The organism is Pseudomonas sp. SWRI18, from assembly GCF_014268345.1.
GTDB lineage: Bacteria > Pseudomonadota > Gammaproteobacteria > Pseudomonadales > Pseudomonadaceae > Aquipseudomonas > Aquipseudomonas cedrina.
On sequence record NZ_JACCQQ010000008.1, the window covers coordinates 1 to 115343 of the forward strand.

Annotated in this window: 103 protein-coding genes and 3 tRNA genes (1 of these 106 running past the window's edge); 52 read left to right on the forward strand and 54 right to left on the reverse strand. The window is 60.7% G+C overall.

Features of this window, described 5'->3' with window-relative positions; genetic code table 11:
• Positions 1-8: 8 nt before the first annotated feature.
• Positions 9-85: transfer RNA gene (locus tag H0Z09_RS10960), tRNA-Met, on the reverse strand.
• A 204-nt stretch (positions 86-289) separates the two neighbouring features.
• Positions 290-366: transfer RNA gene (locus H0Z09_RS10965), tRNA-Met, on the reverse strand.
• A 278-nt stretch (positions 367-644) separates the two neighbouring features.
• Between H0Z09_RS10965 and dinB the strand changes: the two genes are divergently transcribed.
• The gene (gene dinB / locus H0Z09_RS10970; RefSeq protein ID WP_186690449.1) at positions 645-1703 is read left to right on the forward strand and encodes a DNA polymerase IV; all 1059 of its coding nucleotides are present in this window, start codon (positions 645-647) and stop codon (positions 1701-1703) included.
• 129 nt (positions 1704-1832) lie between these two features.
• Here dinB and H0Z09_RS10975 read toward each other — a convergent pair whose 3' ends face one another.
• The 4 genes from H0Z09_RS10975 to H0Z09_RS10990 form a co-directional block, all read right to left on the reverse strand.
• Positions 1833-2786 carry a hypothetical protein gene (locus H0Z09_RS10975; RefSeq protein ID WP_076949817.1) on the reverse strand — a complete coding sequence of 318 codons (954 nt, stop codon included), beginning with the start codon at positions 2784-2786 and terminating at the stop codon, positions 1833-1835.
• A 20-nt stretch (positions 2787-2806) separates the two neighbouring features.
• The gene (locus H0Z09_RS10980) at positions 2807-4522 is read right to left on the reverse strand and encodes a proline--tRNA ligase (RefSeq protein WP_076949816.1); all 1716 of its coding nucleotides are present in this window, start codon (positions 4520-4522) and stop codon (positions 2807-2809) included.
• A gap of 398 nt (positions 4523-4920) precedes the next feature.
• Entirely contained in the window at positions 4921-6453 is a 1533-nt protein-coding gene (locus H0Z09_RS10985; protein ID WP_186690451.1) for an AmpG family muropeptide MFS transporter, read from the reverse strand.
• A gap of 43 nt (positions 6454-6496) precedes the next feature.
• On the reverse strand, positions 6497-6811 hold the full coding sequence (locus H0Z09_RS10990; protein WP_189672136.1) for an MGMT family protein: 315 nt from the start codon (positions 6809-6811) through the stop codon (positions 6497-6499).
• Positions 6812-6999: 188 nt separating this feature from the next.
• On the opposite strand from H0Z09_RS10990, the gene H0Z09_RS10995 reads away from it, so the two are divergent.
• The 10 genes from H0Z09_RS10995 to H0Z09_RS11040 all read left to right on the forward strand — a co-directional run bounded on the left by H0Z09_RS10995 (position 7000) and on the right by H0Z09_RS11040 (position 16086).
• A complete protein-coding gene (locus H0Z09_RS10995; RefSeq protein WP_186690455.1) occupies positions 7000-8007 on the forward strand; it encodes a DUF481 domain-containing protein in 1008 nt (335 codons plus the stop codon).
• Positions 8008-8112: 105 nt separating this feature from the next.
• The gene (locus H0Z09_RS11000; protein WP_186690457.1) at positions 8113-8844 is read left to right on the forward strand and encodes a HugZ family protein; all 732 of its coding nucleotides are present in this window, start codon (positions 8113-8115) and stop codon (positions 8842-8844) included.
• A gap of 66 nt (positions 8845-8910) precedes the next feature.
• Positions 8911-9387, forward strand: a complete 477-nt coding sequence (locus H0Z09_RS11005) for an FxsA family protein (protein ID WP_186690459.1) — start codon at positions 8911-8913, stop codon at positions 9385-9387.
• Between the two features lie 247 nt (positions 9388-9634).
• Complete coding sequence (locus tag H0Z09_RS11010) at positions 9635-9928, forward strand: co-chaperone GroES (protein WP_057723898.1); 294 nt, start codon at positions 9635-9637, stop codon at positions 9926-9928.
• Between the two features lie 50 nt (positions 9929-9978).
• Entirely contained in the window at positions 9979-11625 is a 1647-nt protein-coding gene (groL, locus tag H0Z09_RS11015; protein WP_186690461.1) for a chaperonin GroEL, read from the forward strand.
• 688 nt (positions 11626-12313) lie between these two features.
• Positions 12314-12997 (forward strand): two-component system response regulator ColR, encoded by a 684-nt coding sequence (gene colR, locus H0Z09_RS11020; RefSeq protein WP_026136965.1) that lies wholly within the window; start codon positions 12314-12316, stop codon positions 12995-12997.
• On the forward strand, positions 12987-14267 hold the full coding sequence (locus H0Z09_RS11025; RefSeq protein ID WP_186690463.1) for a HAMP domain-containing sensor histidine kinase: 1281 nt from the start codon (positions 12987-12989) through the stop codon (positions 14265-14267). The genes colR and H0Z09_RS11025 overlap by 11 nt, the downstream gene beginning before the upstream one ends.
• Before the next feature lie 190 nt (positions 14268-14457).
• Positions 14458-15138: a class I SAM-dependent methyltransferase gene (locus tag H0Z09_RS11030; RefSeq protein ID WP_186690465.1), complete on the forward strand. Its 681-nt coding sequence runs from the start codon at positions 14458-14460 to the stop codon at positions 15136-15138.
• Between the two features lie 4 nt (positions 15139-15142).
• Positions 15143-15862 carry a lipopolysaccharide kinase InaA family protein gene (locus H0Z09_RS11035; RefSeq protein WP_186690467.1) on the forward strand — a complete coding sequence of 240 codons (720 nt, stop codon included), beginning with the start codon at positions 15143-15145 and terminating at the stop codon, positions 15860-15862.
• Positions 15859-16086 carry a hypothetical protein gene (locus tag H0Z09_RS11040; RefSeq protein ID WP_076949806.1) on the forward strand — a complete coding sequence of 76 codons (228 nt, stop codon included), beginning with the start codon at positions 15859-15861 and terminating at the stop codon, positions 16084-16086. Before H0Z09_RS11035 ends, H0Z09_RS11040 begins: the two co-directional genes overlap by 4 nt.
• Positions 16087-16156: 70 nt before the next feature.
• Here the strand turns inward: H0Z09_RS11040 and H0Z09_RS11045 are convergent, their stop codons facing one another.
• From H0Z09_RS11045 to H0Z09_RS11065, 5 genes are all read right to left on the reverse strand, one after another.
• Positions 16157-19234 carry a multidrug efflux RND transporter permease subunit gene (locus H0Z09_RS11045; protein WP_186690469.1) on the reverse strand — a complete coding sequence of 1026 codons (3078 nt, stop codon included), beginning with the start codon at positions 19232-19234 and terminating at the stop codon, positions 16157-16159.
• Positions 19231-20388: an efflux RND transporter periplasmic adaptor subunit gene (locus H0Z09_RS11050; RefSeq protein WP_186690769.1), complete on the reverse strand. Its 1158-nt coding sequence runs from the start codon at positions 20386-20388 to the stop codon at positions 19231-19233. The genes H0Z09_RS11045 and H0Z09_RS11050 overlap by 4 nt, the downstream gene beginning before the upstream one ends.
• Before the next feature lie 218 nt (positions 20389-20606).
• Complete coding sequence (locus tag H0Z09_RS11055; protein ID WP_186690770.1) at positions 20607-21704, reverse strand: DUF1513 domain-containing protein; 1098 nt, start codon at positions 21702-21704, stop codon at positions 20607-20609.
• Positions 21705-21706: 2 nt separating this feature from the next.
• On the reverse strand, positions 21707-22771 hold the full coding sequence (locus H0Z09_RS11060; RefSeq protein ID WP_186690471.1) for an imelysin family protein: 1065 nt from the start codon (positions 22769-22771) through the stop codon (positions 21707-21709).
• A 31-nt stretch (positions 22772-22802) separates the two neighbouring features.
• Positions 22803-24242, reverse strand: a complete 1440-nt coding sequence (locus tag H0Z09_RS11065; protein ID WP_186690473.1) for a di-heme oxidoredictase family protein — start codon at positions 24240-24242, stop codon at positions 22803-22805.
• Positions 24243-24380: 138 nt separating this feature from the next.
• On the opposite strand from H0Z09_RS11065, the gene H0Z09_RS11070 reads away from it, so the two are divergent.
• Positions 24381-24944, forward strand: coding sequence for an NAD(P)H nitroreductase (locus H0Z09_RS11070; protein WP_076949801.1), 564 nt, complete (start codon positions 24381-24383; stop codon positions 24942-24944).
• A 130-nt stretch (positions 24945-25074) separates the two neighbouring features.
• On the opposite strand, the gene H0Z09_RS11075 is transcribed toward H0Z09_RS11070, so the two are convergent.
• The 7 genes from H0Z09_RS11075 to gap form a co-directional block, all read right to left on the reverse strand.
• A complete protein-coding gene (locus tag H0Z09_RS11075; protein ID WP_186690475.1) occupies positions 25075-27213 on the reverse strand; it encodes a methyl-accepting chemotaxis protein in 2139 nt (712 codons plus the stop codon).
• 137 nt (positions 27214-27350) lie between these two features.
• Positions 27351-27752, reverse strand: a complete 402-nt coding sequence (locus tag H0Z09_RS11080; protein ID WP_186690483.1) for a YbaN family protein — start codon at positions 27750-27752, stop codon at positions 27351-27353.
• Positions 27753-27908: 156 nt separating this feature from the next.
• A complete protein-coding gene (locus H0Z09_RS11085; protein ID WP_186690484.1) occupies positions 27909-28517 on the reverse strand; it encodes a biliverdin-producing heme oxygenase in 609 nt (202 codons plus the stop codon).
• Positions 28518-28650: 133 nt separating this feature from the next.
• Positions 28651-31215 (reverse strand): TonB-dependent receptor, encoded by a 2565-nt coding sequence (locus H0Z09_RS11090; protein WP_186690486.1) that lies wholly within the window; start codon positions 31213-31215, stop codon positions 28651-28653.
• 115 nt (positions 31216-31330) lie between these two features.
• On the reverse strand, positions 31331-32299 hold the full coding sequence (locus H0Z09_RS11095) for a FecR domain-containing protein (RefSeq protein WP_186690488.1): 969 nt from the start codon (positions 32297-32299) through the stop codon (positions 31331-31333).
• Between the two features lie 75 nt (positions 32300-32374).
• On the reverse strand, positions 32375-32893 hold the full coding sequence (locus tag H0Z09_RS11100; protein WP_186690490.1) for a sigma-70 family RNA polymerase sigma factor: 519 nt from the start codon (positions 32891-32893) through the stop codon (positions 32375-32377).
• A gap of 203 nt (positions 32894-33096) precedes the next feature.
• Positions 33097-34098 carry a type I glyceraldehyde-3-phosphate dehydrogenase gene (gene gap / locus H0Z09_RS11105; protein WP_076949794.1) on the reverse strand — a complete coding sequence of 334 codons (1002 nt, stop codon included), beginning with the start codon at positions 34096-34098 and terminating at the stop codon, positions 33097-33099.
• Positions 34099-34319: 221 nt separating this feature from the next.
• Here gap and edd point away from each other — a divergent pair, with 221 nt between their 5' ends.
• The 4 genes from edd (at position 34320) to H0Z09_RS11125 (ending at position 39447) form a co-directional block, all read left to right on the forward strand.
• Positions 34320-36146 (forward strand): phosphogluconate dehydratase, encoded by a 1827-nt coding sequence (gene edd / locus H0Z09_RS11110; RefSeq protein ID WP_076949793.1) that lies wholly within the window; start codon positions 34320-34322, stop codon positions 36144-36146.
• Positions 36143-37099, forward strand: coding sequence for a glucokinase (locus H0Z09_RS11115; protein ID WP_186690492.1), 957 nt, complete (start codon positions 36143-36145; stop codon positions 37097-37099). Before edd ends, H0Z09_RS11115 begins: the two co-directional genes overlap by 4 nt.
• A 154-nt stretch (positions 37100-37253) precedes the next feature.
• Complete coding sequence (locus H0Z09_RS11120) at positions 37254-37988, forward strand: response regulator transcription factor (RefSeq protein ID WP_015885655.1); 735 nt, start codon at positions 37254-37256, stop codon at positions 37986-37988.
• On the forward strand, positions 37978-39447 hold the full coding sequence (locus H0Z09_RS11125) for an ATP-binding protein (RefSeq protein ID WP_186690494.1): 1470 nt from the start codon (positions 37978-37980) through the stop codon (positions 39445-39447). The genes H0Z09_RS11120 and H0Z09_RS11125 overlap by 11 nt, the downstream gene beginning before the upstream one ends.
• 122 nt (positions 39448-39569) lie before the next feature.
• Here the strand turns inward: H0Z09_RS11125 and H0Z09_RS11130 are convergent, their stop codons facing one another.
• Positions 39570-40499, reverse strand: a complete 930-nt coding sequence (locus tag H0Z09_RS11130; protein WP_186690496.1) for an AraC family transcriptional regulator — start codon at positions 40497-40499, stop codon at positions 39570-39572.
• A 328-nt stretch (positions 40500-40827) separates the two neighbouring features.
• Between H0Z09_RS11130 and H0Z09_RS11135 the strand changes: the two genes are divergently transcribed.
• Together H0Z09_RS11135 and H0Z09_RS11140 are read left to right on the forward strand one after the other, a co-directional pair.
• Positions 40828-41169 (forward strand): antibiotic biosynthesis monooxygenase family protein, encoded by a 342-nt coding sequence (locus tag H0Z09_RS11135; protein WP_076949789.1) that lies wholly within the window; start codon positions 40828-40830, stop codon positions 41167-41169.
• Positions 41170-41210: 41 nt separating this feature from the next.
• Positions 41211-41444 (forward strand): hypothetical protein, encoded by a 234-nt coding sequence (locus tag H0Z09_RS11140; RefSeq protein WP_238340224.1) that lies wholly within the window; start codon positions 41211-41213, stop codon positions 41442-41444.
• A gap of 138 nt (positions 41445-41582) precedes the next feature.
• On the opposite strand, the gene H0Z09_RS11145 is transcribed toward H0Z09_RS11140, so the two are convergent.
• From H0Z09_RS11145 to H0Z09_RS11165, 5 genes are all read right to left on the reverse strand, one after another.
• Complete coding sequence (locus tag H0Z09_RS11145; RefSeq protein ID WP_186690500.1) at positions 41583-42215, reverse strand: flavin reductase family protein; 633 nt, start codon at positions 42213-42215, stop codon at positions 41583-41585.
• Positions 42216-42380: 165 nt separating this feature from the next.
• A complete protein-coding gene (locus tag H0Z09_RS11150; protein WP_076949785.1) occupies positions 42381-43700 on the reverse strand; it encodes an MFS transporter in 1320 nt (439 codons plus the stop codon).
• 262 nt (positions 43701-43962) lie between these two features.
• Positions 43963-45297, reverse strand: a complete 1335-nt coding sequence (locus H0Z09_RS11155) for a sigma-54 dependent transcriptional regulator (protein ID WP_186690503.1) — start codon at positions 45295-45297, stop codon at positions 43963-43965.
• Entirely contained in the window at positions 45291-47057 is a 1767-nt protein-coding gene (locus H0Z09_RS11160) for an ATP-binding protein (protein ID WP_186690504.1), read from the reverse strand. Before H0Z09_RS11160 ends, H0Z09_RS11155 begins: the two co-directional genes overlap by 7 nt.
• Before the next feature lie 845 nt (positions 47058-47902).
• Positions 47903-49426, reverse strand: a complete 1524-nt coding sequence (locus tag H0Z09_RS11165; protein ID WP_186690506.1) for a fumarate hydratase — start codon at positions 49424-49426, stop codon at positions 47903-47905.
• A gap of 207 nt (positions 49427-49633) precedes the next feature.
• On the opposite strand from H0Z09_RS11165, the gene H0Z09_RS11170 reads away from it, so the two are divergent.
• Both H0Z09_RS11170 and H0Z09_RS11175 read left to right on the forward strand, forming a co-directional pair.
• Complete coding sequence (locus tag H0Z09_RS11170; RefSeq protein WP_186690508.1) at positions 49634-50566, forward strand: iron-sulfur-binding ferredoxin reductase; 933 nt, start codon at positions 49634-49636, stop codon at positions 50564-50566.
• A gap of 30 nt (positions 50567-50596) precedes the next feature.
• Entirely contained in the window at positions 50597-51346 is a 750-nt protein-coding gene (locus H0Z09_RS11175) for an enoyl-CoA hydratase-related protein (RefSeq protein ID WP_186690510.1), read from the forward strand.
• 178 nt (positions 51347-51524) lie between these two features.
• Here H0Z09_RS11175 and pyk read toward each other — a convergent pair whose 3' ends face one another.
• Complete coding sequence (pyk, locus tag H0Z09_RS11180; protein WP_186690512.1) at positions 51525-52976, reverse strand: pyruvate kinase; 1452 nt, start codon at positions 52974-52976, stop codon at positions 51525-51527.
• A 173-nt stretch (positions 52977-53149) separates the two neighbouring features.
• Here pyk and H0Z09_RS11185 point away from each other — a divergent pair, with 173 nt between their 5' ends.
• Both H0Z09_RS11185 and H0Z09_RS11190 read left to right on the forward strand, forming a co-directional pair.
• A complete protein-coding gene (locus H0Z09_RS11185; RefSeq protein ID WP_076949778.1) occupies positions 53150-53524 on the forward strand; it encodes a hypothetical protein in 375 nt (124 codons plus the stop codon).
• 226 nt (positions 53525-53750) lie between these two features.
• A complete protein-coding gene (locus tag H0Z09_RS11190; protein ID WP_186690772.1) occupies positions 53751-54110 on the forward strand; it encodes a PilZ domain-containing protein in 360 nt (119 codons plus the stop codon).
• A gap of 69 nt (positions 54111-54179) precedes the next feature.
• Here the strand turns inward: H0Z09_RS11190 and H0Z09_RS11195 are convergent, their stop codons facing one another.
• The 6 genes from H0Z09_RS11195 to H0Z09_RS11220 are packed head-to-tail and all read right to left on the reverse strand — an operon-like array spanning position 54180 to position 60862.
• On the reverse strand, positions 54180-55511 hold the full coding sequence (locus tag H0Z09_RS11195; protein ID WP_186690514.1) for a DUF58 domain-containing protein: 1332 nt from the start codon (positions 55509-55511) through the stop codon (positions 54180-54182).
• Positions 55512-55518: 7 nt separating this feature from the next.
• Positions 55519-56514: a MoxR family ATPase gene (locus tag H0Z09_RS11200; RefSeq protein WP_076949775.1), complete on the reverse strand. Its 996-nt coding sequence runs from the start codon at positions 56512-56514 to the stop codon at positions 55519-55521.
• Complete coding sequence (locus tag H0Z09_RS11205; protein ID WP_186690515.1) at positions 56511-57680, reverse strand: DUF4350 domain-containing protein; 1170 nt, start codon at positions 57678-57680, stop codon at positions 56511-56513. The genes H0Z09_RS11200 and H0Z09_RS11205 overlap by 4 nt, the downstream gene beginning before the upstream one ends.
• Entirely contained in the window at positions 57677-59206 is a 1530-nt protein-coding gene (locus H0Z09_RS11210; protein ID WP_186690517.1) for a DUF4129 domain-containing protein, read from the reverse strand. The genes H0Z09_RS11205 and H0Z09_RS11210 overlap by 4 nt, the downstream gene beginning before the upstream one ends.
• Positions 59193-60173: a stage II sporulation protein M gene (locus H0Z09_RS11215; RefSeq protein WP_076949772.1), complete on the reverse strand. Its 981-nt coding sequence runs from the start codon at positions 60171-60173 to the stop codon at positions 59193-59195. The genes H0Z09_RS11210 and H0Z09_RS11215 overlap by 14 nt, the downstream gene beginning before the upstream one ends.
• Positions 60170-60862, reverse strand: a complete 693-nt coding sequence (locus H0Z09_RS11220; protein ID WP_186690519.1) for an RDD family protein — start codon at positions 60860-60862, stop codon at positions 60170-60172. Before H0Z09_RS11220 ends, H0Z09_RS11215 begins: the two co-directional genes overlap by 4 nt.
• Before the next feature lie 166 nt (positions 60863-61028).
• On the opposite strand from H0Z09_RS11220, the gene sbcB reads away from it, so the two are divergent.
• The gene (gene sbcB / locus H0Z09_RS11225; protein ID WP_186690774.1) at positions 61029-62456 is read left to right on the forward strand and encodes an exodeoxyribonuclease I; all 1428 of its coding nucleotides are present in this window, start codon (positions 61029-61031) and stop codon (positions 62454-62456) included.
• Between the two features lie 90 nt (positions 62457-62546).
• Here the strand turns inward: sbcB and mvaT are convergent, their stop codons facing one another.
• Positions 62547-62921 carry a histone-like nucleoid-structuring protein MvaT gene (gene mvaT, locus H0Z09_RS11230; RefSeq protein ID WP_005790963.1) on the reverse strand — a complete coding sequence of 125 codons (375 nt, stop codon included), beginning with the start codon at positions 62919-62921 and terminating at the stop codon, positions 62547-62549.
• 350 nt (positions 62922-63271) lie between these two features.
• Between mvaT and purU the strand changes: the two genes are divergently transcribed.
• Positions 63272-64120, forward strand: a complete 849-nt coding sequence (gene purU, locus H0Z09_RS11235; RefSeq protein WP_186690527.1) for a formyltetrahydrofolate deformylase — start codon at positions 63272-63274, stop codon at positions 64118-64120.
• A gap of 126 nt (positions 64121-64246) precedes the next feature.
• On the opposite strand, the gene H0Z09_RS11240 is transcribed toward purU, so the two are convergent.
• The 4 genes from H0Z09_RS11240 to H0Z09_RS11255 all read right to left on the reverse strand — a co-directional run bounded on the left by H0Z09_RS11240 (position 64247) and on the right by H0Z09_RS11255 (position 69246).
• A complete protein-coding gene (locus H0Z09_RS11240) occupies positions 64247-65365 on the reverse strand; it encodes a lysylphosphatidylglycerol synthase transmembrane domain-containing protein (protein WP_186690529.1) in 1119 nt (372 codons plus the stop codon).
• On the reverse strand, positions 65362-66105 hold the full coding sequence (locus tag H0Z09_RS11245) for a polysaccharide deacetylase family protein (protein WP_186690531.1): 744 nt from the start codon (positions 66103-66105) through the stop codon (positions 65362-65364). Before H0Z09_RS11245 ends, H0Z09_RS11240 begins: the two co-directional genes overlap by 4 nt.
• Positions 66098-67219, reverse strand: a complete 1122-nt coding sequence (locus tag H0Z09_RS11250; protein WP_186690539.1) for a glycosyltransferase family 1 protein — start codon at positions 67217-67219, stop codon at positions 66098-66100. The genes H0Z09_RS11245 and H0Z09_RS11250 overlap by 8 nt, the downstream gene beginning before the upstream one ends.
• Before the next feature lie 137 nt (positions 67220-67356).
• Positions 67357-69246 (reverse strand): methyl-accepting chemotaxis protein, encoded by a 1890-nt coding sequence (locus H0Z09_RS11255; protein WP_186690541.1) that lies wholly within the window; start codon positions 69244-69246, stop codon positions 67357-67359.
• A gap of 204 nt (positions 69247-69450) precedes the next feature.
• Between H0Z09_RS11255 and H0Z09_RS11260 the strand changes: the two genes are divergently transcribed.
• The gene (locus H0Z09_RS11260) at positions 69451-70929 is read left to right on the forward strand and encodes a helicase HerA-like domain-containing protein (protein ID WP_186690776.1); all 1479 of its coding nucleotides are present in this window, start codon (positions 69451-69453) and stop codon (positions 70927-70929) included.
• A gap of 4 nt (positions 70930-70933) precedes the next feature.
• Here the strand turns inward: H0Z09_RS11260 and H0Z09_RS11265 are convergent, their stop codons facing one another.
• A complete protein-coding gene (locus H0Z09_RS11265; RefSeq protein WP_076949764.1) occupies positions 70934-71389 on the reverse strand; it encodes a DciA family protein in 456 nt (151 codons plus the stop codon).
• A 305-nt stretch (positions 71390-71694) separates the two neighbouring features.
• Here H0Z09_RS11265 and secA point away from each other — a divergent pair, with 305 nt between their 5' ends.
• From secA to H0Z09_RS11280, 3 genes are all read left to right on the forward strand, one after another.
• Positions 71695-74430, forward strand: a complete 2736-nt coding sequence (gene secA / locus H0Z09_RS11270) for a preprotein translocase subunit SecA (RefSeq protein ID WP_076949763.1) — start codon at positions 71695-71697, stop codon at positions 74428-74430.
• Between the two features lie 122 nt (positions 74431-74552).
• Positions 74553-75770, forward strand: a complete 1218-nt coding sequence (gene argJ / locus H0Z09_RS11275) for a bifunctional glutamate N-acetyltransferase/amino-acid acetyltransferase ArgJ (RefSeq protein WP_186690542.1) — start codon at positions 74553-74555, stop codon at positions 75768-75770.
• 20 nt (positions 75771-75790) lie between these two features.
• Positions 75791-76735 carry a Nudix family hydrolase gene (locus tag H0Z09_RS11280; RefSeq protein WP_186690544.1) on the forward strand — a complete coding sequence of 315 codons (945 nt, stop codon included), beginning with the start codon at positions 75791-75793 and terminating at the stop codon, positions 76733-76735.
• A 119-nt stretch (positions 76736-76854) separates the two neighbouring features.
• Here H0Z09_RS11280 and H0Z09_RS11285 read toward each other — a convergent pair whose 3' ends face one another.
• The 3 genes from H0Z09_RS11285 to H0Z09_RS11295 are packed head-to-tail and all read right to left on the reverse strand — an operon-like array spanning position 76855 to position 80435.
• The gene (locus tag H0Z09_RS11285; protein ID WP_186690553.1) at positions 76855-77433 is read right to left on the reverse strand and encodes a cob(I)yrinic acid a,c-diamide adenosyltransferase; all 579 of its coding nucleotides are present in this window, start codon (positions 77431-77433) and stop codon (positions 76855-76857) included.
• 2 nt (positions 77434-77435) lie between these two features.
• Positions 77436-79472 (reverse strand): ATP-binding protein, encoded by a 2037-nt coding sequence (locus H0Z09_RS11290; protein ID WP_186690560.1) that lies wholly within the window; start codon positions 79470-79472, stop codon positions 77436-77438.
• 45 nt (positions 79473-79517) lie between these two features.
• A complete protein-coding gene (locus H0Z09_RS11295) occupies positions 79518-80435 on the reverse strand; it encodes a putative 2-dehydropantoate 2-reductase (RefSeq protein ID WP_186690562.1) in 918 nt (305 codons plus the stop codon).
• A gap of 123 nt (positions 80436-80558) precedes the next feature.
• Here H0Z09_RS11295 and H0Z09_RS11300 point away from each other — a divergent pair, with 123 nt between their 5' ends.
• Positions 80559-81044 (forward strand): YajQ family cyclic di-GMP-binding protein, encoded by a 486-nt coding sequence (locus H0Z09_RS11300; protein WP_076949757.1) that lies wholly within the window; start codon positions 80559-80561, stop codon positions 81042-81044.
• Positions 81045-81178: 134 nt separating this feature from the next.
• Positions 81179-82021, forward strand: coding sequence for a mechanosensitive ion channel family protein (locus H0Z09_RS11305; RefSeq protein ID WP_186690564.1), 843 nt, complete (start codon positions 81179-81181; stop codon positions 82019-82021).
• Positions 82022-82161: 140 nt separating this feature from the next.
• On the opposite strand, the gene H0Z09_RS11310 is transcribed toward H0Z09_RS11305, so the two are convergent.
• A complete protein-coding gene (locus H0Z09_RS11310; RefSeq protein ID WP_186690566.1) occupies positions 82162-83463 on the reverse strand; it encodes an OprD family porin in 1302 nt (433 codons plus the stop codon).
• Positions 83464-84333: 870 nt separating this feature from the next.
• On the opposite strand from H0Z09_RS11310, the gene H0Z09_RS11315 reads away from it, so the two are divergent.
• Positions 84334-84759: an HIT domain-containing protein gene (locus H0Z09_RS11315; protein ID WP_186690568.1), complete on the forward strand. Its 426-nt coding sequence runs from the start codon at positions 84334-84336 to the stop codon at positions 84757-84759.
• Positions 84760-84762: 3 nt separating this feature from the next.
• The gene (locus H0Z09_RS11320; protein WP_090368857.1) at positions 84763-84969 is read left to right on the forward strand and encodes a SlyX family protein; all 207 of its coding nucleotides are present in this window, start codon (positions 84763-84765) and stop codon (positions 84967-84969) included.
• Between the two features lie 76 nt (positions 84970-85045).
• On the opposite strand, the gene H0Z09_RS27490 is transcribed toward H0Z09_RS11320, so the two are convergent.
• Positions 85046-85648: a cold-shock protein gene (locus tag H0Z09_RS27490; RefSeq protein ID WP_076949753.1), complete on the reverse strand. Its 603-nt coding sequence runs from the start codon at positions 85646-85648 to the stop codon at positions 85046-85048.
• A 393-nt stretch (positions 85649-86041) separates the two neighbouring features.
• Here H0Z09_RS27490 and H0Z09_RS11330 point away from each other — a divergent pair, with 393 nt between their 5' ends.
• From H0Z09_RS11330 to H0Z09_RS11415, 18 genes are all read left to right on the forward strand, one after another.
• Positions 86042-86515 (forward strand): Dps family protein, encoded by a 474-nt coding sequence (locus tag H0Z09_RS11330; protein ID WP_076949752.1) that lies wholly within the window; start codon positions 86042-86044, stop codon positions 86513-86515.
• A 180-nt stretch (positions 86516-86695) separates the two neighbouring features.
• Positions 86696-87040, forward strand: a complete 345-nt coding sequence (locus H0Z09_RS11335) for a ribbon-helix-helix domain-containing protein (protein ID WP_076949751.1) — start codon at positions 86696-86698, stop codon at positions 87038-87040.
• A 161-nt stretch (positions 87041-87201) separates the two neighbouring features.
• On the forward strand, positions 87202-87423 hold the full coding sequence (locus tag H0Z09_RS11340) for an FmdB family zinc ribbon protein (protein ID WP_016975453.1): 222 nt from the start codon (positions 87202-87204) through the stop codon (positions 87421-87423).
• A gap of 108 nt (positions 87424-87531) precedes the next feature.
• A complete protein-coding gene (gene aspS, locus H0Z09_RS11345; protein ID WP_076949750.1) occupies positions 87532-89307 on the forward strand; it encodes an aspartate--tRNA ligase in 1776 nt (591 codons plus the stop codon).
• A 134-nt stretch (positions 89308-89441) separates the two neighbouring features.
• On the forward strand, positions 89442-90188 hold the full coding sequence (locus H0Z09_RS11350) for a YebC/PmpR family DNA-binding transcriptional regulator (protein WP_186690570.1): 747 nt from the start codon (positions 89442-89444) through the stop codon (positions 90186-90188).
• Between the two features lie 143 nt (positions 90189-90331).
• Positions 90332-90856 (forward strand): crossover junction endodeoxyribonuclease RuvC, encoded by a 525-nt coding sequence (gene ruvC / locus H0Z09_RS11355; protein WP_076949748.1) that lies wholly within the window; start codon positions 90332-90334, stop codon positions 90854-90856.
• A gap of 67 nt (positions 90857-90923) precedes the next feature.
• Positions 90924-91535, forward strand: coding sequence for a Holliday junction branch migration protein RuvA (ruvA, locus tag H0Z09_RS11360; RefSeq protein ID WP_186690572.1), 612 nt, complete (start codon positions 90924-90926; stop codon positions 91533-91535).
• Entirely contained in the window at positions 91536-92594 is a 1059-nt protein-coding gene (gene ruvB / locus H0Z09_RS11365; RefSeq protein WP_015885611.1) for a Holliday junction branch migration DNA helicase RuvB, read from the forward strand. It begins immediately after the preceding gene.
• A gap of 139 nt (positions 92595-92733) precedes the next feature.
• Positions 92734-93189 (forward strand): tol-pal system-associated acyl-CoA thioesterase, encoded by a 456-nt coding sequence (gene ybgC / locus H0Z09_RS11370; protein ID WP_025854760.1) that lies wholly within the window; start codon positions 92734-92736, stop codon positions 93187-93189.
• 1 nt (position 93190) lies between these two features.
• A complete protein-coding gene (gene tolQ / locus H0Z09_RS11375) occupies positions 93191-93886 on the forward strand; it encodes a protein TolQ (RefSeq protein ID WP_076949746.1) in 696 nt (231 codons plus the stop codon).
• Positions 93887-93909: 23 nt separating this feature from the next.
• Positions 93910-94362: a protein TolR gene (tolR, locus tag H0Z09_RS11380; protein WP_162279258.1), complete on the forward strand. Its 453-nt coding sequence runs from the start codon at positions 93910-93912 to the stop codon at positions 94360-94362.
• Entirely contained in the window at positions 94362-95435 is a 1074-nt protein-coding gene (tolA, locus tag H0Z09_RS11385) for a cell envelope integrity protein TolA (protein ID WP_186690573.1), read from the forward strand. Before tolR ends, tolA begins: the two co-directional genes overlap by 1 nt.
• A 17-nt stretch (positions 95436-95452) precedes the next feature.
• On the forward strand, positions 95453-96733 hold the full coding sequence (gene tolB, locus H0Z09_RS11390) for a Tol-Pal system beta propeller repeat protein TolB (RefSeq protein ID WP_178115237.1): 1281 nt from the start codon (positions 95453-95455) through the stop codon (positions 96731-96733).
• A 55-nt stretch (positions 96734-96788) separates the two neighbouring features.
• The gene (gene pal, locus H0Z09_RS11395; protein WP_003209827.1) at positions 96789-97289 is read left to right on the forward strand and encodes a peptidoglycan-associated lipoprotein Pal; all 501 of its coding nucleotides are present in this window, start codon (positions 96789-96791) and stop codon (positions 97287-97289) included.
• A 6-nt stretch (positions 97290-97295) separates the two neighbouring features.
• A complete protein-coding gene (ybgF, locus tag H0Z09_RS11400) occupies positions 97296-98144 on the forward strand; it encodes a tol-pal system protein YbgF (RefSeq protein WP_186690580.1) in 849 nt (282 codons plus the stop codon).
• A 164-nt stretch (positions 98145-98308) separates the two neighbouring features.
• Positions 98309-98956: a 7-carboxy-7-deazaguanine synthase QueE gene (gene queE, locus H0Z09_RS11405; RefSeq protein ID WP_186690587.1), complete on the forward strand. Its 648-nt coding sequence runs from the start codon at positions 98309-98311 to the stop codon at positions 98954-98956.
• A 16-nt stretch (positions 98957-98972) separates the two neighbouring features.
• Positions 98973-99647 carry a 7-cyano-7-deazaguanine synthase QueC gene (gene queC, locus H0Z09_RS11410; RefSeq protein WP_186690785.1) on the forward strand — a complete coding sequence of 225 codons (675 nt, stop codon included), beginning with the start codon at positions 98973-98975 and terminating at the stop codon, positions 99645-99647.
• 63 nt (positions 99648-99710) lie between these two features.
• Positions 99711-99786: transfer RNA gene (locus tag H0Z09_RS11415), tRNA-Lys, on the forward strand.
• A gap of 95 nt (positions 99787-99881) precedes the next feature.
• Here H0Z09_RS11415 and H0Z09_RS11420 read toward each other — a convergent pair.
• From H0Z09_RS11420 to H0Z09_RS11430, 3 genes are all read right to left on the reverse strand, one after another.
• Positions 99882-100805, reverse strand: a complete 924-nt coding sequence (locus H0Z09_RS11420; protein ID WP_238340226.1) for an Abi family protein — start codon at positions 100803-100805, stop codon at positions 99882-99884.
• A gap of 406 nt (positions 100806-101211) precedes the next feature.
• Positions 101212-101904: an RES family NAD+ phosphorylase gene (locus tag H0Z09_RS11425; protein ID WP_186690598.1), complete on the reverse strand. Its 693-nt coding sequence runs from the start codon at positions 101902-101904 to the stop codon at positions 101212-101214.
• Positions 101898-102302 (reverse strand): antitoxin Xre-like helix-turn-helix domain-containing protein, encoded by a 405-nt coding sequence (locus tag H0Z09_RS11430; RefSeq protein ID WP_186690600.1) that lies wholly within the window; start codon positions 102300-102302, stop codon positions 101898-101900. The genes H0Z09_RS11425 and H0Z09_RS11430 overlap by 7 nt, the downstream gene beginning before the upstream one ends.
• A 180-nt stretch (positions 102303-102482) precedes the next feature.
• On the opposite strand from H0Z09_RS11430, the gene H0Z09_RS11435 reads away from it, so the two are divergent.
• Complete coding sequence (locus H0Z09_RS11435; RefSeq protein ID WP_238340227.1) at positions 102483-104060, forward strand: lactate dehydrogenase; 1578 nt, start codon at positions 102483-102485, stop codon at positions 104058-104060.
• 239 nt (positions 104061-104299) lie between these two features.
• Entirely contained in the window at positions 104300-105358 is a 1059-nt protein-coding gene (gene nadA, locus H0Z09_RS11440) for a quinolinate synthase NadA (RefSeq protein ID WP_186690602.1), read from the forward strand.
• 136 nt (positions 105359-105494) lie between these two features.
• Here the strand turns inward: nadA and H0Z09_RS11445 are convergent, their stop codons facing one another.
• From H0Z09_RS11445 to arcC, 9 genes are all read right to left on the reverse strand, one after another.
• Positions 105495-105983 (reverse strand): RDD family protein, encoded by a 489-nt coding sequence (locus tag H0Z09_RS11445; RefSeq protein ID WP_186690604.1) that lies wholly within the window; start codon positions 105981-105983, stop codon positions 105495-105497.
• Between the two features lie 95 nt (positions 105984-106078).
• Positions 106079-106291, reverse strand: coding sequence for a cold-shock protein (locus tag H0Z09_RS11450; protein ID WP_014339904.1), 213 nt, complete (start codon positions 106289-106291; stop codon positions 106079-106081).
• 393 nt (positions 106292-106684) lie between these two features.
• Positions 106685-107809 carry a glycine cleavage system aminomethyltransferase GcvT gene (gene gcvT / locus H0Z09_RS11455; RefSeq protein ID WP_186690606.1) on the reverse strand — a complete coding sequence of 375 codons (1125 nt, stop codon included), beginning with the start codon at positions 107807-107809 and terminating at the stop codon, positions 106685-106687.
• Between the two features lie 39 nt (positions 107810-107848).
• A complete protein-coding gene (locus H0Z09_RS11460; RefSeq protein WP_186690615.1) occupies positions 107849-109225 on the reverse strand; it encodes an L-serine ammonia-lyase in 1377 nt (458 codons plus the stop codon).
• A 187-nt stretch (positions 109226-109412) separates the two neighbouring features.
• Complete coding sequence (gene gcvP / locus H0Z09_RS11465; RefSeq protein ID WP_186690617.1) at positions 109413-112250, reverse strand: aminomethyl-transferring glycine dehydrogenase; 2838 nt, start codon at positions 112248-112250, stop codon at positions 109413-109415.
• A gap of 10 nt (positions 112251-112260) precedes the next feature.
• Positions 112261-112644, reverse strand: a complete 384-nt coding sequence (gene gcvH, locus H0Z09_RS11470; RefSeq protein ID WP_186690619.1) for a glycine cleavage system protein GcvH — start codon at positions 112642-112644, stop codon at positions 112261-112263.
• A 319-nt stretch (positions 112645-112963) separates the two neighbouring features.
• Positions 112964-114472, reverse strand: a complete 1509-nt coding sequence (locus tag H0Z09_RS11475) for a sigma-54-dependent transcriptional regulator (RefSeq protein ID WP_076949732.1) — start codon at positions 114470-114472, stop codon at positions 112964-112966.
• 184 nt (positions 114473-114656) lie between these two features.
• Positions 114657-115019 (reverse strand): DUF5064 family protein, encoded by a 363-nt coding sequence (locus tag H0Z09_RS11480; protein ID WP_065887622.1) that lies wholly within the window; start codon positions 115017-115019, stop codon positions 114657-114659.
• An 18-nt stretch (positions 115020-115037) separates the two neighbouring features.
• Positions 115038-115343, reverse strand: the 3' portion of a protein-coding gene (gene arcC, locus H0Z09_RS11485; protein ID WP_186690628.1) for a carbamate kinase. The gene runs 624 nt beyond the window's last position; only the last 306 of its 930 coding nucleotides appear in the window; its start codon lies beyond the right edge, outside the window — the gene reads right to left on this strand; the stop codon is at positions 115038-115040.

Consider the following 115343-nt stretch of genomic DNA (forward strand, 5'->3'; position numbering starts at 1 on the left):
TTGATGTTTGGTTGCGGGAGCCGGATTTGAACCGACGACCTTCGGGTTATGAGCCCGACGAGCTACCAGACTGCTCCATCCCGCGTCTGTGGCCGGCATTCTACAGTCCAGCGACGAGGTGTCAACCGTTAATGGATGTATCGGTCAAATAAGTGTGAATTAAACCGCTGAATCACTGCTGTGCGCGGTAAGTGCGCGGCAGGCAAGAATTTTGTCCGACAATCGTTATGCCTGTAAAAACCGATACGCACAAAAAAGGCCACTCTTTCGAGTAGCCTTTTTTGATGTTTGGTTGCGGGAGCCGGATTTGAACCGACGACCTTCGGGTTATGAGCCCGACGAGCTACCAGACTGCTCCATCCCGCGTCTGTGTGTCGGCATTCTACAGAGGAACGCGAGTGTGTCAACCCGTGAATTAAAGAAAAGCGCTTGTGCTTCAATCGGTTAGCTCTCCAAAAAGGCTGTCGGATGCCCGCCGGCCCAGTACGGCCAAGGGTTTCAGCTCTATCGGAACGCCAAATTCGATTGAGAAAATAAATTCATCGGAGACTTTTCCTACCGCTTAGAGGGAAGATTCAAACTACTGGTGCTATATACAGGTTCGGATGCGATACTGGCCACCCGTAGGTTCACACCCTGTTTATATGACGCAGCGCAAAATCATCCACGTCGACTGTGATTGCTTCTACGCCGCCATCGAGATGCGCGATGACCCGAGCCTGGCGCAAAAACCGCTGGCGGTGGGCGGCTCGGCGGACCGACGCGGGGTGATCGCCACCTGCAACTACGAGGCGCGTGCCTATGGCGTGCGCTCGGCCATGTCGTCCCGTCACGCCTTGAAGCTGTGCCCGGACCTGACCATCGTCAAGCCGCGCATGGATGCTTATAAAGAAGCGTCGAAGGAAATCCAGACGATCTTTCGTGACTACACCGACCTGATCGAGCCTTTATCCCTGGATGAAGCCTATCTGGACGTATCCGACAGCCCGCACTTTGGCGGCAGCGCCACGCGCATCGCCCAGGATATTCGCCGCCGCGTCTCCAACCAGCTGCACATCACCGTGTCCGCCGGTGTGGCGCCAAACAAGTTCCTGGCCAAGATCGCCAGCGACTGGAAGAAGCCCAACGGGTTGTTTGTGATTACCCCGGACCACGTCGAAGATTTTGTCTCGCAGTTGCGGGTCAGCAAGTTACACGGGGTCGGCAAGGTGACCGCTGACAAACTGGCGCGCCTGGGCATCGAAGACTGCCTGCAACTGCGCGAGTGGAACAAGCTGGCGCTGGTGCGCGAATTCGGCAGTTTTGGCGAGCGACTCTGGAGCCTGGCCCGTGGGATAGATGATCGCGGGGTGCAGAACGACAGTCGCCGGCAATCGATCAGTGTGGAAAACACCTACGACGTGGACTTGCCGGATCTCCCGAGCTGCCTGGCCAAACTCCCTGAACTGATGGACACCCTGGCGGGGCGCATGGCGCGTATCGACAGCAGCTACCGGGCGGGCAAGCCGTTCGTCAAAGTGAAGTTTCATGACTTTACCCAGACCACCCTGGAGCAGGCGGGGGCGGGGCGGGACCTGGAAAGTTATCAACAGTTGATGACCCAGGCGTTCAACCGAGGCGGCAAGCCGGTGCGGTTGCTGGGGATTGGGGTGCGGTTGCTGGATTTGAGTGGCGGCAACGAACAGTTGGAGTTCTCCTGGTAGAAACCGAGAGCCAAAAGTGGGAGCGGGCTTGCTCGCGAAGGCGGCGTGTCAGTCAACGGATGCATTGACTGATCTACCGCATTCGCGAGCAAGCCCGCTCCCACATTGGATCTTCATCCAGCCTGAAACTCAGCGGGCGCCTGGGTCCGCGACGAGCCGCCCCGCATCCTTGGTCAGCGCCTGCAGGAATTCCTGCTGCAACTCCGGATCATTGCGGGTCAGTTCGATCAGGCTTTGTTCCAGTTCGCTGGCTTCTTCTTCCAGGCCCAGCTCCGACAGGCGCTTGACCCGGTGCACCCACTGGCTGACTTCGTCGTCTTCCAGGTCGTCGTAGATCAGGCCATGGGCTTCCAGCAACTTGCCACGCAAGGTGTTGCTGACCGCCAGGGTCGAGTCCGAATGCACATCGTCCTGGCCATCTTCAACGCTGATCTTCAAGGTGGTGACGCGGTTCAGGTCCTGCTCGGCAAAGGGGCTGTCCAACAGGTTCAGGCGCAGCACGCCGTTGCGGTCGGTGGTCAGCTCATGCACCTGCTTGCCGGCGGTGACCTGTACCGGCCGTTCGCTCCACGGCAGGCTCGAATATTCCACACGCTTGTCGCGCTGGACTTCATCGATACCCGCCAGGTTCTGCTGCGCACGGCCGTGTGACTGCACGTTCATGAACGGGTTGAGACCGTCCACGCCGTAGATCAGCCAATCGTGGGTCATGCTGGTAGGCAGGTTGCCCAGGGCGAAGATATTCGCCACGTTGGCACCGGCGCCCGCCACCAACGCTACCGCACCCAGGGGCATCTCATAGAGCTTGCGCCAGGGTTGGTAGGGCGTGTAGCGGTCGTAGCGACGGGTGACTTCGAATTCGGTGACCTCGAAGGTCTTCTGCTCATGAATGCGAACCCGGCGTTGCGGCAGCTCCAGCACTTTGGGTTCGCCTACATCGATCTGCAGGCTGTGGTCGAGCAACTTACGCTCGACCCGCTCCTCGTGCTCACTGCGTTGCGACATCTGGTTGGCGCAGCCGCTGACCAGCAGGGCGCCGCACAAGGCAGCGCCCCCCAGGGCTCTGGTGTTTCGCTTGAACATGACTTCTCTTGATCTGGTTTTCAGCGACGAATACGCGCCTGAAGGAAAGACAGCACGTCAGCCACCGGCAACGGTTGAGCTTCGGCTTCGGTCCGGCTCTTGTATTCCAGATTGCCATCGGCCAGGCCGCGGTCACTGACCACGATCCGGTGCGGGATGCCAATCAGTTCCATGTCGGCGAACTTGATGCCCGGGCTGGTTTTCTTGTCCCGGTCATCGAGCAACACTTCAAAACCCGCCGCCGTCAGTTCGGCATAGAGTTTGTCGGTGGCTTCGCGCACTTGCTCGGTTTCATAACGCAGCGGTACCAGCGCGACCTGGAACGGCGCCAGCGCGTCACTCCAGATGATGCCTTTTTCGTCGTTGTTCTGCTCGATGGCAGCGGCCACCACGCGGGACACGCCGATGCCGTAGCAACCCATTTCCAGGGTGATCGGCTTGCCGTTCTCGCCCAGCACTTCGCACTTCATCGCCTTGCTGTACTTGTTGCCCAGCTGGAAGATGTGCCCGACTTCGATGCCGCGCTTGATTTCCAGCGTGCCCTTGCCGTCCGGGCTCGGGTCGCCGGCCACCACGTTACGCAGGTCGGCCACCGTCGGAACCGGCAGGTCGCGCTCCCAGTTCACGCCGAAGTAGTGCTTGTCGTCGATGTTCGCGCCGATAGCGAAGTCGCTCATCAGTTCGACCGAACGGTCGATGATGATCGGCAGCGGCAGGTTCAACGGGCCGAGCGAGCCGGCGCCGGCGCCAATGGCGTCGCGCAGCTCGGCGTCGGTAGCCATCACCAGCGGGTTGGCCACGCCAGGCTGCTGGGCGGCTTTGATTTCGTTGAGTTCGTGGTCGCCACGGATCACCAGCGCAATCAGCTTGCCTTCTTCTTCGGCGCGCACAATCAGGGTCTTGATGGTCTTTTCAATCGGCAGATTGAATTTCTCCACCAGGGCCGCGATGGTCTTGGTGTCCGGTGTATCCACCAGGCGCAGTTCTTCGGCCGGTGCAGGGCGCGAAGTTTCCCGTGGCACGGCTTCGGCTTTTTCGATATTCGCCGCGTAGTCGGAACCGTTGCTGAACACGATGTCGTCTTCGCCGGACTCGGCCAGTACGTGGAATTCGTGGGAGCCGGCACCGCCGATGGAACCGTTGTCCGCTTCAACCGGGCGGAATTTCAGGCCCAGGCGCGTGAATACATTGCAGTAGGCCTGGTGCATGCGGTCGTAGGTGACCTGCAGCGATGCCTGGTCAGGGTGGAACGAATAGGCATCCTTCATGATGAATTCGCGGCCGCGCATCAAACCAAAGCGCGGGCGGATCTCATCACGGAATTTGGTCTGGATCTGATACAGGTTCAGCGGCAGCTGCTTGTAGCTGCTCAGCTCGTTGCGCATCAGGTCGGTGATCACTTCTTCGTGGGTCGGGCCGGCACAGAAATCGCGGCCGTGACGGTCCTTGAAGCGCAGCAACTCGGGGCCGTACTCTTCCCAGCGCCCGGATTCCTGCCACAGCTCAGCCGGCTGGGTGCTCGGCATCAACACTTCCAGAGAGCCGGCGGCGTTCATTTCTTCACGAACGATGGCTTCGACCTTGCGCATCACCTTCAAGCCCATGGGCAGCCAAGTGTACAGGCCGGAAGCGAGCTTGCGGATCATGCCGGCGCGCAGCATCAACTGATGGCTGATCACGACCGCGTCGGAAGGTGTTTCTTTCTGTGTGGCGAGCAAATATTGACTGGTACGCATGGTAGGCCGTTGTCGGTTGCTTGGACTTGAAATGACTTGGGATTGTACGGGCGGTTGCTGTCGGAGTACAGGCGTCAGAAGTGCAGGGCTTTGTGTGGGAGCTGGCTTGCCTGCGATGAAATCGCCTCGGTGCAACAGATGCACCGCGCCGTCCGCATCGCAGCATAGGTATCTACACAACTTTGTAGTGAGCGGGCTTGTCCCGCGTTGGGTAGCGAAGCCGCCCCAATAAAAACGCCGCCGAGTCCCAGATAAATCCAAGTCGCCTGGTCTGGGGCCGCTTCGCAGCCCAGCGCGGGACAAGCCCGCTCACTACAGATGCTCGCATGGCCTCAAAAAAGATGTGTAGATACCTATGCGCATCGCAGGCAAGCCAGCTCCCACAGAACCGAGTTGGGTCAGTCTTCCTCAGGCGGATTCAACCGAATCCGCCGATTCTCCTGATACCAGTGCAACGCAATCAGCAGCAACGTCGGCACGCCCAGCATGCAGGTAATCAGGAAGAAATTGTGATACCCGAACTTCTCCACCATCACCCCCGAATACCCGCCGATCAGGCGCGGCAGCAGCAGCATGATCGAGCTGAGCAGGGCGTATTGGGTGGCGGAAAACTTGAGGTTGGTCAGGCTCGACAAGTAGGCAACGAAGGCCGACGTCGCCATGCCTGAGCTGAAGTTATCCAGAGAAATGGTGAAAATCAGCATCTGCAAGTCGGGGCCCATGTCGGCCAGCGCCACGAACAGCAGGTTGGTACCGGCGGAGAACACTCCGCCGATAAACAGGATCGGCAAAATGCCGAACCGCACAATCAACAGGCCGCCCATGCCGGCGCCGAGCAGGGTCATGATCAGGCCGAAGATCTTGCTGACCCCGGCGATCTGGTCCTTGGTAAAGCCCTGATCGATGTAGAACACGTTGGCCATCACGCCCATTACCGTGTCGGACATGCGATAGGTGGCGATCAGCCCCAGCAGCAGCAACGCCTGCCAGCGGTAGCGCAGGATAAAGTCGTTGACCGGCGTGAGCACCGGCGCCAGGCCTCGGCGGCCCATGGCCGAGAGGCACAGCGCAGTGAGGGTTATATAGAGGATGGCACGCAGGAACGCGCGATCGTCCATCAGCAAATCCCACAGGCTTACGCCCTGGAACACCACGCTGGCGAAATCGGTGTTGTACAACTGGGTAAACATCGCCGGAACCGACACCAGCAACACGATCAGCACAAACACCGAGGCGAGCTGATGCACGAAGCTGTAGCGCCCGGCCTGCAGCTGGGTGCGCAGCGGTACATTGGGTTCGCGCATGAACAAGGTAGTCAGCAGCGCCGGGATCATCAGCACGCCAAACAGCACGTAGGTGCCGGCCCAGGCCGAGTGTTTATAGTTGAAGCCAGTGGAACCGAACCCTTCGGCGAAAAACAGTGCGCCCGCGGTAGCCAGCAGGGCGGCGATGCGATAACCGGACATATAGCTGGCGGCGAGGGCGGCCTGGCGGCTGTCGTCGGCGATTTCCAGGCGGTAGGCATCAACCGCGATGTCCTGGGTGGCGGACGCGAAGGCGACGACCACGGCGATAGCGATCAACCAGGACAAGTGTTTCTGCGGGTCGCAAAAGCCCATGCCGATCAATCCGAGGATCACCAGCGATTGGGCCAGCACCAGCCAGGAGCGGCGGCGTCCGAGTTTACCGAGCAGCGGCAGGCGCCATTGGTCGAGCAGCGGCGACCAGACCCATTTGAAGGCATAGGCCAGGCCGATCAGGCTCGCATAACCGATGGTCTCGCGCGCCACACCGGCTTCACGCAACCACACTGAGAGCGTCGAGAACACCAACATGTAAGGCAAGCCGGCGGCAAAGCCGAGCAACAACAGCACTAACGTCGAGGGGCTGGCATAGGCGGCGAGCGCGGCGCGCCAGGTTTTACGGGGCATGGGCTGGAGTCTGCCTCAGATTCACGGAAACAAAGCGCGCACTCTAACCGCTGTGCTCTACCGGGCGCCAGCCATGGCGCTGAATATCCACGCGATTATTGCGGACTGTGACGCCTTCATCGCGCAAACGTGCGCGTTGCTCGTCACCCGAGGCACTGCCCACCGGCAGACTTATCCGACCACCGGCACCCAGCACGCGGTGCCAGGGTAATTTGGTGTCGTCGGGCAGTTGGCTCAGGGTACGGCCAACCCAGCGTGCCGCGCGACCGAGGCCAGCTAGTTGGGCCAGCTCGCCGTAGCTCACCACGCAGCCTTCGGGCACTTGCGCCAACGTCAGGTAGAGCGCGGTGCGGCGCATTTCGGCGGGACTTTGAGGGGGCTCGGCGGGTTGATTCACTGTGGGTATCCGTTGAGATCATCTGTCTTATTGTAAGAAACGTCTGTAAACATGGTCTCGGCAATTGAACTGAACATAAATCCTTGAGTCAGTCGTAGCTGACACGATAATGCCTTCTTTTTCGCCAACTTCGAGCCTCGAATCCGCTTATGTTGTCCAGAACCCTGCTATGCCTCGCTGTTTTCAGCGCCTCCACGCCTTTGCTGGCCGATACCGTCTGGTTGAAGAACGGTGACCGCCTGACCGGCAAGATCAAGGTCTTCGACGGCGGCAAGCTGCTGATCCAGACCGATTATGCGGGCGCGATTCCCGTGGACTGGAAGCAGGTGAAAACCCTGGAAAGCGACCAGGAACTGCTGGTCAAGCAGGACGCCTACACTGGCGAGAAGGCCAAATCGCTGCAAGCGGCCGACGACGGCAAAGTGGTACTGGCCAATGGCGAAGCGCCCAAGACCGTCGAGCTGGCCAGCATCCAGCAGATCATCAAGCCCAAGCCTGTGATCACGGACCTGGTGTGGAAAGGCAATATGGATATGGCGCTGGACTATAAGCGTGCCGACAAAGACACCAATGATTACGACGTCGATTTCAAGACCACCGCTCGTCATGGCCAATGGCGCCATACCGGACAGGGCGAATACAACCGCGAATTCCAGGACGATGTCACCACCACCGACAACTGGGCCTTGGAATACGACCTGGACCGTTTCCTGACCGAGCATTGGTTCTGGCAGGGGCGCTTGGCCTACAAGCGCGACAAGGTCGAAGACCTGGCCCGCCAACGCACCGTCGGTACGGGCCCGGGCTATCAGTTCTGGGACGATGAGCTGGGCGCCTTCTCCCTCGGCTCGCTGGTCAACCGCACTGACTACGAATACGCCGATGGCGGCAAGGACAATTTCTATTCCTTGGCCATGAAGTGGAGCTACAACCGCTACCTGATCGGCAAGACCGTCGAATTCTTCACCGACGGCGAAGTCGGCAAGCCCATCGGCGGGCCGTCGGCGTATTCGCTGGATGCGGAAATGGGCCTGCGCTACAAAGTCACCGAATGGGCCTCCCTCAACCTCAAGGCCGAGCGCGACGTTATCAGCGGCGACTCCGACAGCAGCCTGAGCAAGACGCGCTACACCGCAGGGTTTGGCGTGGCTTGGTAATACCGACGAACAAAACTGCCTGGCAACCTTTGCGGTTATTGATTACCTTGCGTTGAGATCACCTCCCATAGGCCATGGGCGGCTGCATACCCGAGGAGTCAAACGTTGAGCGCACAGGTTGCCAGGAACGCCCGAGAGCTGTTGCTCAAGGAATACCGTGGGGCTCTCTCCACACAGTCCAAAGCCATGCCTGGCTTCCCGTTCGGGTCGGTCGTGCCGTACTGCCTCGACGCGCAGGGCCATCCGTTGATCCTGATCAGCCGTATCGCCCAGCACACCCATAATCTGCAAAAAGACCCGAAGTGCTCGTTGCTGGTAGGTGAGCGGGGCGCGGATGACGTGCAGGCGGTCGGGCGCCTGACCTACCTGGCGCAAGCCGAAAAACTGGAGGAGGGCGTTGCCATCGAGGCGGCGGCCGAGCGTTATTACCGCTATTTCCCCGACTCGGCCAACTACCACAAGGCCCACGACTTCGATTTCTGGGTACTCAAGCCGGTGCGCCACCGTTATATCGGCGGCTTTGGCGCGATCCACTGGGTCGACCAGTTGACCCTGGCCAACCCGTTCGCGGGCAAGGCCGAGCGCAGCATGGTCGAGCACATGAACAGCGATCACGCCAAGGCCCTGGCCCACTACGTCGAGTTGGCCGGCCTGCCTGCTTCGCAGCCTGCGCAATTGGCCGGTATCGACAGCGAAGGCATGCACCTGCGCATCGGTGAGTCTTTGCATTGGTTGCCGTTTGCAGAATCTTGCAACACCCCGACACAGGTACGCGAAGCCCTGGTTTCATTGGCTCACGCCGAGGTTTGGCCGAAAAAAGAAGCCGTTGACGCTTGAATTCACGAAATGGCGACGTCATCTAAGGTGGACTGGCAAGGCATTCTTGCGTTGAGGAACCATTTGATGCGCCCTTTTTTATTGCTCTTTCTGCTGTTTCCGGTGTTGGAGCTGTTCGTATTCGTTCAAGTCAGCAGCGCGATCGGGTTTTTCCCGGCCCTGCTGTTGATCATTCTCGGCTCGATGCTCGGCGTCCTGGTGCTGCGCGTCGCCGGCCTGGCCACGGCGCTGCGTGCCCGTGAAAGCCTGAACCGTGGCGAGCTGCCCGCGCAGACCATGCTTGAAGGCCTGATGATGGCCCTTGCCGGCGGCCTGTTGATCCTGCCGGGCTTTATCAGTGACGTGGTCGGCCTGGTGATGTTGCTGCCGGTCACTCGCAAGCTGCTGGCGGGCAAGATGCGCCAGCGCGCCGAGGAGGCCGCGATTCGCCAGCGTGCCTTCGCCGATGACCTGCAACCCCGTGGCGGTCCGGCTCCGCGCCAGCCGTTGGGCCGAGAAGGGGATGTGATCGAAGGCGAATTCGAACACCGCGACAACAAATAAACGCTCCACCTGCACGGCACCTTCGGGTGCCGTGCTGCATTTACCCCGTGTCAGACACAAAAATTTTCATCTGCAACCCCTTGTAATCACCGCCGGCGCCCTTATGTAAGGGTCACCGCAAGGTTTCTGGTGGTGACACTAGACAGACTTCCGCGTCTCGCCCTGCGAGCCGCGACCGGCACCGCCGGAATTTAACCCGCCGGAATTGATACCGGCCGATGAAAAACACAATTAGGAGAGATCGACAATGAAGCTTCGTCCTCTGCATGACCGCGTCGTTATCCGTCGCAGTGAAGAAGAAAAGAAAACCGCTGGCGGCATCGTCCTGCCAGGTTCGGCTGCTGAAAAAGCCAACCACGGTGTGATTCTGGCTGCGGGTCCGGGCAAGGCTCTGGAAAACGGTGAAGTACGTGCGCTGGCCGTGAAAGTGGGTGACAAGGTTGTTTTCGGCCCTTACTCCGGCAGCAACACTGTGAAAGTCGACGGCGAAGACCTGCTGGTAATGAGCGAGAACGAGATTCTTGCCGTTCTGGAAGACTGATTTTCCCGCTCATTTTCCCGTTACTACAAAGTATTTAAGGAATATCGATCATGGCTGCTAAAGAAGTTAAATTCGGCGATTCCGCCCGCAAGAAAATGCTCACCGGTGTCAACATCCTGGCTGACGCGGTAAAAGCGACCCTGGGCCCTAAAGGCCGTAACGTGATCATCGAGAAAAGCTTCGGCGCTCCGACCATCACCAAGGACGGCGTTTCGGTAGCAAAAGAAATCGAACTGGAAGACCGTTTCGAAAACATGGGCGCGCAGCTGGTCAAAGACGTTGCCTCCCGTGCCAACGATGACGCAGGCGACGGCACCACCACTGCCACCGTTCTGGCCCAGGCCATCGTCAACGAAGGCTACAAGGCCGTCGCTGCCGGCATGAACCCGATGGACCTCAAGCGCGGTATCGACAAAGCGACCATCGCTATCGTTGCCGAGCTGAAAAACCTGTCCAAGCCATGCGCTGACACCAAGGCTATCGCTCAGGTAGGCACCATCTCCGCCAACTCCGACAGCTCCATCGGCGACATCATTGCCGAAGCCATGGAAAAAGTCGGCAAAGAAGGCGTGATCACCGTTGAAGAAGGCTCGGGCCTGGAAAACGAACTGTCGGTTGTAGAAGGCATGCAGTTTGACCGTGGCTACCTGTCCCCGTACTTCGTCAACAAGCCGGACACCATGGTTGCCGAGCTGGACAGCCCGCTGATCCTGCTGGTCGACAAGAAAATCTCCAACATCCGCGAAATGCTGCCAGTACTGGAAGCCGTTGCCAAAGCCGGCCGCCCACTGCTGATCGTTTCCGAAGACGTTGAAGGCGAAGCCCTGGCGACGCTGGTTGTGAACAACATGCGTGGCATCGTCAAAGTCGCGGCCGTCAAGGCTCCAGGCTTCGGCGATCGTCGCAAGGCCATGCTGCAGGACATCGCCGTATTGACCGGCGGTACCGTTATCTCCGAAGAGATCGGCCTGAGCCTGGAAAGCGCCACCCTGGAAAACCTGGGTAGCGCCAAGCGCGTGACCATCTCCAAGGAAAACACCATCATCGTTGACGGTGCTGGCGTTGAAGGCGACATCGAATCGCGTATCGCCCAGATCCGTGCCCAGGTTGCCGAGACTTCGTCCGACTACGACCGTGAAAAACTGCAAGAGCGTCTGGCCAAGCTGTCCGGCGGCGTTGCAGTGATCAAGGTTGGCGCCGGTTCCGAAGTTGAAATGAAAGAGAAGAAGGCCCGCGTTGAAGACGCCCTGCACGCAACCCGTGCAGCCGTCGAAGAAGGCGTGGTACCTGGCGGTGGCGTTGCGCTGATCCGTGCTCTGGAAGCCCTGACCAACCTGACCGGCGACAACGCTGACCAGAACGTCGGTATCGCTGTGCTGCGTCGTGCTGTTGAAGCACCGCTGCGTCAGATCGCCGCCAACTCCGGTGACGAGCCAAGCGTTGTGGTTAACGAAGTCAAGAACGGCAAGGGTAACTACGGTTACAACGCTGCGTCCGGCGTATACGGCGACATGATCGAAATGGGCATCCTGGACCCTACCAAGGTGACTCGTTCGGCGCTGCAAGCGGCATCCTCCATCGGCGGTCTGATCCTGACCACCGAAGCGGCGATCGCTGAAGCACCGAAGAAAGACGGTGGTTCTGGCGGCGGTATGCCAGACATGGGCGGCATGGGTGGCATGGGCGGCATGATGTAAGCCAGCCTTACCCCCGTACCGAAAAGCCCCGCCTGCAGTGATGCAGGCGGGGCTTTTTTTATTTCAATTTGAAATACGGTCAACTGTGGGAGCTGGCTTGCCTGCGATGGCGGTCTGTCAGGCGACTATTTTTTGGATCTGACCGAGTACATATCCATTTCTGCGGTAACGACTGCTATTGGTTCCGCCCTTACGGCGGCTCACTTTTGAAAAGCGCAAAAGTAAGCAAAACGCTCTTGCCCCAACACTCGGCACCTCGCTTAGGCTCGGTGTGCCCGAACGCAGACTTGAATCCGTGGGCCGCCGCCACGCGCCATCCATGGCGCGGGGCGGCTAACCCGGCGTCCTGCCGGGTTACCCACGGATTCAAGCCTGCGTTCGGCCAGCGTGTTTGACGGGGCGCCTGAGATCAAGATCAAAAGCCAGAGCAACAGCAGCAGTTGTGTAGATACCTATGGCCATCGCAAGCAAGCCACACACACTTAAAATCGCAGTAGGTCATTAAATTAATCGGGTATCTTCGCCTGTGCACTGTCCTCAATATGTGAAGTCATAGTGAAAATCTCGTTCATCACGAACATTGGTTGAAAAGCTTTATCGACGGGCCCTCAAGGCCTATCCCTGAACCCCGCTTGGCCTTAAGCTGCGCGAGCCATCACGGCCGTTACCGCGTACGGAGACACTGCCCATGCGAATTTTATTGGTTGAAGACAACCGCGATATTCTGGCCAACCTGGCCGATTACCTGGGGTTGAAGGGTTACACCGTGGACTGTGCGCAGGACGGTTTGTCGGGCTTGCACCTGGCCGCCACCGAGCATTACGACCTGATCGTGCTCGATATTATGCTCCCCGGCATCGATGGCTACACCCTGTGCAAACGGCTGCGCGAAGATGCGCGGCGCGACACGCCGGTGATCATGCTGACTGCCCGCGACCAACTGGATGACCGCCTGCAGGGCTTCAAGTCCGGCGCCGATGATTACCTGCTCAAGCCGTTTGCCCTGTCGGAGCTGGCCGCGCGCATCGAAGCGGTGCTGCGCCGTGCTCAGGGTGGCGGACGTCGCGCCCTGCAAGTCGCCGACCTGAGCTACGACCTCGATACCCTGGAAGTGACCCGTGAAGGTCGCCTGCTCAAGCTCAACCCGGTCGGCCTGAAGCTTTTGGCGGTGCTGATGCAGAAGAGCCCTCACGTATTGCGCCGCGAGATTCTCGAAGAAGCGTTGTGGGGCGATGACTGCCCGGACAGCGACAGCCTGCGCAGCCACGTTCACCAACTGCGCCAAGTGATCGATAAACCGTTCGCCAAGCCGTTGCTGCAAACGGTGCACGGCGTCGGTTATCGCCTGGCCGAGGGTCGTGATGGAGTTTAAGCAGAGCCTTGCCCAGCGGATCATCATTGCTTTTGCGTTGATGAGCGCATTGGTGGCGGGGGCGTTCGCCATGGGCATCGTCGCGACCGTGCACCTGGTCGAAGAGAAGCTGATTTCGGCAGGGTTGGGCGGAGACCTGCAACGACTGCTGCTGATGGACACGGTCGAGGATTGGCGGCACCGGCCCGAGCCGGACCAGTTGTTCTATTTCAGCGGCGGGCCTGGCGACTTTGAGTTGCCCAAGGACTTGCGCCACCTTGAGCCCGGCTTCCATGAAGTGTTTCGCGAATCGCTGTCGTACCACGCCATGGTCGAAGTGGTCGACGGCCGACGCTACGTGCTGTTGCAGGATCAGAGCGACTTCGAAGAGCGCGAGCGGGTGCTGTTTGCGGTGGTCATGGTGGGCTTCGTGCTCAGCCTGGCGCTGGCGGTATTTCTTGGCTGGGTGCTGGCGCGCAAAGTGATGGCGCCGGTCGTGCGCCTGGCCCGCCAGGTACGTCACCGTGACCAGTTGCTGGGCCTGGCACCGCCGTTGGCGCCGGACTATGCAGCGGATGAAGTGGGAGAGCTGGCCGTGGCGTTCGACGCCACATTGGGGCGCCTGCGCCAGGCGCTGTCCCGTGAGCAGCTGTTTACCAGCGACGTCAGCCACGAGTTGCGTACGCCCTTGATGGTGCTGGCCAGCTCCTGCGAACTGTTGCTGGAAAACCCGGCGATCGATCAGCGTGGGCGTAACCAGGTCGAGCGCATTGCCCGTGCCTGCGAAGAAATGCGCGAACTGGTGCAGACCTTCCTGATGCTGGCCCGCGCCGAGCATGACGACGGTACCATGTCGCCCCAGGTTACCCTGGAGCAGGTGGCCGATGACCTGCTCGGTATCTGGCGTGAACCTATCGAGCGCAAGGGCCTGGAGCTGATCTACCAGCCGGGCGACCCGTTGGATACCCGTTATAACGCCACCTTCCTGCACGCCGTCATGGGCAATCTGCTGCGCAACGCCCTGCATTACACCGAGCAAGGCTTCATTCGGCTTACCCTGGAGCCGAGTGGCTTTGTGGTGGAGGACTCCGGTGTGGGCATTCCCGAAGACAAACGCGAAGCGATGTTCGAGCCATTCGTGCGCGGCAACGAGAAGCGCGGGGACGGCCTGGGCCTGGGTCTGTCACTGGTCCAGCGGATCTGCGAGAACCAGGGTTGGAGCGTGAGCCTCAGCACCATGGAGCCCAATGGTTGTCGCTTTCATGTGCAATTGAGTCAGGCCAGCGCCTGACTCCACCCTCTGCCGTTATCCTGCCAGAGGTCCCCGCAATTCGGCGAAGATGGCCCCATGCTATTGCTTATCTCTGTAAAGTCTTGAAATGTATGGGGATTGGACAGGACAAGTTTTTCACAAAGGGTTGACCTCTTGATCACAGACTGCTGCCTAAGGTTGTCGGCATCAGCAACTGGAGATCTGCAAGATGTCGACCCCGATCAAACTTGAATTTTCCGACAAGTACGACGACGAGCATGCCCACGAATATTTGCTCAAGCATCAGGACAATCTGGCTCGCCGGTTGTCCCACAAACGCGACGAGCAATTGGCCCGTGGCGCGCTGGCGATGGCGGGTGAGCCCGGCCTGGTGCTTGACCTGCCGTGCGGAGCCGGGCGTTTCTGGCCGCTGCTGGCCGAAAAACCCAACCGTGTGATTATCGGTGCCGATAACTCTGCATCCATGTTGAAGGTCGCGTCGGTCGCCCAGCCCGCCGAAGTGGTGAAACGGGTACGGCCCTTGCAGACATCTGCATTTGATATCGATCTGCCGGATAACTCGGTCGACAGCATTTTTTGTATGCGCCTGTTGCACCACATTGGTGACCCGGCGCACCGGCTGGCGATATTGCGGGAGTTTCAGCGCGTTACCCGTGACAGCGTGATCATTTCGCTGTGGGTCGACGGCAATTTCAAAGCCTGGAAGCGCAAGCGTCTCGAAGGGCAGCGTCGCAAGAAAGGTGAGCAGGAAGGTTACCAAAACAGATTTGTGTTACCGGCTGCTACTGTCGAAGCGGAATTCGAGGAAGCCGGTTTTCGTGTTCAGGAGTCCCTGGACTTCATACCGCTGTACGCCATGTGGCGGGTGTATGTATTGCGCAAGAGGTAACACGATGGCAGTTGAGTGCGTAGCAGGTAGTCACGTAGCTCCCGAAGAGAGATTCGATTATTTCTGGCGCCAGCAAGGCGAGTGGGTTGAAGAGCCCAACCGCCGGCGGGGTGGTGAAAGTGGCGTGCAGCGCGTAATGAGCGCCAATGGACGCTTGCTCTACAGCAAGCGCCAGACCGGACATATCTACCGCAGCTGGCTGCACCCCTTCGGCCGCCCCACCGTGTTGCGCGAGCGCGACGCCATCAAAGGCCTGCGCCTGTTGGAAGTGCGCGTCCCGGAGATGGTGTTCTGCGAAGCGCGCCGCGACCCTGAGCACCGCTGGCAGGCCCTGCTGGTGACAGCCGCCCTCGACGGCTTCGATGAAATTGAAAACTGGTACGCCGCCGGTGGCCGTGAGCGCTACGGTGAGGGGGTACACGAGCGTGTACTCAAGGAATTGGCCGGCACCCTGGCGCGCATGCACAAAGGCCGCTGGCAGCATGGCTGCCTGTACATCAAACATATTTTCGTACGGGTGACCGGCGAAGGTGACTCGGCCAGCGTACAAGTGGCGCTGCTGGATTTCGAGAAATGCCGCCAGCGCCTGACCGCTTATCGAGCAGCGTCCCATGACATGCTGCAATTGCGCCGCCATTCGTCGTGGAGCGATACCGACTGGCAAAAACTCAGCTACTTTTACGAGACGGCGTTTGGCAGCGCTATCAAGGGTTTAAGCAGATGAAGCTAGAAATAGCACGAGGTTTGTTTCTGGTCGGGGCGCTGGGCGTTGCAGCCGTGGCGCTGGCGGCGTGGGAACAGCCTCGCACACAGGTACTCAGTGCAACGCACAGTGGCGAGCAATGCCCGCTGCCGCGCGTTGCCAAGGCAAGTGTGGCGGTCAAGCCTGATCATGACCTGTTGCTGTTCATGTTCGGCATGTCGCAAGGCATGAGGCCGCAGAGTTGAAACGGTTCAGACAACAATACAAGGCCTCGCCATGCGAGGCCTTTTTTTGCACGTAAATCGCACCTGCTTATCACTCAAGCCGGGATTGTCGCGGCAGGGATGCGCTGCCGGCTGTCCGGGCTGCAGGGTCTGCCTTGGTCAGCACTGTGTACACAGTGGGCAGGACGAACAAGGTGAATAGCGTCCCGATCGACATGCCGGTGGCGATCACCAGGCCAATATCAAACCGACTGACCGCGCCTGCTCCGCTGGAAAAAATCAGCGGAATCACCCCCAACACAGTTGCCATGGTCGTCATCAGCACAGGTCGCAAGCGGATTGCGGCGGCCTCCTCGACGGCGGCGCCGGGTGACAGGCCTTGTTCCTCGCGCAGTTGGTTGGCGAATTCGACGATGAGGATGCCGTGCTTACTGATCAGGCCGATTAACGTGACCAGGCCGATCTGCGTGTAGATGTTCAGGGTCGACCAGCCCAGGAACAGCGCGACCAATGCACCACATATCGACAGCGGCACCGTCATCAGTATCACCATGGCGTCGCGCAGGCTGCCAAACTGTGCCGCCAGCACCAGGCCGATGATTGCCAATGCCAGGCCGAAAGAGCCCCAAAGCGCATTTCCCTCCTGAACAAACTGGCGGGTAGCGTTGCTGTAATCGAAGGCGTAACCGGGCGGCGCCTCCTCTTCGGCGATGGTTTGCAGGGTTTGCAGCGCATTGCTCATGCCCACGATTGGAAACCCGGACACGATGACCGAGTTTAGCTGTTGGAACTGATTCAACTGCCGTGGCCGCACCCGTTGGCTGGATACCTTGATCAACGTCGAAAGAGGCAGCAGTTGACCCTTGGCGTTTTTGACGGCGTAGTGGCTCAACCATTGCGGGCTGTCCCGGTAGGTGCGCTCGACCTGGGCAATCACTCTGTAGAGCTGGCCTTCGATACTGAACCGGTTGATTTCCGTTTCCGCCAGCAGAGTTGCCAGCGTCAGGCTCAGGTCTTCCATGGATACGCCCATTTGCGCGGCCTTGGTCCGGTCGATGTCGATCACCACTTCGGGGCGGTCGAACGCCAGGTCGATGTCCACGTAGGCAAACTTCCCTGAGTCGATCGCGCGCTGTTTGATGCGTTCGGCCACGCTCATCATCGACTCATAGTCTTGCTGGGAACTGATCACGAACCCGAACGGCAGCCCTTCGCCTCCTCCCGGCAGGGAGGGCAGGTTGAAGGCGAAGACTTGAAGGCCGGGAATACTGTCGAGTTTTTCGCGTAAGGGCCCCAGGACCTGCGCCTGTGTCCGATCACGCTCTTTCCAGGGTTTGAGTAGAAAGCCCCCGACCCCCGAATGCACGCCTTCAAGGCCGTTGATCTGGAATGAAGTCTGGTATTCGGGCAGGGTCTTGAAAGGCTCGATAAAGTCTTGCGTATAAGAATTCAGATAGGAAAGGTTGGTCGGCTGCGGCGCATTGGAAAGGATGAATATCAGGCCCTGGTCCTCATCGGGGGCCAGTTCCGACAGGGTGAACATGAGCATCACCGGAATCAGGCCGAGGACGAGCAGGGCGAATACCAGAACCACCGAGCGTGCCTTCATGACCTGATGCAGGCGGCGCTGATAGCGGCTTTTCAATGTATTGAAGAAACGATCCAGGATCAGGGCCAGGCCTTTTGGCTGTTCCCCTGGGCGCAGCAGCACGGCGCACATCATCGGTGACAGCGTCAGCGCCACGATACCGGAAATCACGACGGCGCCAGCGAGCGTCAGGGCGAACTCTTTGAACAACGCACCCGTAAGACCTTGCAGGAAACCGATAGGTGTATACACCGCGGCCAGTGCGATGGTCATGGACACCACTGGCGCACAAATCTCCCTTGCGCCTCTGATTGCAGCTTCAAGGGGGGACTGACCCCTTTCGATATGCCGGTGAATGTTTTCCATCACCACGATGGCATCATCGACGACCAGGCCGATCGCCAGAACCATGGCCAGCAGCGTCAGGATATTGATGGAGTACCCCATTGCTTGCATGAAGAACAGCGTGCCGATCAAGGACAGTGGAATAGTGATCACCGGAATCATCACCGAACGCAACGAACCGAGAAATAAAAACACCACCAGCACGACTATCAGCACGGCCTCCATCAGGCTGGACAGCACTTGGTCGATAGATGCGTTGATGTACAGCGTCGAGTCATAGGCAACGTTCACGTCCAGGCCGGGCGGGGCCTGCGATTGCAATTGCGGCAGCAGTTCGCGAACGTGCCTGGCCAATTCCAGCGGGTTGGCCTCGGGGGTCGGCTTGATGCTGATATAGATAGCAGGCACACCGTTGAACGTACTGAAACTCTCGTAGTTCTGTGAGCCCATTTCCACCCGTGCCACATCACCCAGGCGTACCTGGCTGTCGCCATTGGTTTTCAGGGGGATCGCACTGAAGCCCTCGACCGATTGGAGTTCGGTGTTGGTCTGGACGCTGGTGACCACCCATTCACCGGTCACATCACCTGCGGTGGGTTGCACGTTGTAGCGCTTGATTGCCTGCGCGACCTCGCTGGCGCTCAAACCAAACCCGGCGAGTTTTATCGGGTCCAGCCACAGGCGCATGGCGAAACTCTGGTTACCGATGATCTGGGCTTCGGCCATCCCCGGCAGGGTCACCAGCCGAGGCTGGACCACACGCCGCAGGTAATCGGTGATCTGGGCATTGTTCATGGTTTCGCTGGAAAAGCTCAGGTACATCAGCGCGGTATTATCCGCCGCGACTTTGCTCAAAATCGGCTCTTCAATGTCGCGAGGCAACTGGTTCCTGACTTCATTGGTCTTGGCCAGCAGGTCGGTGAACAAGCGGTCGTTGTCGGCACCGACTCGGCCGTAGATCGAGATGACCGAAATGTTCTGGCGGCTGGAAGACTTCATGTAATCGATGCCTTGCGCGCTTGCCAGGCTCTTTTGCAGCGGTTGGGTGATGTAGCTCTGAACACTTTCGGCACTTGAACCCGGGGAAACCGTGGTCACCGTGATCAGCGCACTTTCCATTGTTGGGAATTGGCGCAGTGGCAGTTTCCCGTAGGCCTGCAAGCCCAGTAACACGATCAGCAGACTCACCACCAGCGCAAGTACCGGGCGGCGGATGAACAGGTCGGTGAAGGTCATTCCTGATGCTCCCGACGGGCCGGCAGTGGCCGGTCACCTGGCTGAGTCCTGTCAATGCTGATGCGCACCGAGGTGCCATGCTCCAGCTTGTTCTGGCCGGCAGTGACAATCTGTTCACCCTGATGCAGGCCTTGTTCAATCACCACAAGGCCATCACGCCGCTCGCCGGTCTGGACCAGGCGGCGCTCGACGATCAGGACCGGCGTACCGTCCTCATGCAGCGTCTGCCCCTCGCTGTCGTCGGGTTGTGTCACAACGTATACGTATTGGCCGTAGGGACTGAACGTGATCGCGCTTTCCGGGATTACCGTGCGCAATGCCGGGTCAGCCAGCAGTATCCGCAGGTCGGCGAACATGCCTGGCAGCAGGCTTTCGGGTGGGTTGGCCAGGGTCGCGCGGACCAACACATTTCGGGTGCTGTCATCAACGATCGGGTTGATCGCGCTGACGTTGGCGATGCTGAAAACATCCGGGCGTGCGGAGACTTCGACCTGAACCGACTGGCCGATCCTGATCAGTTGCGCGGCTTGCTCGGGGACATGGAAATCAACGAAAAGGCTGCTGGTGTCCTGCAGGCTGGCGATCACTGTGCCACTTTGCAGGAAGTCACCCCTGTCGACCTGGCGAATACCAATGGTGCCGCTGAAAGGGGCGACGATGTGTTTCTTTTTCAGCGCTTCGTGACGTTGCGCAACAATAGCATTGTGCCGCTTGAACTCGGCACTGAGCCGGTCGTACTCGCCTCGGGAGATGGCATTGATCGCCACCAGTTCCTTGCCGCGTGCCAAGTTCTGCCGGGCCAGGCTTTGGTCGGCCTGCGCCATGTCCAGCTCGGCCTGTTCGGTCTGATGCTCAAGCTGCAGCAACAGTTGCCCTGCCTCGACCGCTTGTCCCGACTCGAAGAGCAACTGCGTGACGACGCCGGGCATTTGCACACTCAGATCGATCCCTTGCGCTGCCTTGACCGTGCCGGCCGCCGGCAACTGGTGCTGCCAGCGTTTTTCAAAAACACTGGACACCGCCACGCTCACGGGCGGTTTCGGCGCATGCAGAATCTGCAGTTGTTGGTAAACCCAGAGCGCTTTGTAACTGGCAAGCATCAGTACGACTAACAGGACGATGCTGAGCATGGTAATCATCCGACGGCCCGGCATGGCTGGTTCCTTATGGGGGTAGGTTGCGCGGCGCTGCATGAAGGGCGCACAGGCAGGACCGTCCGGCGGCCCGATGAGCGCCGCAGTTTTCACGAGAAAGAAGGGAGGGATAAGCAGTAAAGTCGGGAGTTTCTGTAGGGATACAGATCGCGGGGTGAAAGACATTTCCGTATGTCTTGTAGGGGCAGTACGAGTGTTACGGGGAGAGCGCCTGAGCGTCAGATCAGATGCAGATGGTTATCCCAGAGCCCAGCCGGCAACTCCAGCGGTTTGGCTACCAGCTGTTTCTGGCGGCAATCGTAGAAGCGGCAACGGCCCTGGCCCGATGTCACGACAAACCCATCGTCCACTGCGCCCACGCCGGCGCAATCAGGCAAGGGCGCATCCAGGCGTAGCGCACCGCTGTCCATGTCCCAGATGAAGAAGCGGTTGCCCCGTGGCGCGGTCAACGCCACCAGGCGCAGTTCGCTGTGCACCGCGACGCTGGCGGTGTAGTGCCCCATGGCCTGCAATTGTTCATCGGCCACCGGGAAGGCCGCGAACGGCTGGCCCGGACGTTTGATCGCCAGCAACTCCGAGCGCTCCTGGGACGGCCCCATGAATTGCTGGCCGGTGAGGATGGTGCCATCGCTGGCGATCCCCATATGGCGCACGCTGTTCATCTGCTGGCCCAGGGTTTCCTTGCTGATCAGGCTGCCATCGCGCTGCATCAGTACCAGGCTCGGTTCCATGGCGTCGAGGTTCATCTCCACGCGGCTTTCGGCTTCGGTACGTATGCCGCCGTTGGCCACCACCAGGGTCTCGCCATCGGGCATCCACGACACCTGGTGCGGGCCGATGCCGTGGGTGGAGATTTCGCCGCTGTGCACCAGCCGTTCGCCTTCGAACCGGTACACGCCGAGCAGCCCACGGCCGGGGTCGGACGTGTCGTTTTCGGTGGCGTACAGCCAGTCACCGCTCTTGTGGATGACCGCGTGGCCGTAGAAGTGGCGATTGGCGTTGGAGGTGATGGTTTGCAGCAGCGCGCCATTGCGCAGGTCGACCAGGTAACTCTCGGTGCCCGGGCGACGGGCTACAAACAGCGCAATCGGTAGTGTCGGGTGGTTGATGATGTCGTGGCAACGCTGGCCGACCTGGGTGGCGAACACTTGTTTGCCGTCCAGGCGATAACCCACGGCGTAGTGCTTGCCGTCTGCATCATCGCGCGCCGACAGCAGCAGCGGGCCCGCGGATTTGCCTTTGAATAGCGTCCAGCCACCCAACGTGAGCGCGCTGAGCAGCACGCTGCCAACGGCCAAAACCTGTCGCCTGAGCATCATCAGTCACCGTCGTTGGCGTTAAAGCCCAGTTGGATGCCCAGCGCCTTGGCCAGCTCGCCTTCGTGCAGGCGGTGGACAACGTTGAGGCTGTCGTAGAGGTCGTTGAGCTGTTGGCGCCCGGCGTCGTCGGCCAGCAGTTCATTGAGGGTGCGCTGGTTGCTGGCGAACAGTTTCAAGGATGCGGCATAGGCGGCGTCGATCTTGTCGGCCAGCGGCTTCTGCTCGGACGGCAACAGGCCGCGCAAACCTTTGTTGTCGACCCCGACCCACACGGTCTGGGCAGCGGCGAGGCTGGCCTCGAGGCTCTGCAGGGACGACTGGCTGCGCCATGCGTCGGCCTGGAACGGCTGCGCAATGCCCTTGGTCTGGCGACCCATCGGCGTGCCGAGCTTTTTCTTCAGGGTGTCCAGGGCGGTCACCTGGACGCGTAACAGATCGGCGATGGCTTCGTGGGAATCGGCGTAGCGCTGGTTCGGAAACTTGGTCATCTGCGCCAACATGCCGTCGGTGCTGTTCCAACTGGCCAGGATTTCTTCGGCGAGGGCCTTCTGACGCTCGCCGATGGCCACCAGCAGCGGGCAGTAACGGGCTTTCTGGGCGTCGTCGGCGAGGTCGGTCTTGGCGTCATAGAGAATGTACTCGTAGGCCGACAGGCCTTGCACGACTACGCTGGACTTGGCCAGGGCCGCGCCATCGATCTGTGGCTGGCTGGCAACCAGTTGCTCGACCTGGCGGCCGACCAGGTTCTTCTTGTCCGGCCAGAACTGCACCTGCCACGCACGGTTGCCTTCAGCCAGCGGGCCGATCAACAGCGGTTGCAGTTCGGCCCAGGCTTTCTGCGCATGCAGGAAGTCGGCGCGGGCGGTATCCAGGCTTTCCTTGCCCTGGCAATAGGCCAGGGCGCTGACGGCCAATTGGCGGTCGGCTTCGACCCAACGGCTGTAGGTTGGCAGGATCACTTGCTTGGCGATGGCCGCCGAGGTCACCGCTTGCGGGTCCTGGGGCGAGCAGGCGCCCAGGGCAAGGGCGGCAAGGCTGGTGAACAACAACTTGGGACGGAACATGTCGAGCTCCCTTCTGTAAGTGGGGCAAAGCTTATAGAGCATTCAGGAACGCCAGCAACGCAGCGCGTTGCTCGGCATTGAAGGACAACACATGCTGCTGCGCCGCCTGTGCTTCACCGCCATGCCACAGCACGGCTTCGAGCAGGTTGCGGGCGCGGCCATCATGCAGGAACTGGGTATGGCCACTGACGGTCTGCGTCAGGCCGATGCCCCACAACGGCGGTGTGCGCCAGTCGCGGCCACCGGCCTTGAATTCGGTGCGGTTGTCGGCGAGGCCCGGGCCCATGTCGTGCAACAGCAGGTCGCTGTAGGGGCGGATCACCTGGTTGGCCAGTTCAGGTTCGGCGGCAGAGGCCGACGTGGTGAACGACGGCGTATGGCAGCCCTGGCAGCCCGCTTGATAGAACAGGTTCTTACCGGCCAGCACCTGCGGCGAGTCGACGTCACGGCGCACCGGCACGCCGAGGTTACGCGTGTAGAACAGCACCAGGCGCAGGATATTGTCGCTGACTTCCGGCTCGCCCTGCGGGCCATTGCCGTTGGGTGCCTGTTTGCAGGCGACTTGGGTGGCGGTGCAGTCATCAAAGGGCCTGAGAGATGTGGTGAGGCCCATATCACCAGAAAACGCGTGAACATTTTGTTGATTGAGGTTGGGCTGACCGGCTTTCCAGCCGAAACGCCCCAGCACGGTTTTCTGCTGGGCGTCATCCCACACCTGGTTGGCGCGGCCGACGATGGCGCCCTTGGCGGCGGTCTTCGGGTCGGTGTTGCGCAGGATATCGGCGTCGCTGATGGCTTCGAGCAGACCCAGGCCGATCATCGGCGGGGCGATGCGTGCCGAGAAGCGCGTGTCCGGGTGCATCGGGCCGTAGCTGAGCTGGGTGATCTGCAGGTCCGGCTTGCGCAACTCGACCACCGTGCCGTCCTTGAACGTGACGTTCACCGGGGTGTAGTCGACCCGCACCTTGCCTTCGGGCGCGACGCCGGGCACCGCCATGTCCTGCAGTTGCCCGCCGTAGACCGGTTCGGGCACCACGCCGGTCTGTTCGATGAGGCGCGCATAGTCCGGCGGATCCTGGGTAGACAGAGGGATCGACAGGCGCACCAGCATCGACACCGCATTGGGGGCGTCGGGCAACGGCGGGTGGCCACGACCGTCTTTTATATGGCAGTTCTGGCAGGCATTGGTGTTGAACAGCGGGCCCAGGCCATCACGCGCCGTGGTGGTGGACGGCGCGATCACCCAGGGGCTGCGAAAGAAGCTGTTGCCCACGCTGAAATCCAGGCGACGCGTGGGCGACAGGTTGGCCGAAGGCAGGGAAAACGCGTTCTGGTCGCGCTTGTTCACCGTCGCGACGCCGCCCGCTCGCGATTCACCGGGCTCGGCCTGGGTGAAGCGAGGCGCGTCATCGCAGGCAGCCAGGCTCAAGGCCAGCAGTGCTGCGTACAGGCAAAAAAGCGAACGGAACATCGAGTTTCCCGAGCGAAGACACAAAATGAGGGCGCAAAGTTTAACAGGGCGGGGCGCAATGAATAAGAGCAATTATCGTTTGGTCGAATCCGATTCATTCCCGCTAGAATGACCGCACATTTTTCTCTGGAGGTGGCCATGCAGGCTCTCGACGCTTTGCTCAACCGTGTTTCCGTGCCGCGCTTGCTGGAACCGGCACCGACCCAGGAGCAGCGCGACGTGCTGTTCGCCGCAGCCATGCGTGCGCCCGACCACGGGCAATTGCGGCCTTGGCGTTTCCTCACGGTTGAAGGCGCTGCCCGCGAGCAGATGGGCACGCTGCTGGCCGAAGCGGCCCGCCTGCAGGATGCCGACGCACCGCAAGCGGCCATCGACAAGGCGCAGAACGGTCCGTTGCGCGCGCCGCTTGTGGTGGTGGTGATTGCCCGTCTGCAGGAGCATTTCAAGGTGCCGAAATCCGAGCAACTACTGGCCGCCGCCTGCGCGGCCCATGGCATCCTGTTGGCGGCTTATGCACAGGGGATTGGTGCAGTGTGGCGCACCGGCGAATTGTCCTATTCGGCCCACGTCGCCAAGGGCCTTGGGCTCACGGCGGGCGAGGAAGTGATTGGCTTCCTCTACCTGGGCACGCCGCAGAACCCGCCGCGTACGGCGCCGAAGGAAGACCTGACGCCCTTCGTGCAAGCCTGGCCCGGCGTTTAAACCACCACAATCCTGGGGGAGCTGGCTTGCCTGCGATAGTCTCGACTCGGACCCTCAGGGAAACCGAGTCGTCTGCATCGCGGGCAAGCCCGGCTCCCCACAGGGGATCTCTGGTGTCCGAGGGATCGGTTTACACCTTGAACTGATCCATCAACTTCATTTGCTGGCTGGCCAACGCATTGAGTTGGCTGCTGATAGCCGCCGACTCGGTGGCCTGGCCGGTGAGGGTTTCGGTCACGGTGCGGATCGCCGAGACGTTGCGGTTGACCTCTTCGGCCACCGCGCTCTGTTGCTCGGCGGCGCTGGCGATCTGCAGGTTCATGTCGCTGATCACGGTGACGGCCTCGCTGATCTTGCCCAGGGCCTGCACCGCTTGGTGGATCTGCCCGGCGTTGCTCTGGGCCTGGCTCTGGCTCGAATGCATGGTTGCCACTACGCCTCGCGTGGCGCTCTGGATGCGTTCGATTACCAGGCGAATTTCTTCCACCGAATCCTGGGTACGCTTGGCCAGGTTGCGCACTTCGTCGGCAACCACGGCAAATCCTCGCCCGCTTTCTCCGGCGCGCGCCGCTTCGATGGCGGCGTTGAGCGCCAGCAGGTTGGTCTGCTCGGCGATGCTGCGAATCACTTCCAGCACTGAGCCGATCTGCTCGCTGTTGACCGCCAGGGCTTCGACTTCGCCCACGGCCTTGCTGACTTCTTCGGCCAGAGTTGTGATGTCGCGGGTGCTTTTCTCGATGATCGACATGCCTTCACGCGCCGACTGGTCGGCACCGCGTGCCGCGCTGGCGGCGTTGGAGGCGCTGTTGGCCACGTCATGGGCGGTGGCGCTCATTTCATTGGAGGCGGTGGCCACCTGGTCGATTTCGCGGAACTGCACTTGCATGCCTTCGCTGGTCTGGCGCGCGATGGCCGATGACTGGTCAGCGGTGCCACGGGCGTCGGTGATGCTTTGCTTGATCTGCGCGATGGTCGGTTGCAGCTTGTCGAGGAAGCGGTTGAACCAGTTGACCAGTTCGCCCAGCTCATCCTTTTTGGCGTAGGCCAGGCGCTGGGTAAGGTCGCCGTCGCCGCTGGCGATGTCCTTGAGCATGGCGGCCACGCTGTTGATGGGGCGGGTCACGCCGGTGGCGGTCAGCCAGATCAGCAACAAACCAAGCAAGCCTGCGCCGGCGCCCACCAGCAAGGCCTTCAGGGTGCCGCTGGCCTGGGCTTCGTCGAGCAGGCCTTGCAGCTTCAAGGCATCGGCGAGCATCACGTGCTTGGGCAGTTTGATCACCACGCCCCAGGCCTTTGCATCGGCGATGGGCTTGACCGGGTAAACCGCGCGGATCGTATCCCCCTGTTCCCGGTTGACGTAGCTGTCACTGGCCAGCAATTGCACGATTTCCTTGCCCTCGGCACCGAGGATGTCGATCAGGTTCTTGCCCACCTTGGCCGGCTCACCGCTGTAGGCGGCAATCAGGCCGGTGCTGGAGATGATCTCCAGGTGCGTGGCGCCTTCGAACAAGGTTTTTTGCGCGGCATCGGTGAGGGCTTGCAGGCTGTTGAGGGCGATATCAAGACCGACCACACCAATAACCTTGCCGTCCACGATCAATGGCAAGGAAATGGTAGTCATCAGTACCGGCGTGCCGCCCACCGTGTCTTCGTACGGGTCGAGCAAACAAACGCTGCGCGTATCCCGCGGGCAGGTGTACCAGATGTTGTAGGGCGTACCGCTAAGGTTGAGGGTGGTCTTGGTCAGGTCTTCTTCGACCATGATGGTGTTCTGGCCTTGGCCGCCGGCGCGGCTCCAGTAGCTGGAGAAGCGGCCTTTTTCGTTGGACGCGCGAGCCTTGTCGTCGATGAATTCGCTATCCTTGCCATCCAGGCCGTTGGGCTCGAATGACAGCCAGACGCCCAGCACCTTGCTGTTGCGTTCAAAGGTGGTCTGCAGGCTCTGGTTGAGTTCTTCACGCAAGGCGCCCGGTTCCAGCGAGCGCTTGGCGGCCAGGTTGCGCAAGTCCTTGACTTGATCGGCAAGGGCGGTCACCACCAGCAGGTTTTCGCCAAAGGTCTTCTGTAGCTGTACCGCTTGTTCGGCGGCTTTGGATTGCAGCAGGTTCTCCACACTACTGGTGAGCATTCGCGAGCTTGAATCACTGATCAGATGGTCGTTCTGATTTGTTTCGTACAGGTTGATGCTGATGATCAGCGCGATCACACCCAACAGGCACAGCCCGGACAGCAGCACGATTTTCAGGCGGATGGAGAGGGTGTCGAACATAGGTCACTCGCGAATGGACAGGTGAAAACGCAGGCAGGCAGGGCCAAGTCCATTCGACGCCATGCCTGAAACATCGGCGTCTTAAATCAATTCATGAGAGGCAGGCGATGAGTGGTAGGAAAACGCTACGCGCGGCGTTATACGGGTGCTGCAAGCCGTTCCGGGCGTGACCAGATCCACAGGTTGCCCAGGCTCATCCCGGCAATCGCCAGGTAGATCGGCCAGCCGTGGTCGAGCATCACCAGCATCAGGATGGCGCACAGCAGCATGCTCAACGTGGCGCTGACCTTGGCCCGGCGGGCGATGATCCTGCCATTGCGCCAGTTGGACAGGATCGGCCCGAACAGCCGGTGGTTTTCCAGCCAGGCACTAAGGCGTGGCGAGCTTTTGGTGGCGGCCCAGGCGGCCAGCAGGATGAACTCGGTGGTGGGTAAACCCGGTATGACAATCGCCACCAGCCCGATGCCCAGGCTGACGTAGGCCAGCAGGCCGAAGAGGAGTTGCGCGATTCTTGAGGTGGGTTGGGGTTTGCCGGTCATGGGTAAGGATATCGCAGAAAATCACTATGAAATGAGATCCAAATGTGGGAGCGGGCTTGCTCGCGAAGGCGGTGGATCAGTCACATCATCTTGACTGACACGCCGCCTTCGCGAGCAAGCCCGCTCCCACATTTTTTATCGCATTCCAACCAAGGGTCAGACCAGTTCAGGCGCGCTAGCGTACGCCTGTTCCAGCAATACGGTGAAGCGTACAAACGCGTCGATCGCGCCTTTTTCCGCTGCGGCTTCTTCCTCGGCGCTGAATTCCAGGGCGTCGAGGGTGCGGGTGAAGCGTTTCCAGCCTTCGGCGCGACCACCCGCCGGCTCGCCCAGGTGGCGGGCGCCGAAGGTTTCGCTCAGGCCCAGGCCTACGGCGCGCTTGATCAGGAACGCTGCGCCCAGTTTGGAACCTTCCGACACGAACAGCCAGCCCAGGGCTTCGGCCTTGCCGGGGTGCTTCACGGCGCCGGCGACCGGTGCGGGAACATCGGTGTCCAGGTCGGCCAGGTCCAGCCTGGCGGCTTCGGCGCGGCAGCGCTCGGCCAGGTCCGGCACGATCTGGTTCAGCTCGGCATCGTTGTACAGCGCTACCAGTTCCGACTGGAACAGGTACTGCGCCACGACGAAGCGCGCGAAGTTGGCCTGGGTTTCGAAGGGGGCGTGGGCCTTGACCAATGCGTCGAGCTTGGTGTGTGGCTCATGGGTGATCTGGTTCAGGCGCTGGGAGCGTAGGCTTGGGCGTTCTGGGGTAGGGGAAGCGGTCATGAAAAAATCCTTTAGAAGGGAAGCGCCTGGGTGCCCGAAGAGAGCTGTTATCAACTAGACGAACAAGAAGACGCGGCACAGTAAAAAATCCTCACCTCGCCGGTAAGATTTCGACGAGGTGAGTGGGATCGGGTTAGATGTCCCAGATCACGTTGATCGCGAAGTTGCGCCCCGGCTGGGTCAAGCGGTCGAGGTTGGCCGGCGAGGTCACACCGGCTTCGCCGACGCCGTCGTAGCTGCGCACGTCATCCCAGTTCCAATACTTTTTGTCGGTCAGGTTGTAGAGGCCGCCGTTGACGGTCACATCGTTGGTGACTTTGTAGAAGGCGGTCAGGTCGAGAACGCCGAAGCCCGGGGTCTTGAACGGGCCCGTGGCGCTGCCGTCAGGCGCATGGAAGGTGGTGCTGTCGACGCGATCCTGTTTTTTCACCAGGGTCCAGCTCAGCAGGCCACCGTAGTTGTCCTGGTCGTAGCCCAGGCCGAATACGCCCTTGAGCGGGTTGACGCTGTTGAGCGCCTCGCCATTGTCGTCGTTGCGGCCATAGGTGTAGCCAATCGAACCCTGGCTGTACAGGCCTTGCGGCGCGCCGAACGCGTCAAGGTCCAGGCGCCCTTTGGCTTCGATCCCCTTGATGGTGGCGTGCTTGATGTTGTTGGCTTCGAATTGCTGTGAGGTACCGCCGGCGACGGAGGCGTCCTCGTCGATAAAGTTGCGGTATTTGTTGTAGAACACGGCTATATCAAACGAACCGGAATCGAAGTTGCCGCGGATCCCTGTTTCCACGCCCTTGCTGCTTTCCGGCTTGAGGTCCGGGTTGGGTTCCACGGTGTAACCCTGCTGCAGGTTCTCAAAACGCCCGTACAAGGCTTTGGCGGAAGGGGTGCGGAAGCCTTCAGCGTACTGGCCAAACCAGGTGTAGTGATCGGTCAGCGCATAGGTCAGGCCGAACTTGGGCGTCACACGGTGCCAGGTTTTTTCCTTGTCGCTGTGGGCGTAGATCCGCGTCGGGTCGACGGTGTTGAGGAACTCTTCGGTCAATTTGGGCTTGAGTTGGGTGTAGTCGTAGCGCACGGCGGGCAGGAATGTCCATTTGCCCCAGGCGATCTGGTCCTGTGCGAACAGCGAGTAAGTGTTGATGGTCGGATCCGGGAAATCGCTGGCCTTCCTCACGCTGTCACCGGCCGATGGGCTGGGTGCGCCGATGGCCGTGCAACCGCTGCCGACAGCCAGGCAGGTGGCGGCGCCTTCGCGGGAGCCGGTGACTTTCTGCTGCTTGAGAGTGGTGCCGTAAGTCACCTGGTGATCGGTGTCGCCGATGTTGAAGGCCTTGTTCAGCTGGGCATCGAAGACCCACTGTTTTTCTTCATACAGGGTTTCGCGGGTGCGCAAGACACGGCGGGACGGCTGGTAGATTTCGGCGGTGGACTGGTCGGTCTTGGCGATCTGGTAGTTGAGGCTGGTCTTGATCTGATCGGCAATCGGCGAGTCCAGGGCGAAGCGGTTTTCGATACCGAAACGCTCGCGGGTGATGGTGTCGTTGCCGGACCGCGCACGGTAGAAGTTGAAGCCGCGCCCGCCGGTGAACGGCCCGCCCACGGCGCTTTTCAGGTTGACGTCACGATCATCCTTGTACTTCTCGTACGTCAGCCCAAGGCGATTGTCATCGCCGTAGTTCCAACCCAGCTTGGCCAACACGTTGGTGGTGCGTGCCTCTTCCGGGTTGGCGCCGGTGCGCGCCAGGCCGGTGGCGTTGTTGCCGTCGTAGGACTCCATTTCGTGGCCATTGCGCTGGCTCAGGTGCAGCAAGCCGTCGAAGTCCTGTACGCGACCGGCGACGGTGCCGGAGGTCAGCCAGCTCTCGTCGGCGGAGCTGTAGCCGGTCTTCAGGCGGGCGCCGTAGTCTTGACCGGGTTTGATAATGTCATCCGGGTCGAGGGTAAAATAGCTGACGGCGCCGCCGATGGCGCTGCTGCCGTACAGCGCCGAGGCCGGGCCGCGCAGGATCTCCACGCGCTTGACGATTTCCGGGTCGACGTAGTTGCGGCGGGTCTTGGCATAGGGGCCGTTGAAGAAGTTGTCCGGCACTTCCACACCATCCACCTGGGTGAGGATGCGGTCGCCGTCGATGCCGCGAATGTTGTAGCCCGAATTGCTCGAGCGGCCCCCGGCGCCGCCTACCGAGACGTTGGGTTCATAGCGCACCAGTTCACGAATGGTATTCACGTTCTGGCGGTCGAGTGCTTCGCGTTCCTGCACGCTGACGGTGCTCGGTACGCTGCTCACGTCCTGCTCGTTGCGGGTGGCGCTGATGGTCACCTGTTGCAGGTTGAGGGTGCTGCCCGCTGTGCGCTTTTCCAGGACGATGTTGTTGTGGCCCAGTTTGCGGTAGCTCAGGTTGGTCCCCACCAACAGCCGGTCCAGGGCTTTTTCCGGTGACAGCGGGCCGCGTACGCCGGGCGACGACACGCCCTGGCCCAGTTCCGCCGGCAGGCCGACTTGCCAGCCGGTTACCGTGGTAAAGGCATTGAGTGCCGAAACCAGTGGCTGCTGCTCGATGCTGAAGGTGTAGTTGCCGTGGCTGCGGGGCGCAGGTTCGGCGGCGCTGGCGGTCATCACCGGCACGCCGGCCAGCAGGAGGGTAGCGGCCAGCAAGGACAGGACGGGCGAAGAAGACCGGCGGTTAAAACAAGAGGACATCGAGAGCGCTCCGGGGGTACGAATCTTATAGTTGCGCACTGACCAAATAGGAATCAGTTGCATTGACTAAGACGAGACGTACCGCCGCCTGCTATCGAGTAAAAATAATTCTCATTTAGTTCAAGATGACCAGCGCCGGATATTCCGACAGCTTGGCCGAGGTGATATGCGCCAGGGAGCGCACCACGTCCAGCGGTTGGTCGAGCCGGTAGTTGCCGGTGACGGCCACGCTGGCGAGCCTGTTGTTGGTGCTGACGATCCAGCCGGGGTAGTAGCGCCGCAGCTCGGCGAGCACTTCGCCCATCGGGCAGTTTTCGAAGACCAGCCGACCTTGCACCCAAGCCAGGTCTTTGTTGGCATCCAGCTTGGCAGGCTGGCCGAAGCCCTTGGGCCCGATGCGGATACTTTCACCCGCGCTCAGGCGCACACGGGCATCGTTCACGTTGTTGCTCAGGTCGACATCGCCGCGCTGCACTTGCACCTGGGCTTCACCGTCGAGGTAGCGCACGGCAAAGGCGGTATCGCGCACACTGGCGCGCACCGGGCCGGCGTCTATTTCCAGGGGCAGGCCGTGGCCCGGGGCTATTTCGAAGAACGCCTCACCCTGGTAGAGGCGGGCGATGCGCTGGTGGTCGCGGATGGTGCTGGAGAACGCCGAGTTGGTGTTCAGCAGCACCTTGGAGCCGTCGTCCAGTTGCAGGCGCTGGCGTTCGCCCACCACGGTAAGGTGGTCGGCTTGCAGGCGCACCGGCAGGTTGCTGAAGCTGAACAGGCCGATCAGCAGCACGGCGGCCGTGGCCAACGGTTTCCAATGCGGCTTGATCCGGCGCCAGGCGCTGGGCTTGCGCGGCGCCGCCAGGGCAACGGCGGCACTGTGCACCGGCGCGCCACCCCAGGCGGCCTGGGCTTTGGCGAACGCCTGGGCGTGGGTTGGATCACCGGCCAGCCAGGCTTCAAACTCGGCCTGCTGGCCGGGCTGCGGGCATTGCAAGGCGATCAGCCAATCGAGGGCCTGGTCCATAGCCGTGTCTTGCAACACCTCATGAGCCAGCTCATGGGGGCGCAGTTTATTCGGGTCCGTCACGGTGTGCCTCGGGTCTTCGCCACGTTCTATTCATCGTTTCCCACAGCTTGTGTCGACACTTCAGTCGGGTGCAGCTTAAGGCCGATCCAGTCGCTCGGCCACACCTACACAGATGGCCATGATCAATTTCAGTTCCTTTTGCACGGTGCTCAAGGACACCTGCAACTGATCGGCGATCTCCTGATAGCTGCAACCGTGCAGGCGACTGAGGATGAAGATCTGCTGCTGACGCGGGCTCAACTGGCCGAGGCTGACACTCAGGTGCTCGAGCAGTTGCTCGGCCTGGGTGGCATCTTCGGGCGTACTGATGGGAGCGGCGACGCTTTGCAGTACGTCCAGCGGTACATCTTCCTGCAATGTACGGGCCTGGATCCTGCGCGCGCGCAGATGATCCAGCGCCAGGTTGCGCGCGGTCTGATAAACGAAGGGTTCAAGGTGATCGATCGGCCGCTCGCTCAGGGCCCGGGTGACGCGCAGGTAGGTTTCCTGCAACAGGTCCTCAGCGGTGCTGTGGTTATTCACCATGCGCTGCAGGGTACGAAGCAGAATCACCCGTTGGGTGAGAAAGACGTGGTTGAAGCGAGATTGGCTCACAGAGATACCAGACCGGTTTGCAGTTAATGATAATGCTTATCATCAACTGAAATGGCAAGTGGCTATTTCCATGGCCTTGCGCAGGACAACTGTGGGAGCGGGCTTGCTCGCGAAGGCGGTGGGTCAGTCGATGGATATGCCAACTGGCCCACCGCTTTCGCGAGCAAGCCCGCTCCCACACAAGCCCGGTTCCCATAACAGGGTTATTCAGCGTTGCAGAGCGCCAGGCAGTTATCCAGCATACGGTTGGAGAAGCCCCATTCGTTGTCGTACCAGGCCAGCACCTTCAGCAATTTGCCGCTGACCTTGGTGTGGTTGGCATCGAAGATCGACGACAGCGGGTTGTGGTTGAAGTCGCTGGAAACCAGCGGCAGAGTGTTGTAGCCGAGGATCTTCGAATGCTGGCTGGCGTCCTTGAGCAGCGCGTTGACTTCCTCTGCCGTGGCTTCCTTCTTCAGTTGCACGGTAAGGTCTACCAGTGACACGTTGATCACCGGCACGCGCACGGCCATGCCGGTCAATTTGCCCGCCAGTTCCGGCAGGACCAGGCCCACCGCTTCGGCGGCGCCGGTTTTGCTCGGGATCATGTTCTGGGTGGCCGAACGCGCACGGTACGGGTCGGTGTGATAGACGTCGGTCAGGTTCTGGTCGTTGGTGTAGGCGTGGATGGTGGTCATCAGGCCGCTTTCGATGCCCAGCTCGCGGTGCAGCACCTGGGCAACCGGCGCCAGGCAGTTGGTGGTGCACGAGGCGTTGGAGATGATCTGGTGCGATTGACGCAGAATGTCATGGTTTACGCCATAGACCACGGTGGCGTCCGCGCCCTTGGCCGGTGCCGAGATGATCACCTTGCGCGCGCCGGCGCTGATATGGGCGGCCGCCTTGTCGCGGTCGGTGAACAGGCCGGTGCATTCGAACACCACGTCGATATTATGCGCGGCCCACGGCAGGTCGGCGGGGTTGCGAATGGCGCTGACGGCAATCCGGTCACCATTGACGGTCAGGCTTTCCTGATCGTGGGCGACCTCTGCGTCGAAAGTGCCATGCACGGTGTCGTATTTGAGCAGGTGGGCATTGATCGAACTGTCGCCCAGATCGTTGATGGCGACGATCTGCAAATCCTGGCGGTAGCCTTGGGTATACAGTGCGCGCAGGACATTACGGCCGATACGGCCAAAACCATTGATTGCGATACGAAGAGTCATTGGAAAGCGCCTATCGTCGATTTGTTGTAAGAATTACAAGATTATTCGCATAAAAATAGAAAACAAGCCTTTTTAGTGGCAATATTTTGTTCAATCTACAACGAGTGACCTGAATCAACTGGTCCGATGATCCAAACGACTCTCTGCCATCCCATGTGCTGCGGGCGTTTGATCAGCATAGACACTCAGGTCGCCACATCCGTTAGCCTGGAGTTCTACACATGCATCCCCGCGTCCTTGAGGTCACCGAACGGCTTATCGCCCGCAGCCGCGCCACCCGCGAGGCTTACCTTGCGCTCATTCGCGGCGCAGCCAGCGACGGTCCGATGCGCGGCAAGCTGCAGTGCGCCAACTTCGCCCACGGCGTGGCCGGTTGCGGCACTGAAGATAAAAATAGTCTGCGCATGATGAATGCCGCCAACGTGGCAATTGTTTCTTCATATAACGACATGCTCTCGGCGCATCAGCCGTACGAACACTTCCCGGAACAAATCAAGAAAGCCCTGCGCGAAGTCGGCTCGGTCGGCCAGTTCGCCGGCGGCACCCCGGCCATGTGCGACGGTGTGACCCAGGGCGAGCCCGGCATGGAGCTCAGCCTGCTCAGCCGTGAAGTCATTGCCATGTCCACGGCGGTAGCGCTGTCCCACAACATGTTCGACGCCGCGCTGATGCTGGGCATCTGCGACAAGATCGTCCCCGGCCTGATGATGGGCGCGCTGCGCTACGGCCACCTGCCGATGATCTTTGTACCGGGCGGGCCGATGCCGTCGGGCATTTCCAACAAGCAGAAGGCCGACGTGCGCCAGCGCTACGCCGAAGGCAAGGCCAGCCGCGAAGAGCTGCTGGAATCGGAGATGAAGTCCTACCACAGCCCCGGCACCTGTACTTTCTACGGCACCGCCAACACCAACCAGTTGCTGATGGAAGTGATGGGCCTGCACTTGCCGGGCGCCTCGTTCGTCAACCCCTACACGCCGCTGCGTGATGCGCTGACCCGCGAAGCCGCGCACCAGGTCACGCGCCTGACCAAGGCCAACGGTAACTTCACGCCGATCGGCGAGATCGTCGACGAGAAATCCATCGTCAACGCCATTGTTGCGCTTAACGCCACTGGCGGTTCCACCAATCACACGCTGCACATGCCGGCCATCGCCATGTCGGCGGGCATTATCCTTACGTGGGACGACATGGCCGACCTCTCCGAGGTGGTGCCGACCCTGTCCCACGTGTATCCAAACGGCAAGGCCGACATCAACCACTTCCAGGCGGCGGGCGGCATGTCGTTCCTGATCCGCGAGTTGCTCGAAGCCGGGCTGCTCCACGAAGACGTCAACACCGTGGCCGGCAAGGGCTTGAGCCGTTATGTCCAGGAACCGTTTTTGGTCGATGGCGAGCTGATCTGGCGCGACGGTCCCATCGAGAGCCTCGACGAAACCATCCTGCGCCCCGTGGCCCGTGCGTTTTCCCCGGAAGGCGGCTTGCGCGTGATGGAAGGCAACCTGGGGCGCGGCGTGATGAAAGTGTCGGCGGTAGCCCCGGAGCACCAAGTCGTCGAAGCGCCTGCGGTGGTGTTCCAGGATCAACAGGACCTGGCCGATGCGTTCAAGGCCGGCCAGCTGGAAAAAGACTTTGTCGCAGTGATGCGCTTCCAGGGCCCGCGCTCCAACGGCATGCCGGAATTGCACAAGATGACGCCGTTCCTCGGCGTCTTGCAGGACCGTGGCTTCAAGGTCGCCTTGGTAACGGACGGGCGTATGTCCGGCGCGTCGGGTAAGATCCCCGCCGCGATTCACGTCAACCCCGAAGCCCAGAGCGGCGGGCCACTGGCGCGGGTACGCGATGGCGATATTATTCGCGTGGATGGCGTGAAGGGCACCTTGGAGCTTAAGGTGGACGCCGAAGAATTTGCAGCGCGCACGCCTGCCACTGGCCTGTTGGGCAATAACGTGGGCGCCGGTCGCGAGCTGTTTGCATTTATGCGCCTGGCCGCCAGCTCCGCAGAGCAGGGCGCCAGCGCCTTTACCTGTGCTTTGGAGACGCTTAAGTGAAGTTAGCGCTGGTCGGTGATATCGGGGGGACCAACGCGCGTTTTGCGTTGTGGCGCGATCAGGCACTGCATTCGATTCGAGTGCAGGCCACGGCGGATCATTCCAGCCCTGAGGACGCGATCAAGGTCTACCTCAAAGGGGAAGGCCTGCACATCGGCGACATCGGCGCTGTCTGCCTGTCGGTGGCGGGGCCGGTGAGCGGCGATGAATTTAAATTCACCAACAATCACTGGCGCTTGAGCAAGACTGCGTTTTGCCAGACATTGCAGGTGGATGAACTGCTGCTGATCAATGATTTCTCGGCCATGGCCCTGGGCATGACCCAGCTCAAGCCCGACGAATTCCGCGTGGTCTGCGAAGGCACGCCGGAGCCCCTGCGGCCGGCCGTGGTGATCGGCCCGGGCACTGGCCTGGGCGTCGGCACCTTGCTGGACCTGGGCGCGGGGCGCTTTGCCGCGTTGCCAGGGGAGGGCGGACATGTCGACCTGCCCCTGAGCAGCCCTCGGGAAACCCAGCTGTGGCAGCATATTTACAGCGAGATCGGGCATGTCAGCGCTGAAACCGCCTTGAGCGGTGGCGGGTTGCCACGCCTCTACCGGGCGATCTGCGCGGTCGACGGCCATGCGCCAGTGCTGGAAACGCCCGAGGCCATCACGGCCGCAGGCCTGGCCGGCGACCCGGTGGCGATGGAAGTGCTGGACCAGTTCAGCATCTGGCTGGGCCGGGTGGCGGGCAACAATGTGCTGACCACTGGTGGCCGCGGCGGTGTGTACATCGTGGGCGGGGTGATCCCGAGGTTTGCCGACTTCTTTATCACCAGCGGGTTTACCAGAAGCTTTGCCGACAAAGGTTGCATGAGCGACTACTTCAAGGGCATCCCGGTGTGGCTGGTGACCGCGCCGTATTCGGGGTTGACTGGGGCGGGTGTGGCGCTTGAGCAGGCTTTTGCGTAGGGGCTGATGGCCTCTTCGCGAGCAAGCCCGCTCCCACATTCGACCGTATTTCTCCAGCTGGAATGGGATTGAATGTGGGAGCGGGCTTGCTCGCGAAGGCGGCCCTATAGGCGCCAGATGGTTTAAGCTTGGCCATAACAACAAGGAGGACCCCGTGAGCGTAATCAGTAAATCGATTCTCCTCGTCGACGACGACCAGGAAATCCGCGAATTGCTGCAAACCTACCTCAGTCGCGCCGGTTTCCAGGTGCGTGGCGTGCCGGATGGCGCCGGGTTCCGCCAGGCGATGAACGAGGCGCCCTGCGACCTTGTCATCCTTGATGTGATGCTGCCGGACGAAGACGGCTTCAGCCTCTGCCGCTGGATCCGCCAGCACCCGCGCCAGGCGCAGGTGCCGATCATCATGCTCACCGCCAGCTCCGATGAGGCCGACCGTGTGATCGGCCTGGAACTGGGCGCCGATGACTATATCGGCAAGCCCTTCAGCCCGCGTGAGTTGCAAGCGCGGATCAAGGCGTTGTTGCGCCGTTGCCAGTTTGGCCAGGAGCGCAGCAGTGGTGGCGACGTGCTGGTGTTTGATGAATGGCGCCTGGATATGATCAGCCACCGCCTGTTCCATGTGGATGGCGAAGAAGTCATCCTCTCCGGCGCCGACTTTGCCCTGCTCAAATTGTTTCTCGACCACCCGCAACAGATCCTTGACCGCGACACCATCGGCAACGCCACCCGTGGTCGCGACCTGATGCCGCTGGACCGTATCGTCGACATGGCCGTCAGCCGCTTGCGCCAGCGCCTGCGCGACACCGAAAAACCACCGAGGCTGATCCGCACCGTGCGCGGCAGCGGTTATCAACTGGCAGCCAGCGTGGTTGCCGGCAATGCCCATTGAACAGGTAACCGAACGCCGCCGACGTTTCCCCGTGCCGCGCTCACTGCTGGGGCGCATGCTGCTGCTGACGCTGCTGGCCGTGTTGTTTGCCCAGGCGCTGTCCAGCGTGATCTGGGTCTCGCAATTGCGTGCCACCCAGCTCGAAGGCCTGGTCACCAGCGCCCGCAGCCTGGCGCATTCGATGACCGCCAGCGCAAGTTATTTCCGTTCGTTGCCCGTGGCGTATCGCCCGTTGGTCCTCGACCAGTTACGCAGCATGGGCGGCACGCGTTTCGTCGTCACCCTGAACGACCGGCCACTGGACATGCAAATACTGCCGCAAACGCCGCGCAAACAAGCGGTGCTCGATGTGGTGGACGAAGTGCTGCGTCAGACCCTGGGGGGCGATGTGCTTATCTCGGTGGAGTTTGTCAGCGCCGAAGACCTGCGCATTTTCAATGCCGGCCTGAAGCTCGATGAGCTGCCGCGTTCCTGGGCCCACTACGCGCTGACCCTGGAGCCGGTGAACCCGCCGGTGCTGGTCACCCAGATCCAGCTCGCGCCTGGCGAATGGCTTTATATCGCCTCGCTGTTGCCCGAGCCCTACACCAGCCTCGAAGAACAGGGCCTGCCTTCCCAGCAAGTGTGGTTCATTGTGCTGACCAGCGGTTTCCTGTTGCTGTTTATCGGTTTGCTGGTGCACTGGCAGAGTCGGCCCCTCAAGCGCCTGGCGCGGGCGGCGCGGGACATGTCCCTGGGCGCCGATGTGGAACCGGTCGCTGAAGGCGGAGGCAGTGAAGTGGTGGAAGTGGGCCGTGCATTCAATGCCATGCGAGAGCGCATCAGCCGTTACCTCACGGAACGCAGCCAATTGTTCAGCGCCATTTCCCACGACTTGCGCACCCCGATCACCCGCCTGCGCCTGCGCGTGGAACTGCTCGAAGACGAAAACCTGCAAACCAAGTTCGGCCGTGACCTGGATGAGCTGGAGTTGCTGGTCAAAGGCGCGCTGCAGTGCGTGAAAGATACGGATATTCACGAGAACATCGAGCCGGTGGACCTCAATCATGTACTCGACTGCCTGGTGGAACCTTACGTGGCGCCCAATGGCAATGGCCGCGTCACCCAGTACGGGCGTGCATTGAGCGCATACCCGGGTAAACCACTGGCGCTCAAGCGTTGCATCGGCAACCTGATCGACAATGCGTTGAAGTACGGGCAGAACGCTCATCTGCACATCGAGGATGACGGCGCGCAATTCGTCCTGCACGTGGATGACGAAGGGCCTGGGGTTCCGGAGCAACGTCTGGAGCAGGTGTTCGAACCGCACTTCCGCCTGGCGGGGCAGCAACAGGGCTATGGCTTGGGGTTGGGGATCGCGCGCAACATTGCCCATAGCCATGGCGGTGAAGTGAGTTTGCAGAATTTGCGCGAGGGTGGGTTGCGTGTGACGTTGCAACTGCCGCGCGGCTTGGACTGAGGCCAGCTGACTAATTGTAGGAGCGAGCTTGCTCGCGAAAAACCAGAGAGCGCCGCAGTCCTTCAGGTTTCCCTCGTCATCGTTAACGATCTTCGCGAGCAAGCTCGCTCCTACAGTAGTCTCTAGATGCTTTGGCGCAACCGGGCCAGGTCTCTCAGGGGCGGCGCACCAAACAACCGGCTGTACTCCCGACTGAACTGCGACGGGCTTTCATACCCCACCCGATACCCCGCCGCCGACGCTTCCAGCCCTTCGGCAATCATCAACCGGCGCGCTTCCTGCAAGCGCAGTTGCTTCTGATACTGCAGCGGGCTCATGGCGGTGATCGCCTTGAAGCGATGGTGCAAGGTCGAGACGCTCAGGTTCACTTCCTTGGCCAGGTCATCAATGCGCAGCGGTTGCTCATAGTTGCGGTTCAACCATGTGATCGCCTGGCTGACTCGATGGCTCTGGCTGTTGGCCACGGCTATTTCATACAACCGGTAACCCTGCGGGCCCCGCAGCAAGCGGTAGAGGATCTCGCGGTTGATCAGCGGCGCGAGCATGGCGATGTCTTTGGGTGTGTCCAGCAGACGCGCCAGGCGCAGCACGGCGTCGAGCAGTTGATGGTCGATGCGGTCGACGTACATGCCACGCGAGGTCGGGCGCGACGGCACGCCCATGGGCCCGGCCTCGGCAATCAGCGCGGTGAGTTGGGCCGGGTCGATATTGATGCGCACTGACAGGTTGGGGTTTTCCGGCGTAGCCTCGATGACCCGCCCGGCCACGGGCATCGCCACCGAAAACACCAAGTAGTTGAGCGGATCGTAGGCAAAGATCTCGTCGGCCAGGCGCACTTCCTTGCTGCCGTTGGCAAGAATGCACAGGGCAGGCTCGACCAGCACCGGCATGAAGTCGCGCGGTGTGTTGTGGCGGTTCAGAAACAACGCGGTGATGGCCGTACCGTAGGAGCCATCCTCCCAGGTATGCCGTTGCACGATGCCGGCGAGTTCGGCGCGCTGCTTTTCCATCTCGGCATCGAGGGGGATGGCTTTAGGGTCGGGCGACGGCATGGAGCGTCCTCTGCGGGCTACTTCGATGGGTTCAGCTTAGCGGCGGCTTTTCAAACAGTGTTACGTCGATTCTGCACAATCCTTGCCTGATCCTGCGACCTATCGTGAATCAGGCAATCGTGACGCCCGTCATCTCCCTGAAACAAGGCGTTGGCCCGTGGAATAAAACCGGCTGCCAAACGTCTTCTCTACGCTTCTCGCAGGATTGTGCAATAAGCCGGCAGAAATCGACTAACCGCGCCCCGACCCGCGCCGTTATCGTTGATCCTGTGGCAACACACCCCCACCAGTGCTTGCCGAGCATCACTTCTCAACGGGAGAGTCGAACATGTCCACCCCCATTCCCGCGAGCCATATGGCCTTTATCCGCGCCCGCACCGGGTGCAGCACCGAACTCGGTGCACGCTTGAGCAGTTTGATCGAACCGGGCCGTCAGGCTCAGGGTTGCCTGCAATTCTCGTTGCAGCATTCCCAGGTCGACCCTGATGTGTGGTTGGTCACAGGTTTGTGGAGCAGCGAGCAGGCGATGAGCGCCTACTTCAGCTCGCCCGCCCTGATGATCTTTACCGAGCTTCTGAACGACATGGTGGTGCGCAGCATGGATTTCCAGACGTTCACCGATGCATCCGCCGCCCATGCCTATGGCGAGTACCTGCAACTGGCCGGTTAGGGTTTAGAATGGCCGACTTTCCATTGGCCAGGACCTGCAACATGGCACGTAAACAATTTGCCCACCACGAAGTCGTTTCCGCCGTAGTACCGGGGGAGGATGGCTACAGCGCTGCTGTCGCCGTCAAGACCCTGGATGGCATGGGTGCACCGCGGTTTCACAAGATCCTTGAAGGGCAGAAGTTCAAGACCGCGTCCGCTGCCGATGATGCGGCCACCGTGGAGCTGGAGCGATTGGTCGATGTGGACGAAGAGGGTCAGTTGACCTGGGCCTAAAGACGGCGATGATAAATGTGGGAGCGGCGGTGCGACGACTCGACTTGCTCGCGAAAGCGGTGTATCAGTGAATACATCTTTAACTGAACCACCGCATTCGCGAGCAAGCCCGCTCCCACAGTTTTGATTGCATTGCAGTCAGGGTTTGGTGGCGCCTGGACGATACATCTTGAACAGCGCCTCAGGCCCCAGTTGGAAGTAATCCGCCGGGCCGCCGCCACGCAGGATCGGCTCGGCGGCGGCAGTGTCGTAAATGCCATCCTTGAGCAGCCACTTGGCAATATGCACCGCGACCACCTCGCCGAGCACCAGCCAGCTTGGCACCAGCGCTTTGTCGGCACGTTGCAGCTGGATGATCTGCGTCACTTTGCACTCGAACGACACCGGGCTTTCGCCGACGCGCGGTACGCCAACGATTTTCGAAGCCACCGGCGTCAGGCCGGCCAACTTAAACTCATTCACCTCTGGCGATACGGCCGCGCAGCTCTGGTTCATCTGCTCGGCCAGCGGGCGGGTGGCCAGGTTCCACACAAACTCGCCGGTCTGTTCGATGTTGTTCAGGCTGTCTTTGCGCCCGACACTGGAAAACCCAATGATCGGCGGAATGTAGTTGAACGCATTGAAGAAGCTGTAGGGCGCCAGGTTCAGGCGGCCCTCGCTGTCGTGCGAAGAGATCCAGCCGATCGGCCGGGGACCGACGATGGCGTTGAACGGGTCATGGGGCAGACCGTGGCCGTTGGCGGGTTCGTAGAAGTGGATATCGTCGGACATGGCCTGTTCCATACTCGGTTCTGGGGGGCGCATCATAACCAATGTGGGAGCGGGCTTGCTCGCGAATGCGGTCTGTCAGTCAAACCATCTGTGACTGATCCACCGCATTCGCGAGCAAGTCGAGTCGTCGCACCGCCGCTCCCACATTTTTACCGCCTCAGACCTTTAGTCCGTGGTGATCCGCGAGTGCTTGCGCGTGTCCTTCATGGTCACATACACCACCAGCGACACCGCGATACACGCAGTCACATACCAGTAGTAGCCGGTTTCCATGCCGATGCTCTTGAACCACAGCGCGATGTATTCAGCCGTGCCGCCGAAGATCGATACGGTCAGGGCATACGGCAGGCCGACACCCAAAGCACGGATTTCGGTCGGGAACAGCTCGGCTTTCACCACCGCATTGATTGAGGTATAGCCGCTGACGATGATCAGCGCGGCCATGATCAGAAAGAACGCGCCCCACCAGCTCTGGATGGTATGCAGGGTGGTAAGGATCGGCACGGTGAACAGCGTGCCGAGGATGCCGAAGGCGATCAGGATTGGCCGACGGCCGACTTTATCCGACAGCCCGCCGACAATCGGTTGCAGGCACATGAACAGGAACAGTGTCGCCGCCGAGATGGTGGTGGAGTCGGAAATGCTCATGCCGACGGTGTTCACCAGGTATTTCTGCATGTAGGTGGTGTAGGTGTAGAAGGCCAGGGTGCCGCCCATGGTCAGGCCGACCACGGTCATCAGCTCCTTGGGGTGGCGCATCAAGGTGCGCATTGCGCTTTCCTTGGCTTTTTCCTTCTTGGTGAACGACTCGGTTTCTTCCATGCCGCGACGCAGGTACAGCGCGACTACGGCACACAGGGCACCAATGGCGAACGGGATGCGCCAGCCCCAGGCGTACAGCTGTTCGGTGGTCAGGGTTTGCTGCAGCACGATCAGCACGGCCAGCGCGATGAGCTGGCCGGAGATGAGGGTCACGTACTGGAAGCTGGAATAGAAACCACGACGTTCCTTGGTTGCCATTTCGCTGAGGTAAGTGGCGGAGGTACCGTACTCGCCCCCGACCGACAGACCTTGCAGCAAGCGCGCAAACACCAGCAGGATCGGTGCACCGATACCAATGATTTCGTAGCCTGGGCTCAGGGCAATCAGCAGCGAACCGAAGCACATCAGGTAGACCGAGGCCATCAGCGCTTTTTTACGCCCGACCTTATCGGCATACAGGCCCATCAGCCAGCCGCCGATCGGGCGCATCAGGAAGCCTACGGCGAAGATCGCGGCGGTGTTGAGCAATTGAGCGGTGGTGTCGCCTTTGGGAAAAAAGGCCTTGGCGAAATACAGCGAGAAGGCGGCGTAGACATACCAGTCGTACCACTCGACCATGTTGCCGACCGATCCGCTGAAGATCGATTTGATCCGGCTGGAAGTAGTGCGCGCTTTTGCCGGCGCAGCCGCCGACCCCAGAGGCAGGGAGTTGGAGTTATCCATTGAAGGATCCTTCATCTAATTGTTTTTGTGGAGCGTGCTTGAGCACTGCCTGGCTTGGGCTATAGCAGGAGCTGTGCCAGGTGGGTGAAGGCCCGGAATAGAAGGGTTACAGGATTTTTTTAAGCGGATAGTTGCCGATGATTGTTAGGTGGTGAGCGGGAATCCGCTTATGGCGACTGGCGCCATCGCAGGCAAGCCAGCTCCCACTTTTGATGTGTGAACACCGTCGAATGTGGGAGCTGGCTTGCCTGCGATGGCGGCCTCAAGGTTGCTGGAGAAACATCTCCCGCACCAACCCATGCCGCTGCATTTTTTCATTCAGCGTCCGGCGCGGCAGTTGCAGCTCGGCCAGCACCGCCTTGATATCGCCTTTGTGCCGAGCCAGCGCGGCTTTGAGGCAATGCGCTTCGAACGCTTCCTGCTGCGCCGCCAGGGATTGTCCGGCCTCGACGCCCTCCGGCTCCGGCTCGGCAAGGCCGAGTACCTGGCGCTCGGCGACGTTGGCCAGTTCACGCACGTTGCCCGGCCAGTCATGGCCGAGCAGGCGCCCCAGTTGCACCCCGCTCAAGGGCTCGACGCTGCGACCCAGGCGCTCGGCGGCGCTCTGTGCAAAGTGGTCGAACAGCAGCGGGATGTCTTCGCGGCGCTCACGCAAGGGCGGCAGGCGCAATTGCGCGACGTTCAAGCGGTAGGCCAGGTCTTCACGAAAGCGACCGGCGCGGGCCTCGTCCAGCAGGTCCGGCTTGGTGGCGGCGATGATGCGCAGGTCCACGTGGATGCTCTGGTTGGAGCCCAGCCGTTCAAGTTTCTGTTCCTGCAATACGCGCAGCAGCTTCACTTGCTGGGCCAGCGGCATGCTTTCGATTTCATCGAGAAACAGCGTGCCGCCGTGAGCGTATTCGAGTTTGCCGATGCGCTTGCCCTGGGCGCCGGTGAACGCGCCGCTTTCGTGGCCGAACAGCTCGGCCTCAAACAGTTGCTCGGGGATCGCCGCGCAGTTGAGCGCCACAAAGTGTTTCTTCGCCCGTGGGCCGAAGTCATGCAGGCAACGGGCGACCAGCTCCTTGCCGCTGCCGGTCTCGCCACGAATCAGCACGTTGACCGGCAAGCTCGCCAATTCCAGGACCTGACGGCGCAGGGTCTGCAGCGCTCGCGACACCCCCAGAAGGGTCGAGTCCAACTGCGCACGATGGTCGGCCTGTTGGTGCAGGCGACGGTTCTCCAGGATCAGCCCGCGCTTGTCCAGGGCGCGGCGCAGGCTGTTGAGCAGGGCGTCGGGGCTGAAGGGTTTTTCCAGGAAGTCGTAGGCACCGTCGCGCATGGCTTCAACCGCCATTGGCACATCGCCGTGGCCCGTCAGCAAAATCACCGGCAAATCCGCATCGCGGCGCTGCACTTCGGCCAGCAGCTCCAGGCCGCTCAGCCCCGGCATGCGCACGTCGCTCAGGATCACGCCGGGAAAGTCTCTGGGCAGCTGCGCCAGGCATTCCTCGGCACGGCTGAACAACTGCACCGCGAACCCTGACAAGCTCAGCCACTGTTCGACGGCCGTGCGGATGCTGGCTTCGTCATCGACCACAATCACCGCGTTCAACATAGGTCGGGTGTCTCCAGCGCAATAGGCAAGGTCAAGGTGAATTGCGCGCCGTCCCCGCGGTTGCCGGCGATCAGGCGACCGCCCAATTCGTGCACGATAGCGTAGGACACCGCCAGCCCCAAGCCGAGGCCATCACCCACGGGCTTGGTGGTGAAGAAGGGGTCGAACACACTGTTGAGGTGTTCGTCGGCAATCCCGCCGCCACTGTCGCTGACGCTGAGTTGCCACAGCTGTTCATCGGCATGCAGGCGGATCTCCAGGCGTTTGCGCGGCTTGTCGGCCATGGCGTCGAGCGCGTTGCGCAGCAGGTTGATCAGCACCTGCTCCAGGCGGATCGCGTCGCCGCGTACCCAGGCGGGGCGGGTCAGGTCGAGCACAACGCCGATGGCTTCATCGCGCAGGCGTGCATCGAGCAGCTGCAGGGACTGATCGACCACCGTGGCCAAATCCAGACGTTCGCGCAGGCCACTCGGGCTTTTGCGCGCGAAGGTCTTGAGATGGCCGGTGAGCGCGGCCATGCGGGTGAGCATCTCGTCCAGTGGCGTGATGGCCTTGTAGGCGTCGTCGACGCGGCCGTGATCCAGCAGCAGGCGCAAGGTGGCGAGCTGCATGCGCTGCGCCGTGAGCGGTTGATTGATCTCGTGGGCGAGGGCGGCCGACATTTGCCCCAGCGCCGCCAGCTTGGCCGATTGCACCAGGCCGTCCTGGGCGGTGCGCAGTGCCTGGGTACGCTCTTCCACCAGTTGCTCAAGCTCTTCGCGACTGCGCTGACGCAAGCGGGCCAGGCGCCAGCGTTGGGTCAGGAACAGCACCAGGAACACCAGCGCCAGCCAGGAGCCGGCGGCGGCCAGGCCGGCGTTGCGTTGGTCCTCGAAGGCAAACTGCGGTTTGCGCAGCAGGTGCAGGGTCCAGCCTTCAGCCTTTAACGGCAGGGATTCCCAGATGTAATTGGCGTTGCCATCCGGGCCGTTGACGCGCATCAGGTTGCTGTTTTCGTCAAAGCGTTTCAGCGCCTGCATCTCCAGCGCCTGCAGGTATTTTTTGTCGTATTGGCGGGTAGCCTTGAGTTCGGCCAGGTCGTCGGCCGACAACGGCCGCAGGTTGCGATAACGCCAGCCGGGCTGATTGGCGATAAATACGATGCCACGCGCATCGCTGACCATCAGCAGGTCATTGCCCTGGGCCCACTCGCGCTCAAGCTCGGGGAACTCCAGCTTGACCACCATGGCGCCAAGGAACTGCTCATGCTCATCCAGCACCGCGCTGGACAGGAAATACCCCGGAATGCCGGTGGTCACACCCACCGCATAAAACCGCCCGGTGCCCTGGCTCAAGGTCTGGCTGAAATACGGACGGAACGCGTAGTTGTGCCCCACATAACTGCTGGGCAAGTTCCAGTTACTGGCCGCTACGGCCAGGCCGGTGCGGTCCATCAACTCCAGGGTGGAAGACTGTGCGGCGCCGTTGATGCGTTCCAGCTTGCGGTTGAGCAGGTCCTGGGTGGCGGCATCCAGCGGGCCTTTCAAGGCATTGATCATCTCCGAGTCCAGCGCCAGTACGGCGGGCAGGGCGCGGTAGCGTTCGATCAGGGTGTGCAGCGAGTTGGCGTACAGCGCGAGCTGCTGATTGGCGCGGGCGGCGTCGTCCACCAGGGCCTGGCGTTCGGCATGGCGCGTGGCCAGGGCGGCAGCCAGCACGGCTCCGGCGATGATCAGCAGGGAATAGAAGGTCAGGCGCAGGGGGCGAGGGATCACGATCATACGGTGATGGACAGGCGCGGGAAGGGGAGAGCACCATAGCATGACCCGCTCGAATCCTGTGGCGAACCCGGTCATGTGGGAGCTGGCTTGTCGGATCGCCGCACCGCTGCGATGCAGGCGCCTCGGTTTTTCTGTTGCACCGAGGTGATGCCATCGCAGCATGGGTATCTACACAATTTTCAACGGTGTGTGGCGAGGAGCTTGCTTGGCGGCCTTCGGGCCGACCGTTTTTTTTGGGTTTGACCGAGTACATATCCGTTGCTGCGGTAACGGCGGCTTAGGGTTCCGCCCTTACGGCGGGTCACTTTTTGAAGAGCGCAAAAAGTAACCCAAAACGCTTCGCCCCACCACTCGGTGCCTCGCCTAGGCTCGGCATGCCCGTAATCCGACATTGATTTGGGGGGCCGCCGCCACGCGCCATCCATGGCGCGGGGCGGCTAAACCGGCGTCCTGCCGGTTTACCCCCCAAATCAATATCGAATTACGGCCAGCGTGGTTGACGGGGCGCCTCAGATCAAGATCAAAAACAAAGCGCGGCGGCCTTAGAGCCGACCGGTATTGATGTCGAACTCGGTTCAAAATGTGGGAGCTGTCGAGCCCCAGCGAGGCTGCGAAAGCGGCGGCACTGCTGGCATTTTGGTCGCCTGACCCACCGCTTTCGCAGCCTCGCTAAAGCTCGACAGCTCCCACAGGGAGATTGGTCAACTGAAAGTTGTGTAGATACCCATGGCCATCGCAGGCAAGCCAGCTCCCACCTAACCGAGTCTGCCATGACATTCTCTTCAGGCACAAAAAAGGCGACCGGGCCATGGGGCCGCAATCGCCTTGTCCTTGCAGGAAAGCGCTTACTGCACTTCCACCGCCAGGCTGTCACTGATCTTCTTCTGCCAGATGGCAGGACCGGTGATGTGCACAGACTCGCCCTTGCTGTCTACCGCAACGGTAACCGGCATGTCTTTGACGTCGAACTCGTAGATCGCTTCCATGCCCAGCTCGGCAAACGCGACAACGCGCGACTGCTTGATGGCTTGCGCCACCAGGTAAGCGGCGCCGCCCACGGCCATCAGGTACACGGCCTTGTGGTCCTTGATCGCTTCGATCGCAGCCGGGCCGCGTTCGGATTTGCCGATCATGCCCAGCAGGCCGGTTTGCTCGAGGATCTGACGGGTGAACTTGTCCATCCGCGTCGCGGTGGTCGGGCCGGCCGGGCCAACCACTTCTTCACGCACCGGATCAACCGGGCCGACGTAGTAGATGAAACGCCCCTTGAGGTCCACCGGCAGGGTTTCGCCCTTGTTCAGCATCTCGACCATGCGCTTGTGCGCGGCGTCGCGACCGGTGAGCATCTTGCCGTTGAGCAACACGGTTTCGCCCGGCTTCCAGCTCTGCACTTCTTCCGGGGTCAGGGTGTCGAGGTTGACGCGACGGGCCGACGGGCCGGCTTCCCAGACGATTTCCGGGTAGGCGTCCAGCGGTGGCGCTTCCAGCGACGCCGGGCCCGAACCGTCGAGCACGAAGTGCGCATGACGGGTGGCGGCGCAGTTGGGGATCATGCACACCGGCAACGACGCAGCGTGGGTCGGGTAATCCATGATCTTCACATCGAGCACGGTGGTCAGGCCGCCCAGGCCCTGGGCGCCGATGCCCAACTGGTTGACCTTCTCGAACAGCTCCAGGCGCATCTCTTCGATACGGTTGGAGGGGCCGCGCTTGAACAGCTCGTGGATGTCGATGGATTCCATCAGCACTTCCTTGGCCATCACTGCGGCTTTCTCGGCGGTGCCGCCGATGCCGATGCCCAGCATGCCCGGTGGGCACCAGCCGGCGCCCATGGTCGGGACGGTCTTGAGCACCCAGTCGACGATCGAGTCGGACGGGTTGAGCATGGCCATTTTCGACTTGTTTTCGGAACCGCCACCCTTGGCCGCCACGTCCACTTCAACGGTGTTACCCGGGACGATGGAGTAGTGGATGACCGCCGGGGTGTTGTCCTTGGTGTTCCTGCGCGCACCGGCCGGGTCGGCGAGGATGGAGGCACGCAGGACGTTTTCCGGCAGGTTGTAGGCGCGACGCACGCCTTCGTTGATCATGTCGTCCAGGCCCATGGTGGCGCCATCCCAACGTACGTCCATGCCCACGCGCACGAACACGGTAACGATACCGGTGTCCTGACAGATCGGGCGATGGCCGGTGGCGCACATGCGCGAGTTGATCAGGATCTGGGCGATGGAGTCACGGGCCGCCGGCGATTCTTCGCGCAGGTAGGCTTCGTGCATGGCCTGGATGAAATCAACGGGGTGGTAGTAGGAAATGAATTGCAGGGCGTCGGCAACGCTCTGAATCAGGTCGTCTTGCTTGATCACGGTCATGAGTCGCGCTCCTCTATAAGGGAACATTCAATAAAGGTGGGCTCAGTGTTGCATCGGTCGGCTGAGCCCACCTTTCCAAGGCACGCCAAGTGGTGCAGGCGCGACGCTAAAAAGGCGCGGCAGTATAACCCGGCACGGTGGCCGATACACCCGACCATGGTCAAACTGCGTTATCGTTACGGATCATTGCAATGACTGAGACTTTATATGCCTGAACTGCACGTCGGCGAACGCCATTGGTCGGTAGCCGCCGGCAGCAACCTGCTGGAGGCCTTGAACCAGGCGGGCGTGGCCGTGCCCTACAGTTGCCGTGCCGGCAGTTGCCATGCCTGTCTGGTGCGTTGCCGGGGTGAGGTCGAGGACAGGCAACCGCATGCCTTGAGCCCGGCGCAGCGTCAGGATGGCTGGCGCCTGGCGTGTCAGTGCCAGGTCGCCGGGGATCTGAAGGTTGAGACCTTTGATCCGCTCCATGACGGGCTGCCCGCACAGGTGGTCGGTGCCGATTGGCTGACCCCCCATGTGCTGCGCCTGCGCTTGCAACCGCAACGCGGCCTGCGTTACCGCGCCGGGCAGCACTTGGTGCTGTGGGCGGGGCAGGTGGCAAGGCCGTATTCCCTGGCCAGCCTGCCTCAGGAAGACCCGTTCCTGGAGTTCCATCTCGATTGCCGCCAGCCCGGTGAATTTATTGGCCTTGCCCGGCAGTTGCAGGTCGGCGACCGTTTGCGTCTGGGCGAGCTGCGCGGCGGTGCCCTGCAATACGACCCGGACTGGCAATCCCGACCGCTCTGGCTGCTGGCGTCCGGCACCGGGTTGGGTCCGTTGTGGGGCGTGTTGCGCGAGGCGTTGCGCCAGGATCACCAAGGCGATATTCGCCTGATTCACCTGGCCCATGATGCCGACGCGCATTACCTGGCCGAGCCCTTGGCGGCGCTGGCCGCACAGCATCCAAACCTGTCGGTGGAGTTGTGGACGGCGGCCGAGTCGGCCCAGGCATTGGCGCAACTGCGGCTTGTCTCGCGGCAAACCCTGGCTTTACTCTGCGGGCACCCCGCCAGTGTCGAAGTGTTTTCCAAGCGTTTGTTCCTGGCGGGGCTGCCGCGCAATCAACTGCTGGCCGATGTGTTCCTGTCCCGTAGTTGAGCGCTGAACGCTACAGCCGCGAGATTTGCCATGACCGACGCCATTTTGCACCGACGCGACCGTGGGCTGTTGACCCTGCAGCTCAATCGCCCCGACAAGAAGAACGCGCTGACTCGCGCCATGTACACGCAACTGGCCGAGGCCTTGGAGCAGGCCGACGCGGATGCGAATATCCGCTGCGTGCTGCTTCACGGCAGCAGTGACTGTTTCACGGCGGGCAACGACATCGGCGATTTTCTCCAGCAGCCACCGAGCGATCTCGACAGCCCGCCCTTTCACTTCATGAAGAGCCTGCTCAACTGCCGCAAGCCGGTGATCGCCGCCGTGGCGGGCGCGGCGGTGGGTATCGGCACGACCTTGCTGCTGCATTGCGACCTGGTGTACGTCAGTCGGGATGCGCGGTTGCGCATGCCGTTCGTCAATCTTGGGCTGTGTCCGGAGTTTGGTTCGAGCCTGATCCTGCCGAGGCTGTTGGGGCATGCGAAAGCGGCTGAGTTGTTGCTGCTGGGCGAGGGGTTCAGCGGCGAGCAGGCGGCGGCCTGGGGGATCGCTACCGAGGCGCTGGGCAGTGGCGAGGCGGCGCTGGCCAAGGCGCGGGAAATGGCTGAACGCTTCGAGACCCTGGCGCCGGGGGCAGTGCAGGTGACCAAGCAATTGATGAAAAGCGTTGATCGCGAACAGTTGCGGCAAGTGATCGAGGAGGAGGGGGCGTTGTTTACCCAGCGGTTGAGATCGCCGGAGGCGATTGCGGCGATGTCGGCGTTTATCGCTCGGCGTTGAATGCGGGTAGCTGGGCTGGGGCTATCGCAGGCAAGCCAGCTCCCACATTGAAATGCGGTCAACTGTGGGAGCCGGGCTTGCCCGCGATGAGGGCTTCACCTTCAACCCATCAACCCTCCATGAAATGCAAAAAGCCCCGCCATTCACAGGGCGGGGCTTTCGTTTTTCAGCCTGTCACTCAGACCATTGGATCGCCAACGTGCAGGATCTTCATGCCGTTGGTGCCGCCGATGGTGTGATAGCTGTCGCCCTTGGTCAGGATGACCCAGTCGCCTTTCTCCACGACACCGCGTTTGATCAGCTCGTCGATGGCAGCCTGGCTCACTTCATGCGGCGGCAACGAAGCCGGGTCGAACGGTACCGTGTACACCCCACGGAACATGGCCGCACGGGCCTGGGTTTCGCGGTGCGGGGAGAACGCGTAGATCGGCACCGAGGAGCGGATGCGCGACATGATCAACGGTGTGTAGCCACTTTCGGTCAAGGCAATGATCGCCTTCACGCCCGGGAAGTGGTTCGCGGTGTACATGGCGGCCAGGGCGATACTCTGGTCACAGCTTTCGAACTCTTTGCCGATGCGATGGCTGGAGGTCTTGCTGGTCGGGTGCTTTTCGGCGCCGAGGCAGATACGTGCCATGGCTTGCACGGCTTCCAGTGGGTACGGACCCGCAGCACTTTCAGCCGATAGCATCACGGCGTCGGTGTAGTCGAGCACGGCGTTGGCCACGTCGGACACTTCGGCGCGGGTCGGCATCGGGTTCTGGATCATCGACTCCATCATCTGGGTCGCCACGATCACTGCTTTGTTATGACGGCGCGCGTGCAGGATGATTTTTTTCTGGATGCCGATCAGCTCGGCGTCACCGATTTCCACGCCCAGGTCGCCACGGGCAACCATCACCGCGTCGGAAGCCTTGATCAGGCCGTCGAGGGTTTCGTCGTTAGCCACGGCCTCGGCACGTTCGATCTTCGCCACCAGCCAGGCAGTACCGCCGGCTTCGTCGCGCAGTTTACGGGCGTATTCCATGTCGGCGGCGTCGCGCGGGAAGGACACGGCGAGGTAGTCCACTTCCATTTCGGCGGCGAGCTTGATGTCGGCCTTGTCTTTTTCGGTCAGGGCCGGTGCTGTCAGGCCACCACCACGACGGTTGATGCCCTTGTGGTCGGACAGCGGGCCGCCGATGAGCACGACGCAGTGCAGTTCAGTCGGGGTCGCGGTTTCGACGCGCATTACCACACGACCGTCGTCCAGTAGCAGCTCGTCACCCACGCCGCAGTCCTTGACCAGGTCCGGGTAGTCGATGCCTACGACTTGCTGGTTGCCTTCGGTCAGCGGGTGGCTGGTGGAGAAGGTGAAGGTGTCACCGACCTTCAGCTCGATCCGCTTGTTGGCGAATTTGGCGATGCGGATTTTCGGGCCTTGCAGGTCACCCAGCAATGCCACGAAGCGGCCATGCTTGGCGGCCAGGTCACGCACCAGCTTGGCGCGAGCCTTGTGCTCGTCCGGGGTGCCGTGGGAGAAGTTCAGACGGGCTACGTCCAAACCAGCCAGAATCAGCTGTTCGAGGACTTCCGGCGAGTTGCTGGCCGGGCCAAGGGTGGCGACGATTTTGGTGCGACGGACGGACATGCACAGACTCCTGAGTTCAAGCGCTGAGGAAGGCTACTATGCTCTTTCGTTGTAGTCATTGTTCGTTTGCACTACTTATCGACGATTGACTTGTTTTCGTTGCGGCTGAATACGAACATCCTTGAAGATTTTCGACGAGGGGTCGATACACTGCACAAGACAGGAGAACCCTCATGCGAATTTTGCTCATTGCTGCCCTGGCCGTCAGTGTTGTCGGCTGCACCCGCTGGTCGATGGACCACCATTTGAACAATGCCTATCGCGCCTACACGATCGGCGATTGCGAGCGCGTTACCCTGGAATTGTCCCAGGTCGACCGTAAAAGTCGCACCCGGCGCTACGTGCAGCCGGAAGTCTCGATGTTGCGCGGGCAGTGCCTGGAGCGGCAAAAGCTGTTCGTCGATGCGGCGCAGACCTATCAGTTCATCATCAATCAATACCCGTCGAGTGAGTACGCCTACCGCGCTCGCGCGAGGCTGGACACCTTGCAACAGTTAGGGCACTACCCCGGTTTAAAGGTCGCTCAGCCACGCCCGGCGTCCTTGTGATGCTATTCGTCGTTTCATAGCTGGCCCCCTGCCAGTCTTGGGCTATCCTTTGAATGTCCGTTTGTACAAGTTTATATGCAAACGGATGTAGAGCCCGGACTCGGCGGCTGTCTGCGGCACAACATTGATTGTGCGCGTACCGAAGTCCAGGGAGAGCGAGCGGTTTTTGGCTCGTTCCGAATCACTGGCACGGCCGCAGTCATGGCCATTGGATGGCGATTTCACCATGTTTACCGACCGACGGATCGAGCGGCATCAGCTACCTTGTTTTCTGCAAGTGTTTAACCGACTTACTGATAAACCCATCGGGTTCCTGGGCAACGTTTCGGAAGACGGGCTGATGTTAATCAGCCAGCTGCCCATGATGGTGGATGTGGACTTCGAGCTGCGTGTGAAGATTCCTGCGGCGGACGGCACCTGGAATCCGATTGACCTCACGGCAACCTGTCTCTGGAGCCACGAGGACATCAACCCCCAGCATTACGACTCCGGCTTCAGGGTGCTCCAGGCCCCTGAGGAATTTGGACAATTGGTCAGCGTCTTGCTGCATTACTTCAGTTTTGATCCTTTGCAGGCGTCGGCTTAGGCGCATCGGCGACCCGGTTTCGGTGTGGTCGGCCCTGCCGTAACCGTGGGTTTCTTGCGCAGGGCTTTCTTAGATTGCACCGGCTTTTTTCCAACCCAGATAGCGTGTCACCAAGGCCGGCCCCAGTTCGGACGGCAAGGTGTCGAGTACCGACAGGCCTTGCGCGCTAAGGCGGTCGTGCAGTTGGTTGCGGGTATTCAAGTAATCGATGGTGCCGCTGTAGGCCAAGGCTTCGGGCAAGGTTTGCACGGGGGCTTGGCGCAGTTGATCGACTACTTCCTCGCGGAGGCTGGCCACCAGCACCCTATGTTGGCGGCTGATGCGCTTGACGGCCGTCAGCAGTGCCTCGTCGTCCTCATCTCGCAGGTTGGTGACCACGATCACCAACGCTCGGCGCTTCTGTCGGGCCAACAACTGGCTTGCCGCCGCCTGATAGTCGGCGGTGCGTCGGGTAGTGTCCAGGTCATATACCGCGTTGAGCAACAGGTTCAACTGGCTGCTCCCCTTCACCGGCGCCACGTAGCGGGGCTGGTCACCAGCAAAGGTGCACAGCCCCACCGCATCGCCTTCACGCAAGGCGACGTAGCTGAGCAGCAGGCAGGCATTGAGGGCGTGGTCAAAATGGGACAGCTCGTCATCCTGGCTGCGCATGCGGCGGCCGCAATCGAGCATGAACACGATCTGCTGGTCGCGCTCATCCTGGTACTCACGCGCGATGGGCGTGCGCTGCCGCGCGGTAGCCTTCCAATCGATCTGCCGAAGGCTGTCACCCTCGCGAAACTCGCGCAGTTGATGAAACTCCAGTCCCAGGCCTCGTCGTTGGCGCTGACGCACACCCAGTTGGCTCAGCCAGTTGTCCACACCCAGCAGATGCGCGCCATACAACCGGGCGAAATCCGGGTAGACGCGGGTGGCGTCGTTCGCCTCGATAAAGCGCCGCGCTGACCACAGCCCCATTGGGCTGGGCAGGTAGATTTCGCAGCGGCTGAAACTGAAATGCCCGCGCCGCAGGGGGCGAACGCGATAGCCTAGCTCACTGCGTTCACCGGGGCGCAGGTCAATGGGCTGGGGCATGTTCTCTACTGTTAACCCGTCGGGCACGTGATCGAACACCTGCACTGTCAGCGGCTGCGGGAAGCTGTGCTCCAGGGCCAGGCGTACTTCGCCCCAACGGCCCAGCGCCAAGCTGCCGGGCACCTGCCGCTGCACTCGGGGCGACGGACGGCGACGCAGGCGCAGCGCATCCAGCGTGGCCAGCAGCAACAGTGCCAGGAGCAGTCCCCATGCGACCGAATGCAAGGTGTCGGGCACCTTGAGCTGCAACGCAGCCGCAGTGCCCAGCAGGATGTTCAACCCCAGCAATACGCCGAGCCAATTCAACAGCAGGCGGGTCGGTTTCATGGGCGGGTCATTGCCGAGGTGCCGGAATTTGATCGAGCAGTTGCTTAAGCACCTGGTCGACCTCCAGCCCGTCGATATCCAACTCTGGTGCGATACGCACCCGGTGACGCAATACCGCCAGGGCGCATCCCTTGATGTCATCCGGGGTGACGAATTCACCTGCGCGCAGCAAGGCGCGGGCACGCGCGCCACGCACCAGGGCGATGGACGCGCGCGGGCCGGCGCCGATGGCCAGTCCCGGCCAGCTACGGGTGGCACGCGCCAGGCGCACGGCGTAGTCGAGTACTTGTTCGTCGAGGGCCAATTCGCTTGCGATCTGCTGCAACTGCAGCACATCCGCGGCCTGCAACACCGTGCGCAACGGGTGTACATCCAGCATGTCGGCCCGGGATGAGCGCGTTACCTCGCGCACCATCTCCAGTTCCTGCTGTGCGTCGGGGTAATCCATGCGCACCTTGAGCATGAAACGATCCAGTTCCGCTTCCGGCAGAGGGTAAGTGCCTTCCTGTTCGATGGGGTTCTGGGTGGCCAGCACCATGAACGGCTGGCTGATGGGCAGCGCCTCGCCTTCAAGGGTAACTTGCCGCTCCTGCATGGCCTCGAGCAAGGCCGCCTGGGTCTTGGCCGGAGCGCGGTTGATTTCGTCGGCCAGCAGCAAGTGGGTGAACACCGGGCCTTTGCGCAGTTTGAACTGTTCGGTGTGCAGGTCATATACGGCGTGGCCGGTGACATCGCTCGGCATCAGGTCCGGGGTGAACTGGATGCGCGCGAAATCGCCATCGAAGCAACGTGCCAGGGCTCGCACCAGCAAGGTTTTGCCCAGCCCCGGCACGCCTTCCAGCAGCACATGGCCACCGGCAATCAATGCGGTCAGGACATCGTCGATTACCTGCTCCTGGCCAATCACCGCCTTGCGCAATTCAGTGCGCAGGGCCTGGGCTTGCGCGCTGGCGCGTTGCAGGGTTTCGCTGCTCAAGGCGGTGGCGCTGGGTAGTTCGCTCATAAGGCATTCCTGAGGGTTTGCAGGCATGCCACCTGCCGGCTGAAATCGGCGCTGGAAAGCCGTTTTGCCGGGAGTGGGCCAAGGGCCTGGCTGATGACGTGAGAAGGTTGGCGCGTCAGGTGCTCAAGCACCCGGCGCTGATCTGCGTTGTCGAGGTGCTCGAAACCGGGATGACGGCGCCGGGCCGCGCGCAGGATATCGTGCTGCAAGGCTTGCAGCAGCGTGCCCTGGCCGCTGCGGCGCAGCAGGAAGTCGGCGCTGGCCTTGAGGGGTTCCTGCAATTGGCGGCGTGTAGGGGATGCCGGAGCGCGGATCGGGCCTTGGCGCATGGCGGCCTGCCAGAGCGCCAAGGCTATCAAGGCAACGAGTGCCACCAGGGCCTGTGCGAAATAGCGCATCAGCAGGGTGAACAGGTCATCGAAATCACTGTTGAACAGTAAGGTCACGTCCGTGCCCTGGCTCAGGTACCAGAGCAACCAGGCATTGTCGTGTTTACCGATGTCCGAAGTTTTCCACAGGTCGCTGTCGGTGATCACCGTGACGCGGCCTTGCCCCAGGTTGAGTTGCATCAGGTGGCTCGACTGCGCGCTGTTGGCAGAAAACTGCGCCAGATGCCTGGGGTCGGTGAGGTTGAAGTCTGTGTCGAAACTGAAATAAGCCGGTGCGGTTTCATTATCGACGTACAGCTTGGTGAGGTCCGGCGCTTTCTTTCCAGGAGGCTTTTTACTGGCAGGGGCGGGCTCTTCTGGCTCATCACTCCAGGTCTGGTGGATATGCAAGCGATCGAGCAACAGGTCACCGCTTTTGCCTGCCTCTTCATCCCACAGGGCCTCGGCCACCAGCAACAGATGACCGCCGGATCGGGTCCAGGCCAGCAGTTGCTCTACCTGGCGTGGCGTAAGACTGCTGCGCTCGCCAAGCATCAGCAGGCTGTTGCCCTTGGCGGGTAGCGTAGCCAGGCGTTCCAGGCTATTGGCATGGGCCACGGCCAGGCCTTGTTGGCGCAGAAAGCGCTCGGCCGCCAGGTACGGGTTGGCCAGCGCCTCCGGAGAGGGGCCGCGGTCCACCACTTCATCGTAGGGGACCGCTTTGCTCCATGCGTAATAACCCCCCGCCGCCAGCAGGCATGCCAGCAATAGTCCCACCCACAATAATGGCCGGTTCATTGGCTGCCCCCTGAGCTGAACAGGTTGCGCCAATCGCCGCACAGTTTTTGCTGGGCCGAGAGGGGCGGTAGGCGATGACCGTAGGCGAGGTTTTGCCAATGCCGGGTCAATTCGTCGCTGAACGCCAGCAGTTGCGCGTGCTGCAACAGGTGAACGCGCTCCAGCACCTGGCCTTCGGTGTCAGCGCTTTTCAGCGGCAGCTTAAAATCATGCAGCAAGCGGCTGAGCAGGCCGCGGTACAGCAGGCCGAGGGCTTCCCTTGGCTGGGTGCTCCACAGGTGCTCGGCGGCGGCGGCAACATCGTCGGGCAAGGTTTCGGCACCCAGTTCGAGGCCGAACAATTGTGTGGGTATTGGTTTGACGACTTTGGGCTTGCGCGGCCCGCGCCGGCTGACAAAGGTGCGCGCCCAGTCGCGATAACGCCACGCCAGCATGATCAAGGCCCCGATCAGGATGCCCCATAACAGTACCTCCAGGCCCTGGGCGATAGATTTGAAAATGTTGCTGTTGAGGTTGTCGAGCAGCGCCTTGAGCCATTCCGGAAGTTTACCGTCGCTGCCAGCCTTGTTTTTAGCCGCAGGCTTTTCTTCACCAAAGCGGTAACGCGTGACGGTTTCCGGGTTCTTGAAAGGGGGCTTGTCCAGCAGCGACCTGATGGATTGGTTCGCGCTCTGGGTACTCAGTGGCTGGTGAGAGCCCGAAGCTTCGGCCATAGCGGGCGCGCTGAATGGCGACAGCGTCAAGCCGATCACCAGCAACAACAGCGCAGCGACACTGCTGAGGCGTTGCCGAAGGCGACGGAACACCAGCTCCAGGTCCCAGGCCTCCAGCACGGTGCGGCGGTTAAGGTAAAGGCTGAAGCCACAGGCGACATAGATCGGCTCCCAGAACACCAGGATCAAGGCATAGAAGGCGTTGCTCAGGTGTTCAAGCCAGAGTCCTTCCGAGCTTGCCGCCAATGCCAGGCTTTGCCAGTCCCAATCCATCTCGACGCTCTGCGGGATAAATAGATAGAACAGCGCCATGCAACCCAACCACAGGCCCATTTCCAGGTGCATGCCGACGATCGTCAGCCAGCGCGCCGCGCCGGCGTTACGTTGCTGCAGCACACCGAGGCGTTTTTGCCGTGCCGGGCCATCCAGACCCTCAAGTTGGCTTACCGGCATGACAAAGCTGCGGCTCAGGCTGAGTCGCCGCCAGGTCAGGCTGGCCAGCAACTGGCCTTTGAGCAGGCTTGGCCATGCACGCACCGCTTGCTTGATGCCGGGTGTTTCGCCAAACAGGGCCTTGGACAGGATATACAGCGGCAGGCGGTCAAAGGCCGGCTTGAGCCACCAGAACACAAAAATGGCGGTGGATGGGTACTTCCACAGCAGTGCAGTGAGTAAGGCGAAGACTGGCAGGGACACCAATGCCCAACTGCCCATCAGGAGCAAACGGTATTGGCGGGCCATCAATACCCCAAGGTCCATGGCTTCCCAGGCAGTACGTGGGCGTATTACCACGCTGGCGTCACTGAGGCGCATGGTGATTCCTTCCGGCAAGACTCAGGTATGCGCCCACCAGCAGCCACAGCGCGGCGCCCACCAGGTATTTGATCCAAGGTGCTATCACGGTGATGGATGACCAATAAGCCTCGATAAAGGCGGCGATCAGCAGGAAGATCATGGCACCGCACAACATTTGCACGCTCTTGCGTGCCGCCAGCCGCAGGGATTCGCCACGAGTCAATTGCCCGGGAGCGATCAGCCCCCAGCCCAGTTGCAAGCCCGCGGCACCGGCGAGGGCAATTGCCGTCAGTTCGAACGCACCATGTCCGATGACGAATGACCAGAAGGTCTGCCCATAACCTATTTCGGTCAGGTGCCCGGAGACCGCACCAATGACCAGGCCGTTGAAAATCAGGAAGAACACACTGCCCAGGCCGAACAGCAAGCCCGCGGCAAAGGTCTGGAACGCGATGCCGGTGTTGTGCATCACGTAGTAGCCGAACATCATCCAGTCTTCGCTCGATGCGCGCTCGGCGGCGCGGCCCAGCCGGCTGGCGTCGGGGTCATACATGCCCTGCATCTCGGCCACCTGCTGGGGGCTGACGATGGCGTAGATAAGGTCTGGAAACAGATAGACCAGCAGGGCGATGCCCACCAGGCTGCCGAAGAACAGCAGGCTGGCTACGAGGACGAAACGCCATTGTTCCCGCACCAGGCGGGGGAAATCGGCCAGTACAAAACCCAGCACATTTGCCGCCAATTGGCTGCGATGGCGGTAGAGCTGTTGATGGCCGCGCAGCGCCAGCTGTTGCAGGGGGTCGACCAAGTAGCTGCTATAGCCGCGTTCCTGGGCCAGGGCCAGGTGCTGGCACAGGCGTCGGTACTGATGGGGGAAGTCAGTTATGTCACTGGCTTTTGCCTGGCCTTGCTCCAACTGTTTCAGGTGTTCGGCAAAAACCTGCCATTGCGGCTGGTGGCGGCTTTCGAAAAGGCTCTGCTTCATGTCGGCCCCAACAGGCCACGGGCCACGCCGTTGAGCTGCTCCACGGCACGGGCCGGGGATACCTGCAAGGGAGCGGCGAGAATCGACGCCAGCTCGTGAACGCGTTCGGTGGACAGTTCACCCTGGCGCTCGGCGAAGCCAAGGATGGCCCGTTGCTCACTCAACTCCAGGGCGAAGGGCAGGCGCAAGGCCGCCGCTTTGGGAACCTGTGGGCGCACCAGCGGCTGCTCCCGATAGATCACCAATGTGCCGGCGGCAATGTCGCCCAGACGCTTGAAGTGAGGGTGCTGCAGGCAACTGATTGCACCGAGGAAGTAGCCGAATGGAAGCATGTCCACAAACCGCAGCAGGTTACGGATCAATGACGCGGACCAGCCAATCGGGGTGCCGTCGTCTTGTACAACACGCAGCCCCATGACCTGTTTGCCGGGCGAGCACCCCTGGTTGAGCACCTCGAACAGCACCATGTACCACCAGCTGATCAGGAACAGCAGCAGCGAACCCAGGCCGATACCGATATTGCCAAGCAAGGCCAATGGCACCAGCAGGATGCCCATGACCACCCCGCGCGCGCCCAGGTCGAAGGCAAACGCCAGCGCGCGGGGTACGAGGCCGGCGGGGCGCAGGGGCAGGTCGATACCCTCCGGGGTTTCGATCTGGTAGCGGGTGTCCAATGGGGCTGAGGGCATCGCGATCCTTGGCAGTGCAGAGTGGCTGGAGACACGGATGCTAGCAGTGTCGACGATGGAAGCAACTCCTGAAGAGTTTGCTGGATGTTTGTACAGTATATTTGGAGCTGGTCGTGGACGTCGTTCAGCGCCTAGACTTTGTCGTTCTTCAGTACAGGAACAGCCCGTGACCTCCATTTTCTGGTACGACTATGAAACGACCGGCATCAACCCACGCAGTGATCGTCCGCTCCAGGTAGCCGGCATTCGCACGGACCTCGAACTCAACGAGATCGGCGCGCCGGTCAATCTCTATTGCCAGCCAGGCGACGATGTCCTGCCTCATCCGGTTGCGTGCGCAATTACCGGTATCACACCCGCCACACTCGCGGAAAAAGGTCTCGCCGAAGCCGATTTCATGACCAGGGTCCATGCCGAACTGGCGGCCCCGGGCACCTGCGGCGCCGGTTACAACACCTTGCGGTTCGACGACGAAATGACGCGCTACAGCCTGTATCGCAATTTTTTCGACCCTTACGCGCGCGAATGGCAGGGTGGTAACAGCCGCTGGGATCTGATCGATGTGGTCCGCACCGCCTACGCGCTGCGCCCCGAGGGTATTGAGTGGCCGCAGCAGGACGGGCGCGTCACGTTGAAGCTGGAGCGCCTGACCCAAGCCAACGGCATTGACCATGGTCAGGCTCACGATGCGTTGTCCGACGTCCGCGCCACGATTGCCTTGGCTCGATTGGTTCGTGAAAAACAGCCCAAGTTGTATGAATGGCTGTTTCAATTGCGCAGCAAGCAGCGGGTGATGGACCAGGTGCGCTTGCTGCAACCGATGGTGCATATCTCCGGGCGTTTCTCCGCCGAGCGTCATTACCTGGGCGTCGTGCTGCCACTGGCATGGCACCCACGCAATCGTAATGCGTTGATCGTCTGCGACCTGGGGCTTGATCCCCAAGGTTTGCTCGACCTTGATGCCGCTGCCTTGCGCCAGCGTCTCTATACGCGTCGTGACGATCTTGCCGAGGGCGAGTTGCCGGTACCGCTCAAGTTGGTGCATATCAACCGTTGCCCGGTGGTTGCTCCCTTGAATGTGCTGCGGGCAGAGGACCGTGAGCGTCTGCACTTGGACATGAGCGTTTATCAGGAGCGGGCGCTGCGGCTAACTGACGCACAGGAACTTTGGCGCGATAAGTTGGCGTTCATTTACGCCGAGGAAGATTTCGCGCCGAGTTCAGACCCTGAGCAACAGCTTTACGATGGTTTTATCGGCGATCGTGATCGACGTTTATGTGAACAAGTCCGGGTGGCGGAACCTGCGCAATTAGCAAGCCAGCAGTGGCCTTTTGATGATCACCGATTGCCCGAATTATTGTTTCGCTACCGAGCGCGTAACTTCCCCAATACCTTGAACAGTGAAGAACAACAACGCTGGAAACTTTTCTGTCAGCAACGTTTGTCAAACCCTGAGTGGGGCGCACCCAATACCCTTGCGGCATTTAAACTGGCTCGACAGGAGTTGGCCGTTACTGCTACGCCGTTTCAGGCGCAGGTGCTTGAGCAATGGCAGGTATACGCGGACTCATTGGCCGCCAGAATGAATCTGTAAGCGTGTTTGCACACACTTCGCGGGCAATAAAAAACGCCAGCATGCTGGCGTTTTTAATGTGATGCGTAGCAGGCGCAAGCCTGGCGAGGTTTAACCCAGCAGGGTAGCCCAGCCTTCAACCACGTCGCCGCCCCACTTGGCTTTCCACTCTTTGAGGGTTTTGTGGTTGCCACCTTTGGTTTCAATCACTTCGCCGTTGTGCGGGTTTTTGTATTGCTTGACCTTGCGAGCGCGCTTGGTGCCAGTCGTTTTTACAGCGCCGCGCGGTGCCTTAACTTTCGACTCTGGATCCAGCAGCGCGATGATGTCACGCAGGGATTTGGAGTATTCACCCATCAGGGTGCGCAATTTGCCTTCGAATTCCAGCTCGGTTTGCAGTTTGTCGTCTTGGGACAGGTTCTTCAAACGGGCTTGCAGCTCTTTGATAGCTTCTTCGGTGGCACGGTATTCGTTGATCAGAGACATGTGGACTACCTTAATGTAGAGCGCTGTTGACAGGGATAGTGGCCCAATAATAGTCACGCGGTTTGCGCAAGTAAACATTTAAGGTCGTATTTATGTGAATTACTTTGAATGTTTGTAGCCTTGCTGTCCATTCGAGTTAATTACCAGGGCACGAACCTTAAGATAATTTCCTTGAAAACCGCGAAACACCCACAGGGTGACGCAGTAAATTCATAGGCGGGTGGTAAAACCCTAGGCCATTAAGGGGCAAAGGCCAGGCCGGTGATCAGAATAAACGTTAACGAATACTGCAGTTTTGCTGCGCAATCGCTAGAATGGCGGCCTTTGCGAAGTTCTGGAGTTTCCCCCTAATGCGCACTTTTCGGCTGGTGATTGCTTGCCCGGACCGGGTCGGCATCGTTGCCAAAGTCAGTCACTTTCTGGCCTCTCACAACGGTTGGATCACCGAGGCGAGTCATCACTCGGACAATCTCAGCGGTTGGTTCTTCATGCGTCACGAGATCCGTGCCGATTCGCTGCCCTTCGGCCTCGAGGCCTTCCGCGAGGCCTTCGCGCCGATCGCCGAAGAGTTTTCGATGACCTGGCACATTACCGACACCGAGCAGAAAAAACGCGTGGTGTTGATGGCCAGCCGCGAATCCCATTGCCTGGCGGACCTGCTGCATCGCTGGCACAGCGACGAGCTGGACTGCGAAATCGCCTGTGTGATCTCCAATCATGATGACCTGCGCAGCATGGTCGAGTGGCACGGCATCCCGTATTACCACGTACCGGTCAACCCGCAGGACAAGCAGCCGGCGTTCGCCGAGGTGTCGCGCCTGGTCAAGCAGCATGAAGCCGACGTGGTCGTGCTGGCGCGCTACATGCAGATCCTGCCGCCGGAACTGTGCCGCGAATACGCAGGCAAGGTGATCAACATTCACCACAGCTTCCTGCCGTCGTTTGTGGGCGCCAAGCCTTACCATCAGGCTTCCCTGCGCGGTGTGAAGTTGATCGGCGCGACCTGCCACTACGTCACCGAAGAACTGGACGCCGGCCCGATCATCGAGCAGGACGTAGTGCGTGTCAGCCACAGCGACAGCATCGAGGACATGGTGCGTTTCGGTCGTGACGTCGAGAAAATGGTCCTGGCCCGTGGCCTGCGTTACCACCTGGAAGACCGCGTGCTGGTACACGGCAACAAGACGGTCGTGTTCTGATCGACCTGTGGTGATTGAAGAATGAAGGGCCTGGGCGTTAAATCGTTGCAGGCCCTTTTTATTGACTGCACTTTCAGGACACACCCATGACCGACCCGCTCGATAAAGCCACGTCCAGGGCGCCTGCTACCGTGGGCGAAGGCTGTCTGAGTCGCTATGACCCGGATGCGTTGGGTGCCGAGGATGGCACTGACTTTCCGGGGGCTGCCCGGTTGTGGGAGCAGTTGCACAGGCCTGAGGTGCCGCCTGAGCCTTGCGAGCCTTCTGGAAAAGACGCTTGAGCAGCGGTTTGCCGACCATCAGCAGGAATACCGGCCCCCCGCACAGCAGGTAGAAGTAATAGGTCACTGCGCGCCAGATCAGAATGGCCGCCGCTGCGGTTGACTTGCCCACCATGGGCGCCAGCAGCGCTGCCGAGGTCAACTCCGCAGCCCCGGCCCCGCCCGGCAACAGGCTGAATTGCCCGGCCGTCAACGACAGCATCTGGATCAGGAAGCTCCACGCCCATTGCAGGTCCGCGCCCAGCCCGCGCAACGCCAGGTACAGCACGCTGTAGCGTAATAGCCAGTGCAGGCTCGTGAGAACGAACACGCCGATCAATGTCAGCCACGGCAATTTCAATGTGTCGCTGAATGCCGCAAGAAAATGCAGGAGCCTGCGTGCCCATCGCCGGCGCAGACGGGTGCGTACCCGCAGCCCTCTAAGCAGCGCGCCGTTCAGGCGGATGACCTTGCGGTGAAAGCGCACCAGCAACACGCAACACACGAGCCCGCCCACCATCGACACCGCACTGAACTCCAGAAGCCACTCCAACCGCGGGTTCAGGGAGTGGAACAGGGCGTACAGCGCAATGCCCATCAACGCGCAGAGAAAAAACAGCAGGTCGCTCAACTGGTCCATGGCAAACACTGCGCTGCCCTGGGCCGGCCGTATGCCGTGGCGCGCCAGCAAGGCCATCAACGTCAGCGGGCCGCCACTGCCGCCCGGCGTGGCGCACTGGGCAAATTCGGTGGACATCACCACGCCCAGGCATTTGCGCCGGGTCAGTTGCCCGCTGTGCTCGCCCAGCAACAGGCGCAGGCGCAGGCTATTGATGACCCAGCACAGCACGATCATGGCGAACATCGCCAGTAACAATTGCCGGGGGAACTGCGCCAGGCGCATAAGGGTTTCACCGCCGCCCAGCCATACCGGAACGACCAGCGCCACCAGCAATGCCAGCAGCAGCCAAAGCAACCGGCTCATGTTTGCGATGCCAGCCAGGCCACCTTGGTTTGCGGCGTACGGCCGGCGTCCAGCAAGCGGTGCAGCGTTTCAAGCCAATAGCGGCGGGAAAAGTCGTGGCGCATGTCCACCGGGTGCAGTCCCAGCCGAATGACCGGGGCGCTGTGCCAGCGTTGTTCGCGGCGGTCGCTGATGACTTTGGACAGGCCTCGACGCCACGCACTGCGCGCGCTCCACACCAGGCCCGGTGCGTCGACCCGGGTGAAGTCGGGAAGCCGATACAGGTGCTGCGGGTCGCTGGTATAGCTGAGCGGCAACTGACGCAAGGCGTCGCGGGTGCCCTGGCTCATCAACCAGGCAGGGGCGACGAAACCGTGAAGGGGCCAGCCGCTGCGCTGGAAGACGTCGATGCCGGCGCTCAGGCGCGCCCGTGCCTGGGCCTCTGACAATTGGTAGAACTCGCCTTCGTGGGTATAGACACGGCGCATGAACCAGTCTTTTGGCGTGCGCGGCGCCGGTTGGTCGTCGCTGTGGAAGTAGCCGTGCAAGGCCAACTCATCGCCCCTGGCGACACGGCTGTCCAGCAGTTGCCGGAAATCCCCGTCGACGGGCAGCGCATCGTGATGATGAAAATCCGGTACCACCAGCCAGGTGATCGGAACATCGCCCAGCTTGTCCACGGCTTCGACAAAGGGCCGATAGTCGGCCCAGTTGTGCGGCGCCACGTCGTGCAATACCAGCAACACCGAGCGTTCAACCATGGGCAAGCATCGGCTTGTGAGTGCCTACGACCGCGTGATAATGGCCGAGCAGGCTATCGACCACGGTGTCCCATGCGTAATGGCGCTCTACATGCTGCCGCGCTTGCGCCCCCAGGCGGCGGCTGTCGGCGCTGAACAACTCTCGCACGGCATCGGCCATCGCCTTGGGGTCGTTGGGCGCGCACAGCAGGCCACAGCGCTCATCGACAATCTCAGTGAAGGCACCGGCGGCCACCGCGACCACCGGTATGCCGCAGGCCATGGCTTCCAGGATGACCAGGCCGAAGGTTTCCTGGTCGCCGCCATGCAACAGCGCATCGGCGCTGGCCATCAACCGCGCGACATGCTCGGCGGGGCGGAACTCGTCAATTACGCTCACGTTGTCCGGTACGCTGGCGGGCATGCCGGAGCCCACCAGGAGCAAGTGGTAGCCATCCCCCAGGCGTTTCATGCAGTTGAGCAGCACCGGCAGGTTCTTCTCTTTTGAGCCGCGTCCGGCGAAGATCAATAGACGTGTCTCTTCGTCTATACCCAGTTCCGCGCGCAAACCGGGGTCTCGTGCGTGCGGCGTGAAGGTTTGCAGATCGACCCCCAACGGCTGGGCGAAGACGTTTTTCACCCCAAGCCCGGTGAGCTTGTCGGCCATGACCTGGCTGGGCGCCAGTACCCGGTCAAAATTCTTGTAAAGTTTGCTGACATAAGCTTCAACGTTGGGGGTAAACCAAGGCCCCATGCGGTTGCTCACCAGCAGCGGCAGGTCGGAGTGATAAAAACCGATGACCGGCACGTCCCGTTGACGCCTGGCATCCAGCGCCGCCCAGGCGGTGAGGTAAGGATCGCCCACCTCGATAAGATCGGGCTGCAATTCGTGCAGGACATTTCGCCATGGCGCCAGGCGCAGCGGGAATCGATAGCCTTTGCCGAACGGCAGCGGTGGGGCCGGTACGGTGTACACCCCGTCCTGCTCGCCCAAGTGGGCGCCGGGTATCAGCAGGCTGTGGCGAATACCGGGCTTGAGCGCCAGCCGCCGGTGCTTGGCGTCCAGATAGGTCCGTACACCACCGCTGGCGGGGGCGTAGAACATGGTTATGTCAGCGATATGCACGATGAACATCCCTCCGATCCATTGCTCTCCTTACGTGGACCTTAGGCAAAGATAGATGTTCGGTTGGGTTGGAGGCGTACGGCGGTGTTCAAGCACGGCTATAGAAAGTGGGAGCAGGGGTGCTCCCACAGGGTGTTGCGGATTGATCAGATCCGGAAACTGCCGACCAACTGCTTCAGACGCGCGGCCTGTTGCTCCAGATCGGCGCAAGCGCGCAGGGTCGATTGCAGGTTTTCCACGCCTTCCTGGTTGAGGGTGTTGATCTCGGTAATGTCCATGTTGATCGACTCTACCACCGAGGTCTGTTCCTCGGTGGCGGTGGCGACTGACTGGTTCATGCCATCGATCTCGCCGATGCGCTGGGTCACGCTGTTCAGGCGTTCGCCGGCCAGGTTGGCGATTTCCACGCTGTCGTGGCTGTGGCGCTGGCTTTCGCTCATGGTGCTCACCGAGTCCCGGGCGCCGACTTGCAGCTCCTCGATCATCTTCTGCACTTGCTGCGCCGACTCCTGGGTGCGATGCGCCAGGTTACGCACCTCATCCGCGACCACCGCAAACCCACGTCCGGCTTCCCCGGCGCGAGCCGCTTCAATCGCCGCGTTGAGCGCCAGCAGATTGGTTTGTTGCGAGATGCTGGTGATAACCTCGAGGATCTGGCCGATGTTCACGGTTTTGCTGTTAAGGGCTTCGATATTGCTGCTCGAGGCGCTGATCATCGCAGACAGCTCGGTCATCGCCTTGATATTGCGTTCGACCACCTGTTGACCGTCTTCGGCCAGGTGGCGCGCGTCGCTGGCCTGGCTGGACGCCTGCGCCGCATTGCGCGCGATTTCCTGGGCGGCCGCGCCCAGTTCGTTGATCGCTGCCGCGACGCTGCTGGTGCGGTTGGCCTGCTCGTCTGAATTGACCATCGATGAGTTGGAGGCACTGACCACGCGCAGGGCCACTTCGTTGACCTGCTCGGTGGCGGATGACACTTCGCGGATAGACGTGTGAATGCGCTCCACAAAGCTGTTGAATGCGTCACCCAGTGTGCCGAATTCGTCATGGTTCTGGATGGTCAGGCGCCGCGTGAGGTCGCCCTCGCCGTCGGCGATGTCCTGCATGGCGCGCGTCATCAGGTGCAGCGGTTGCAGGAGTACGCGGATCAGCATGCCGAGCAGCGCGATGATGATCGCCACGGCAATCACGGTAGCAATCACCGCCGAGGTGCGAAATTCACTGAGCATGGCGAAGGCATCGGCTTTATCCACGGAAACGCCGAGGTACCAGTTCACCGAGGGCAGGCCTTTGATCGGTGTGAAGGTGACGATATTGGTCTTGCCGTTGGCCTCGACTTCACTGAAGACGGCGCTGATTTTCGGTGTATTTCCCGGATAAACGTCGGCGAGCGTCTTCATCACCAGGTTCTTGTCCGGGTGCACCAGCACCTTGCCGTCGGCGCTGACCAGAAACGCGTAGCCCATGCCGCCGAAATTCAAGGCGCCGATCTTGTCGACCAGCGTCTGCAGGCTGAGGTCGCCGCCCACCACGCCGACAGCCTGGCCGCCCTTGGTACTGGGCGTGGCGATGGAAATGATCAATTGGCCGGTGGCTGCGTCGACGTAGGGTTCGGTCAGGGTTGAGCCGTTGCTGCTCTGGGCGCCTTTGTACCAGGGCCGTACACGCGGGTCGAAGCCGTCCGGCATCTTGGTGTCTGGGCGAATGGTAAACGCGCCCTGGCTGTCGCCGACGTAGGTCGCCATGAAGGAGGATGTCAGGGTTTTCTGCTCCAGCAGGCTGGCCACCACTCCAGGTTCCGGGTTGATGGCGATGTTCTGCGCGGCGTTTTCCACCAGTACGATGCGCCCGTTCAGCCAGGTCTGAATACTGCCGGCGGTGACATCGCCCATTTCGTGCAGGTAGCTGTTGAGGTCGTCGCGAATGGCGTTGCGTTGCAGGTAGTCGTTATAGAGGGTGAACAGCGCGAATGCGGCGATGACGATAAGGGAGGCTGCAAGCAGGATTTTGTGGCTGAAGCGCAGATTTTTATTCATGGCTCGTAGGGTCCGCTAAGGTCTTGATATCCGAAGCGCGTCCTTATGGGAGGCGCAAAATGGCAACGTTGAAAAAGGTGTGATACTTCTGGTGATGGCTTTGTGGGTCCCGGTAGGAACCGTCTGACCGGTTTTTCGATTTTGTGGGTTTCACATAGGCTTGTATCGACCTGGCGACACTAAAGATTAACCATGGGTGACGAAATGCCTGACTCCACGCAACTGCTTATCGGCGCCGACCTTAGCGGCCAGCCCATCGCCCAGGCCATGCGCCTGGCCAACCGTCACGGGCTGGTCGCCGGCGCCACCGGCACGGGCAAGACCGTCACGTTGCAACGCCTGGCCGAAGCCTTCAGTGATGCGGGCGTAGCTGTGTTTGCCGCCGACATCAAGGGCGACCTGTGCGGCCTCGGTGCGGCGGCGGACCCCCAAGGCAAAGTCGCGGAGCGTATCGCCGGCATGCCTTTCCTCAACTACACGGCCAAGGCTTATCCGGTCACGCTGTGGGACATCCACGGGCAGTCCGGTCATCCGTTGCGCACCACCATCAGCGAAATGGGCCCGTTGCTGCTTGGCAGCTTGTTGGAACTCACCGATAGCCAGCAGTCGGCGCTTTACGCCGCCTTCAAGGTGGCGGATCGCGAAGGCTTGTTGCTGCTGGACCTCAAGGACCTCAAGGCATTGCTCAACCATCTGCGCTATCACCCGCAGCTGCTGGGCGAAGACGCAGCGCTGATGACCACCGGTTCCAGCCAGGCCCTGTTGCGCCGCCTGGCGGTGCTGGAGCAGCAGGGCGCCGAGGCGTTGTTTGGCGAGCCGGCCCTGCAGTTGGAAGACATCCTGCAGCCCAACGCTGACGGACGCGGGCGCATCCACCTGCTGGACGCCAGCCGCCTGGTGCATGAAGCGCCGAAGGTGTACGCGACGTTTCTGTTGTGGCTGCTCGCGGAATTGTTCGAGCAACTGCCCGAGCGCGGTGACGCCGAAAAACCCCTGCTGGCGCTGTTTTTCGATGAGGCGCATCTGCTGTTCGCCGATACGCCCAAGGCGTTGCAGGAGCGTCTGGAGCAGGTGGTGCGGCTGATTCGTTCCAAAGGCGTTGGCGTGTATTTTGTCACCCAATCGCCAGGCGACCTGCCGGACAGCGTGCTGGCCCAGCTCGGCCTGCGCATCCAGCATGGCCTGCGGGCGTTCACCACCAAAGAACAGAAATCCCTGCGCGCCGTAGCGGACGGTTTTCGGCCAAACACGGCGTTTGATGCCTTGTCGGTATTGACCGAGCTGGGCACCGGTGAGGCGTTGGTCGGTACCTTGCAGGAAAAAGGCACGCCGGAAGTGGTCCAGCGCGTCCTGGTCGCACCGCCACAATCGCGGATCGGGCCGCTCAGCGCAGCCGAACGCGCTGCCCTGATGGCCAGCTCACCCTTTAAGGGCCGTTACGACAAACCAATCGATCGTGAATCTGCTTACGAAGTGCTGATGGCGCGCAAGGAACTGGGGCCGACCGAGGAAGGCAAGCCATCCGCCGACGAGCCGAGCTTCACCGATAGAGCCGGGGCGTTCCTCGGCACAACAGCAGGCAAGGCGCTCAAATCGGCAATGCAGCAAGCCGCCAATCAGATGGGGCGGCAATTGGTGCGGGGGTTGCTGGGGTCGTTATTGGGCGGCAGCAAGCGTAAGTAGCCGATCAGGACTTGGGCCTGGCGTGGGCCGCCAGCCGTTCAAGCGCCGCGCGCAAGCCTGGGTTGCTGATGCCCTCGGCCGTTGCCTGAATGGTTTCGGCCGCATTCACTGACAGATCATGGGTATGCTCCACCACCCCAGGCAGGGTGGTGGGCGGTTGCACCTTGAACTGGATGCGCGTCAAACCGGCGAATTCATCAAAGGCCATCAATTGACGTTGCAAGCGTTTTTGCTGATAGCGCAAACGCGTGGCCCAATGGCCGTCCGTGACAATCAGCAGCAGGTTGCCTTCACGCCAGGACGCCACGCGGCAATGTTCGCGCGCGGCAGGCTGCAGTTGGCTTTCGAGCAGGCGTTGCAGATGGCCCAAGCGTTGCGCATGGCCAAAGATGGCTTTGAGCGGCTTGGCATCGCGAAGCAACACGCTGGGCGCGCGGGCTGTCAGGGGGCGAAATGCCATAATTGGACACCTTCAGTAACAGAGCGGCCATCTTAGCAGAAAGCGCCTGGATGCCCCCGGTCACTGCTTCCGTGGGGTTTTTGTCGTGAAATCAATCGCTAACTTCTCGCCTGCGTGGGTTGAAGTTCCGGCAAAAGCCCTTATTTTAAACAAGCCCTCTCACAGCGCCATGCCAGCATCGGGGAACAACGCCACTTTCCTCACCCACGATTCCGGGTAGAATGCGCGTTCGCATGCGGCCGTGAGGGCTGCTCGGGCCACTCACGGTGCGCCCTCCATCCCTATGTGTGGAAGAACCTGCCGATATGTTTGCGCCTTTGTTAAAGAAACTTTTTGGAAGCAAGAATGAGCGCGAAGTCAAACGCATGCTCAAGACGGTGCAGCTGGTCAATGCCTTCGAAGAGCAGATGGTTGCCCTTTCGGACGAGCAATTGCGCGCCAAGACCGAAGAGTTCAAGGCCCGCATAGCCAAAGGTGAAACCCTCGACAAGCTGCTTCCCGAAGCCTTCGCGGTCGCCCGTGAAGCCGGCAAGCGCGTCATGGGCATGCGCCACTTCGACGTCCAGTTGATCGGCGGCATGACCTTGCATGAAGGCATGATCGCCGAAATGCGTACCGGTGAAGGCAAGACCCTGGTGGCAACCCTGGGCGTTTACCTCAACGCACTGTCCGGCAAGGGCGTGCACGTTGTGACGGTGAACGACTACCTGGCTCGCCGGGACGCCAACTGGATGCGCCCGTTGTATGAATTCCTCGGCCTTACCGTGGGTGTGGTCACGCCGTTCCAGCCGCCTGAGGAAAAACGCGCCGCCTACGCCGCCGACATCACCTACGGCACCAACAACGAATTCGGTTTCGACTACCTGCGCGACAACATGGCGTTCAGCATGGAAGAAAAATTCCAGCGCGAACTCAACTTTGCCGTGATCGACGAAGTCGACTCCATCCTCATCGACGAAGCCCGTACCCCGCTGATCATTTCCGGCCAGGCCGAAGACAGTTCGCGCCTGTACACCGAGATCAACAAGCTGATCCCGCGTCTGGAGCAGCACATCGAAGAAGTGGAAGGCGTGGTGACCAAAGAGGGTCACTTCACCATCGACGAGAAGACCCGCCAGGTCGAGCTCAACGAAGCCGGTCACCAGTTCGTCGAAGATATGCTGACCCAGATCGGCCTGCTGGCCGAGGGCGAAAGCCTGTACTCGGCGCACAACCTGGGCCTGCTGACCCACGTGTATGCCGGCCTGCGCGCTCACAAATTGTTCCACCGCAACGTCGAATACATTGTGCAGGACGGCCAGGTCGTGCTGGTTGACGAACACACCGGCCGTACCATGCCGGGGCGTCGCTTGTCCGAAGGCCTGCACCAGGCCATCGAAGCCAAGGAGATGCTCAACATCCAGGCCGAAAGCCAGACGTTGGCGTCCACCACCTTCCAGAACTACTTCCGTCTGTACAACAAGCTGTCCGGCATGACCGGTACGGCCGACACCGAAGCGTTCGAATTCCACCAGATCTACGGTCTGTCGGTGGTGGTCATCCCGCCGAACAAACCGCTGGCGCGTAAAGACTACAACGACCTGGTGTTCCTGACCGCCGAAGAGAAGTATGCGGCGATCATCAACGACATCAAGGACGGCATGTCCAAGGGCCGTCCGATCCTGGTGGGTACCGCCACCATCGAGACCTCCGAGCACGTGTCCAACCTGCTCAACAAGGAAGGCATCGAGCACAAGGTGCTCAACGCCAAGTTCCACGAAAAAGAAGCCGAGATCATTGCCCAGGCCGGTCGCCCAGGCGCGCTGACCATCGCCACCAACATGGCCGGTCGTGGTACCGACATCCTGTTGGGCGGCAACTGGGAAGTGGAAGTGGCGTCGCTGGACAACCCGACGCCCGAGCAGATCGCCCAGATCAAGGCCGACTGGCAGAAGCGTCACCAGGCCGTGCTGGAATCCGGCGGTTTGCAGGTGATCGCCTCCGAGCGTCACGAATCGCGCCGTATCGACAACCAGTTGCGTGGTCGTGCCGGCCGTCAGGGTGACGCCGGTTCGAGCCGTTTCTACCTGTCCCTGGAAGACAGCCTGATGCGCATCTTCGCCTCGGACCGCGTGAAGAACTTCATGAAGGCCCTGGGCATGCAGTCCGGCGAAGCGATCGAGCACCGCATGGTGACCAACGCCATCGAGAAGGCACAGCGCAAGGTCGAAGGCCGCAACTTCGACATTCGCAAGCAACTGCTTGAGTTCGATGACGTCAACAACGAACAGCGTAAAGTGATCTATCACATGCGTAACACGTTGCTGGCCGCCGACAACATTGGCGAGACCATTGCCGACTTCCGCCAGGACGTGCTCAACGCCACCGTCAGCGCGCATATCCCGCCACAGTCCTTGCCGGAACAGTGGGATGTTGCCGGTCTGGAAGCGGCGTTGAAGAACGACTTCGGTGTCGACCTGCCGGTTCAGCAGTGGCTCGACGAAGACGATCACCTGTACGAAGAAACACTGCGCGAGAAGCTGATGACCGAGCTGCTGGCCGCGTACAACGAGAAAGAAGAGCAGGCGAGTGCCGAAGCACTGCGCACCTTCGAGAAGCAAATCGTACTGCGCGTGCTGGACGACTTGTGGAAAGACCACCTGTCGACCATGGATCACCTGCGTCACGGCATTCACCTGCGTGGCTACGCCCAGAAGAATCCGAAGCAGGAGTACAAGCGCGAGTCGTTCACGCTGTTCTCCGAGTTGCTGGATTCGATCAAGCGCGATTCGATCCGCGTGCTGTCCCACGTTCAGGTGCGTCGCGAAGACCCGATCGAGGAGGAAGCTCGCCTGCGTCAGGAAGCCGAGGCACTGGCTGCGCGCATGCAGTTCCAGCATGACGAAGCGCCGGGCCTGGATGCGCCTGAGGTGTTGGGTGAAGAGGTCGATGTGGCCCTGGCTCAAACCCCGGTGCGCAACGATCAGAAACTGGGCCGCAACGAGCTGTGCTGGTGCGGTTCGGGCAAGAAGTTCAAACACTGCCACGGCCAGATCGAATAGGATCTGCACCTGACGCTGCAACACCCTGCGCCGCGACCGGCCTCTGCCGTCGCGGCGTTTTGCCATTAATTTCCCGTCGATCACGACGGCACAGACATCACCCATTTTTAAGGAGCGCATTCATGGCTGTTGGTCTTGGTCCTTTGCCCACGTTGCACCCGGTTGCCGGTTTTGAACTCGGTATCGCCTCGGCCGGCATCAAGCGCCCGGGGCGCAAGGACGTCGTGGTAATGCGCTGTGCCGAAGGCTCGACTGTCGCGGGCGTGTTCACCCTCAATGCGTTCTGCGCTGCGCCGGTGATCCTGGCCAAGCAACGCGTGGCCGGCGCTATCCGTTACCTGCTGACCAACACCGGCAATGCCAACGCCGGCACCGGCGAGCCAGGCCTGGTGGCCGCCGCACGCACCTGCGCCAAGCTGGCCCAGTTGACCGGGGTCGACGCCAGCCAAGTGCTGCCGTATTCCACCGGTGTGATCGGTGAACCGCTGCCCGTGGAAAAAATCGAAGGCGCGCTGCAAGCCGCGCTGGATGACCTGTCTGTGGATAACTGGGCGGCAGCCGCCACCGGCATCATGACCACCGACACCCTGCCCAAAGGCGCGAGCCGTCAGTTCGTGCACGACGGTGTGACGGTGACCGTGACCGGCATCAGCAAGGGCGCGGGCATGATCCGTCCGAACATGGCGACCATGCTCGGCTACATCGCCACCGACGCCAAAGTCTCCCGTGATGTGTTGCACAGCCTGATCCTGGACGGTGCCAACAAGTCGTTCAACCGCATCACCATCGATGGTGACACCTCCACCAACGACTGCTGCATGTTGATCGCCACCGGCCAGGCCAACCTGCCGGAAATTACCGAAGCGAGCGGGCCGCTGTTTGCTGCACTGAAGCAGGCCGTGTTTGAAGTGTGCATGGACGTGGCCCAGGCCATCGTGCGCGACGGCGAAGGGGCGACCAAGTTTGTCACGGTAGAAGTCAACGGCGGCACGAACCATCAGGAATGCCTGGATGTCGGCTACACCGTGGCCCACTCGCCGCTGATCAAGACCGCGCTGTTCGCCTCCGACCCGAACTGGGGCCGTATCCTGGCCGCCGTTGGCCGTGCCGGCGTGCCGGACCTGGACGTGAGCAAGATCGACGTGTTCCTTGGCGACGTGTGCATCGCCAGCCGTGGCGCCCGTGCCGAGTCCTACACCGAAGCCCAAGGCTCGGCGGTGATGCAGCAGGAAGAAATCACTATCCGCATCGAACTGGGTCGCGGCGAGTGCAGCGAAACCATCTGGACCACCGACCTGTCCCACGAGTACGTGAAGATCAACGCGGAATACCGTACCTGATAGCCAAGAGGAAAAACGCGGTGAAACGAGTGCATGTAGCAGCAGCGGTGATCCGCGGTGTCGACGGCAGGATCCTGTTGGCGCGCCGCGCCGATACCCAGCACCAGGGCGGCCTCTGGGAATTTCCCGGCGGCAAGGTGGAGGCCGGTGAGTCGGTCGCCAACGCGCTGTCCCGCGAATTGCAGGAGGAGTTGGGTATCCAGGTCACCACGGCGCGGCCGCTGATCAAGGTGCAGCATGACTACCCCGACAAGCAGGTGTTGCTGGATGTCTGGGAAGTTGCGGCCTTTACCGGCGAGCCTCACGGCGTCGAAGGGCAACCGCTGGCATGGGTTGCCCCACGGGACCTGCTCAGCTACGCGTTTCCGGCGGCCAATGCGCCGATCGTCGCCGCTGCGCGCTTGCCTGCCGACTACCTGATCACCCCTGGCGAACTGGAAACCCCTGCACTGTTGCGCGGCATCCAGAAAGCCATTGCCGGCGGCATCAAGCTGGTCCAACTGCGCGCGCCTAATGGGTATGACCCCAAATACCGTGACCTCGCGGTGGATGCCGTGGGCTTATGCGCAGGCAAGGCTCAATTGATGCTCAAGGGGCCGTTCGAATGGTTGGGCGATTTTCCCGCAGCCGGCTGGCACATGACCGCGGCGCAATTGCGTAAACACGCTAGCCAGGGGCGGCCGTTGCCGAAGGAGCGCTGGCTGGCCGCGTCGTGCCACAACGCTGAGGAGTTGGCGCTGGCTGAGTTGATGGATGTGGATTTTGTCACGCTGTCGCCGGTGCAACCGACTCAGACTCACCCCGACGCACAGCCGTTGGGCTGGGAGCAGGCGGCGCAGTTGATCAGCGGGTTCAGCAAGCCGGTGTTTCTGCTGGGCGGGGTTGGGCCGGCTGAACGGGAGAAAGCTTGGGAAGCCGGGGCTCAGGGTGTGGCGGGGATTCGGGCGTTTTGGCCGCAGGGTTGATGGTGTTCTGAGGGCCTCATCGCAGGCAAGCCAGCTCCCACAATTTTGATCTGTGAACACATTCAAAATGTGGGAGCTGGCTTGCCTGCGAAGAGGCCAGGCCAGTCACCCAATAATTATCAGTGGGGCTTCGCCGCCGCCTGCCACAACACCTCGGCAACCCCCTGGCGCCTGGCAATCACCCTGGCCGCCACAAACAGCAAATCCGACAGCCGATTGATATACGCCAACCCTACGCCTTCCAGCGGTTCCAACGCATTCAGCTGCTGACAGCGCCGCTCCGCACTGCGCGCCAGGCTGCGACACACATGGGCTTGGGCGATCAACGCCGAACCTCCCGGCAGGATGAAATTCTCCAGCGGCCCGACTTCCTCGTTCCAGCGGTCGATGGCCGCTTCCAGCCGGTCCACTTCGGCCGCGTTCAACGCCTTGTACTCCGGCATCGCCAGCTCGCCGCCCAGGTCAAACAACCGGTGCTGGCAAGGTGTGAGTACCTCGATCACATCCTGCAACCCCGGATGCTGTCCGCCCAGTGCCTCGAGATACGCCAGCAGCAATCCGAGCTGACTGTTCAGCGTGTCCACTTCGCCAATCGCCTCCACGCGTGGATGGTCCTTGGGCACGCGGCGGCCGTCGCCCAGGCCGGTCTCGCCTGTGTCGCCGGTGCGGGTGTAGATTTTCGACAGGCGAAAGCCCATGGTCATTGCTCCAGTTGGTTCGATTCGTAAGGCGGTAGTTGGCTGCCGGCCAAGGGCAGGCGCAGGGTGAAGCACGTGCCCTGGCCGAGGGTGGAATGCACTTCCATCTGACCCTTATGGTTGTTGGTGATGATGAAATACGACACCGACAGCCCAAGCCCGGTGCCCTGGCCGATTTCCTTGGTGGTGAAGAACGGCTCGAAGGTCCGCTTGCGCACGTTCTCGCTCATGCCGATGCCGTTGTCTTCCACTTGAATCTCTGCCCACGGCGGGTTGAGGCGGGTGCGCAGGATAATGCGCCCCGGCTCGCTGCCGTCTTCACGCAGGTGAATGGCCTGGGCGGCGTTTTTCAGCAGGTTGAGCAGCACCTGTTCCAGCTCGTTGGCGGTGCCGGGTACCGGGCCCAGTTGTGGGTCGAACTGGCGGATGATCGCCTGGCCCTTGAAGTCGAAGCCGATGGCCAGGTCGAAGTCGTTACCGGCGATCTCCACCGCCTGGTCGATCAGTGCCGGTAAATCGCACGGCGCCATTTGCCGGTTGCTGCGGCGACTGAAGCTGAGCATATGGGTGACGATCTTCGCCGCCCGCGCCCCGGCCTGCTGGATGCCATCGAGCAGTTGCGGAACTTCCCGGCCTTCGAGGTAGCGGTTGACCGTGGCCAGTTCGACGCCCGCCTGTTCGGCGTACTCCAGGTTCCTGGGCAAGTCAGGCGACAGGCGGCGGCGGATATTCTGCACGTTGTGCAGGATCGCCCCCAACGGGTTGTTGATCTCATGGGCCATGCCGGCGGCCAGGCCACCCACGGAGAGCATTTTCTCCGACTGCACCATCATTTCTTCCAGGGACAAACGCTGGGTGATGTCGTCGATCCGGATCACCACGCCGCGCCCGGCACCGCCCATCAGGGGGTAGAACGTCAGGGCATAATGTTTGGGTTCGTCGTCCTTGAACCAGGTGACCCGCTCGATCCGCTCCACGGTATGTTGCTCGACCGCTGCCCGGATTTGCGGCAGGTACGGTTTGAGCGGCTGGAATGCCAGGTAGATCGGCTGGTTCAAGGCTTCGTCCAGGCGCGTGCCGGAGAGGGCGCTGGCCTCCTGGTTCCACTGGGTTACGTAAAGCTGCTCATCCAGGGCGATGAGCGCCGAGGGCATCGAGTCGATGATGCTGTTCAGGTAATTCTGGAACCCGGTGAGTTTTTTCTCGATCTTGCTGCGCACCTGCACTTCCAGTTCCAGCTTGCGGTTGGTGTGGCGCGTCTCTTCAGCCAAACCCTGTGCCTGGTCATAGGCTGCCTGGGAGTCGTCCCGCGCACGCTTGAGTTGCTGCTCGCGGGCTTCGATGCGTGACAGCATGGTGTTGAAGGCCTCGGCCAGGCTGCCGATTTCATCGTGGTTGCCACGGCCGGCACGCAGGGCGTAGTTCTCTTCGCGGGTGACCTGGCGCGACAGTTCTTCCAGTTCGTGGATCGGTCGGGTGATCAGGCGTTTGATCTGGCGGGCGATGACCAACCACAACAACACGCTGAAAATCAGGATGCCCAGGCTGGCGGTCAGCGTGCCGGTATAAAACGCCATCGGCAATTCACTGCTGGCTACCAGCAGCAAATGCCCGGGCGGCTGGCCTGCGCGGGGCAGGGTGATGATCTGGTTGTTGCGAAACTCGGTGACGCGCCAGGCTTCGATATACCGATAGTTGTCCGGCAGGTGCAGACGGTCGCCGGATTGCATCTGCGCCAGGCGGTTGCCTTGGCCGTCGTACAGGGCGGCGGCGCGCAGGGGTGAATAACTGGTCAGCTCATTGAGCAGGGCGTTGGCTTTGGCGGGCGATTCGAGGGCCTCGGCGGCAAGGCCAGGGTTGGACACCAGGCGACCGATGGCCTGCAAGGCCTGGGGGGCCATGCTTTCCTGGGAGATCCAATAGGCGGCGCTGATAAAGGTCAGGTTGGCCACCAGCAACACGGTGGTCAACAGCACCAGCAAGGCAGCCAGCAGTTTTTGCCCGACCGGTAGGTTTTCAAGACGCTGGCGCAGCGGCATCAGGGTTTTCCCAGGTGATAGACAGCGGGCAGGGTAGCGCGTGGTTCAGTCGCGGGGCAATCGGCGCACAAGCAACTGTTCGACCAGGCGCACTTGCAGTTGTTGCAGGTGCGGCAGGTTCAATCGATGGCGGGCGGCCGCCTGGCAAGCATAGCCCAACAGGTAGCTGATTTCGGTACGACGCCCGGCGGCCACGTCCTGGTACATGGAGGAGTAATTGGCGGCCGTGGCCTGGATCACCCGTTGCACTTCGTTTTGCAGATCCAGCGCGGCCGCTGGCTGGCCGCAGCATTCCAGCAGTTCACCGAGTTCAGCGCAGAGGGTGGCGACTTCGCAGTGATGGGCCTGCAGTTCGCCATTGCGGCACTGATACAACACGGTCAGCGGGTTGATGGCGCAATTGAGCGCCAGTTTGCGCCATAACCGCGTCAGGATCTCGGTGCTCCAATCGTGGGGGATGCCAGCGGCGTGCAGGTCATCCAGCCAAAGCGGCGGGGTAGGGTGGCTTGCATCTCCGAGCCAGGTGTAACCGTGACCGGCGAATACCACGCGCCAATCGCCGTCGCGAAAGGCGCCTTCGGTGCTGGAGGCAAAGATGCAGCGAGCCTGGGGCAACTGCGCGGCGACCGCATCCTGGCTGCCAAGGCCGTTCTGCAACAGGATGAGTTCGGCATTGGCTGCCAGCCGGTGCTGCAGTTGTGCGACGGCGCTTTGGGCATCGTAGGCTTTGCATGCCACCAGCAGACGATGAATCGGTTCCGGACTGTCGGGCGTTTCGGCGAATACCTTGTAGGTGTGCTCGACGCCCTGTTCCACCAGCGTCAGCCCGTTGCCTGCCTGATAGCTGGCCAAGCGTGTTTTATCGCGCAGGATCAACCGCACGGGCACGCCGGCGCGCGCCAGGCGAGTGGCCCAGAGGGTGCCCAGGCTGCCGGCGCCGAGAATATGCCAGGTGGTCGACATCAGTTTGTGCTCCGTAGGGTCGCTCACAGTGAACGGGGCGAAAGAACCGCTATAATGCCCCGGCATTTTAGCTCGGGCGCGCTCCATCTCTACTGAGCCCGCCCCTTATATTGGAGAAATGACATGCCTTCGTTCGACGTGGTATCCGAACTGGACAAACACGAAGTCACCAACGCCGTCGAGAACGCCGTCAAGGAACTGGACCGCCGCTATGACTTGAAAGGCAAGGGCAGCTTCGAATTCAAGGAAAAGGAACTGACCGTCAACCTGACCGCTGAAGCCGATTTCCAGCTGGAAGCGATGATCGAGATCCTCAAGCTGTCGCTGGTCAAACGCAAGATTGACGCGCAGTGCCTCGAAATCAAGGACGCCTACGCTTCCGGCAAGCTGATGAAGCAGGAAGCCGTGCTCAAGGAAGGCATCGACAAGGAGCTGGCGAAGAAAATCGTCGCTCACATCAAGGATGCCAAGCTCAAAGTCCAGGCCGCCATCCAGGGTGAGCAGGTGCGTATCACCGGCAAGAAGCGTGACGACCTGCAAGAAGCCATCGCGGCCCTGCGCGCCAAGACGTTCGACATGCCGCTGCAGTTCAATAACTTCCGCGACTGATGGCACATTGCGGAACCTGAGGACGTTTTTGGCGTCCGACGCCCCAGGATCCGCGCCTACACTTGAGCCCTACGGGGCTCATTTGCGTTTCAGGCAGCCAATAAGCCGTACATCCGCTACACAGGAGAAGCTACATGGATTTGAACGCTGAAATGGATCACTTGATCAAGACCTCACAGTCGTGGATCCCGATGATCATGGAATACGGCAGCCGGGTATTGCTCGCTGTGGTCACCCTGGCCATCGGCTGGTGGCTGATCAACGTGTTCACCCATCGAGTGGGACGCTTGCTGTCGCTGCGTAACGCGGACCTGGCGCTGCAGCACTTCATCACCAGCCTGGCGAACATCGCGCTCAAAGTGATGCTGATCGTCAGTGTGGCCTCGATGATCGGCGTGGCGACCACCTCGTTCGTCGCCGCGATTGGTGCCGCGACCCTGGCCATCGGCCTGGCCTTGCAAGGCAGCCTGGCCAACTTCGCCGGCGGCGTGCTGATCCTGCTGTTCCGCCCGTTCCGCATTGGTGACTGGATCGAAGCCCAGGGCACCTCGGGCACCGTCGACAGCATCCAGATTTTCCACACCGTGTTGCGTACCGGCGACAACAAGACCGTGATCGTGCCTAACGGCATCCTGTCTAACGGCATCATCACCAATACCAACCGCCAGCCGACGCGTAAGGTGGTGTTTGATGTTGGGGTGGATTACGAGGCTGATTTGCAGAAAGCACGTGAGGTGCTGCTGGAGCTGGCGAAAGACCCGCGCGTGCTGGCCGATCCGGCGCCGGCGGCTGTGGTGTCTACTTTGGGCGATAGCTCTATCACCGTTTCCCTGCGTTGCTGGACCAACACTCCGGATTATTGGGATGTGGTGTTCATGTTCAATGAACTGGCGCGCGATCGTTTAAAAGCGGCGGGGATTGATATCCCATTTCCGCAGCGGGTTATTCGAGTGATGCAGGAAACAGTGGCCAAGTAAGCTGAAATCTCGTTAGTTAGCTAGCTAGTTATCCGTGCTGAAACATTACAGCCATAAAAAAGCCGCTCCCTTGTTAAACAAAGGAGCGGCTTTTTGTTTAAGGCCGAAGCCTTAAGTCATCGTTGTAATCAAACCGTCAATTACAAAATGTTCAGCGGGTATTGCGCGATCAGACGCAGTTCGTCGATGGACGAAGAACCGTAGTAAACACCGTCAGACGAACGATAAGTCGCTTGACGTACGCGCAGGCTCAGGTCTTTGGCTGGACCGCTCTGGATCACGTACTTGGCTTCGATGTCGCGTTCCCACTCTTTACCGTTCGAGGTGGTGGCGGTATTGGCGCCGCTACCGGTCACGTAACGAGTCATGAAGCTCAGGCCAGGAACGCCAAAGGTCGCCATGTTGATGTCGTAACGGGCCTGGTAGGACTTCTCGCCTTCGGCGTTGAAGTCGGAACGGGCAACGGAGTTGGCCAGGAACACCGTGCCGCCACCGTCTACGCCATAACCGTAATCGCCGTCGCCGGTGACTTTCTGGGCTGCCAGGGTGAAGGTGTGAGCGCCAACGGTGTAGGCGCCCTGCAAGCTGAACGCGCGGTTGTCGAGCTTGGTACGTTGTTCGAGCGGCAGAGCGCTGTCTTTGGAAGCGCGCTGCAGGCCTTCGCCTTCGCTCTTGGTATCGTAGATGTTGAAGTCCAGGGCAAACGACTGATCATCGCTCAGGGCGTGTGTCCAGTTCAGGTTGCTGTAGTACTTGCGGAAGTAGTCTTCGGTTTTCGCGTAGTACAGGCTACCGGTGAATTCCGGGGTGAAAGAGTAGACACCACCGACAAAGTCGGTTTTCGTCAGGCCCAAGCTGTCATGGTAGGTCTGGTTTTGCGCAACGCTGGAAGTGAAGTGACCGCCTTCCAGCTTCAGACCCTTGATCTCGTTACTGGTAATCGAGATACCTTGTGGCAGCTCTGGCAGCAAACGGCTGTCATCGGAAGCAAATACCGGGGCTGTGGTGTATTGGTCACCGATTTTCAGGACCGTATCGGAGATACGGAACTTAACGGCGCCGCCGCCTTTGGAATACTCGTCTTGCGAACGACCGTCGGAACCGGTCGGGAACAGGCCGGTACCAGCGCGACCCTTGCCACTGTCGAGCTTGACGCCCAGCAGACCGATCACATCAACACCGACACCGATGGTGCCTTGGGTGAAGCCCGAGGAGTAGAGGCCGTGGAAACCCAGGCCTGACTCTTCGACGCGGCTTTGGGAGCCAGGGCCCGACGGGTTATTACGGAAATCGCGACTGAAGTACAGGGCGCGAGTATTGATGCTGAAAGTGCTGTCTTCAACAAAGCCTTTGGAATCGCTTTGGGCGGACGCCGTTGCGAACTGCGAGGTGCCTGCTGCCGAGACAGCCAGGGCGATCATGCTCCACTTCATCACGCGCATCGTGATTTGCTCCTTTGGTTTTAGGAAGAGTACTGCCGTCCCACCTGTATTTTTGTCTGGGCGGCTCTTTCTTTATTGTGTCGGCGCAAAGTTATATCACGCTGACAATATTGGCGATACGTGCTCAACTTTCCTTTCAGCTTCTTTACGAGCTTGTCGTAGATTGCTATATCCATGTCGCAAATTCACAGCCTCACTGTACCGAGGCTGACAACTTCAATACTGTTTTCGATAGCGTTAAAAGAATGCAAAAAAACGTTACTTTCAACGTTTGAAATCTTCCTTGGTGCGCATTGAACCGCTGCTGTTTTCATCGCGAAACACCTGCTTCCTTCCGGTGCCGTTGCCGACGCTGCAGAGATGAATGCAGCAAGCGTGCCCAAAGCGCAAACTGAATGTCATTTTTTCGTGAAATTCGTCGTGGATTCGTGAAGACCGCATAAGCACGGGGTTTTTACGCCGATTGGTTTGGGTCCCATGCACGCGTTCCTCGTCTGTCTGGTGGTACCTGAATCCTTGAACCGGGCAAAACGTTACCGGTCCACCCCGGCCAGTGGGTAGTAACGGATCTCCAAGAGGCACGTGTGGGTCATTTTGGTGCAGTGCCCTTGCCGCTCCAGAGCCGCATTGATGGCCCAATGCCTCATTTCGTGAGGCCTCTGTGTCGCGGGTTTCGTCGCGATGGTTTGATCAGCCTTCGGCTGTTTGCCCCAAGTCTGGTGATTGAGCGTAGCCGAAATATTCGTTTGTCTCGAAATGGTGCGTTTTTTTCGCCGCGCCTTGCCTGGGTAGCGGTCGCCCTGCGTGAAGCATCTGCCAATCGCAGGTATGCTGCAGCTTGAACCTGACCTGCCGAACGGAGTGCCCGCGGTGTTCGCTTTAGATCAACGCCTTCAACAAGACACGCTGGCGATCGGGGACTTTCCCCTGTGCCGTCTGCTGCTGTCCAACGACTCGAATTACCCGTGGTTCATCCTGGTGCCGCGAATCAACGGTATCAGCGAAGTGTTTCAGCTGGATGTCACCGACCAGCAGCGCTTGTGGCAAGAAACCACTGCCTTGGCCCAGTTGCTCAATGAAGGCCTGTGCGCCGACAAGATGAACATTGGCGCCTTGGGCAATGTGGTCAGCCAGTTGCACGTGCATGTGATCGTGCGCAAGCGCGACGATGCCGCTTGGCCGGCGCCGGTATGGGGCAAGCATCCGGCGCAGCCTTATACGGACGGACAAGTGGCCGCTATTCGCGCCCGTCTGCGTGAACTGTTGCCTGCCGATTTCATTTTTACCCAGGGTTGAATCATGGACCTGCAAGACCGCGTCACCGACCTGGAAAGCCGCCTGGCCTTCCAGGACGACACTATCGAGACCCTCAATGACATCCTGGTCACTCAACAGCGTGCGGTGGAGCGCCTGCAATTGCAGATGACTGCGCTGCTCAAGCGCCAGGAAGAAATGGGCGGCCAATTCGAAACGACTGAAGAAGAAGCGCCGCCGCCCCACTATTGACGGTTTATAGCCGCACATAAAAAACCGCGACCCAGCAACGCTGGATCGCGGTTTTTTTAGGCTGCGAACGCGGGTATCAGCGACGCGGCAGTGCAGCGATCACGTCTTCGGCTTGCAGGCCTTTGTCGCGATTCATGACGGAGAATTCCACGCGCTGGCCTTCCACCAGGACGCGATGGCCTTCGCCGCGGATGGCCCGGAAGTGGACGAAGATATCGTCGCCCGAATCGCGGGAAATAAAGCCGAAGCCCTTGGACGTGTTGAACCACTTGACGGTACCGGTATCCCGGTTGGTCATGTCGTAGCTTTGCGACGAAGTCGCAGGTGACGAACGGTAGAAACTGATGGCCAGGTGTAGAACGATGGCGACCACAGCAATCACCAGGCTGAGCAGGATGGCCGGGTGGCCGCCGACTTCAGGCATGGGTGCCAGGAGGGTGAGGGTTTGAACAACAACAGTCAGCACCAGCAGCGCGCTGACCAGGTTTTGCAGTTGGTGACGTGTGCCTTTGTTCCAGTAAGGGATCACCGGTGCCAGCGTCAGGTTAAGAAGGCCAAACAAGGCCAGGTACAGAGCGTCGTGTTGTTCCAGGTAGGGAGGGCTTCCCTGTTGCAGGCTCGGTATAAAGGACAGCAGCAACGCTGCAACGCCCGTTAGCAGGTGGACGATTTTCAACATTTTGATTAACTCACGTTAAGATGGATCACAAGGAAGAGCTGACTGGCACGGTTCGCTTCTGAACAATGGGAGGCGTTGGGCACGTGCGCGGGGTATCAGCCTATGCCGCTGCCACGGAAAGTAACGGCGACGACACGCCGCCTATTTAACAGCAAAGGCTGTGCCTACTCAAATCAAGCATTTCTGGGTGTTGCAAGGGCCAGGGCATTTCTGCGTAAAACGCCTGTCCTAGACAGGTGCGGGCTTTTCAAGCGGCGTGCAGGGTTATTGCCCGCTTGGCCGGAAGCGGTCGCGGCGGGGCGATTTGCCGCGCCGGGCTGCGCATCGGCGGCACTCTTGCTAGAGTGGGCCTGCGCTTGATCAATGCATACATGTCAATTGAAGGGGATAACCATGGCAATCGATATCGGTATCAGTGAAGAAGATCGTAAATCCATCGTCGACGGGCTTTCGCGACTGCTCTCCGATACCTACGTACTGTACCTGAAGACCCACAACTTCCATTGGAACGTTACGGGCCCCATGTTCCGTACGCTGCACCTGATGTTCGAGGAGCAATACAACGAACTGGCCCTGGCGGTGGACTCCATTGCCGAGCGTATCCGTGCCCTGGGTTTCCCTGCGCCCGGTGCCTATTCGATCTACGCTCGCCTTTCCTCGATCAAGGAAGAGCCAGGCGTGCCGAGCGCTGAGGACATGATCAAGCAACTGGTCGAAGGCCAGGAAGCGGTCACTCGCACCGCACGCGGCATCTTCCCGCTGCTCGACAAGGTCAGCGATGAGCCGACGGCCGATCTGCTGACCCAGCGTATGCAGGTCCACGAGAAAACCGCGTGGATGCTGCGTTCGCTGCTCGAAAACCAATAAACGCAGGCTAAGAGTGGCGCCGTCCTGGCGCCGCTCGCTTGTTTCCGCGCATTTCCTGGCGTTGTCCTACGCCTTTCAACTCCGCGTCTTCTGGCTGCCGCTCTCGCACTGCTGTTCCATAGGGACATTGCCCGGTGGGACAACCCACGGGCGGCTGTTTGGCAATGGAGTGTCAGGTGTATGTCACGCGCAGTAGGTAACGGAGCGGTGGAAACCGGTGGTTTTCACAAAGTAAAGGACGATCCCTTTGCAAAAGGGTTCGACATGGGATTGGCCAAGCCATTGTCGCGGTCGGTGAGGCTCAACGGGTTTTCCACTTGCCTGCGCCTGGAACAGATCTATTGGAATATCCTCACGGAAATAGCCAAAATCAATGCCTGTTCAGTCAGTGCGTTGCTGTCTTATGTCGACCGGGAAGTGCACTTGCGTTATGGCGGTGTGAAGAACTTCAGTGGGCTGGTCAGGGTGGTCTGTGTGGTTCACGTCTTGAAAGGGCGCTTTGAACCGTCATGTTCACCGGGATAGTCGCCGGTGGCATACCCAGGCCCGCGCACGTGGCGTGGGCCCCAGGCAGAAAGCCGGCTGCGCTGCCTCGATTTACCAGATATAATCCCGCGCTTTGCTACGCATGCCGCGGACCAAGGGCAGGCGTGGCGCAGTTACGATCTGATCGCCGAGACATCGCCATGCCCATGTACGACTATCAATGCGCTTCCTGTGGTCATCAATTGGAAGCCATTCAGAAGATCAGCGCAGCGCCGCTGGTCGATTGCCCAGCCTGCCAGGCACCGCAGCTCAAGAAGATGCTGTCCATGCCGGGCTTTCGCCTGAGTGGCAGCGGCTGGTACGAGACCGACTTCAAGACCGGCTCGAAGAAGAACCTGGCGGGCGGCGACAAAGCAGACTGAGTTGAACTCTACGCGCAGGCTCCTGCATTATCCGTCCCCTGCTTTAATGTACGGTGATGCGGCAGGCCTGCCACCGAATTTCGAATTACGAGAAGTGAAACCACGACCATGATGCGCAGCCACTATTGCGGCCAACTGAACGAGACCCTGGAAGGTCAGGAAATCACCCTTTGCGGATGGGTTCACCGTCGCCGCGACCACGGCGGGGTGATCTTCCTCGATATCCGTGATCGTGATGGTCTGGCCCAGGTGGTGTTCGACCCGGATCGCGCCGAGAGCTTCGCCGCCGCCGACCGCGTGCGCAGCGAATACGTGGTGAAGATCACCGGCAAGGTACGCCTGCGTCCGGCCGGTGCGGTGAACAAGAACATGGCATCCGGCGGTATCGAGGTGCTGGGCTACGAGCTGGAAGTGCTGAACGAGTCGGAAACCCCGCCGTTCCCGCTCAACGAATACTCAGACGTAGGCGAAGAAACCCGCCTGCGCTATCGCTTCCTGGATCTGCGTCGTCCGGAAATGGCCGAGAAGCTGCGCCTGCGTTCGCGCATGACCACCAGCATCCGCCGCTTCCTCGACGAGAATGGCTTCCTTGACGTCGAAACCCCGATCCTGACCCGCGCCACCCCGGAAGGCGCGCGTGACTACCTGGTGCCTAGCCGTACCCACCCAGGCAGTTTCTTCGCCCTGCCGCAATCGCCGCAGCTGTTCAAGCAACTGCTGATGGTGGCCGGCTTCGACCGTTACTACCAGATTGCCAAGTGCTTCCGTGACGAAGACCTGCGCGCCGACCGCCAGCCGGAATTCACCCAGATCGACATCGAGACCAGCTTCCTCGATGAAAAAGAGATCATGGGCCTCACCGAGAAAATGATCCGCAACCTGTTCAAGGAAGTGCTGGACCTGGAGTTCGGCGACTTCCCGCACATGACCTTCGAAGAAGCCATGCGCCGCTACGGTTCCGACAAGCCGGACCTGCGTAACCCGCTGGAACTGGTGGACGTGGCCGACCAGCTCAAGGACGTCGACTTCAAGGTGTTCAGCGGCCCGGCCAACGACCCGAAATGCCGCATCGCCGCCCTGCGCGTGCCTGGCGGCGCGAGCATGCCGCGCAAGCAGATCGACGATTACACCAAGTTCGTCGGCATCTACGGTGCCAAGGGCTTGGCGTACATCAAGGTCAACGAGCGCGCCAATGGCGTTGACGGCCTGCAGTCGCCGATCGTGAAAAACATCCCCGAAGCCAACCTGAACACGATCCTCGATCGCGTCGGTGCGGTCGATGGCGACATCGTGTTCTTCGGCGCCGACAAGGCCAAGATCGTCAGCGAAGCCCTGGGCGCGCTGCGCATCAAGCTCGGTCACGACCTCAACCTGCTGACCTGCGAGTGGGCGCCGATGTGGGTCGTCGACTTCCCGATGTTCGAAGAGAACGACGACGGCAGCTTCAGCGCCTTGCACCACCCGTTCACCGCGCCGAAGTGCTCGCCGGCCGAGCTCGAAGCCAACCCGGCAGGCGCGCTGTCCCGTGCCTACGACATGGTGCTCAACGGCACCGAGCTGGGTGGCGGTTCGATTCGTATCCACCGCAAAGAGATGCAGCAAGCTGTCTTCCGTCTGTTGGGCATCAACGAAGCGGAACAGGAAGAGAAGTTCGGCTTCCTGCTCGACGCCCTGAAATACGGCGCGCCGCCCCACGGTGGCCTGGCGTTCGGCCTGGACCGTCTGGTGATGCTGATGACCGGCGCCCAGTCGATCCGCGAAGTGATCGCCTTCCCGAAAACCCAGAGTGCTGCGGACGTGATGACCCAGGCTCCAGGTGTGGTGGATGCCAAGGCATTGCGCGAACTGCACATCCGCCTGCGCGAAACGCCGAAAGCTGAGTAAGGCTGCGGCGTGAAAGCGCGATAAGGTTTGTACGCAGTCAAAAAGGCGCATCTTCGGATGCGCCTTTGCGTTTAAAAGAGGGAAATCCTGCCCTGCGGGATTGATACGGTTTCTACAGAATTCGGAGTTGTGTAATGGCTGGCCATTCCAAGTGGGCGAACATCAAGCACCGCAAAGAGCGTCAGGATGCCAAGAAAGGCAAGATCTTCACCAAGTGGATCCGCGAGCTGACCGTCGCAGCCCGCCAGGGCGGTGGTGACCCAGGCTCCAACCCGCGTCTGCGCCTGGCGCTGGACAAGGCGCTTGGCGCCAACATGAGCCGCGACATCATCGACCGTGCCGTGGCCCGTGGCGCCGGCGCCGCCGATACCGACGACATGGTCGAGCTGACCTACGAAGGCTACGGCCCGGGCGGCGTGGCGGTGATGGTCGAATGCATGACCGACAACCGCAACCGTACCGCAGCGGCCGTTCGGCATGCATTCAGCAAGTGCGGCGGCAACCTCGGCACCGATGGCTCGGTGGCTTACCTGTTCGAGCGCAAGGGGCAGATATCCTTCGCGCCAGGTACCGATGAAGACGCGCTGATGGAAGCGGCGATGGAGGCCGATGCCGACGACGTGGTGACCAACGAAGACGGCTCCATCGATGTATTTACCTCGTTCGCCAGCTTTTATGCCGTACGTAACGCTTTGGAGGCTTCGGGTTTCAAGGGCACCGACGCGGAAATCGTGATGCTGCCGACCACCAGCGCCGAGTTGGACCTGGACGGTGCGCAGAAGGTGTTGAAGCTGCTGGATATGCTCGAAGACCTGGATGATGTGCAAAACGTGTATTCAAACGCCGATATTCCAGAATCCGTAGCCGAGCAGTTAACTTAAGCGCTATGAAAATCTACTGTGGGAGCGGGCTTGCTCGCGAATGCGGCGTATCAGCCAGCACATCTGGCGACTGACACCCCGCATTCGCGAGCAAGCCCGCTCCCACATTGGATCTATGTTGTATCCACCACACCGCAGGCGTTATGACTTTAATCCTAGGTATCGACCCCGGTTCGCGCATCACCGGTTTTGGCGTGGTGCAACAGACGCCGCGCGGCTGCATCTACGTCGCCTCGGGCTGCATACGCACCGGTGCGGGCGAGTTGGCCGAGCGCCTGCAGATCGTCTATCGCGGCGTGCGTGAAGTGATCCAGACCTATGGGCCGATCACCATGGGCATCGAAAAGGTGTTCATGGCCAAGAATGCCGACTCGGCCTTGAAGCTTGGCCAGGCCCGTGGCGCGGCCATTGTCGCCGGCGCGGAGGAGGGCATGGAAATCGCCGAATACACCGCGACCCAGGTCAAGCAGGCGGTGGTTGGCACGGGTGCGGCGAATAAAGAGCAGGTGCAGATGATGGTCATGCACATGCTCAAGCTCACGTCAAAACCGCAGATCGACGCCTCCGACGCCCTGGCCATCGCCATTTGCCATGCGCACACCCGTTCCAGCCTGCTGCCCCACGGCCTCGGCACGGCACGCAGTCGTGGCGGGCGCCTGCGTCTCTGATAGCATCAGCGCAATCGTTATTTCCGGTCAGGCCCTGTTCTGACCTCAAGCTTTAAGGATCTGAACCGTGATTGGACGCTTGCGCGGCACCCTGGCTGAGAAACAGCCGCCGCACCTGATTCTGGATGTAAATGGGTTGGGGTACGAGCTGGAAGTGCCCATGACCACCTTGTATCGCCTACCGTCGGTCGGCGAGCCGATAACACTGCACACCCATCTGGTGGTGCGCGAAGACGCGCAACTACTCTATGGCTTCATTGGCAAGCGCGACCGCGACTTCTTCCGCGAGCTGATCCGCCTCAATGGCGTAGGGCCGAAGCTGGCCCTGGCCTTGATGTCGAGCCTGGAAGTGGATGAGCTGGTGCGGGCCGTGTCGGCCCAGGACACCTCGGCGCTGACCAAGGTGCCGGGCGTCGGCAAGAAGACCGCCGAGCGCCTGCTGGTGGAACTCAAGGACCGCTTCAAGGCCTGGGAAGTGGTGCCGAGCATGTTTGCCCTGGTGCCGAACCAGCCGGATATCCCGGCGGGCCAGGTCGCCAGCGCCGAGAGCGATGCGGTCAGTGCGTTGATCTCCCTGGGCTACAAGCCGCAGGAAGCCAGCAAGGCCGTATCGGCCATCAAGGACAAGAACCTGAGCAGTGAAGACATGATCCGCCGCGCCCTGAAGGGAATGATTTAAGTGATTGAAGCAGATCGTCTGATCGCGGCCACCGGCCCGCGTGACCGTGAAGAAGTCCAGGACCGCGCCATCCGGCCCCTGAGCCTGGCCGACTACATCGGCCAGCCCACCGTGCGCGAGCAGATGGAGTTGTTCATCCAGGCCGCGCGCGGGCGCAGCGAGTCCCTGGATCACACGCTGATCTTCGGCCCGCCGGGCCTGGGCAAGACCACCCTGGCCAACATCATTGCCCAGGAAATGGGCGTGTCGATCAAGTCCACCTCCGGCCCGGTGCTGGAACGCCCCGGTGACTTGGCGGCGTTGCTGACCAACCTCGAGCCCCACGACGTGCTGTTCATCGATGAAATCCACCGGCTCTCGCCGATTGTCGAGGAAGTGTTGTACCCGGCGATGGAAGACTTCCAGCTCGACATCATGATCGGCGAGGGCCCGGCAGCCCGCTCGATCAAGCTCGACCTGCCGCCGTTCACGTTGGTGGGCGCCACGACCCGCGCGGGCATGTTGACCAACCCGCTGCGAGACCGTTTCGGCATAGTTCAACGTCTGGAGTTCTATAGCACGGCAGACCTTGCGACCATCGTCAGTCGTTCGGCGGGCATTCTCGGCTTGCCCCTGGACCCGGAAGGCGCGTTTGAAATCGCCCGTCGCGCCCGCGGTACGCCTCGGATCGCCAACCGCCTGCTGCGGCGTGTGCGCGACTTCGCCGAAGTGCGGGCCAAGGGGCATATCACCAAGGCCGTGGCCGACCTGGCCCTGAACCTGCTGGACGTGGATGAGCATGGCTTCGACCACCAGGATCGGCGCCTGCTCTTGACCATGATCGAGAAGTTCGACGGTGGCCCGGTGGGCGTCGACAGTTTGGCGGCAGCCATCAGCGAGGAGCGCCATACCATCGAGGATGTGCTGGAGCCGTACCTGATCCAGCAGGGCTACATCATGCGCACCCCCAGGGGTCGGGTGGTCACGCGCCATGCCTACCTGCACTTCGGGTTAAATATTCCGTCACGATTGGGTGAGATGCCCGTGGTAGACGAATTCCTCGATGCAGTGGACGATTAATAGCTTCACGCAAGACGATTTATTCGATGTTTGTGCTGTCCTAGTGCCTGGTGTCGTCATTCAGTCACTGAATTTGTTTCAGACAATGAAAAAACAGTTGCCCAGCCGGATTGGCAACCTGAGGAGTAAGCACTAGAGTATGCGCGCGCAAAACGGGGATCAGTCGTTCGCACATCGCTGTCGCGTTTATTACGAGGACACCGATGCCGGCGGCATCGTGTATTACGTCAATTACCTCAAGTTCATGGAGCGGGCTCGAACCGAGCGGCTACGGGAACTGGGCTTTGCCCAATCCGAGCTGGCAGGAGAGGACCTGTTATTCGTCGTGCACTCCAGCGAGGCGCGGTATCACGCGCCGGCGCGGCTGGACGACGAACTGTTGGTAAGCGCTGAAGTAATTGAATTGAACCGTGTCAGCCTGCGTTTCAAACAGCAGGTCAGGCGGGCAACGGATGCAACGCTGCTCTGCGAGGGGCAGTTCCTGGTGGCCTGTGTGCGCACCAATAGCTTGAAACCCCGGGCCATTCCCGAAGCTTTACGTGCGGCCTTTGCCGACGTAAGCGGCGCGGGTAAACAATCAAAGCAGGAGATTTAGCGTGGAACCTACCGTCGTCGACCATTCCTCCATGTGGAGCCTGGTCAGCAATGCCAGTATCGTGGTTCAACTGGTGATGCTGACCCTGGTAGCCGCATCGGTTACCTCTTGGGTCATGATTTTTCAGCGCAGCAACCTGCTGCGTGCCGGTCGACGTGCCCTGGAGAGCTTTGAAGAGCGCTTCTGGTCGGGTATCGACCTGTCCAAGCTGTATCGCCAGGCCGGCAGCAATCCCGACCCGGATTCGGGCGTCGAGCAGATCTTTCGAGCCGGCTTCAAGGAGTTCTCCCGTCTTCGCCAGCAGCCAGGCGTCGATCCGGAAGCGGTGATGGAAGGTGTGGCCCGTGCCATGCGCGTCGCCATTTCCCGCGAAGAAGAGAAGCTTGAGCAGAGCCTGCCGTTCCTCGCTACCGTCGGTTCCGTGAGCCCGTACATCGGCCTGTTCGGTACTGTGTGGGGGATCATGAACTCCTTCCGTGGCCTGGCCCAGGCCCAGCAAGCCACCCTGGCCACCGTGGCCCCGGGTATTGCCGAAGCCCTGATCGCCACCGCGATCGGACTGTTCGCTGCTATCCCCGCAGTAATTGCCTACAACCGTTTTGCCGCAACCAGCGAAACGTTGATCAGCCGTTACTACACCTTCGCCGATGAATTCCAGGCGATCCTGCACCGTAAAGTGCACACCAGCGAAGAATAAGCAGGTAATTCCCAATGGCTTTAATCGCTCGAGCTCGCAAAAAGCGCAAGCCGGTCGCCGAGATGAACGTAGTGCCCTACATCGACGTGATGCTGGTACTGCTTGTCATCTTCATGGTGACCGCGCCGATGCTCAATCAGGGCGTGAAAGTTGATCTGCCCAAGGTTTCCAGCGAAGCCTTGCCGCAGGACAACAACACCCAGGTCCTGACCATTTCGATCAAGGCTGACAAGACCTATTACTGGAACCTTGGCAGCGAAGTCGATACCCAGAAACAGCAGGACAAGGCCATGACCTTGCCGCAGATGACCGATGCCGTGACCAAGATCATCCGCTCCGGCACCGAAGGCGGCAAGCACACCCAGGTGTTCATCCGCGGTGACAAATCGGTCGACTACGGTTCCGTCATGGGCGCCATGGGCGGGCTGCAGAAGGCCGGCGTGGGTAACGTTGGCCTGATTACCGAGGCGCCCTGATGCACCAACAGCGAGAGCCGTCCGCCTCGGAAAGCTTCTTCTGGCCTAGCGTCTGGGCAATTGCCCTGCATGTCCTGGTGTTTGGCATGCTGTTCGTCAGCTTTGCCATGACCCCGGACCTGCCGCCAGCCAAGCCGATCGTGCAGGCGACCCTGTATCAGCTGAAATCGAAAAGTCAGGCCACCACCCAGACCAATCAGAAGATTGCGGGTGAGGCCCAGAAGTCGGCTGCGCGCCAGACTGAAGTCGAACAGATGGAACAGAAGAAGGTCGAGCAGGAAGCGGTGAAGGCTGCTGCGGAACAAAAGAAAGAAGAGGCCGCTCAAAAGGCCGAGGAATCGAAAAAGGCTGACGAAGCGAAGAAGGCCGACGAGGCGAAAAAGGCTGATGAAGCCAAAAAGTCCGAGAAGGCTGCCGAAGCTAAAAAAGCCGAAGAGAAACAATTGGCTGATATAGCCAAGAAGAAATCTGAAGAAGAAGCCAAGAAAGCTGCCGAAGAAGAGGCCAAGAAAAAGGCCGCTGAAGACGCCAAGAAGAAAATAGTCGAAGACGCGAAGAAGAAAGCCGCCGAAGACGCCAAGAAAAAAGCTGAAGCAGACGAGGCGAAGAAGAAAATCGCCGACGACGCGAAGAAGAAAGCTGCCGCCGACGCCTCCAAGAAAAAGGCCCAGGAAGCAGCGCGCAAATCCGCCGAAGAGAAGAAGGCCCAGGCCTTGGCAGACTTGCTTTCCGACACGCCTCAGCGTCAGCAAGCCTTGGCCGACGAGCAGGGTGATGAAGTAGCGGGCAGTTTCGACGACCTGATTCGGGCGCGGGCAGCGGAAGGTTGGACACGTCCACCTTCGGCACGCAAAGGCATGACAGTAGTGCTGCAGATCGGCATGTTGCCGGACGGTACGGTGACTTCGGTCAGCGTGGCCAAGTCCAGTGGTGACGGTTCGTTCGACAGTTCGGCGGTTGCAGCGGTCAAGAACATTGGCCGGTTGACCGAGATGCAGGGAATGAAACCAAGCGACTTCGCTCCCTATCGTTCATTCAAGATGACATTCACACCTGAGGATCTAGCCTTGTGAGAAACCTTCTTCGAGGAATGCTTGTCGTTATTTGCTGTATGGCAGGGATAGCGGCGGCGGATGAAAAGAACATCCTGGTCACCAGCGGCAGCGATCGGGCCACTCCGATCGCGGTAGTGCCGTTCGGCTGGCAGGGCGGCAGCGTACTGCCGGACGACATGGCCCAGATCGTCAGCGACGACCTGCGCAACTCCGGTTACTACGCACCGATTCCGAAAGGCAACATGATCAGCCAGCCGAACCAGGCCAGCGAAGTCGTGTTCCGTGACTGGAAAGCGGTGGGCGCGCAGTACCTGATGGTCGGCAACATCACGCCGGCCGGCGGTCGCCTGCAGATCACCTACACCTTGTTCAACGTGGCCACCGAGCAGCAGGTCCTGACCGGCAGTGTCTCCGGCACCGCCGAACAACTTCGGGACATGGCCCACTACATCTCGGACCAGTCGTTTGAAAAGCTCACCGGTATCAAGGGTGCTTTCTCGACGCGCCTGCTGTATGTGACGGCTGAACGTTTCTCCGTAGACAACACCCGCTACACGCTGCAGCGTTCGGACTACGACGGTGCGCGCGCGGTGACGTTGCTGCAATCGCGTGAGCCCATCCTGTCGCCGCGCTTTGCGCCGGACGGTAAGCGTATCGCCTACGTGTCTTTCGAGCAGCGTCGTCCACGCATCTTCGTCCAGCATATCGATACGGGCCGTCGTGAGCAGATCACCAACTTCGAAGGCCTCAACGGCGCGCCTGCCTGGTCGCCGGATGGTTCGCGCCTGGCGTTCGTGCTGTCCAAGGATGGCAACCCGGACATCTACGTGATGAATATGGCTTCGCGCCAGATCAGCCGTGTTACCAGCGGCCCTGGCATCAATACCGAACCGTTCTGGGGTAAAGACGGTTCAACCATCTACTTCACGTCCGACCGTGGCGGCAAGCCACAGGTCTACAAGGCGAACGTGGGCGGTGGTGGTGCGGAACGCGTGACGTTTATTGGCAACTACAACGCCAATCCGAAGCTTTCGGCTGATGAAAAGACGTTGGTGATGATTCACCGTCAGGATGGTTTCACTAATTTCCGGGTTGCGGCCCAGGATTTGCAGCGCGGAACCGTAAAAATCCTTACAGATACCAACCTTGATGAGTCAGCTACTGTTGCGCCCAACGGCACCATGGTAATCTACGCCACCCGCCAGCAGGGCCGGGGAGTCTTGATGCTCGTGTCCATCAATGGACGCGTAAGGCTCCCACTTCCTACCGCACAAGGCGAAGTCAGAGAACCATCCTGGTCCCCTTACCTGAACTGACGCGGCGCTACAAAAAGAAGTACTTAACACACTGGGGTTCATTAGGAGTTTCACGATGGAAATGCTGAAGTTTGGTAAGTTTGCTGCTCTGGCTCTGGCTCTGTCCGTAGCCGTTGGTTGCTCGTCTAAAGGCGGCGACAATGCCGGTGAAGGCGCAGCTGTTGATCCAAACGCTGGTTACGGCGCTAACACTGGTGCGGTTGACGGCTCCCTGAGCGAAGAAGCTGCTCTGCGCGCTATCACCACTTTCTACTTCGAATACGACAGTTCGGACCTGAAACCAGAAGCCATGCGCGCTCTGGACGTTCACGCGAAAGACCTGAAAGCTAACGGCGCTCGCGTTGTTCTGGAAGGTAACACCGACGAACGTGGTACTCGTGAGTACAACATGGCACTGGGCGAGCGTCGTGCGAAAGCCGTTCAGCGCTACCTGGTACTGCAAGGTGTTGCTCCAGGCCAACTGGAACTGGTTTCCTACGGTAAAGAGCGTCCAGTTGCTACTGGCCACGACGAGCAGTCCTGGGCTCAAAACCGTCGCGTCGAACTGCGTAAGTAATTCGTCATGCGAACGTGCCGTCGTGCTCTGACTGTATTGGCTCTCAGCCTCGCACCGCTTGCGGTGTGGGCTGCGGTTCCTGTAACGGATAGCAACTCGGGCTATAACAATAGCGGGAGCAGCTATCCGCCAGCAGGTTATGGCACGAACGGCGCCTATGCGGGGGGAGCGGCTACGTCCGCTCCCTCGGCACAGGGCGAACTGTTCAACCAGCTGCAACGCATGCAGGATCAATTGGCGCAGCAACAGGGCGCAATTGAAGTACTGCAGAATCAAGTGAACCAGCTGAAGCAAGAAGGCCTGGAGCGATACCAGGATCTTGATCGACGTATTGGAGCCGGCGTTACACCTGCCGCAACTCCTGATAATTCTTCTGCCGGTGGCACGCCAAGCGCTGCTATCGGTGGTGCCGCTGCCGGCGGTGCGGCAGCGGGCGCGGCTGCCAGCCAAGCCCCTGCGGCGAGCAGTGAACCAGGCGATCCGGCCAAGGAAAAGCTGTATTACGATGCAGCTTTCGACCTGATCAAAGCCAAGGATTTCGATAAGGCCAGCCAGGCCTTTACCGCTTTCCTGCGCAAGTACCCGAACAGCCAGTACGCGGGCAACGCCCAATACTGGCTGGGCGAAGTCAACCTGGCAAAGGGTGACCTGCAGGGCGCGGGCCAGGCGTTCGCCAAGGTCAGCCAGCTGTACCCCAAGCACGCCAAGGTACCGGATTCGCTGTACAAACTCGCTGATGTAGAGCGCCGCCTGGGTCATACCGACAAGGTTAAAGGCATTCTGCAGCAAGTGGTGGCCCAATATCCGGGTACCTCCGCTGCCCAGTTGGCCCAACGGGACCTGCAGCGCTTGTAAGCGATGCAACCCGTTTAGAAGAAACCCGCGCCTGTCGCGGGTTTTTTCGTTAGAATCCACGCCCTTTTATGAAACACGCTTTTTGGGGCCTGCGCGTTGGCGGGGTCTCTTGAAGTGCCTGACGGAGGCGGACAGCCTGTTTAGCTGTTACGCCCGTGGCGATTATGCAAGACACATTACGTATTACCGAAGTTTTTTACTCGTTGCAGGGTGAAACGCGGACGGCTGGGCTGCCCACCGTTTTTGTGCGCCTGACCGGTTGCCCCTTGCGTTGCCAATACTGTGACAGCGCCTACGCCTTCAGTGGCGGCACGGTGCGCACCCTTGATGACATCCTTGAGCAGGTCGCCGGCTACAAGCCGCGCTACGTCTGCGTGACCGGCGGCGAGCCGCTGGCCCAGCCCAATGCTATCCCTTTGCTCAAGCGGCTGTGCGACGCCGGCTACGAAGTGTCGCTGGAGACCAGCGGCGCCCTGGATATCTCGGCGGTTGACCCACGCGTCAGCCGCGTGGTCGACCTCAAGACCCCGGGTTCCAAGGAAGCGCATCGCAACCGCTACGAGAACATCGACCTGCTGACGGCCAACGACCAGGTCAAGTTCGTCATCTGTTCCCGCGAAGACTACGATTGGGCCAACTCCAAGCTGATTCAGTATGGCCTGGACCGCCGCGCGGGCGAGGTACTCTTCTCGCCAAGCCACCATGACTTGAACGCACGCGACCTCGCCGATTGGGTGGTGGCGGACAATCTACCGGTGCGCCTGCAATTGCAGTTGCATAAATATCTTTGGAATGACGAGCCAGGGCGCTGATATGACTGAACACACGATGGACCAAAAACGTGCGGTAATCCTGCTGTCCGGCGGCCTCGACTCCGCCACGGTGGTCGCTATGGCGCAGGCTGAAGGCTACAGCTGCTACACCATGAGTTTTGACTACGGCCAACGGCATCGTGCCGAGTTGAACGCCGCCGCCCGTGTCGCCCGTGACATGGGTGTGGTCGAGCACAAGGTGATTGGCCTCAACCTCAACGGTATCGGCGGCTCCGCGCTGACCGACAGCAGCATCGACGTGCCGCAGGCGCCCAGCGAAGGGATCCCGGTGACCTACGTGCCTGCACGTAACACCGTATTCCTGTCCCTGGCCCTGGGTTGGGCGGAAGTGCTCAACGCTCGCGATATCTTTATCGGCGTGAACGCAGTGGATTATTCCGGCTACCCGGACTGCCGGCCGGAGTTCGTCGAGTCGTTCGAACGCATGGCCAACCTCGCGACAAAGGCCGGCGTAGAGGGGCAAGGCTTCCGCATCCTGGCGCCGCTGCAGAACCTGAGCAAAGCCGACATCGTCAAGGCAGGCGTAGGACTTGGCGTTGATTATTCGCTGACTGTTTCCTGCTACCTGGCAGACGATGACGGCCGTGCTTGTGGGAAATGCGACAGCTGCCGGCTGCGTGCAGAAGGCTTCCAAGCGGCCGGAATCACTGACCCAACGCGTTATTTCTGATTTATTTCAAATAAGGTGTTGAATAATCCTTAGAAATCAGTATTATACGCGCCACCACACAGCGGGTCGTTAGCTCAGTTGGTAGAGCAGTTGGCTTTTAACCAATTGGTCGTAGGTTCGAATCCCACACGACCCACCATTTTTGGCGGTTTAGAAAATCCGGAAGGCCCACGCAAGTGAGGATTTCCGGGTTTTTTTTTGCCTGGGATTTGGTGGATGACGTAGGCCGTGAATTCAGATGCCGAACAACTGCCGTGGGAACCCGTTTTCGGAAGGAAGCCCTAGAGATCCAAAGGGGCAGCCTGGAAGGTCAGGCTTGGAGTCGATGACATCCGCCACATGCCGGATCCAGTCGGAGCTTGGCCCAATGCGCTGTACCAGAAACCAGATAATGGCGATCTGTCCGTATAGGCGAGTCAGTGCATTATGGTCCAGGTTCAACGCTTGGAAGTATGGCTCTGCAGGAAGATCGGGAAGGCGGTTTGCTGATACCTGGTTCCAGATACGGCTGTGGTGCGCACAGCGATTTCTCAACGTGTTGATTTCTTGAAGCCACAGCTTGAGTGTCCTCGTGTTTGAGATCCCCAGTCGCTGCGCAATACGGTTCTGGTGGCTGCCTTTGAGTATTTCGTAATACTTGGAAAGGGTACCGAAGTCCCATGCCTCTACTGCTACCCAGAACGGAATCGCTCTGCGGTGTTGTTTATGCCACTCAATGCAATCTTCTTGACTTCGGGCGACTAATGCATTTTGACGATCCAGCCATTCCAGCCAAGTATTGCGCTGACGGTTATTTCTATCCGTCCAGTTTTGAGTTTGCTTGGGGACGATGAACCTGGCGTCTGTATAAGCCATCGGCCCATGAAATCCTACTTCATGAGCTGTCACGGTCCGAACGCGGATCTCGATTCGCTCAATGGCATCAAGCATTAATTGGCGCAGCCGCTTATCAAACAGGTAGAGGCTGAACGCGTCCTCGAATGTGGTAGCTGGAAGGAAGGAGTCTTGTCGAAGGGGCTTCCCGGTTACACCGCACAGGACGACGTTCTGCTGGAGGTCTCGGACAAACTCACGAGCCGCAAACCAGTAACCGCTGAGGCGATAGTACCCGACCTGGGAGAGCTTACGTTCTGAACGCGCTGCGTCGGCAATGCTCATGCCGCGTCGGTTCAACAATATTACGAGATCCGCATAGGTCCGAAATGGCTTCGGTGATGACAGCTGTTGCAACGTCCATGTTCCATATACAAGAAGGCCCAAACATAGAGCTGGACAAGCCAGCCCCAGAGGATCGGGCGCTATTGGGCCCGATTTTCGGTTATCAGCGTTTCTGTGTCAATTGACTGGCAGCCTTAGCGATGTGGTCGAGTGTATATGACCATCGGTGACCTCAAGCTGTGGCGGATTGACGAATTTGTCACTTTTGATTAATTCGGCGGGTATCTGAATATGCCAGGGGTCGTGGAAGGTCCACGCACGTGAGGATTTCCGGGGCGCAGGGCGCGCGATCTGGAAGGGGCACCATCGACGCGCAACAACCCTGCGGCGCACCTATTGCCGCATGTCACGCTTCGCTGATCTTGTTCACGCTGGACAGATGGCCATTCCAGACCATTTCATAGTGGGCCGTCTGGATGATCGAAGAGACCGGTCTTGGGGTCATCAGCGCCCAGCAATGATTGCCATGCAAACGCACCGAGTTGTAGCGAAGGCCGGGGCAGCCGGCTTCCTTCACCGCTCTGCCCAGCGCACGGGCGTGGGCGTAGTCGTCAGGGTCATACAGAGGGTCGCTCATCGGCAGCGAGGTCGCGTCTTTCATCAGGTGTTCCGCGAAGGTGCAGGTCAGGCCTCGAAAAACGAAGCGCTCGTAATTGAGCCCGCGGACCTTTTGCCAGTATTTCTCTTGATGATGGTGCACCTCCGCAAGCGCGGTCTCCATCGTGGCGGCCAGGTACAGCACGCCGAAGCTGCCGTCACTGAAGCGTGAGCCCTCGGGATTGATGTGGGTGAAGGGCGCCGTTGCATAAGAGCAGCCCGAAATACCAAACGGAATGTCCTTGCGGGGTATCAGCTCGATGCTCCCCACTTCGTTTTTCAGCCTGGGGTTGGTCAGCGCCTGGATGTGGTAGAGGGTTTCGAATTCGTCCGCATCGGCGACATCATCAAACAAGGCGATGGGCGGAAACTTGGAGTTGACCAGGCGATAGGCGTGCACCTGTTCGCCAGGCAGATCAGCCAAGCGCGTCAGCATTACCATTGCGCTCCACGCAAGACATCGATGCGGCGATACGTTTCGTACAGGGAAATCATGTCCCCCTGCGACATGACCTCCAGCGGCGTACGGCCGTTGAAGAAACTGTTGTCGTTCGCCATCGACGCAAATCCGTAGACGTTCTCGGGATTATCAAAAACCAGGCGCAGTGCCGCGTGGATGTTGAGTACGAGACTGATGCGCTGCATCTGATCCGCGTCCAGGCTCACCGACCAAGCTGTATCGCCCTGTTTGGCTCGGGTGAAGGTGCTACGGGAAATGCGCAGAACACGGCAAGCCTGATCACTCGATGCCTGCCATTTTTCGAGGATGCCCACCGCTGCGCGAAGACCGGTCACGCATTGCTCTTTGGTGAAAGCCTGCGCTTGGGAAACGGCTGTCATTGCTTGACTCCTCTGATATGCGTCCGTGGAATCAAATATAGATCATTTGCATCTATGGATCAAATCCGATCGGCGCGGCCAGAAAACCATTTTCCACATGGCTTTTTGCTACTTATGTGCTGTCAATTGGTCGAAGTCTTGGTTAGATTAAGCCTTGTTCAGCTCACGACAGGGACGGTCATGACCACGCTTTCGCCTATAGGCGCCACCCCGCCACTTATCTTCCGTGCGACTGAGGCGCCTGCCACCGCCCAGGCGCCCAATGCCGACGTCAGCATGACGCGGCCTTCTTCGGTTGTCAGCCTGGGCAACGATGTATCCGATACGCTCGCCAATACCTATTCCCGCCATGGGCAATTCCCAGGTCAGGAAACTGTGCGTGCCTGGGAGAGCGACAGCCAGACTGCGCTGAGCAAGACCCTCGACGCCAATTTCAACTCATTGTCCACGGCCAAGCGTTTCAATGGCATCGGCACCGGCCTGATCGCGCAATTCGTCAAGGGTGGCGGGGCGGGGTTTTCGCAGTCGGTGATGTACGCGAGTGCCGACCAGGCGCAAAACGCCGGTGAGATCAAGGCCGATCAAAGCTTGCTGCACAGCAAGGCCGACAACCTGGTGAGCCTCAGCATCAAGACCGCCAGTGGCAAGACCGTCACGTTCAGCCTTTCCAGCCAAGCCGAGGGTCTGGGCGTGCAGGCCACCGTGGATGGCGGCACGTTGAGCGACGCCGAACTCGAAGCGGTCGGCAAACTGGGGAGTGCTTTCCAGGCCAGCGTGGATGGGTTGACTGCAGCGCCGCCAAAGCTCGACCTGAACCGGCTGACGCAGTTTGATTCCAGGCTGCTGGCCTCGGTGGACCTCAGCGTCAAGCTAAAGACACTGGATGGCCAGGGCTTGAGCCTGGCCTTCCACGCCGACAGTCAAAGCCGCAGCACGCGCCTGAGTGGCGCGCTGGGCCAACTGGACCTGGCCGTCGATCTGAAAAACAGCGCAATCCTGGGCGACGCCAAGCAACAGGCCAAGGCGCTGAAAAGCTACCTGGCCCAATTTGAACGGGCACAGGAGCGCGGCAACGCCAAACCGGAACTGATGGCGATGTTCAAAGACGCCTTCAGTGCCATGAACGCCAGTTATCCACAGGGCGCGTCGTTGCCGCAAGCGCTGACGCGCAACCCCACGGATCAGAACATGCTGACCGGCCTGGCGGACTTCAAGGCGTCGCTCAAGCAGGCCAGTGAGTCGACCAACCCGATGCGACCGTCCGAGGTCGACGGTTTTGCTTATGAAGTCTCGCAAAAGACTCGCGTCGGCGGCACCAGCACCTTGGACCGCAGCATCAGCCAGGTTCAGCAGTCGAGCCTTTCTGCCAGTTTCCATAAAGGCCTAAGGGGGGAAAAGGCCCCGGCCCTGGATGGCAGCGCTGAATCGCAGAATTACCTCTATGTGCAGGTGCAGGACAAGGCCAGCAGTTTGGCTACGCTTGGGTACAAGGACGGCATGCTGACCGACGCTTCCGTATCGCAAGAGGCCAGTCAGAACACCCGTACGCAAAAGTACGTGATGGGCAAGCGGGTGGACGAAACCTTCGTGCCCGCGCAGGCCTCGGTCAAGCGCGATTACCTGGTGCTGCTCGAATACGCGGCCAAGGAGAGCGAGAAGTCCGAGGACGCGCTGGAGACGTCCAGTCTGAAAGACGCGCTGGTCAACCTGCAGGCGTCGGTAATACTGCAGGAAGATCCGTCCGCGTTGGTGCGCTGACGCAGGCTGAAAAAAAACGGGGAACCCCAGCCGTGGGGTTCCCCGTTTTTTTGCCCGACAGGCGCACCGGCGAATGCCAGATTAGGCTTTTGAAACCATTGGATATTCTGTAGCCTTGCGCAGCTTCATCGCTAACCGTGCTTGATGAACACAACCCCTTCATCCGGCGGCGCCCGAAAGGCTCCAGAGCCGGTGGTACACTCGACTTTCGCGCTACTGCGCCTGCAGGTCTTGCGAACATGACGCAAATTTCCGAACGCCTTCTGGTTCAAGCCCACCTCGACGCCAAGCAGCCCAAGGCCCTCAGCGCCGATGAAGAGGCAAGCCTGCGTGCAGCCATCGCCGCTGAGCTCAAAGCCCAGGACGCGGTGTTGGTTGCCCACTTCTACTGTGACCCGGTGATTCAGGCCTTGGCCGAAGAGACCGGCGGCTGTGTCTCCGACTCCCTGGAAATGGCCCGTTTCGGCGCCGCCCACCCGGCCAAGACCGTGTTGGTCGCCGGAGTGCGTTTCATGGGCGAGACCGCCAAGATCCTCACGCCCGACAAACGCATCCTCATGCCTACCCTTGAAGCCACGTGCTCCCTGGACCTGGGTTGCCCGGTGGATGAGTTCTCGGCGTTCTGCGATCAGCATCCCGAGCGCACCGTGGTGGTCTATGCCAACACGTCGGCTGCGGTCAAGGCGCGGGCGGACTGGGTGGTGACCTCCAGCTGCGCCCTGGAAATCGTCGAGAGCCTGATGGACAACGGCGAGACGATCATCTGGGGCCCGGACAAGCACCTGGGGACTTACATCCAGCGCCAGACCGGCGCCGACATGCTGCTGTGGGACGGTGCCTGCATCGTCCACGAAGAGTTCAAGTCCAAGCAGCTCGAAGACATGAAGGCGCTGTACCCGGACGCAGCCATCCTGGTGCACCCGGAGTCGCCGACGGCGGTGATCGAACTGGCCGATGCCGTGGGGTCGACCAGCCAACTGATTGCGGCCGCCCAGCGCCTGTCGAACAAGACCTTTATCGTCGCCACCGACCGTGGCATCTTTTACAAGATGCAGCAGTTGTGCCCGGACAAGGTCTTTGTCGAAGCACCTACCGCCGGCAACGGCGCCGCGTGCCGCAGTTGCGCGCATTGCCCGTGGATGGCGATGAATACGCTGGAGCGCACGCTGCAGTGCCTGCGCGAAGGCAGCAACGAGATCTTCGTCGAGCCTTCGGTGATTCCCCACGCGGTGCGCCCGCTCAAGCGCATGCTCGACTTCACCCAGGCAGCGCGCCTCAAACTCGCCGGCAACGCCTGATTCCAACTGGGCACGGTACAAAATGTGGGAGCGGGCTTGCTCGCGAAAGCGGAGTGTCAGTCGACAGGTTCATTGACTGATATAACGCTTTCGTGAGCAAGCCCGCTCCCACATTTGGATCTCCACCATTCAGGGATTATTTCTTGCGCTTCGGAATCCGCACCAGCTGCGTATCCGAATAGATGTCATGCCAGCTGCGTTTGCGCTTATCAAACAGCGACCAGATAAACCCCAGCCCCCCGCACAACCACGACGCAATCGACACCACAAAGCGCAACAGCGCCTGCCACAGGCTGATCCGCGAGCCATCGGCGTTCTGCACGCGCACGCCCCACACCTGCATGCCCAGGGTCTGCCCGGAATGGGTCCAGAACTTGGCGAAGAAGCCAAACAGTACAAACAGCAGAATCGTCGACAGCAACGGATCGCCGTCCAGCGCACCGGATTCGGTGAGGGTGCGCATCCTGGCTTCGCCCACGAACGCGATCCAGATCAGCTTGTAGATGAAGGCGGTGACGATCAGCAGGGCGGTGCACAACAGGAAGTCATAGAACATTGCTGCCAGGCGACGGCCCAGGCCAACGGCGGGGAATTCGCCTTGGGGGCTCAATAGGGGTTTGGACATGGCAGGGCGCTCTTGTAAAAAAAGCCATTTTACGAGCAATCGCACATAAAAAAGCCCCTGATGTCACCATCAGGGGCTTTTTGTCGCAGGAGGGATCAGCCTTCTGCTTGTACTTCGTCAGCCTGCATGCCTTTCTGGCCTTGCACAGCAACGAATGTCACTTTCTGGCCTTCTTTCAGGCTCTTGAAGCCGTTGCCCTGAATAGCGCGGAAATGCACGAACAGATCCGGACCGCTTTCTGGCGTGATAAAACCAAACCCTTTCTCGTCGTTAAACCACTTGACGGTACCGCTCTGACGATCAGCCATTTTCTTCTTTCCTTTGACGCTAAAAATTAATGACAGCCCCTTTCACATGAAAGAGTACTGGGCTGGGTTGCAGGAAAGTAAGAGACGTCGAACGGGTTGTAGCACTACTACTTCAGCTACTGCCCAGGTCCAGGTTCCAAGCGACCCATGCAAACACAGTGGGCAAACTCTACGCCAACTAACGCAGAAAAAACAAGCCCTGCAAATGCGCCGGTTTTGCTGGGGAAGATTGCAATTAGGTGAATAAATCCGGGGTCGGCTTATTCGATAGATTCGATCACTTGTTATAGCCAGGCTCTTAAATAAAGACTATCGCTAGTGCACTGTTTTATGGCGGTTGCGTTACAGATTAGTGCACGTCAACGCAACCGCGTTACTTATAGAAACAGCCAATCAGCCACGGTAGTAACGTTGCGGTACAAATGGCATTTTACTTACACGCAGCGGCACCTTTTTCCCACGCACCAGCGCAGAAACTTCAGTGTCCAGTGCGATAAATGCACTGTCGAGGTAACCCATGGCCAGCGGTCCACCCAGGGACGGACCGAAGCCACCGCTGCAGACGCTGCCTATCACGGTGCCATCTGCGTCGACAATCTCCGCGCCTTCACGCACAGGCGTGCGTTCCTGTGGCAACAGGCCTACGCGTTTGCGGCTCACACCGGTTTGTTGCTGGGTGAAGACCTTGTCTGCACCCGGGAAGCCACCGGCACGCGCACCGTCGGCGCGACGGGCCTTGGAGATCGCCCACAACAGGCTGGCTTCAATCGGCGTGGTGTCGGTGTTCATGTCATGGCCGTACAGGCACAGGCCGGCTTCCAGGCGCAGCGAGTCGCGGGCACCCAGGCCGATGGCCTGCACTTCGGTCTCGGCCAGCAAGCTGCGGGCCAGACTTTCGGCGTTGGCGGCGGGCACGGAAATTTCAAAACCGTCTTCACCGGTGTAGCCGGAACGGCTGACGTAGCAGTCCACGCCCAGCAGGCGCAGGGTGGTGAACTGCATGAACGTCATCCTGGTGACTTCCGGGGCCAGGCGCGCCAGCACCTTTACTGCCGCCGGGCCTTGCAAGGCCAGCAGTGCACGTTCTTCAAACAGCGGCTCAATGCCGCACTGGTCGCCGATATGCTGGCGCAGGTGCGCCAGGTCCTGGTCCTTGCAGGCGGCGTTGACCACCAGGAACAGTTCGTCGTTACCCAGGTTGGCCACCATCAGGTCGTCGAGGATACCGCCCTGGTCATTGGTGAACATCGCATAGCGCTGCATGCCCACCGGCAGGTCGATGATGTCGACCGGCACCAGGGTTTCCAGGGCCTTGGCGGCATTGGCGCCGGTGAGGCGGATCTGGCCCATGTGGGACACGTCGAACAACCCGGCCTGATCACGGGTGTGTTGGTGTTCTTTCATCACACCCAGCGGGTATTGCACCGGCATGTCGTAGCCGGCGAAGGGCACCATGCGCGCGCCGAGCTCGAGGTGCAGGGCGTGCAGTGGGGTTTTCAACAGGGTTTCGGTGGACATATTCAGCTCCTGAAAAACGTGCTGGCGCGCCGTTGGGCCTCAGCACTCGATAATGTTGACCGCCAAACCGCCACGGGCGGTTTCCTTGTATTTGCTTTTCATGTCGGCGCCGGTCTGGCGCATGGTGCGGATCACCTTGTCGAGGGAAACGAAGTGCTGCCCATCGCCACGCAACGCCATGCGCACCGCATTGATGGCCTTGACCGAGCCCATGGCATTGCGCTCGATACAAGGCACCTGCACCAGCCCGCCAATCGGATCGCAGGTCAGGCCGAGGTTGTGCTCCATGCCGATCTCGGCGGCGTTTTCCACCTGGGAAACCGTACCGCCCAAGACTTCGCACAGCGCGCCGGCGGCCATGGAACAAGCCACGCCGACTTCGCCCTGGCAGCCGACTTCGGCGCCGGAGATCGAGGCGTTTTCCTTGTACAGAATGCCGATGGCGGCGGCGGTGAGCAGAAAGCGCACGACGCCGTCTTCGTTCGCGCCGGGGATAAAGCGCATGTAGTAATGCAAGACGGCGGGAATGATCCCGGCCGCGCCGTTGGTGGGCGCCGTGACCACGCGTCCGCCGTTGGCGTTTTCTTCGTTGACCGCCAGGGCGTAAAGGTTGACCCAGTCGAGCACCGACAACGGATCGCGCAGCGCCGACTCCGGGTGTTTGCACAGCTGGCGATGCAAGGCGGCTGCGCGCCGCTTGACCTTCAGGCCGCCAGGCAAAATCCCTTCATTACGGCAACCGGCATCCACACAATCCTGCATCACCTGCCAGATTTTCAGCAGCCCGGCGCGGGTTTCCGCTTCCGCGCGCCAAGCGCTTTCATTGGTCAGCATCACTTGGCTGATGGACAGCCCGTAAGTGGTGCAATGGCCGAGCAAGTCCTTGGCATGCTTGAACGGGAAGGTCAGTGGCGTGGCGTCTTCGACGATTCGGTCGGCGCCGGCGGCGTCTTCATCCACCACAAACCCGCCGCCGACCGAGTAGTACTCGCGACTGCGGATCTGGATATGGGCGGCGTCGAAGGCACGAAAGATCATGCCGTTGGGGTGATAGGCGAGGGGTTTGCGAATCATCGCCAAGTGTTCTTTCTCGTTGAACGCAATGCTGTGTTCACCGAGCAGGTTCAGGCGGCCATCCTTGCGCATCTGCGCCAGGCGCGTGGCCACGGTTTCGGTATTGACGGTGTCAGGGTGTTCGCCTTCCAGGCCCAGCAGCACGGCTTTGTCGCTGCCGTGGCCTTTGCCGGTGGCGCCGAGCGAGCCGTAGAGTTCTACCTTGATGCTGGTTGTGGCGCTCAGCAGGTTGTCACGCTTGAGGCCTTCGACGAATCGAGCGGCCGCGCGCATCGGGCCGACGGTGTGGGAACTGGAGGGGCCGATGCCAATCTTGAACAGGTCGAACACGCTTAACGACATGAGTGGTTCTCCGGTTTCTTGTTATGTTTCGGGTGTACTCGGTACACCTGCAAGAGGTTTATGTGGGAGCTGGCTTGCCTGCGATAGCATCACCTTGGTCTACCTGTCAGACCGAGGTGCTTGTATCGCAGGCAAGCCAGCTCCCACACAAGCCAGCTGCCACATTGACCGAGTTTCGTCAGTCAGATCAGGCGTAACTCTCGATCGACGGGCACGCACACACCAGGTTGCGATCACCAAACACGTTGTCGACCCGACCCACCGGCGGCCAGTACTTGCCTTCGACCAACGAGGCCACCGGGTACACGGCCTGTTCGCGGCTGTACGGGTGCGTCCATTCGCCCACCAGTTCCGCCGCGGTGTGCGGGGCGTTCTTGAGCGGGTTGTCGTCCTTGTCCAGGGTGCCGTTCTCCACCGCGCGGATCTCTTCGCGGATCGCGATCATGGCGTCGCAGAAGCGGTCCAGTTCTTCCTTGGATTCGCTTTCGGTCGGCTCGATCATCAAGGTGCCGGCCACCGGGAACGACATGGTCGGCGCATGGAAGCCAAAGTCGATCAGGCGCTTGGCCACGTCATCCACGCTGATACCGCTGCTGTCTTTGAGCGGGCGCAGATCCAGGATGCATTCGTGCGCCACCAGGCCGTTGCTGCCGGTGTAGAGCACCGGGTAGTGCTCTTCAAGGCGACGGGAGATGTAGTTGGCGTTCAGGATCGCCAGTTGCGAAGCGCGCTTGAGGCCCGCGCCGCCCATCATGCTGATGTACATCCAGGTGATCGGCAGAATGCTCGCGCTGCCGAACGGCGCCGCGCACACCGCGCCTTCCTTGCGCGCCATGGCCGCATGGCCCGGCAGGAACGGCGTGAGATGCGACTTGACGCCAATCGGGCCAACGCCCGGGCCGCCACCGCCGTGAGGGATGCAGAAGGTCTTGTGCAGGTTCAGGTGGGACACGTCGCCGCCGAACTTGCCCGGTGCGCACAGGCCAACCATGGCGTTCATGTTGGCGCCGTCGATGTACACCTGGCCGCCGTTGTCGTGGATGATCGCGCAGATGTCGCGGATGCCTTCTTCGAACACGCCGTGGGTGGAAGGGTAGGTAATCATCAGCGCAGCGAGGTGATCGCGGTGCTCGATGGCCTTGGCGCGCAAGTCTTCGATGTCGACGTTGCCGCGGGCGTCGCAGGCGGTGACGACCACACGCATGCCCGCCATGTTGGCGGTGGCGGGGTTGGTGCCGTGGGCCGACGATGGGATCAGGCAGATGTCGCGACGCGTATCGCCACGGCTCTGGTGGTACGCACGAATAGCCAACAGGCCGGCGTATTCGCCCTGGGAGCCGGCGTTCGGCTGCAGGGAAATAGCGTCGTAACCGGTGGCTGCGCAGAGCATGGCTTCCAGGTCGGAGGTCAGCTCCAGGTAGCCGGCGCTCTGCTCCGCCGGGGCGAACGGGTGCAGGGCGCCGAACTCGGCCCAGGTCACCGGGATCATTTCGCTGGCGGCGTTGAGCTTCATGGTGCACGAGCCCAGCGGGATCATGGTGCGGTCCAGCGCCAGGTCCTTGTCGGCCAGCTTGCGCAGGTAGCGCATCAGCTCGGTTTCGGAGTGATAACGGTTGAACACCGGGTGGCTGAGGATCGGCGACTGGCGCAGCAGCGCGGCCGGCAGGGTGCTTTCGGTGGCGGCGAAGGCGGGCAGGGGCTTGCCGTCGGCGAAGATCGCCCACAAGGCTTCGATATCGGCCTGGGAGGTGGTTTCGTCGACCGACACGCCAACGCGTCCAGCGTCAACCACGCGCAGGTTGATACGCTGGGCGCGAGCCTTGTCGTGCAGGGCGGCGGTGCCGGCGCCGGTGTTGAGGGTCAGGGTGTCGAAGAAATGGAGTTGCTCGACCTTCAAGCCCAGGGCAACCAGGCCCTTGGCCAGGATCGCGGTCAGCTGGTGCACGCGTTGGGCGATCTGGGTCAGGCCTTTGGGGCCATGGTACACGGCGTACATGCTGGCGATGTTGGCCAGCAGCACCTGCGCGGTGCAGATGTTGCTGGTGGCTTTCTCGCGGCGGATATGTTGCTCGCGGGTCTGCATGGCCAGGCGCAGGGCCGGCTTGCCGAAACGGTCCACGGACACACCGACCAGGCGGCCCGGCATGTCGCGCTTGAACGCATCCTTGGTAGAGAAGTACGCCGCGTGCGGGCCACCAAAGCCCAGCGGCACGCCGAAGCGTTGCGCGCTACCGATGGCCACGTCGGCGCCGAACTCTCCCGGCGGGGTCAGCAGGGTCAGGGCGAGCAGGTCGGCGGCAACAGCGACCAGCGCATTGGCTGTGTGGAAGCGCTCGGTCAGTTCGCGATAATCAAACACGTCACCGTTGCTGGCCGGGTATTGCAGCAGGGCGCCGAAGAATGGGCTGGCGTCGGTCAGTTCGCGCTCATCGCCCACGACCACCTCGATACCCAGGGGCTCGGCGCGGGTGCGCAGCACGTCGAGGGTTTGCGGGTGGCTGTGGATCGAAGCGAAGAAGGCGTTGCTGCCCTTGTTCTTGCTCAGGCGCTTGCAGAACGTCATGGCTTCGGCGGCGGCGGTGGCTTCGTCGAGCAGGGAGGCGTTGGCGATCGGCAAGCCGGTGAGGTCGCTGATCAGGGTCTGGAAATTCAGCAGCGCTTCCAGGCGGCCCTGGGAAATCTCTGGCTGGTACGGGGTGTAGGCGGTGTACCAGGCGGGGTTTTCCAGCAGGTTGCGCAGGATCGGCGACGGCGTATGGCAGTTGTAGTAGCCCTGGCCGATGTAGGTCTTGAACAGTTGGTTCCTGGCGGCGATGGCCTTGATCTTGGCCAGGGCCTCGGCTTCGCTCAGGCCGTCCTCCAGGCCGAGCACGCTGGTGCCCTTGATGCTTTCCGGGATCACACTGGCGCTCAGGGCTTCGAGGGAGTCAAAGCCCAGGCTCGCCAGCATGTGCTGCTCATCTTCCTGCCGCGGGCCGATGTGGCGGGCGATGAACTCGTTGGCAGTGCTCAAATTGATCGTCATGGCGCGCTCCTCAGGCTTCGGCGTTGGCTTTGATCAGGCGGTCGTACGCGTCCTGATCCAACAGTTTAGCGACCGCTGCGGTATCGGCCGGTTTAAAGCGGAAGAACCAACCTTCGCCCATCGGGTCTTCGTTGACCAGTTCCGGGCTGCCATCGAGCTTGTCGTTTACTTCGAGCACTTCACCGTCCAGAGGCATGTACACGCCGCTGGCGGCCTTGACCGATTCCACGGTGGAGGCCTCGGCGCCCTTGGCGTAGGCCTGCAGCTCGGGCAGTTGCACGAATACCACATCACCCAGCGCGTTCTGCGCAAAAGCGGTGATACCCACGGTGACGCTGCCGTCAGCTTCGGCGCGCAGCCATTCGTGATCTTCAGTGAAACGCAACTCGCTCATGCAAACTCCTCAGGGCCAGAATGATCTGGTGGACGGGATTGGAATGGGGGGTTGCTTAGCAATATCGCGGCCAACACGATTAAGTCGTTTTAAAACAAGAGGTTATGAAAATCCGGCATAAATCTGCTGGATTTGGCTGTAGCGATTTCGCTACAGAGGGGCGCGCGAAAAAAAGCCTATGTGGATCAAAGCCTTGCATGGCGCGTAAAAAGCAGCGATGTAGCGATATCGTTACACTGTAGCGCTTTCAGTACACTGGATGTCGTTCCCAGACCAAATCCGACATGAAATGCGCTCCCACAGTTTGTTCTCTGTGTATTCAGGGCTTGTTGGGGATGCCGTACTTGCGCAGGCGGTGGGCAATCGCCGTGTGCGAAGTCTGCAAACGGCTGGCCAATTGGCGGGTCGAGGGATAACTGGCGTAGAGTTTTTCCAACAGGCTGCGCTCGAAATCTTCCATGGCCTGTTCCAAGCTGTCGACATCGCCGTCACCCTGGCGCGCCACCGACGTGCCGGCGATGTCCAGGTCTCCGATGTCCACCAGGCTGCTTTCACAGATGGCGGCGGCGCGAAAAATCACGTTTTGCAGTTGGCGTACGTTGCCCGGCCAACGGTTGCCCAGCAGCGCCGGGTACGTGCCGGGCGCCAGGCGGCAGACGGGGCGCTGGATCTGCGCACAGGCCTGCTGCATGAAGTAGCGCGCCAGCAACAGAATGTCCTGGCCGCGTTCGCGCAGCGGCGGCACTTCGACGTTGAGCACGTTGAGGCGGTAGAAAAGGTCTTCGCGGAAGGTGCCCTCGCTGACCATTTTTTCCAGGTCGCGGTGCGTGGCGCTGAGGATGCGCACATTGACCTTCACTTCACGGTCGCCACCGACCCGACGGAAGCTGCCGTCATTGAGAAAACGCAGCAGCTTGGCTTGCAGGTACGGCGACATCTCACCGATCTCATCGAGAAACACCGTGCCCTGGTTGGCCAGTTCCATCAGCCCCGGCTTGCCCCCGCGTTGCGCACCGGTAAAGGCGCCCGGTGCATAACCGAACAACTCGCTCTCGGCGAGGTTTTCCGGCAGCGCCGCGCAGTTCAAGGCCAGAAACGGCGCGCTGTGGCGTGCGCTGATTGCATGGCAGGCACGCGCCACCAATTCCTTGCCGGTGCCGGTCTCGCCCTGGATCAGCAACGGCGCATCCAACGCCGCTACGCGCTGCGCGCGCGCCTTGAGCGTGCGGATGGCCGGGGATTCGCCGAGCAGCGCGTCAAACCCTTCGGCATGGTCGTGGTGCAGCGCCGACAGTTGCTCGCCGATGCGGTTGGGTTGATAAAGGGTCAGCAGGGCGCCGGCGTCGGTGATGGGCGTGGCATCCAGCAGCAAGGTCTGGCCGTTGACGCTGATCTCACGCAACGGCAGGCGAAAGCCGTGTTCGAGCAAGGCGTCCAGCAGCGCCGGGTCGTTGAACAGTGCGCTGATGCTCTCTCCGGCCGGTTCGCGACCGTACAGGGCGATCAATGCGGGGTTGGCCAACAGGATCGTGCCCGCGCTGTCCAGCGCCAGCACCGGGTCGGTCATGGCGGCCAGCAGGGCGTCGAGTTGCAGGTGGCGGCGCTGGCCGGGAAGAATGTCGACCACGGTCACCGCCTGTACGCCGTGCACGCTGAACAGCGCGTCGCGCAGCTCTTCCAGCACTTGGGCACTCAGGGTCGGGGCGTCGATATAGACGTTGGGCGGCACCATCTCCACGGCATCCAGGTTGAGATTGCGCCCACCGAGCAAGGCCAGGACTTCCTGGGTGATGCCGACGCGGTCGATGAAGCTGACGTGGATACGCATGGGGCTGCTGACAATTCTGGGAAGCGAGAGGCGGCCAGTATGCCTGACAGGTGATGGAGATCAAAAATGTGGGAGCGGGCTTGCTCGCGAATGCGGTTTATCAGTTGGCACATGCTTGGCTGATCCACCGCATTCGCGAGCAAGCCCGCTCCCACATTGACTGTGTTGTGTCAGTGCAGGCGGGTTACTCCAGGTGTTCAGGCTTGACCGGGTCGCCTGATTTCACATCCAACTGATGCCGCACATCCTCAAACATCAAGTCGTACTGCTTGTGCATCGAGCCATTCAACACGGCCATTTTCGGCATGCCGTATTTTTGCGCGATGTTCATCGCATGCCGCGCAAAGTCGAACGCCTGGTCCTTGGGCAGGAAGAACTCCTCCTTGAGGTCCTTGCCCTGCACCGAACCGTGCAGTTTGAACAGCATGCCCTTGCCTTCCTTGGGGTCCTGGCTGACTTCGTAGTCGATGTGCAGGTTGTAGCTGTAGTCATGCTCGTTGAGCGCGTGACGCTCGACGTGCAGGTGCCCCGGTTCAAAAGTGGCCATAGGCGTATCTCCTCTACTTCACAGATAGGTGATGCCAGGTCTTGCCGTGCTGATACGGGTGCCGGCGCTGCCCTGGACAATGGCTTCGATGTCCGAGAGTGAACCGATGACGGCGGTTTTGCCAGTCTGGCGGGCGAACTCGCAGGCCGCTTGCACCTTGGGCCCCATGGAGCCGGCGGCAAAGCCGAGCTTTTCGATTTCGTCAGGGTGGGCCTGGCCGATGGCTTTCTGGGTGGGCTTGCCGTAGTCGATGAAGGCGGCATTGACGTCAGTGGCGATCACCAGCAGATCGGCGTCCAGCTGCGCGGCCAGCAAGGACGAGCA

Excerpts from the sequence above, each read along its gene's own strand:
- dinB (WP_186690449.1), top strand. The coding sequence starts at position 645 with ATGACGCAGCGCAAAATCATCCACGTCGACTGTGATTGCTTCTACGCC.
- H0Z09_RS10975 (WP_076949817.1), bottom strand. The coding sequence starts at position 2,786 with ATGTTCAAGCGAAACACCAGAGCCCTGGGGGGCGCTGCCTTGTGCGGC.
- H0Z09_RS10980 (WP_076949816.1), bottom strand. The coding sequence starts at position 4,522 with ATGCGTACCAGTCAATATTTGCTCGCCACACAGAAAGAAACACCTTCC.
- H0Z09_RS10985 (WP_186690451.1), bottom strand. The coding sequence starts at position 6,453 with ATGCCCCGTAAAACCTGGCGCGCCGCGCTCGCCGCCTATGCCAGCCCC.
- H0Z09_RS10990 (WP_189672136.1), bottom strand. The coding sequence starts at position 6,811 with ATGCGCCGCACCGCGCTCTACCTGACGTTGGCGCAAGTGCCCGAAGGC.
- H0Z09_RS10995 (WP_186690455.1), top strand. The coding sequence starts at position 7,000 with ATGTTGTCCAGAACCCTGCTATGCCTCGCTGTTTTCAGCGCCTCCACG.
- H0Z09_RS11005 (WP_186690459.1), top strand. The coding sequence starts at position 8,911 with ATGCGCCCTTTTTTATTGCTCTTTCTGCTGTTTCCGGTGTTGGAGCTG.
- H0Z09_RS11010 (WP_057723898.1), top strand. The coding sequence starts at position 9,635 with ATGAAGCTTCGTCCTCTGCATGACCGCGTCGTTATCCGTCGCAGTGAA.
- groL (WP_186690461.1), top strand. The coding sequence starts at position 9,979 with ATGGCTGCTAAAGAAGTTAAATTCGGCGATTCCGCCCGCAAGAAAATG.
- colR (WP_026136965.1), top strand. The coding sequence starts at position 12,314 with ATGCGAATTTTATTGGTTGAAGACAACCGCGATATTCTGGCCAACCTG.
- H0Z09_RS11025 (WP_186690463.1), top strand. The coding sequence starts at position 12,987 with ATGGAGTTTAAGCAGAGCCTTGCCCAGCGGATCATCATTGCTTTTGCG.
- H0Z09_RS11030 (WP_186690465.1), top strand. The coding sequence starts at position 14,458 with ATGTCGACCCCGATCAAACTTGAATTTTCCGACAAGTACGACGACGAG.
- H0Z09_RS11035 (WP_186690467.1), top strand. The coding sequence starts at position 15,143 with ATGGCAGTTGAGTGCGTAGCAGGTAGTCACGTAGCTCCCGAAGAGAGA.
- H0Z09_RS11040 (WP_076949806.1), top strand. The coding sequence starts at position 15,859 with ATGAAGCTAGAAATAGCACGAGGTTTGTTTCTGGTCGGGGCGCTGGGC.
- H0Z09_RS11045 (WP_186690469.1), bottom strand. The coding sequence starts at position 19,234 with ATGACCTTCACCGACCTGTTCATCCGCCGCCCGGTACTTGCGCTGGTG.
- H0Z09_RS11050 (WP_186690769.1), bottom strand. The coding sequence starts at position 20,388 with ATGCCGGGCCGTCGGATGATTACCATGCTCAGCATCGTCCTGTTAGTC.
- H0Z09_RS11055 (WP_186690770.1), bottom strand. The coding sequence starts at position 21,704 with ATGCTCAGGCGACAGGTTTTGGCCGTTGGCAGCGTGCTGCTCAGCGCG.
- H0Z09_RS11060 (WP_186690471.1), bottom strand. The coding sequence starts at position 22,771 with ATGTTCCGTCCCAAGTTGTTGTTCACCAGCCTTGCCGCCCTTGCCCTG.
- H0Z09_RS11065 (WP_186690473.1), bottom strand. The coding sequence starts at position 24,242 with ATGTTCCGTTCGCTTTTTTGCCTGTACGCAGCACTGCTGGCCTTGAGC.
- H0Z09_RS11070 (WP_076949801.1), top strand. The coding sequence starts at position 24,381 with ATGCAGGCTCTCGACGCTTTGCTCAACCGTGTTTCCGTGCCGCGCTTG.
- H0Z09_RS11075 (WP_186690475.1), bottom strand. The coding sequence starts at position 27,213 with ATGTTCGACACCCTCTCCATCCGCCTGAAAATCGTGCTGCTGTCCGGG.
- H0Z09_RS11080 (WP_186690483.1), bottom strand. The coding sequence starts at position 27,752 with ATGACCGGCAAACCCCAACCCACCTCAAGAATCGCGCAACTCCTCTTC.
- H0Z09_RS11085 (WP_186690484.1), bottom strand. The coding sequence starts at position 28,517 with ATGACCGCTTCCCCTACCCCAGAACGCCCAAGCCTACGCTCCCAGCGC.
- H0Z09_RS11090 (WP_186690486.1), bottom strand. The coding sequence starts at position 31,215 with ATGTCCTCTTGTTTTAACCGCCGGTCTTCTTCGCCCGTCCTGTCCTTG.
- gap (WP_076949794.1), bottom strand. The coding sequence starts at position 34,098 with ATGACTCTTCGTATCGCAATCAATGGTTTTGGCCGTATCGGCCGTAAT.
- edd (WP_076949793.1), top strand. The coding sequence starts at position 34,320 with ATGCATCCCCGCGTCCTTGAGGTCACCGAACGGCTTATCGCCCGCAGC.
- H0Z09_RS11125 (WP_186690494.1), top strand. The coding sequence starts at position 37,978 with ATGCCCATTGAACAGGTAACCGAACGCCGCCGACGTTTCCCCGTGCCG.
- H0Z09_RS11130 (WP_186690496.1), bottom strand. The coding sequence starts at position 40,499 with ATGCCGTCGCCCGACCCTAAAGCCATCCCCCTCGATGCCGAGATGGAA.
- H0Z09_RS11135 (WP_076949789.1), top strand. The coding sequence starts at position 40,828 with ATGTCCACCCCCATTCCCGCGAGCCATATGGCCTTTATCCGCGCCCGC.
- H0Z09_RS11140 (WP_238340224.1), top strand. The coding sequence starts at position 41,211 with ATGGCACGTAAACAATTTGCCCACCACGAAGTCGTTTCCGCCGTAGTA.
- H0Z09_RS11145 (WP_186690500.1), bottom strand. The coding sequence starts at position 42,215 with ATGTCCGACGATATCCACTTCTACGAACCCGCCAACGGCCACGGTCTG.
- H0Z09_RS11150 (WP_076949785.1), bottom strand. The coding sequence starts at position 43,700 with ATGGATAACTCCAACTCCCTGCCTCTGGGGTCGGCGGCTGCGCCGGCA.
- H0Z09_RS11155 (WP_186690503.1), bottom strand. The coding sequence starts at position 45,297 with ATGTTGAACGCGGTGATTGTGGTCGATGACGAAGCCAGCATCCGCACG.
- H0Z09_RS11160 (WP_186690504.1), bottom strand. The coding sequence starts at position 47,057 with ATGATCGTGATCCCTCGCCCCCTGCGCCTGACCTTCTATTCCCTGCTG.
- H0Z09_RS11165 (WP_186690506.1), bottom strand. The coding sequence starts at position 49,426 with ATGACCGTGATCAAGCAAGACGACCTGATTCAGAGCGTTGCCGACGCC.
- H0Z09_RS11170 (WP_186690508.1), top strand. The coding sequence starts at position 49,634 with ATGCCTGAACTGCACGTCGGCGAACGCCATTGGTCGGTAGCCGCCGGC.
- H0Z09_RS11175 (WP_186690510.1), top strand. The coding sequence starts at position 50,597 with ATGACCGACGCCATTTTGCACCGACGCGACCGTGGGCTGTTGACCCTG.
- pyk (WP_186690512.1), bottom strand. The coding sequence starts at position 52,976 with ATGTCCGTCCGTCGCACCAAAATCGTCGCCACCCTTGGCCCGGCCAGC.
- H0Z09_RS11185 (WP_076949778.1), top strand. The coding sequence starts at position 53,150 with ATGCGAATTTTGCTCATTGCTGCCCTGGCCGTCAGTGTTGTCGGCTGC.
- H0Z09_RS11190 (WP_186690772.1), top strand. The coding sequence starts at position 53,751 with ATGTTTACCGACCGACGGATCGAGCGGCATCAGCTACCTTGTTTTCTG.
- H0Z09_RS11195 (WP_186690514.1), bottom strand. The coding sequence starts at position 55,511 with ATGAAACCGACCCGCCTGCTGTTGAATTGGCTCGGCGTATTGCTGGGG.
- H0Z09_RS11200 (WP_076949775.1), bottom strand. The coding sequence starts at position 56,514 with ATGAGCGAACTACCCAGCGCCACCGCCTTGAGCAGCGAAACCCTGCAA.
- H0Z09_RS11205 (WP_186690515.1), bottom strand. The coding sequence starts at position 57,680 with ATGAACCGGCCATTATTGTGGGTGGGACTATTGCTGGCATGCCTGCTG.
- H0Z09_RS11210 (WP_186690517.1), bottom strand. The coding sequence starts at position 59,206 with ATGCGCCTCAGTGACGCCAGCGTGGTAATACGCCCACGTACTGCCTGG.
- H0Z09_RS11215 (WP_076949772.1), bottom strand. The coding sequence starts at position 60,173 with ATGAAGCAGAGCCTTTTCGAAAGCCGCCACCAGCCGCAATGGCAGGTT.
- H0Z09_RS11220 (WP_186690519.1), bottom strand. The coding sequence starts at position 60,862 with ATGCCCTCAGCCCCATTGGACACCCGCTACCAGATCGAAACCCCGGAG.
- mvaT (WP_005790963.1), bottom strand. The coding sequence starts at position 62,921 with ATGTCTCTGATCAACGAATACCGTGCCACCGAAGAAGCTATCAAAGAG.
- purU (WP_186690527.1), top strand. The coding sequence starts at position 63,272 with ATGCGCACTTTTCGGCTGGTGATTGCTTGCCCGGACCGGGTCGGCATC.
- H0Z09_RS11240 (WP_186690529.1), bottom strand. The coding sequence starts at position 65,365 with ATGAGCCGGTTGCTTTGGCTGCTGCTGGCATTGCTGGTGGCGCTGGTC.
- H0Z09_RS11245 (WP_186690531.1), bottom strand. The coding sequence starts at position 66,105 with ATGGTTGAACGCTCGGTGTTGCTGGTATTGCACGACGTGGCGCCGCAC.
- H0Z09_RS11250 (WP_186690539.1), bottom strand. The coding sequence starts at position 67,219 with ATGTTCATCGTGCATATCGCTGACATAACCATGTTCTACGCCCCCGCC.
- H0Z09_RS11255 (WP_186690541.1), bottom strand. The coding sequence starts at position 69,246 with ATGAATAAAAATCTGCGCTTCAGCCACAAAATCCTGCTTGCAGCCTCC.
- H0Z09_RS11260 (WP_186690776.1), top strand. The coding sequence starts at position 69,451 with ATGCCTGACTCCACGCAACTGCTTATCGGCGCCGACCTTAGCGGCCAG.
- H0Z09_RS11265 (WP_076949764.1), bottom strand. The coding sequence starts at position 71,389 with ATGGCATTTCGCCCCCTGACAGCCCGCGCGCCCAGCGTGTTGCTTCGC.
- secA (WP_076949763.1), top strand. The coding sequence starts at position 71,695 with ATGTTTGCGCCTTTGTTAAAGAAACTTTTTGGAAGCAAGAATGAGCGC.
- argJ (WP_186690542.1), top strand. The coding sequence starts at position 74,553 with ATGGCTGTTGGTCTTGGTCCTTTGCCCACGTTGCACCCGGTTGCCGGT.
- H0Z09_RS11285 (WP_186690553.1), bottom strand. The coding sequence starts at position 77,433 with ATGGGCTTTCGCCTGTCGAAAATCTACACCCGCACCGGCGACACAGGC.
- H0Z09_RS11290 (WP_186690560.1), bottom strand. The coding sequence starts at position 79,472 with ATGCCGCTGCGCCAGCGTCTTGAAAACCTACCGGTCGGGCAAAAACTG.
- H0Z09_RS11295 (WP_186690562.1), bottom strand. The coding sequence starts at position 80,435 with ATGTCGACCACCTGGCATATTCTCGGCGCCGGCAGCCTGGGCACCCTC.
- H0Z09_RS11300 (WP_076949757.1), top strand. The coding sequence starts at position 80,559 with ATGCCTTCGTTCGACGTGGTATCCGAACTGGACAAACACGAAGTCACC.
- H0Z09_RS11305 (WP_186690564.1), top strand. The coding sequence starts at position 81,179 with ATGGATTTGAACGCTGAAATGGATCACTTGATCAAGACCTCACAGTCG.
- H0Z09_RS11310 (WP_186690566.1), bottom strand. The coding sequence starts at position 83,463 with ATGCGCGTGATGAAGTGGAGCATGATCGCCCTGGCTGTCTCGGCAGCA.
- H0Z09_RS11320 (WP_090368857.1), top strand. The coding sequence starts at position 84,763 with ATGGACCTGCAAGACCGCGTCACCGACCTGGAAAGCCGCCTGGCCTTC.
- H0Z09_RS27490 (WP_076949753.1), bottom strand. The coding sequence starts at position 85,648 with ATGTTGAAAATCGTCCACCTGCTAACGGGCGTTGCAGCGTTGCTGCTG.
- H0Z09_RS11330 (WP_076949752.1), top strand. The coding sequence starts at position 86,042 with ATGGCAATCGATATCGGTATCAGTGAAGAAGATCGTAAATCCATCGTC.
- H0Z09_RS11335 (WP_076949751.1), top strand. The coding sequence starts at position 86,696 with ATGTCACGCGCAGTAGGTAACGGAGCGGTGGAAACCGGTGGTTTTCAC.
- H0Z09_RS11340 (WP_016975453.1), top strand. The coding sequence starts at position 87,202 with ATGCCCATGTACGACTATCAATGCGCTTCCTGTGGTCATCAATTGGAA.
- aspS (WP_076949750.1), top strand. The coding sequence starts at position 87,532 with ATGATGCGCAGCCACTATTGCGGCCAACTGAACGAGACCCTGGAAGGT.
- H0Z09_RS11350 (WP_186690570.1), top strand. The coding sequence starts at position 89,442 with ATGGCTGGCCATTCCAAGTGGGCGAACATCAAGCACCGCAAAGAGCGT.
- ruvC (WP_076949748.1), top strand. The coding sequence starts at position 90,332 with ATGACTTTAATCCTAGGTATCGACCCCGGTTCGCGCATCACCGGTTTT.
- ybgC (WP_025854760.1), top strand. The coding sequence starts at position 92,734 with ATGCGCGCGCAAAACGGGGATCAGTCGTTCGCACATCGCTGTCGCGTT.
- tolA (WP_186690573.1), top strand. The coding sequence starts at position 94,362 with ATGCACCAACAGCGAGAGCCGTCCGCCTCGGAAAGCTTCTTCTGGCCT.
- tolB (WP_178115237.1), top strand. The coding sequence starts at position 95,453 with ATGCTTGTCGTTATTTGCTGTATGGCAGGGATAGCGGCGGCGGATGAA.
- pal (WP_003209827.1), top strand. The coding sequence starts at position 96,789 with ATGGAAATGCTGAAGTTTGGTAAGTTTGCTGCTCTGGCTCTGGCTCTG.
- ybgF (WP_186690580.1), top strand. The coding sequence starts at position 97,296 with ATGCGAACGTGCCGTCGTGCTCTGACTGTATTGGCTCTCAGCCTCGCA.
- queE (WP_186690587.1), top strand. The coding sequence starts at position 98,309 with ATGCAAGACACATTACGTATTACCGAAGTTTTTTACTCGTTGCAGGGT.
- queC (WP_186690785.1), top strand. The coding sequence starts at position 98,973 with ATGGACCAAAAACGTGCGGTAATCCTGCTGTCCGGCGGCCTCGACTCC.
- H0Z09_RS11420 (WP_238340226.1), bottom strand. The coding sequence starts at position 100,805 with ATGAGCATTGCCGACGCAGCGCGTTCAGAACGTAAGCTCTCCCAGGTC.
- H0Z09_RS11425 (WP_186690598.1), bottom strand. The coding sequence starts at position 101,904 with ATGGTAATGCTGACGCGCTTGGCTGATCTGCCTGGCGAACAGGTGCAC.
- H0Z09_RS11430 (WP_186690600.1), bottom strand. The coding sequence starts at position 102,302 with ATGACAGCCGTTTCCCAAGCGCAGGCTTTCACCAAAGAGCAATGCGTG.
- H0Z09_RS11435 (WP_238340227.1), top strand. The coding sequence starts at position 102,483 with ATGACCACGCTTTCGCCTATAGGCGCCACCCCGCCACTTATCTTCCGT.
- nadA (WP_186690602.1), top strand. The coding sequence starts at position 104,300 with ATGACGCAAATTTCCGAACGCCTTCTGGTTCAAGCCCACCTCGACGCC.
- H0Z09_RS11445 (WP_186690604.1), bottom strand. The coding sequence starts at position 105,983 with ATGTCCAAACCCCTATTGAGCCCCCAAGGCGAATTCCCCGCCGTTGGC.
- H0Z09_RS11450 (WP_014339904.1), bottom strand. The coding sequence starts at position 106,291 with ATGGCTGATCGTCAGAGCGGTACCGTCAAGTGGTTTAACGACGAGAAA.
- gcvT (WP_186690606.1), bottom strand. The coding sequence starts at position 107,809 with ATGTCCACCGAAACCCTGTTGAAAACCCCACTGCACGCCCTGCACCTC.
- H0Z09_RS11460 (WP_186690615.1), bottom strand. The coding sequence starts at position 109,225 with ATGTCGTTAAGCGTGTTCGACCTGTTCAAGATTGGCATCGGCCCCTCC.
- gcvP (WP_186690617.1), bottom strand. The coding sequence starts at position 112,250 with ATGACGATCAATTTGAGCACTGCCAACGAGTTCATCGCCCGCCACATC.
- gcvH (WP_186690619.1), bottom strand. The coding sequence starts at position 112,644 with ATGAGCGAGTTGCGTTTCACTGAAGATCACGAATGGCTGCGCGCCGAA.
- H0Z09_RS11475 (WP_076949732.1), bottom strand. The coding sequence starts at position 114,472 with ATGCGTATCCACGTCAGCTTCATCGACCGCGTCGGCATCACCCAGGAA.
- H0Z09_RS11480 (WP_065887622.1), bottom strand. The coding sequence starts at position 115,019 with ATGGCCACTTTTGAACCGGGGCACCTGCACGTCGAGCGTCACGCGCTC.